Origin of the sequence: Nostoc sp. DedQUE05 (genome assembly GCF_034530955.1) — a bacterium.
In the GTDB taxonomy this organism is placed as follows: Bacteria; Cyanobacteriota; Cyanobacteriia; order Cyanobacteriales; family Nostocaceae; genus Nostoc.
This window is the reverse complement of record NZ_JAVRCB010000006.1, coordinates 57,672-173,014: the sequence shown is the minus strand read 5'-3', so window position 1 is coordinate 173,014 and position 115,343 is coordinate 57,672. Positions and strand designations below refer to the sequence as shown.

Here is a 115,343-nt window from a genome sequence, read left to right as displayed (position 1 = left end):
CCTCGTAGAGCCTTCTGAGAACGTGTAATATCTGTGCCGGAGGAAAATTACTCAGAACAGTGTTATCAAAAATTATTGCCGATAAATCTGGGTCAATATTTTCCTTTTTCACTTTATTGTTTCCATTCAAACTCACACCAAATTTCTAAGCGTTCTCAATGTCGCTTAACAATTCCGAATCCGAATCAACTCCCAAATCGAGAGGAATATCTCTAGCTTTTAATTGAGATTTCGCTTCCTCTATAGAAAATTCTAACAATTCAACTAACTTACCTAAGCCAATTTGTTCCAAACGGTATGCCTCGAATACCATTTCTGTGTACTCATCAGGAAATTGATTGACTTTTTCTAAGCCAGGGACAGAACGACCAATTTTAGCTAGTAGTTGTTTTGGTTTTTCTTTGGATAATTGTTGATAGACGCTTTTTTCAATTAATTCAACTTTTTTATCAGCCATACGATACAGCATTGCTTTATAGCTAACCCCAAAATCTAATGCCAAATGCATCACAATTTCAGCAGTAATCTCTCCGTTAGAATTCTCTAGATAAGTAGTTAACCGTGGAACTATTGCTTCTTCTGGCATCAGGAAATTAGCAGCAAACCATTGAGCAAAGTACTCTTCTGGTTTCCGGTAATGTCCGCTGGGGTCACAGGTAATACCTTTTTGCTGCCGATGAATCAAATGATGGCAATATTCATGTGCCAACACAAAATTCAGCTTATTGGTTGAATAATCCCCTAGATTTCTTTTCACTAAAACGAAAGAGCCAAGGAATGGTGAAAAAATAAAACATCCTCCTAGTTTGGGTGTTACAAGATTCCATGCCATCACCCTGACACCTTCACTTTCTAAAATTCCCCAAATATCTCTAATAGGGCTAGAAATTGGAATTCCCAGTCGCGCACGTTCTTGTGCTGCCATCCACTTGGCTGCTGCTGGAGTAGGCTTAAATACGTTGTATAAAGGTTCGCTTGAGTAAGGTTCAGAAAGACGGTTCAACTTTCGAGCTAGATCCCCAAAGTTGCGGTGAAACTGACGAAACCGATCAATTTGCTCCTTATCAGGCGATATGTCAACAACTTGGTTGGCACTGAAAAGGATTTGAGTTGGGTCATCCTCCTCAAAATTACTAGCCTCGACTGCTCTAGACTCTTCATCAAAAAAGAACAGAATACTCTTGCCAACTAAACGGGAAAACCGTTCGAGTTCCAGACTGTCTACCTTGCGTTTGCCACTCTCAATCAAAGACACAGCAGAACGCGGCAGTTCAAGATGCTGTGCCACAACATCTTGAGACAGTGAAGCCTCTTCCCTGGCAAAGCGAATTCGGCGACCTAGTTCTGCGTAATTCATTCTCCTTGGAACCTAACTTTTGTTTGATAATCGAACACCCAACCTAATCTTAGCCCGATTTGACAACAAAATTACTCTTCCTCTTGTTAGTTTTATGAACCATGTGCTAGCTTATATCCAGCTAATGTTCGATTATCAAACAAACGAGGACGGCTTATGTCTGATGAACTGAAAAAACCAGGCGAAATCGCACAACGTTCAGGTCAATACGAGATTACTGGGCCGCGTGGTGGTGGAACGGGAGAGGAACGAACTGTAACAAAAGGTGAACCTCTACCTCCGACTCCACAAGCAGGTCAGCGTTACAAACTAGTTGACCCTACTAAGCACAAAGGCTCTAAATAGTCTGTTTTCCGAACCACTTGTTTTTAGGGAGTGCAAAATTTGCTACTCCCCAATGCTCCCATTCCAAAACCACAAGATGAAATTTACAAGGAGTCTTATATGCAGATTGAATCTACGCAAAATGCAGAACTATTGGCGAAAAAGCCAAAAACAATTACTGTCAACGTCAACGAACGCCCTGTAACCTTTTCAGAGCATAAGGCTACGGGCTTGGAAATCAAGCAAACTGCCATCAAACAGGGCGTAGCGATTCAGGAAGATTTCGTGCTGTTTGAGGTCAAAGGTAATTCTCCTCTCAAGCAAATTGGAGACTGCGAAACCATTACCCTGCATGAAGGGCAAAAGTTCCGCGCCACTGCACCCGATGACAACTCATAGGGAGGGGATACCAATGACACCTGAAGTTAAACAGGCGATCGCAGAAATCAAGCAAGCCTTTCCAGAGCATCCTGTTGATATAGAAGCAGAATCAAATGGAGGCGCATACATCATCGTCAATAATGTGCTAATTGGTGAACAGTACATACCTTCCACTAGCTGGGTAGGCTTTGTGATTACCTTTCAGTATCCCCATGCAGATGTGTACCCACATTTTATTGATGGGGGGTTGCGACGGGTTGATGGTGGGCTAATCAAAGGCGATGGATTGTCTGGGCCTAACCCTTGGCGAAATCGTCCAGCAATCCAAGTATCGAGGCGTTCCAAGCGATTGAACCCAGCTATTGATACGGCTGCAACCAAGTTAACCAAGGTTATTTCGTGGTTGAGAAGCCGATGAACAAACCTATTGAATTCAGAATTGATCAGCCGCTTTATCAAAAGCTTCATCAGCATCTTTTTCCTGGTGATGGTGACGAGCATGGTGCGGTAATTGCAGCAGGTATTGTAGAAACTTCTCGCGGTATCCGCCTGCTGGCGCGTGAAGTTTTTCTAGCGCAAGACAGGATTGACTATGTACCTGGCACTCGCGGCTACCGTGCTTTGAGTGCAAAGTTTGTAGCTGAGATATCAGGTTACTGTGCAGAACAGAATCTCTGCTACTTCGCCGTACACTGTCATGGTGGTAGAGACGAAGTTTGTTTCTCTGCTGATGATATGGCATCCCATGAACGAGGGTATCCGGCGCTGCTCGATATTACTCGTGGTGGCCCGGTGGGAGCGCTAGTATTTGCCAAAAACGCGGTAGCAGGGGATATCTGGACTCCCTCTGGTCGCTTTAAACTCGACCACATGACCGTCATCGGTTCGCATATTCGGCGACTTTATCCTGCGCCCCAACCCCGACTGTGTGCCGCCAATCCCATGTACGACCGCCACGCACGCTTGTTTGGCGATGTCGGACAAGAAATTTTTGCCAATTTAAAGGTGGGAATCATCGGACTTGGCGGCGGAGGTTCACTAATTAATGAATGGTTGTCCCACTTGGGAGTTGGACATATCGTCGCCATCGACTTTGACCGCGTTGAATTAACTAATCGACCCCGAATTGTTGGCACAAATCCTTGGAACACAATGACTTGGTTAACCAAACAGCCGATTCCGTGGTTGCAAAAACTCGGCAAGCGATTGGCTGCTTATAAAGTCCATGTCGCCCGCCGGGTTGCAAAACTTGCTAATCCCTCCATCCGCTATGATGCGGTTGTAGGAAATATCGTCGATGAAGCGATCGCAAAGTTACTAGTAGATGCCGATTTCTTGTTCTTGGCAGCGGACTCGATGCAAAGCCGGCTAGTTTTCAACGCGCTGGTGCATCAGTACCTGATTCCAGGAATTCAGATTGGTGCTAAGGTTCCTGTTGATAAGCAAACTAGGCAAGTTGGAGATATTTTCACTGCTACTCGACCTGTACTTCCTTATGCTTATGGTGGTTGCCTGCACTGCCATGAATTGATTCCGGCTGGTAGATTACAACAAGAAGCATTGAGTGAAGAGGAACGTCGAACTCAGCGTTATGTTGAGGATGAAGATATCGCTCAACCCAGCGTTATTATACTCAATGTTCATTCTGCCGACCAAGCCGGGAACGATTTTATGATGATGTTCACAGGGCTTTATCAACCAGAAGTCGAACTGTGCCACCAATTAAGGTTTCCGCGAGAACGCAGCATTATCAATGTGGAGCCGCGTGCCAACGATGATTGCTTGGATTGTAGCAGTAGTTCTCGCAGTCGTCGCGGCAGGGGCGATCGCTATCGTCTCCCCTGCCGAATGCCAATAGCATAGTGATTAATACTAATCACCAAGCAATACTCGAATAGCCTTTAATGCAGCACTCCGCCGCCCATTACTCACTTTAGAAAACCAGTAATGGGACTCCTCATTACTCATCGCTGTAATCCCAGCAGTAATATTAGCAATGCGTTCTGGTTTAGAGAGGGGCTGCAATACTTGAAACAACAGTGCTAAGTTTACTCCCGACTCTTCATCAAGAACGTAAGGTGACTGGCGACTATGACTTAGGGTCTTTGGGTCGTAATTGTTACCTTTCAAGCAATTAAATATTGCCTGTTTCGCCTGCACTAAAGCATTGCCCTTTAAACGCCCAATTCTTTTGGCAGAAGGACGCTTTTTTTCTCCAGCCTTTTTATAGGCACACTGGTACAACTCAAGGGCAAAGTTATTATTATCTGTAGGAACCACTCGCAGTTGAAACTCTTGCATCTTTAGTAAGTCACTTTAGCCATCAAGTTCAGCCGTTCAACCGGGTTACGATTAAGGGCACCTTTGATAGTACTGATTTCTGCGCCGTTTGGTTGCACTGGAGATGAAAATTCAAATACGAGCTTCAGGGACACGTCAGCTTTTACATCCGGGCTACTTAGCAAAGTGTTAACAGCCCCCTGAAAACTCTGAAATCCTTTAACTGGCCCTTGGTACTCTAACCGGATAAACTGTTCATTAACAGTAATAGTTGCCGTTTGGTCGATTTGCAAAGGTAGCTTGATCAACATAGGGAAAGCCGTCATCAACTTGCGGTAGTCCATCACTTGCCCAACGGAGATTTCCAGCGAATAGATACCCTGAACTTGATGATCTTGAATGCGATCGCCTAATTCATTAAACACCCGATCAAGTGTTCCCTCCAAATCAAATTCTTCTGGTTTAGCTTTAAACAGAGATAAATCATTCCAGTCATCGCCAATTTTTTCGCTCCCGTTAGGTGTGCGGGGTGTACCAGTACCGTAGGTTAAAATGCTTGCTGGAGTTTCCCTCTCCTCTACTTCGCCATTGCCGTAGTCAGCTACAATTTTGAAAGTTGTGGTTTTAGCGATCGCTGTCTCATGTTCATCACTAGGGCGAAACTCCCCTGCAACCAAATTCCCATCTTGATACAGCTTAATCGTCAAAGCCCCCGATGCTTTCCACCGTATCCGTACAGGTTTTACCGATTCTGTACTGGACAAGACTTGAGCATTCAGTTCAATTTCTCGCGGTTTCGGTGGTTCCAGAATTCCCCGGCGGTACAGTTCCATCCTCTCAGAAAATTCTATGGAGTCGGGTAGGGTAATTTTACCGTCATCAGTTTTAATAAACAGCTTTTCTCCTACTTTCATATCCCAGTTACCAGTCTGCAACCCCTGGCGGATGGTATCTCGCAGCTTTGAGATTTCGGCATCGACGAATATATTTAAACTCAAATCTTTGGCGAAAGCTTCTTTTAATGCTTTAGTTGTCCAATGGTTTAACCCAGACAGCCATACCTTCTGCAAAATATAAGCAGGGGCGTAGGATGGTGCGTCATCAGTACGAATTTTCTGACAATCTTTCAGTGCTTTTAAGATGACATCTTGTTGATTATTTTTACCCTTCACATCGCTAGAATCTTGGGCGGGAAGGGTATAGTGCATCAAACCCTTGGGAGCTTTTACTGGGTCATTAGCAGGGTAAAATAAATGGCGGTAGGCATTTGTTAAAGATACTCTTACCCCTAAATCAAGAGAACCTTTTTTATCTTTGAGTTGTTTCTGCTGATTTTCTGATAAATCTTGCAAGCGATTAGGAGAATTTAGAATATTTTGAATAGCCCGAAACTCCCTAGCATTGTCAATTGCTCGTTCTAATTCTTGCCTGTTGGCGACTAAAAATAACAAACGATTTCTAAAAGTACGGAATTTACCCGACTCACCTGTTTCATTAAAAATTTTCTCCACCATTGGCGGTGGCCCTTCGGTAGTTACAGAAATAGTCGCCTCGTTAAAGTCAATTAAACACAGGGCAATACTATCGGACACATCATCCACATCTGCTGGTGATTCCGGTGCAATAACTAAGGTGAGTAGTCTATTAGCAAAAATGGCATCGCGGCGACTTCGTAAATCATCCTTTGCCTCGGTAATTCCAACTTGAGCTTTTTCTTCGGCAATAATTTTATTGATTGATGGTTCTTCCTTGAAACGAGCCAAAGTTGTCATTGGATCATTTTCCAAGTACCAAGCAACTTCACTCAACCTTTCTAAGGCAGTATCAACAAAACCAATTTCTAGCCCTGGTGTCAACAAAGATAAATTTAATTCGGCGCGACGAATCCCTGCCGATATACCTTGAGTGATGGAATGCAAAAAAATAGTCCGAGCTACCCAGGTTGAAAAGGGAGGTTTACCAGCAGCTTTCCATTCTGCATCTTGTAACTGAGCGTGTGCCTCTCTACCATCTTTGTTGTAAATGTCTGCTTGGATCGTAATCCGCATCAAAGGACGTTCCAAACGGGCAGTTAAATCGCTGGTGATTTCTTCCTCAATACCAACAGGAATGTGGTGAGAATGAATTAGCGGTATCCATGCAGTAGTATCGTCCCACAGATAACGTATAACTCCAGCAAATAACCGCAAAGCGCCTCTGGTGCGTTGGAAGTTTGGGATGGAGGCAATCTTTTTAGTCAGCAGATTAAATAATTCCGGGTGGAAGGGATAACTCTGCTCGATACTATCGGCATAGCGTGCATCTTTGCAACCATCTGGTAAATTAATCCGACTAGCTTTATAAGTTTGTAAATATTCTTTTGAAGCATTATTGGCAGCGTTAGCTTCAATGCTGCTGAACATCCTCTGTTTAACTATATTGTAAATTTCAATATCAGTGCTGGGTTTAATGATCCGCTCTTGCCTAGCGGTAGCGGAAATGGTTTCCCGGATTTCGGTGGTTTCTTCGCCAAAACTGTCAGTGGAGGAAGCCAGCGTGTAAACAAATACTAAATTATTACAAGATGCTGCTAAATCCATGAGGGCGAATAAAAAAGCAACTACCTGTCCGGCTAAGTTGCTGTTACCAACTAGAGTAGCCTTGGCTTTTCTCAGGTATGAGGCAATTTCGTCGATGATAATGACTGTGGGTTGCCCTTGGATTATCCTTTCTAAAACCACTGTGCCTGGACTGACTCGCTGTTCATCAGAACCTTTAAGCAAGCTATAACCTGCTACACCATTAATTTGATAAGCAATTTCTCCCCAAAGGGTATAAGTGGTAACGCCAGTGTCAGCATGGTAAACACCGTTAACTGGATCAAGGTCTTGGCAAGCGATCGCAGCTGCTTGAATGGGTCGGTCTGGAATTAAATTTAGGTCAGCAAAACGGTCTAGTCCAGAAATGGCTCGCCCGTTTTTGGCAATGTGCCACAAAGCAATTTCGTCGTGGGTTTTACCACCACCAAAGCTGGTTTCCAGCCGAATAATCGGAGAACCGACAGCAACACCTACCAAACGCCCAAATACTTCCGAAATCAAAGTTTTTAAACCGTCAGTAGCAAAAGTATTGGCGAAAAATGCTGTAGGGTCTTGGTAGACTTGCGGCGCTTTCCCTTCCACAACCAGTCGCAACTTGGCGGCGAATAATTCGGGGGAGAGTTCCCCTGCTAAAATTTCTTCTCTGGGAAGACACGTTTGAAATACTGGCGAAAGCATTGGTATATATCAATAGTTGTTAATTGACAGTTAACTAACAACCGCCAACAGTAGCTTGTTGTTAAATATACAATTTATATTAAGTATAAGTGTAAAAAATTCTGATTTCCAGAATATTGTAAGTAACAGTATAAGTTGGGCAAAGTCCCCAAAGCAGAGATTTGCCATCGCCACCGAAAAGAGCGAGTACGCCATCGCACTTCATGTAGTGCCAGGGTGCGTTCATCAAGGTTCTGTAATGTTCGTGCATCACTCATTTGAACAATGACAATTGACCAGGAGAAATATTGCCTCGTCGGAATCGATGGTAGTAAAGATGACAGCCACTACATAACGGGGCAAGATTTTCTAAGCGATTGTCAGAAGGATCAAAATTAAAATGGTGTACTTGAAGTGTATAGACTCGGCGCTGGGATAAAGTTAGCTCTGGTGGCTTTTGTCCAGGACGCAGGCAAACGCGATTGCATCTAGTACAGCGCCAATCAAAAGATTCTTTGATAGAGGTGGCGATTTCTTTCCAATTCTGGGGATAGCGGCTGGTACTCATGAAAATACTTGAGAGAGCAACAACATGAGGTAATTCTAATCGATTAAGTACTCTTAAGGTAGTATTTGTGGCACGAAAACGTGTTTAGAACTTTGACGAGTATACTACAGACAGCTTTTATACCAACAATATAATCAGGACTAAATGTGATTGAGGAGTGGTGAGGCAGAAAGCGATCGCCTAACTATCTCCTAAGTAAAAAAGAATATTTATTACGCTTTCAATAATATTAATATTTAAAGCTGCTATTTTGAACAAAAAAAATTCTAGCACTCGTGAGAGAAATTAAGCTGGTGTTATGCCAAAAATCAACAAGTGTGTAGGCGTATTTAAAATTAATAAAAATACTAACTTACCGGATGATATAATCCCGTATTTTCGTTAAATTCCCACCCCATACCCGATTTATCCTTGCCCTTGCACCATGCCACAAAAAGCGGTGGGTGTAGCTTATTTCGCTGCTCGTGTATAGTTTCTACGCTTACACCAAGTCTTGAAGCTAAACCTTCTTCGGTTAATGGTTGCATTCGGGGAGTATGCACAATGAATGATGAATTGTTGTTGTACGATTTATTGCCCCGCCTCGGTTGGTTGTTGAGATGATTTTGAATTTTAATAATCGCCTCGGTAAACTGTGTCATTCGGGCTGTTATCCCCTCAATTTTTTCTGATAAATCGGCGAGATTATGGATTGCTCCGGTTTCGTTGCTAGATTCACTTGAAAACTGTGACTCGAGCTTATCAAGTCGTGAGCAAATAGCTAATATCGTTTCATTCGTAAGACTGGGGTGACTATTGTTACCAGCAACCAAGTACTCCTCAACACTTGCCTTAATCTTAGAGTCGAGGCGTTTATCTAAATCATTGCCACCAATTGCATCAAGGTTATCTATATCATCTAGGTAAAATTCGATAAATTGGGTCAGCGTGGCTGTTGCCGTCGTCCCTTTCGACTTACAACGGGCAATAAACTGCTCCCACATCTTTTGGTCGCAGTTAAAAGATGCCAGTTTCTTGTTTTTCCCTGTTTGGCTCATGTCTAGGTAATGTCTAGGTAAATCTGGACTGGACACGACTGAGTGAGCGTGCCATCCCGAAAAGATAACTACCTTGACACTATCATTTTGGAGCGCATGAGTGCGCCCGCCGGAGACGATGGTCTCCGACCGACCGGAGGTCATCGCCTCTACCAAAAAGCAGTCAGATTACTACTGTCTGCAACAGTTAGTTAGCCACTGTTGGAGTTGTTCAGGAGTTGTTGGCGCACGCACAATTTGAGCAAAGCCTGTTATCGCTTTTGTAGCCAAATCAGGGGGTGACTTCCTGGCTAACGCATCCATTTAGTCAATCATATCTGCCAACAAATTTGTCATCTCTGACTGACCTTGTTTGCGGTTATCGTCATACTGGATTAATACATCCAGCTTGACATGACGGCTGACTTTTTGCGTCTTTCGCACATCCCCTTGGGTTGCTTCCAAAAGAGTTGTAATCCCACTGTGGCGGATGCGGTGGGGTGACATTAACTTTTTTACACCAGCTGCATCAAAATAATTGACAACAATTTTGCGGATGCCGTCCCCAGTGAGGCGATGCCCTTTACTGCGGTTATCAAGGGCGATAAATAGGGGTGAGGAGGCGGTGATATTGCCCCGAACTTGCAACCAATCACAGATAGCATTAACTGTTGCTACTGACAGTTTTACCCATTCATCATTCGTACCTTGCCCTTTTCCCAAAATCCGCAATCTGCTTTCGTGTGGGTCGAAGTCTTTTATATTTAATTGACTCACCTCATTGCGTCGCAGTAAATTTTCCCACAACAGCCGCAACAGCGCATAATCTCTTTGACCGTGAACAGTTGAGCGCTCAATTAGCTGGATTACACTGTTGATGCTTTGAGCATCCACCCCGGTAGTATCTCGATACGCTTTTACCTTTTCCAACTCTACATCTTCTAGCGTGTAGCTGCACACACCTAACTTGCGGGCAAACTTCACCAACGATTTAATGCTGCTGAGGCGACGGTTGACCGTTGCTTCCTTCAACCCAATAGCCAGTAGCTTGGCCTTATATTTCAGCACCACCGCCACCGCCCGTTTCTCGGTCAGGTGCAGAAATTCCAACACGCTATCAACATTCGGCTCAATACCAGTCATCGCCACAAAAAATTTCCGCAAATCTTTCTGGTATTCGCGCCGGGTGCTGGGTGCGCGAATATTGGCGAGCATCAAAGCAATGACATCCTGTTCATCCTCTGTTGCGGCAAAATACCGCTCAATTGGGGCTAAGAGAGATTTTTTTAATGACTCTACCGCATCATCAAATCCGGTATCATCGTTTGCTTTTGGGGATGCCCGTCTGGGAGAATATGGAGTATCAGACATAGCATTGGGCGCGAAAAGGGTAATTTTCGATATCAAACCTATTCTCTCTCGATTTGCCGTGCCTGACCCACTTTGGGGCAATAAAATTTCTGTTCTACCTTCACCGGAATTATGTGACTAAATATACTACAAAAATTTTTTGCTTCTTTGATGAGATGATGCTCTGACAGTAGGAATGTTTGGAGTCTTGAATAAGGAAAGCACCATTGCAGCGAACAAGGGACAACCCCCGTTTTCTTTTTGGCACATTACGGGGTGACATCGACTGCAACCGCCTGTTGGGCCACTACTCCGTAGACAACCTCAGTCTATTCCACCAAATCCTAAGAATGTGTAACGCTGCATGATTCACAAGCCGAAACGATAGCTATCAGTTTTAATTTCTTGAATTAAGGAATTTGTAATCTCAACCATGTGGTATTAATAAAGACAACACCATCTGAAGAGGTAGTACATGGAGCCGTTGACTGCTGGTGCGCTCATGCTTGTTTTCGTGGGAAGTAAATTCGTCGATTGGTCAATAGGTAAAGCTTTTGATGCAGCTTATGACAAGGCCAAGCAAGTTCTGGCAAAGAAATCTCCTGAAACGGCAGAGGCTTTAGCAGCCGCAGCAGAACAGGCAGTATTACCTACCACACAGCGAGAAGATATTGGTGTAGCTGTTTTGATAGCTCAGGTGGAAAAAGTAACGCAGACAGATCCAGAAATTAAGGATGCGGTCGAAGAGTTAGGAAATCAAGCCAACGCTTCTGCACAAAATAATCCTGCACTAGCCAAGGCTATTCAAGAGTTAACAGAAATCATCAAGGCTCAAAAATCAACCAGCAAAAATCCAGCAAAAATAGCCGAAACAATCGGAATTAACAATCAAAATATTTCAGGTGGCGAAGTTTATCAGGCTTTTGGGCAAGGTGGCATCACTATCGATAAACGCCAAATATGACTACAGCCGCCCGATTGGGAACGGGTAAATTCAAATCCCCCTGCTAAAGTTCGGCATCTCTCCAGGAAGCGTTTGTTAGCACTTAGTTTTACTGTCACTTGTGTTTTATTTGGTCTACGCTTTCTTGGCTTTCTAGAAGCAATGGAATTGAAGGCATTTGACCATCTAATGCAACTTCGTCTCTTGGATGAAGGTGCTGACCCACGGCTATTAGTTATTGAAATTACAGATAATGATCTCAGTACCCAAATCAAACGGAACGAGCAGGGACAAGGCACTCTGAAAGATACTTCTCTCAATCGCCTTTTGATGAAATTAGAGAAATATCAGCCTCGTTTGATTGGGTTAGATTTATACCGTGACTTTGAAACTTCTGCCGACGAGTCAGACTTGGTGACTCGTTTGAACAATGAACGCTTCTTTTCTGTCTGTAAAGTTCCTGAAACTGATGGAAAAGAGCGAATTGTTGCATTAGGGATAGCCCCACCAAAAGAGGTAGTAAAAGGAGAGCGTTTTGGTTTTGCTGACTTTATCCCAGATAAGGATCAGGTTGTCCGGCGATTTCTTATGGCTCAAGAGAAATTGTCCGGTGCTGAGTGTGCTACAAAACAGTCATTTAGCCTTGCTCTTGCACGGCGCTATTTAGAGTTAGAAGCTACCCAGTATAAGTACAAAGACCCTTTTGAAACTCAAGATCAACTACAAATTGGTAATGCTGTTTTTGAATACCTTCAACCATTTACAGGCGGTTATCAAGGTGTTAATTTTGGTGGTTATCAAGTACTGTTAAACTATCGTGCCACGGGCGCTGAACCTGAAGCGATCGCAAAACACGTATCACTAGAAGACGTTTTCAATGATCGTCTTTCTGAGCAGGATGTTCGGGACAAAATTGTTCTAATTGGAATCACAGCTAAAGTAGCCATTAGTGATGATTGGTCTACCCCTTACGGCACAATGTCAGGTGTGTTTGTCCAAGCTCATATGGTGAGCCAAATTTTGAGTTTTGTAAAGGGAGAGCGAGGTTTATTAAAAGTCTGGTTACCAGGAATCGAATTTTTGTGGATTGCTTGCTGGTCTTTAGTTGGCCTAGGACTTGCCTACTATCTCCGCTCTTCCTGGTGCATGGTAGGACTTGCTGGAGGAATTACCTTTTTTGTTTTATATGTAACTTGCTTGGGCCTTCTGACATGGAGTAATCTTTGGGTGCCTTTTATTCCGTCAGCGATAGCTTTGTTTTTAACAGGAGGAAGTGTTCTTTTTATCGTATACCGTCCAAACAAAAAATCTTAACGTTCAGATTATGAGCCAGATCAAGTTTACTCCTCGAATTGCTATTCTTTGTTTGGTTGCAGTAATAATAATTTCTAGTGCATTACCATTACTTATTACTCCCAATGTTATAGCATCAGAGGAATTAAACCTGATTGAAAGATTGAAATACTTTTTTCTGGGAAAGCGTCCTAGCAAAGTTGCTACTGGTCGTCAAAGAGGAGGAGCGCGGCGCGATCGCTGTCCTAATGTGCCTGACCCACTGACTGCCCTGGTTCCCTTTGATGTAGATGGAGTTCCATTTGTTGAACAGACAATCTCTGACAGACCGACGTTTTGGTTTTATATCCCATACCTGCCTGTCTCTCGTCGAAATGCAGAGTTTGTTCTCATTGATGAAAATGAAGATGATGTATATTCAGCAACATTTTCTCTGTCACAAAAAGAAGGTATTGCAAGTTTGCAACTTCCATTAACAGTCCCTCCCCTCAAACAAGGTAAAAAATATCAATGGGTATTTTCCGTAATCTGTAATCCCATAAATCGGTCAGGTGATGCAACCGTTAATGGTTGGGTTGAACGAGTACCTGAAAGTTCAACTTTGAATTCTCGGTTAAAAGTAGCAACTACTAGAGAGAAGATTTCTATTTATACAGAGGCTGGATTATGGTATGAAACTTTAACATCATTTACTATTTTATTAAAAAATAACCCACAGGATGAAGACCTAAAGAAAAACTGGCTAAATTTACAACAAACTCTAGGAATAACGAGGATTTCTTCTGAAGATTGGATATTATACTCACTTCCAGAGCCTACTAAAAATCTTCATAAAAATCCTTTGTAGTAACTACATATGAATAATAGATAATCCTGTTTATAAGTGGTTATTTATGAGGAGTTGATTAGATTTATTCATTTCAAAAATGCCAGTTATTTTGAATGTTTAATTCAAGTACAGGATTTTCTACAGGCTTCTGTATATTCAATTTCTCTCTCAGTTCTCCAATTTTGTTATCTATTCTTTTCTCTAAATAAATTATTTTATATACACTATTACTGGATTTATTACATATGGAGTTTAAAGCCATAGTTTCGCTGCTTTCACTGCTTTTGTTGCTTTCCAAGTTTAAAGTTCTCATACCATGCGTCGGGGTATATATAGAAAATGTAAATTTATCAACATTAGCATTTTGTGGATAGTTATAGTAAATCGTTGTAGAAAGTGATCCTAATGACAATTCTACATAACAACTATACTCACCAATTTCAATATGATAATTAGTATTAGCCGAAATCCTTTTGAGTAATTCTATTCTCTCTTTAATTAATAATTCATTATCTGTAAATATAAGTAAATCTCCAGTTTTAGTACTAAATTGCTCATCATATAGTTCTTTATTAGTTGTTTTGTAATTATATTCGTTAGCTAAAACTTGACCCAAATAATCATTAGCAAAAGCTGAATTACTACTTGCAAAAAAAACAGTAATTATTATGGCAATGTCTACAGTGTAAACAATTATTTTGGTTATATATTCATACATAATTTTTTTGCATACCATTGATAGATATTCTGAATCTTTTAAATGTTTGTTTATGAAGAAACAATTATTTTGATTTAGTCATTTTTTTTAATGAGAGGATTCCAATCATTTTGGATATTTAATTCAAGCCAAGGATTTTGTACAGGCTTCTGCATATCTAAATTTACTTTCAGTTCTCTAATTTTGTTATCTACTCTTCTCTCTAGAGAGATTGTTTTATATACAATATTAATAATTTTATTGCTGCATATGGATTTTAAAGACATAGTTTCGCTGTTTTTGCTGCTTTCCAAGTTTACAGTTCTCATTCCATGCGTCGGACTGTATATAGAAAATGTCAATTTATTAACAATTTGTGGATAGTTATCGTAAATCATTATGGAATTTGATAGGAATGACAATTCTACATAACAACTAGATTCACCAATTTCAATATTACGATTACTATTATCCAAATTCCTCTTGAACAATTCTAATCTATCTTTAATCGATAATTCATCATCTGTAGATATAAGTAAATCTTCAGATTTAGTACTGAATGGCTCACTAGATACTTCTTTATGAGTTGTTTTATAATTATATTTTTTACCCAAAACTTGACCAGAATAATCATTAGCAAAAGCTGAATTTATACTTGTAGAAAAGGCAGTAGTTATTATTGTAAAATCTACTATATAAACAATTATTTTTATTGCAAATTTACACATAAATTTATCTTTATATAGTATTAAACACTCTAAATCTTGGTTTTATCTATCCTGTAATGGAATCCAATAATAAATAAAACTCCCTTCTATCTTTGTAAACCTTGTCATAAATGGGTTTTAAGGTTTTAAGATTTCCTATGAACCTTCGATTTTAATGCCATGCTATGAAAGCAATGCAAGAACCTAAATCTTTTAAGAATTTTATTTCCACTCACCTTGAAGTGTAAAAGCTGCCCAGTAGTATGGATTTTGCCAACGCGGTTGTTTTAAGATAGCCAGTTGAGCTTCACGTAATGCTTTGGCTGGTGAAAGCCCCTCTTTGAGAATTCCTTGATAAAATCGACTCATTAAAGCTGCTGTTGCTTGATCATCTACACTCCATAAACTGACGACTACTCGTTTTGCTCCCGCATACATCAAACCACCAGTTAAACCAATTAAGCCCTCTCCTTTAATCTGCTTACCTAAGCCAGTACGACAGCCACTCAAGACTACTAATTCAGCTGATAACTGTAAGTTAAAAACATCAGGTGTTGATAGCAAACTTCTCTGAAGTTCACCTCGCTCATTGATAACTGAGAGAAGCATACCAGATCGCTCTGGTTTCTCAGCATCTAAGATACCATGAGTTGCAAAGTGAATTATGCGGTACTGGCTCATCTCTGGCTCAAGTACGGCTTGGCGACTAGCTGAAAAACCAAATTTTTGAATTTGGTTGACCGGGTTTACAAGAGATGCTATTTGGTCAGCTTCGTTTCGAGTGCTAGGCAACCTGGGGAAAAGTTGTTCTGTAACAAGAGAACTCGAAGGTTGATTCTCTCCAATCACTGAATGTTGTTTAGTTTGCAAACTAAGTTTAGTTGGCTTACCTCGGAATCGCTCATCTTCTTGACCAAAAACTGGATCTGCCAAAACAGCGAGCGTTTTTGTTGGTGATGGAATATCTTTGTTGTTCCTGAGTACAGCAAAAGTCGAGGCTGAGGGAAGCGTTAGTGTTTCGTGATTGACTAATAGTGGTTGAGAAAAGCCTGAGTTGAAATCTGGGAGAGCGCCAAAAGGTATATATTGTAGGACTCCATCTGCCACAATCAGCAAACGTTTGTTACCCAACTGACTAGCAACCTGTTCTAAAAGCATTTGACTTAGATCGTTACCCGCTTTTGCCGCTTTGTTAGTTCTAATTCTCAAGCTGGGTATAGTCATAAAGTCATAAAACTTCCGAGCTGCTGCTTCAATTTCTGCACGTTTAGGAAGTTCATAACTAGAAAATCCAGTTTTGCTTACTACCCACAAGTAGCTACGTTCTTCACCAAGTGCATACTCCAGTAGAATGCTGTCATCATCCAGCACTTGTTGTTGGATGGTGGACAAAAGAGGAACAGCCGCTAAGTTTGTGTATTGGGTTTTAGAAGAGTTAGAAATTTTAGCGTTAGAAACATAGCGATCGCGCCGATTCAAAATTGCTAACAAGCTTCGATTTTTAGATTGCTCATTGGCTTTAAATGCTTGTACTACGTATCCATATGAAGGAAATTTTTTATCTAAGCGCATGAGTAAATCGATATAAAAACTGTAGTAATTCTGTTTAGCAGAAAAGTAAGAAGCAAGGTTAATATAGTGTTTGAATGTGTGCTGTTCAGTCCTAGCGTTTGGAGAGTAGTCAATTTCACTAGGACGAGGTTGACTCTCAATCAACCGGATTGCAATTTCAATTTGAGCTTTTGCTGTATAAAGACGGTTGCGATCGCGTTCAACTCTTGCAATACCTAATTGACTGTTGGCTTCTGCTAAACTATTACCTTGTTCGTGCCATATCTTCAGTGCTTGATTGTAACTATCTATTGCTTCTTCGTATTTATTAAGACTATAATAAACGCTACCCAGTCCATCTAATATAGATGCTTGAACTTCTTTTTCTCCTGTTAATTCTGATAACTTTAAAGCTTGTTGGTAAATGCTTAATGCTTCTTGTTTTTTATCTAAATCAGCCAATATATTACCAGTTTCATTTAGAAGCATGGATTTTATATAGTCACCAAAAAAACTTAATAAATCCTTTGCCTGATTAATATCATTAACTTGTTCCTTTGACTCTGGCTCAATTTCAGATATTTTGAGATACTGTAAGTTTTGTAATACTTTATTATAAATTTCTAGTGCTTTTTGTTTATTGCCAACCAAATTGTAATTTTTGCCTATTTGTAGTGAGATTAGGCTTAGTAATTCTTTGGAGAAAATATTTAAGATTTGATTAAAATTTATTACTTCAGTTATGGCTAATTTTTCTAAATCAACTTGTTCAGTAATTTTTAAAAATTGAAACCATAGTTCTTGTTGACCAACCAATAATTGTTTTTCATCTTGATTTAAAATAAATGGAATCAGATTGCTAAATAAAATGATGAAATCTTTTTGTATAGCATTATTATTTTCTAAATAAGAGTTACCCTCTTCTGAATTAGAATCTTCTAGAGAATTAACTAAAAACGTTTGTATTTGATGAATATATTCTTGTCCTTTATTAACATAATTATTTGCTATCTCATTTTCTCCTAAATCTATGTATATATAATTTCGTAAAAAAAATGCAAGGGCTTTTAAAATAATTAAATTTATATCATCTTTAATTGTAATATTATTATTTTCTATTAAGGATAATCCTTGATTATTTAAACTTAATGCTTGTTGATACTCTCCAATTATACGATACGTATTACTTAGGCTTAGAAGTATATTACTTTCCAGTAATGTTTTTTCTATTGGGGTTATTTTTGGTACTTGTATTGGTTGCTCACAATAATTTATACTTTCTCTACTTTGGGTGAAAGTATTACAATCTTTAGCATTTGGATTGATATTATTTAGTTTTTCATAGCTTATTCCATCATGACGAACTAATTCTAGTGCTTGATTATAAAAAACTATGGATTTTGAGTATTCACCTAATTTATTATATGTATTACCTATATTATAAAGCGCATTTATCTCCAGCTTTTTATCATTTTTGAATCTAGAAATTTTAATGATTTCTTGATTTTTTGCTATGATTTGCTCTGGATCTGAACCTGGTTGTGCTTGCTGTGATAATCTCTGTAGAGACTCATCTGTTTTTACGAAAATATTTTTTTCTTCAATATTCAATTGAATAACTACTTTTTCAGGTTTGTGTCCAGAATGTAGAAAAATTTTAATTTCATTAAAATCTCTCGTTTTTTTGAGTCTGGTCAATTCTTTTCTAATATGATTTATATTAAAGACATCTCCACGTTTAAATCTAAAATCGTGAATAATTAAAAGTTTAGGAGTCTTACCACTAATTGGTTGATCATTTTGAATATTAAAACTTCTACCATTAATTATTTTTACGAATTGAGCTTGAATATCTTCAATAACTCCTTCAGCTACTTCTAGAGTAACTGTTCCATCATCAGTAACTTTTGGTGTACCTACAAAATCAACTAAGACATAACCGTTATCCAAATACCAATTTTCAATTTTTTTTATGCCTTTTTTTAAATTTACCAAGTTTAAAATGCTGCCGTATTGACTCTGAAAGGCTTCCTGGATAATTTTTTGAGGTAGGATTTTGCTATTGATTTTAACTTCCTTAAAAATTGGATTTTGTTTAACCTCAAATGTTACCCTAACTCCTCGTGCAGTGTCTTCTGGTACAGCTTTTACATTGGAAAAATAACCAATTGCAAAAATAGCATTAATATCATTTTTTAGTAATGAGTATGTGCTGATTCCCCCTGGTTTGGTCTGAATAGTGTCATAAACTATATGCTGTAATTCACCTTCTACCCCAGTGACTACAACTTCAGCGATTAACACTTTTGGTTCTGGTTTATCCTTTGATTCCACATACTGTGAAAAGGTAGGTGTTTTTTTAGAAGATTCAATGCTAGAACCTGGAGTTGGAAAGTTTAAGTTTGTCAGATTAGCCTGCAACCCCAAATTTTCTAACTTAGTTGATAAACTGCTACCTTGCTGTTGGGCGATCGCAACTTTGCTAGATAAGCACAAAGCGATGCTAAAAAGCACTACACGGTGAGAGGCAGAATGTAGGAGTAAGTACTTTAGGATAGAAAATTGTTTAGCCATGTAACTGATTGCTTGAAATACTATGCGGTAGTAATAAGTATTACATTATGATGTTCTGCATCATAGTTACATAGTCTTACTGATAAATTATGATGCTTAAGGCGGTGCTAGGAAAATAATTTAAGGAGGAGAAATCAGGAATGCTGTAGCAACATCCTCCTTGATGAGCGGCTGATACTCTTCACCAGAAAAGGGGCGAAAGTCATCTTTGCATAAAGCAGTTATCCTACACAATAGACGGAACTGGAACGGTGTGGGCGGTAAATTTACACGCTCTACACGCAGGTCTACTGAACTAGGGTCTTGACAAAGAAGCTCAAAAACTTCACTCCGTAACTGTTTTCAGTGACCCCAGCAGCAATGCGGCTAGAGAAATTAATACACTCAAAAAGGAAGTGCTGGAGGTACTCAAGCATGGCGATCGCTGCGGTTAGGGGGCTTTGTATGTACACCAGACGGGGAAGCTGTAGAAATTCGGGAGATGATGCGGCGGTATCCGCTTTCTGTATCAATAACCTTCGTTACCGAGTTACAAGAGGATTGCTCCTTGAGGGTAAAGGTCGCACTTGAGGACGGCTTGCTGTATTATCATAAAAGTTTCACCGCTAACCATAAATCATTAACTATATAAACTTTTGTAAAACTTCGCTCCTCCTGCGTACAAACCCTAAGTGCGAAAAGATTAACAAGTAGACATCTTTGAAAAGTTGGAAGCAAGACGCTGCCACTAACCATTTTTGTCAAAAATTGGGATGCTCCAAATTATTTCTATACCATAGCTTTTTAATTTTTGGCTACTGCGTCTTAAAATAGGCACTTTTTGATAATTCCAATATGAAAAATACTATACTCCTTATTTCCTCTTTATTGCTCTTACCGTTTCCCGTTGTGGCTTTAAAAATTCCCCCTAGTTCTTTTTCCCAAGCTGGAATGGGGAACTCTAATTGTGACATCAAACCAGAAAATGGTGAAAGTGGAGAATTTTCGGAAAAGCAACTGCAAATCATCGCTAAGAGAATCACGGTTAGAGTCATTGGTGATAATAACGGAGGATCGGGAACATTACTCGCTAAAAAAGGTAATACCTACCTAGTTATCACTAACTTCCATGTAGTTAGAGGCGTTAACAACATTAATCTACAAACATCTGATGGTAAAACTTATCCTGCACAAATCCTTCTTAACACTAACTTCGATAAATTTGATTTAGCTTTATTACAATTTCAAACCGAACAAAATTATTGCCTACCTAAAGAAATTGCTGCATCAGTTCCCAACCCAGAAACACCAGTCATGGCGGCTGGATATTCCTCTGAAAAAGGAGAGATAGTATTTCGCACAGGTACTATACAACAGATTGCATCTAGACCACTAAAGGAAGGATATCAAATTGGCTATAGCAGCGACATTGAACAGGGAATGAGTGGGGGTGCAATTCTCAACTCTCGTGGAGAACTGATTGGGATAAATGGTAGAAGTCCTTATCCCATCTCAAATACAGGTTATGTATATCCTGATGGTTTCCGTCCTTCTGAAGAAGAAATTAAGCAAATGCGAAAATTCAGTTGGGGAATACCAATCTCCACTGTATTGGCGCAGGTAAATTCGGAGATATTGACAGCTTATTCTTTACCTACACCAAAGACTTTTGATGGGATACCCCAAACAACATTGACAGGATGGTTAGGAGAACTAGAACAAAAAGCCAAAAAGATTACTGTCAGAATTGATAGTAGCAGTGGTGCAAATGGTTCCGGGGTGATTATTGCGAAAGATGGAGATACCTACACAGTTTTAACGGCATCTCATGTTGTGTGTGAAAGAAAAGAAGCTAAACAATCATGTGGTGACCATAAATATCAAATACTTGCACCACTTGCACTTGATGGCAAACAATACCAATACCCTGTAGATAAAAGCACTATTAAGAAAGAGGAAGGGGTTGATTTAGCAATAGTTAAGTTTAGCAGTAAGGAAAATTATGAAATAGCAACGCTAGCAAATTATAATCCTAATAATTTTAACTATATTTTCACTGCGGGGTATCCAAAATTAGGGAATAATTCACCTTGGCGATTTACTGCGGGACAAATTTTTGATAAAGAACGGGGATTATTACAAACTCAACAATCAGACTTTCAAAGCAATAGTTCTGGGAAATTGCAAAGTGCAAGTTCCTTAACCGGGGGATATGAGCTAGTTTACAGCAGCATTACTTATAGTGGAATGAGTGGGGGACCAGTTCTAGACTCGCAAGGACGGGTTATCGGTATTCATGGACGCGCAGAGGGGGAAGAAGCCAAAGATGAAAAAACAGGTGATTCCGGCATTAGTGGTGGTAAAGCTCAAATAGGCTATAGTTTAGGCGTTCCCGTAAGTACCTTTTTAGGTTTCGCAACACGGTTTGGTGTGAAGCTACAAAATGTAGAGAAAAACACCTCTGCGCTTCAATTAAATTCACAACAAATCAAGTCTATCCAAGAAGCAGTACTATCGGCTGATGTTTCAAAAGGAAATGCAACAGCTTCCCAATGGTTAGAAAGAGGGAATCAAATGTGGCGATTAAATCGTTATGAAGAAGCAGTCAACGCTTTTGATGAAGCGATTAAGCTCAAACCATCTTTTGCTTATTTAGCTTACTATGGCAAGAGTTTAGCATTAGCTTGGCAGGAAAAATATCAACAGGCTGTAAAGGCATTAGAAGAAGCAGTAAAGCTTAAAGATAACTTTGTTGCTCCTTGGCAATTACAAAGTTTTGTCTACCGACAGTTAAAACAACCGGATAAAGCATTAGTAGCCATAGAGAAGGCAATTCAAAATCAGCCTAAAAACCCAAATCTGTATAACGAGAAGCGGGAGGTGTTGAGCAGGTTAAAACGTTATGCAGAAGCAGAAGCTGCTATCACAAAGGCGATAAGCCTCAGTCCTCGTGCTGTTTTTTACGACAATCGGGGGGTTCTTTACTATGAGCAAAAAAAATGGGATTTAGCTGCTGCTGATTTCAACAAGGCAATTGATATTAATCCTCAGTTTACTCAAGCTTACTCAAATCGAGGGGGTCTTTACTATGAGCTTAAAAAATGGGAATTAGCTGTTGCTGATTTCAACAAAGCCATTGCGATTAATCCTCAATATGCTCAAACTTATTACAATCGGGGGTATTTTTACTATAAGCTAGAAAAATGGAATTTAGCTGTTGCTGATTATAACAAGGCGATTGATATTAATCCTCAGTATGCTCAAGCCTATTACAATCGGGGGGTTCTTTACCAAGACCAGAAAAAATGGGATTTAGCTATTGCTGATTATAACAAAGCGATTAATATTAATTCTCAGTATGCTGATGCTTACATCAATCGTGGGCTTCTTTACTATGAGCATAAAAAATTGGAATTAGCCCTAGCTGATTACAATAAGGCGATTGCGATTAATCCTCAGTATGCTCAAGCTTACTCTAATAGGGGGGCTATTTACTATGAGCAAAAAAAATTGGAATTAGCCCTAGCTGATTACAACAAGGCAATTGATATTAGTCCTCACTTTGCTGAAACTTACTATAATCGGGGGACTCTTTATAAAGAGCAGAAAAAATGGGATTTAGCCTTGAATGACTTTAATAAAGCCATTACAATTAATCCTCAAGATGCGAAAGCTCACTACAACCGTGGCAATTTTTATAAAGAGCAGAAAAAATGGAATTTAGCTGTTGCTGATTATAACAAGGCTATTGAAGTTAATCCTCATTTTTTTGAAGCTTACTACAATCGGGGGCTTCTTTACCAAGAGCAGAAAAAATGGGATTTAGCTGTTGCTGATTACAACAAGGCGATTAATATTAATTCTCAGTTTGCTAATACTTACTATCTGAGGGGACTTCTTTACCAAGAGCAGAAAAAATGGGATTTAGTTATTGCTGATTATAACAAGGCTATTGAAATTAATCCTCAGTTTGCTAATGCTTATGCAGGTCGAGGAATAGTTCACACTATTATGGGTGACAAACAAAAAGCCATTCAAGATTTACAAAAAGCGGCTCAACTCTTTAAAGCGCAAAATAATACTGTTGCCTATGAAGAAATGATCAACATCTTAAAACAGTTACAAAAATAAGCATAATACAGCAGATTGTAAAGGACTGAGGTACAGGTTATCGTAAGGGCGGCCGTTGTGCCCCTACCTGTGTACTTCATTTACCTGAAAAACGCTGTAATTGATTCAGTTTGACAAAATTTATCGCTGACAAATATCTGAATCAGTCCTGAACTAAAGACGAACTCCCAAAAAATTTATCCAATTCCCATTCTAGCCCACGAATCTGTGGGCTTTGTTTGTACAGCAAGAACTTTCTAAGATGAAAAATAACATTGATTAAGAGAAGGCAGAGGGCAGAAGGTTTTATTAAGAAGGGGATTCAGACCTCTCCTTAATAAGAGCGACCAAATTAAAAATTTGGTCGGGGTTTTAAACCCTTGTTCCCTTCCGGTCACTGGCTTCAGATATGGAGTCAGAATTCCCTTCTGCCTCCTGCCCTCTGCCTTTACCGATAAAGTTTTGTAACTATTTCCCACTGCTGCGTAAAATCCCCTAGCAGAAACAGCAATAGAAATAGAAGCAATCAAAACGGTTACAGAACCAAGGATAAAAAACCTTTGCAGCTTTATGCACCAAACTTGTCCTATTTAAGTATCTAAATTAGTAGGAAAGTGAATACATCTATCTAGCCATTGCTTCTATCTTACGAATTAGATCGAGTATTTGATTCTCAACCAATCTGAGAAAACTGGATGCTGTAATTAGACAGCTAAGTTAATACAATTCTACCTCAATCAATTATTTTTTTGGGAAGTAACTCCTATGACTTTAAGTGAAGATACGCAGCTAACGCAGACAAGAGAGTTATCACAAAAAGAAGAGATAAAAAATAAATTACCTGATGCTACTGATGAACAAGTAGAACGCTTTTTAGTTCAGGTTGAGCGCATAGAAGCACTGAAAAAATACTTTGAAATATTCCCAGAGGATCAACAACGTTTTTTGGATATTTTAGCTCGTGCCAATAAGGCACTTGACTATAAAAAACCATACCGTATTGTTGTTATTGGGGTTACTGGTGCTGGCAAAAGCACATTTACTAATTCCATATTAGGGGATGATAGAGTGCTGATGAGAAGTGTTGGAAAACCAGCTACTGGTACAGTTCTGGAAATTTTCTTAGATATGCCAGAAACTGAACCCCAAAAAGCAATTGTGGAGTACAGAGGCGAAAGAGATATTCGGGAAATCATCTATGATTTTGTTCGTAACTATAAGCGTTACGGACTTGATACTTCGTGGTTAAATAGCAGACTAGATTTAGGGTTCGTGAATCAACTTTCAACTATGGAACCACAACAGAAAATTACAGAAGCTGAGGTTCGCAACAATTTTCAGAGGTTAAGGGAAACATTAACTGACATTGTGAAACAGTATATCAATAACAATGTTAGTAGTTTGCGGCGCGAGTTTTTACTTGATAATTCTAGAGATATTGAAGAACTGAATCAATTAATCGATGAACACAGCAATCTCAATGCCGAAAACTCTCCTCACCGCAGAATTGGTTTAGTCAAAACTGTGATTTATCGACTTCATCCGTTACAGAGCAAAACAGATATACAAGCATTGCAACTAGCACAAAACGTATGCTTAGTTGACCTACCGGGGTTAGATGGTAGCCCTCTGCACAATATTATTATCCGTGAAGAAATTAAAAAAGCTGATGCTGTCATCTACATCATCAAAGATCCGAAACGTATTGGTACAGACAGTGATTTTGATTTACTTAGTAATGTACGCAAGCACGTCGGTTTGGAAGAAAGTGCAGAATCATATGAGGGTGTATTTTTTGTTTTAAATGCTATTGACAGCGTTACAGAGGATAAAATACCAGAAAATCTTTCGCAAGATATGCGGAGCTTGATAGAAAAGTTTTTACCAGGTTATACAAAATATCCTCATCTTAGTAACCGTGGAACTAACGCTCATCCCTACTTTTCCGTATCCTCTTTGGCTGCACTTCTAGCTCAAAAGGCTCTTCGCGGACAGACTCAAAAAGACCCTGATACATATGAATCACTAAAATTAAAGCTTGGTGTGAAAGACGGAAGCGATCGCCAAGTTTTAGAAGCCAGCCAAATTCCCAAGCTTGTAGAGGAACTGACTAATTTTGCACGCGATCGCCGCATAGAAGGACAAATCCGTGATGGGAAACTGGCGATAAATAGCATAGTGGAAGCACTGTGCAGCGAGTTTGAGACTGAAAAGCTACAACTAACGGATAACGAAGGAACCATCCATATACAGGAAAAGAAAAAAGTCAAACAGACACTGCAAGAACAACAGCAAAGCCTTGAGGATGTAGTGTATGAGTTCCGAAGCAATCAACTTGCAAGTATCGAACGCTGGAAACAAGAACTAGATAAAGAAGCCAAACATATTTGTGACCTTGTAGACAATGAGCTAAAGAAAAATATGCCTCTGCTTTGGAAAGAAGCCGTACATTCCAAATGGCTGCTTGGACATCCTAATCGGGTAAATCGAGCAATGGCTGAATATATCGTAGACAGAACCCAAATTAATCTCTGGAAGCAAATTGCTATCCAAGTACCACGACTGGCGAAGTATTTAGTACAACTTTACAGTTCCAGTTTGGAAAGTTATAAAATGGCGCAAAAAATTGCCACAGGTTGCTACGACTACCAAGAAGTCTCTGTGTTGGAGTCAAAAATTCAAAAGTGGCTTCTTTCCATGCAGCACACAATGGTTGAAGTTGCAGGACGCATTGCTTTAACAAAAATGACTGACCCAGCCTGTGCCTTCCTCACACCCGATGGCAAATTAGAGAAGCGGCAATTAGTAGACACCCTTCCCAAACCTCCCCGCCAACCTAACTCCAACATCCCAGATACCGATTTCAACACATTTATTGCAGAAGTACGTAAGGAATATCAACCTTATGTTTCTGATGATTGCATTATCGGATTATTGAATCTTTATCGCTACGAAATAATGCTAATTGAAGACCGCTTGTTAAACCTAATTGAAGAAATTTTTTATGAACTAGGGAAATCAGAGAATTCAGTTTTGAAATCCAAAATCATTGAGAGTCTCAACAAAGACCCTGCTTGGAAGCGTTTGAAATTACTAGAGGCGAAACTCGCTGCTCTGGCTTCCATACGTCAATAAAGTACTACGCAAAGACGTGATTAAATTACCCTTTAGGTATCACGTCTCTACAAAAAATCTGACAAAACAAGCTTCAAATTGTGTATGGCGAATAGCACCATCAAATTACACAAGAGTAAATCAAAACAGGAGAGTTCGTTATGAATGATATCAATTTAACTAACTGGGAAAATCGTCTCAAAGACTATGGAGCAGTATTAAGTAAGTGGTTAAAAGAAAACTTGCAAACTTCTTCACCAGGCGATATAAGGTTGGGAATTTGGGGAACCAGTGGGGCTGGTAAGACTACCTACCTAACAATGTTGTACTATGCCTTAATAACATCAGGTAAGTGGTTGGTTGAGGTTGACCCAAAAGCTCGCAAATTCATAGAGGAAAATCTTAGCTACATAGAAGAAGAAGGATTATTCCCCCCTCGTACAAAACCAACAAAGGAGCTTCCAATTTACAGTTACACTCTAACACCTCGCTCTTCTCCTAATTCTGGCTCCAAAATTGTGCTTTATTTTATTGACGCACCAGGAGAGTTTTACCAAAATATACTTACAGCGAAAGCCACAGTTAAAGAAAACAGAATCAGTCCAAGTGCTAAAGCCTCTGAAGAGGAAGATAAGCCAATGGATATCGTGGACTATTTGATAAGTTGCGATGGAATTATCTTCCTACTTGACCCTGAGCGCAGCGAGAAAGATGGCTTGAAGTATTCGACTCTGCTGAGAAAATTGTTTTTGGAGTTTCAAGAGCGCTGCCGACGCGCAGAAATACGCGATCCACGGTTAGAGCAATATATTACTTTCTGTGTTACCAAAGTTGACCGTCAAGACTTTTGGAGCAATAGGAAAACAGCACAACAGTTTGTCGAAAAGATTCTGGGAATAAGGATGCCGTTAACAGCATTGCAAGGCTACTGTCGGCTAGAGTTAAACCCAGACAAAAGGAAGAGGCTTAATAAAGATAACCGTTGTGAATTTTTTTCTGTATCATCTCTAGGTTGTTATCAAAAAGATGGCGAGTGGAAATCGCCTGTAATCTATCCAGAAGAAAACGATTCATCCCAATCAGATACTCAACACACTAACTCATCAGATGGTAATTATGACTGGGATAGTTATAACGATGTTTATGCTCCAGAAACACCTAGTAGTTCATCTTCAACTGATGATTGGACAGGCAACAATAGCAACAATAAAAATAATTCAGAGTCACCACCACAATCGTTGCCAAAAATCAATCCAGAGGCAATTTTAGTTCCATTAAATGTCATCGAACCAGTTGAATGGTTGATTGAGGGTATTCAAGCCCATCCACCATCTCGTATCACACGGAAGTCACCTGTCAAGGATTAAGGATCAAAAACACTCTTAAGGTAGAGGAGGGAGTTATAAGTGTTAAATTGAAAATTTTTCCCTCAACATTTAACACTTAACTCTCGTAACTTTTTTACTACTCAGGCATTCACGGAATGAATTACATAAACGCAAACAAAATTACAGACATTTATTTATGAACCAAGAATTAGAATATAGCTATTTTGTGTATGGCAAGTTTGTGGGTATAAATTCTGGATATTGTCTTGTTGCTCGCACTGCTAATTTGACAGACGAAGAGCAACTCAAAACAATGGCAGAAGAAACCCATTGCTTCTGGGGAGCATACCCGCCTCAAAGAAGAACAAAAGCGGTAGGCATCTTTTTGCAAGAAAACAATTTAGTATTGATGAAGGTCGAAACTGCTGTTGACAAACGGGGGCAGGAGATTTTAAGTGGACATACGGAGTTTAACCACAGTCTCTATGTCTTTATTCCTCTCGAATCGCTAGCAGTGTTACGGGGTCGGACATTTCAACTACTCTCTTGGATTTTTCAACATCCTATCCCCTTGTTTAGACAGTTTGAAGCTAACCTACCACTTTTACAAATTCCCCCCCTTGAGCAGCCCATATCTTACAACCAAGAGGAGGTTAATAAAATACAGCGTTGCTTTAGTGAAGCTGATACAAATGGACAACCTTTGCTGATATCTGCACTTGCTGCATTAATCAATGGTAAGCGGTTAATTTTCACTGGAAATGGTAATGTTAGTACCAAAGAGTTTGTAGAAAGTATCTTGCTATTGCTACCAGCTGCGGCTCGTTCCACAATTGCTGTTGCATCGGGTACGCTAGATGAGGAATTTTGTAATTGGGCACAACTGATTATTAAAAGTAATTCTAACCCTGAAGAACCACTTGTAGATAATCTGATTTGGCTGAATCATGATACTCGAACATTTGAAGGATATTTCGAGTCAAGGATATTTCAAAATTATTACCTCAACGATTTTATTTATCCGATAGTTAATGCTCAACAAAAAGTTCAGGAACTTATTCAAGAACTAGATGTAATTACTGACAGTCAAATTTTACTAGAAAATCTAGCTGACTCTGAAAATATAGACATAAAACTAATTGCTCGGCTCATTTCGTTATTACCTAATGAGCAAAAAACCTCAATACAGTGTAAATATTTATCAGGCTTAAGTATAAACAAGTGGCAAGAAGTTATTCCAGTTATAAATGACGAGCAAGAACTTGTTTTTGCTTGGGATGAGTTAACAAAGACACCAATTATCAAGCTGCAACAATGCATTCCAATAATATTGGATGTGTGGAAACGACTTTCAGTAGTAGAGCAAATTAAACTATTACAGAAACTCCAGAATCATCCAGACATTGCTGAAATTTTATTGAAGAATAGGCTGGTTGAAGAATCTCGTTATGAAGATACTATTCTTTTACAAGAATTCAGAAAGCTTTGTAAGAGCGTGGTTGTGTCCAAATTTCAATGTGATTGGAGCCAAGCATGGCAATTAGCAACTAATTTTGCTACTAAGCACATTTTTCAAGATAAAACAGAGCAGTTTTGGCTCTTGGATGCTGTTTTAGCAAGTGAAATTCCAGTTACAAAACTCTATAACTGCTTTAATTTCAAATTTGCAACTTTAGTACCTCATCTTAATAGTGACCAAATTCGGCAAAGTAACTTGTACGCTAAAATCAATAAAAATGCAGAAATAGTAGATTTATTCAATAATTTACTCATTCAGAGAAATGCAGCTTTAGTAAATCTACATCTACTTGCAAATGTATTTAGTATGAATGACATACAACAGGATGATATGTATGTAGAATTCCTAAATACTTGGCATCCCTCTTATGAGGAAGCAAAGGATTTGTTAGTTGAAATGATTCGTTCAGGTCATTACTCCCTAAATCAAACCTTTGCTTGGTTTGAGAATAAAAAGCTTGGATTAAGCGAAATATTTTCGGCTCTAAAGCATACATCAAATACTTGGGATACATGGGATAAGTTAGCGAGTATTTTGTATGAAAATCCGCAAGAATATATAGTTTTTATCGATAGTTTACAGAAAAATAATTTCTGTATTATAGTGTTCCAAAAATGTTTACCAATAATAGCCAATGATGAAAATTTTAGAAGAACATTTTTAAGCAGTAGTTGTGCATGGAAAGTTATCAAAATCCAAGATTTAAGTCAAATACTCGCTATTTCATCCCAATATGTCGAAACCTTGGTAAGATGTTTAGCAGAGAGCGATCGCTTTCACTGGATAGCAGGCGACGTGCTACATTATCTGTGCCAAAACTGGATTACACACAAGCAAGTGGATTCGGAATTAAAAACTCTGCTAACTAGCCCCAGTGTAACTAAAAATTTCTCAAATCAAGACTGGTTGGAATTGCAAACCACCGTTTGGCAGCTTGAATTTGAAATACAGCTACCTTCTTTGGGTAGGGTCATTCTTTCTGAACAAGAGAAGATATTCTTGCGAAACCAGGCTATTACAGTAATAAAGTTTTACACCCAACCCGAAACAACTCAGAGCTTACTTAACGATTGTGAAGTTTGGGGGCTAGATTTAATTGCACAAATCGAAATTCTCAAAGCTACTCCATTGCTAGCCCGCAGTATCGAGTTAATACTAAATTACCTTAGTCGTGATAGTAAAGCTATTATTCCCAATGAACAACAACTTAATCTGCTAGAAATATTACTGCAAACATCACCGCGCAATCAACTAGAAGTTGAAAATCTCAAAACATTTTCCGTTGGACTCTTAGCTCAATTTATATCTGCTAGCGATTGGAATCAGCTAAAGTGGTGGCGAGATATTACGTTGGATCAACAATTGTACATTCAATATTTTACTCTGGCTTCTCAAATATTTATACAAAATTCTGTAAAAACCACACCATATTTAGAAGTGCTGAATTTGACTCAAAAAATCAAAAATTATTCCCTGGAAGAAGAGAGCCATTTAATATTAAAAGCATTTTGGGATTCTATACCAGAGCCAGTTCGTCAAGTCTTTGTAGAGTTATCTAATGCCAATTCTTTAAGTTAAAGCTACGCATAAAATTAAGATAAACTGTTACACATTACTTAAAAGACCTGTGTCAAATTCTGACTACTACACCTGCATTTTTAGTTTGGCTGATTTGAGCGAAAACTTCAGCAATATCGCCTTATCTATCAAAAACATGAATTATCTTCGATGATAATCCCCCTACTGGAATTTCTAAAGTAGAAAACTGTTTTTCTATCTTTGAGAAAGCTTCAACCCATCTATAAGATTCTTTAGACTTAAATTCTTTATTTATTTTAGCTTTTCGCTCTTTTTTTAGACGCTCTTCTTTAACTTCTTGGGTTTCATTAATCGGCTGTGGTGCTTTATGCTCTCTATGTCAAAGCTTCTCCCACAATAACCCCAAGGTCTGTCCCAAATCAGGTTCTAAAGCTAAACAACTATGTAAAATTAATCCATTTCCACCATTACCTATTGGGCCGTATTCTTCTCTTTTATCTAGTATTTTTTTGTAATCTAAAAAAGTTGTATCTCCTACAGCTAACACCACAGGAGTGCCGTTTATTTCTTGGGCTGTTTGTTTAAAGTAAGGTTGAGTCAACTTTTCAAAATTGGTTTTTGGATTCGAGAAAAATTCGTAACCACGTTTGAGGTCACTAGCTGTTTTAAATATTTTTGATAAAGGCTGACCATATTTTACTGATAAAAGTTCACCTATAAATGCTGCTCTTTGGGTTAAACGCTTGTCTCCAAAGTTACACTCCTTATACAGATTCTTCTCTAAGATTTTCATTTCCACTCATTGACACACCTACCACGACAATATCTAAAATCACAAGTTAATTCTCTGAAGTTGGTTCGCGGAAGATGTACGCGAACCAACTTCCCTTTTCCACATCCCGTGAAAAGTCAGAATAAAGTTGCCGTGAGTTCCTGACTTTTGGGAGAGTTTGGCAGAGTTTTCGCACTTTGCGATGGCGTACCCGCCCGGGGCGAACGCACGCTCACAAAGTGCGAAGTTAGTCAAGCTCTAGATTCGGCAACCTTTTACTTAAATTGTTGTCTTAACTGAGCAGTGTTGAATTCTAGCTACCCAATCGCGGGCTTTGTCGTAAACCAAAACACTTCCCATCTGATAAAAAGTAAACTTTTGTAACCATATTCTCCTTCTGCGTAAAACCCTTTAGCAGAAGCAGCAATAGAAATAGAAACAATGAAAAAGGTTGTAGAACCAACGATGTTAGGGGAGCAGTTAAAAATACCGCCAATGACCAATCGCGCTTTACCATCTGTTTTAGTGTTGATTACGGATGGTCAAACCACTGATGATTTTAGTGGTGGATTGAAAAAATTGATGGAACAGAACTGGGGAAAAAAGGCTTTTTGAATTGCGATCGCAGTAGGACAAAATGCAGATTGTGCTGTGCAATTTGCTAATGTATATGACTCGCAGATTGCATAACATCAATGCGATGCACAGATGCGCTTAATAATTCTCACTATAAAAGAGTAAGCGCATCATCATGAATCAAAGACACTAAGTAAAGTTTTATAACTATTTTTCACTACTGCGTCAAAACATTTCGCCCAAGCAGTAATCAGAATAGAAGCAATCAAAAAGATTACATACATTAGAGAAATATATGTTTAGTTTCAGAATTAAAAAAGCTTTCATAGTTCTCATGTTATGTAGTGCAATTGTGAGTGTATTGCTATTCGATTCTGACTGAAAAAATTTGCAATAGCTAATACGCAATCTGGAATTGTCTATCTTACCTTGACATAATTACCATGCTAAAAACCAAAACAACCAAACTAATTGCCAGCTTGATTTTTTCCACTACTAGCTTCCTCACTCTTTTTAGCTTACCCTCGAAAGCTAATAGTGTTGATGATGCTAATACTATAACTAGAGCATCGCGTGTAATCGCAATATGTGGCCAACAAATAGCTATCTATAACCGATATGGTTCTCAAAGTCCTGTAGCAACACAATTGGTAGTGGCGAGATGCCAATATGCCCTGAGTCAATGGCAAAATTGTAGTGTTTTAGCGGCAGTCAATTTAAGTGACAGCATTCATTGTAATGAATATTTTATAGAGCTTGGAGAAAAAGAGGGTTGGATTTAGGGAAATAATTAACACTCAATCAAGGGCTATTGAGCAGCTTACATAAATTCTCAATTTTTAACTATCGCAGACATATTGAATAAGCAGGGTGGGTGTTTTGCCTACCTTGCTTATGCAGTATCATTTCTCCTGAAAATAGTTAAGTGTTCTGCATTGCTATGTAAATTTAATGTCAAATGCTCGATTTTTGTAAGCACTTGCATACAAAGGATTCAGTTTAATAGATATTTCGTATTCAGGATTTAGTGTAATGATGTGATTGTATTCATCCAATGCTAAATTCCATTTTTGTTGCTCTGCATAAATATTTGCTCGGTTTATGTAAAGCGGAGTTAAATAAGCATTCAATTCAGTAACTCTGTTGAAAGCAGCGAACGGTAGGTTACAGTTAATAGCTAGTTGATTGCAGTCAGCGTGATTATTTTGGTTTTACAGAGATAATGAAATTACTCGGTTGTAATCATTCAATGCTAGCTGGTATTGTTTCTGTTGGTAGTAAACAGCTCCCCTGTTATATAGAGCATCTATATGCTCAGAATTTATTTCAAGAAATTTATTCAAATAGTCTTTGGTAAATCCTAAATAATGCTGTGCAGGTCAATTCGGATTAATTGGTTTGTTAAAGTACAACAAATAAACGTACATAGCAGATGATTAGTGTTCACCTGTTATGTCTGCGTCAGCAGACTTGAGTTTTGATCAAAGGGATTGGGGAACTTGATGCCCTCTCTAGGTATAGAGTTAGGCTGCTGCGGTAAAAGCTACACTACCTCTATCTTTGACGTTAGCGTAGCGTTCCGAAGGAAAGGTATTGATTTTTGTAACAAACTTGCTGATCTGCGTAAAAATAACAGTTTGCTGTCGATACCCAAATAAAAGTTGATCTGTGAAAACATCTCTAGAAATTATGCGTTAGCGTTCGCGCACCGTTCCGAAGGAAAGGTATCGCAAGCAAAGTAGCAATCAATATAAAGTTTTGTAACAGGCGTACTCATCTGCGTAAAAACTACGGACTCCTGACGAAACCCAAACAGAAGCAAACAAGTAGTTCACCTGTTGACAACATGAATGTATTGAAACGAGGAGATGGAATAACGATCAAACACAGTCGATTGACTAAAGCTGTTACTGGATGTGGGTTGGCGCAGCCTGCGGCAGGCATCCCTCTAACTTACAGCATCAGTATGACTTGACCAAGGCTAGCTGAAAGTCATGTCTTCGGCTTTTGTGATTCCTTCTATCTCACTCATGCTTGCAAACCAGGATATTGTCTGTAGATGTATAGGACATTGTACCGTAAATTTCGATGGTTAGCTCAATTTATTCGGAATATTGTTCCAAATCTGAGCAGAATTAATCTAATCTTAGTATTTTTACGGTACTAAAAGCCTTAACTTATTTCTTAAGGCAGATGATTCCAGGCATGACAAATTTTGGAGTAGTTCGCCTGTGGATTCAACATCCACATTCTGCGATTGAGATATTAACTGCATACTAGCTGACTATAAAGTAATGAAGAAAAGATTTTTAGAATATGCAAGTTTAACACTATGTACTATATTTACCTTTATAGGAGCAGCCAGTGTTGAACAGCTACTACCGAGTAACGGACACCTTGCATGGCACTCTAACCGTGTCTTAGCACAAACCTCTGAGGAGAAAGAAGCTAACGTAGTTTGTGAAAAAGGCAGCAATGCTGTCGTAACTATTAAAGATGGCAATGGACATGGGAGCGGTTTTCTAGTTAGTCAAGACGGATTAATTATTACAAATGCTCATGTTGTGGATGGTAGTCCTAGTGTTGTCACAGTAGTTTTTAAAGATGGTAAGCAAGTCCCCGGAGATGTCGTTGGTTTTGCAACGGGAGGTGTAGATTTAGCTGTTTTAAAAATCCCAAACCGCAAAAATTTACCAGCCCTTTCTTTAGCGCATCCAGGTTCAGTGAAAGTTGGTTATCGCGTCTTTGCTATTGGTACTCCTTTAGACCCAGATAATCGTGATACTTGTACCCAAGGCAATATTAGCCGTATTAGGAAAGATGGAGAAATTCAACATACTGCTAGTACTAATCCGGGAAACTCTGGAGGCCCTTTATTAAATTCTCAAGGAGAAGTAATTGGTGTCAATTCTTTAGTTGCTACAGCTCCAGTATTTGATGGCGCAGGTGATTTAGTTGCTCGCACACCAAGTGGTACTGGCATTAATCTGGCTCTTCCTGTGGAAAAAGTCAAATCTTTCTTAGCAGACGTGCGAAACCAGCGAGTCTCTAATAAATCTACTTTACCGCGAGAAAAAGAACCGACTATTACAACTATTCCGCTCAATGGTCAAGTAATTAATGGCAGTTTAGCTGAAGGCGATCGCATCCGAGACAATGGTAGCTTTATAAAGCTATATCAATTTCAGGGTCGAGCAGGTCAAAAGGTAGTCATTGAGATGGCTAGCCGTAAGATTAATTCATTTTTAAATTTATATCAGGTAAGTGAATCTTCTGAAGGTAAAGAGTTCAATAAAATAGCTGAAAACGATGATAGAGGGCCTGGTGATTTGAATGCTCAAATAGAGACTACTTTGCCAGCAGATGGGCTTTATTTCATAGTTGCGAGTGCTTCAGAACGAGGAGAAACAGGAAATTACGGTTTACGGGCAACAACTACGCCCTAAGTAATTCGCTAGTCAGAAACAGAACCCACATTATGAACATTAAACACACTTGCACCCCTTACCAATGACAAATGACCATTTCTTTAACTCACTATCAACTTCAATCATCAAAACTATGCAAAATAAATCATTCTTCATCGGTTTAGGACTAACTGCTTTAACATCTCTAGTCTGCTTGAATGTTGGTCTAAATTCAACCTTTAGTAAAGCAACTGCTGCCGAATCACAACCTGATAAAGTTACTTTCTTTTGTCGGGAAGTTACAGATACAGCCAGTGGGCAAAAAATTCCGGCTACAATTGCTTGGGTTCCTGAACGTAAAGGTCATGTGCGTTTTATTGGCTGGAAATCTGAATACTTTAATCAAGGTGGCTGGACTCCAGCAGAACGCTGTCAGAAAGTCACTCAAAAATTTCAAGAATTCTATGAACAAGGTCGCTTAAATTACCTGACTTATGGTAAGAGTAACGGCTATCCCATTATCTGTGGTCTTCTCAACCAAGGTGAGACTTGCAATAGTAATAATCAACTATTTACGGTGAAATCTGGCAGTAAACCTGATGAAGTCATACAAAGATTAATGGATATTTCAGAAGGTAAAAGCGCAGAGCCAATTTTGCAAAGTTCAGGTGAGCAATTGTATATTCCTGTGCAAAACTTTTTAAACAAGTCTCCACTGCTCGATAGCAAATAATAAATGTATTCAGAAATTAATTATGCAGCGATAGATTTAAATCCCTAACTCAGATCCCCAATTTCTTGTAGCCACCCTACGAGTGTCTACTCTATCCTTCGGAAACTGCTTGGCAGAACGAGAACGCCTAAAGGCGAACCCGGAGGGTAGAAGTCGGGGATCTGGAGAAAAATAATTGCTCAACAATTCTTAACAATCCTTAATCAGCAATGAAAGCAGGAAAATTACTCTCACTCATATTATTTTGTACTGCGATCGCCACCACACAGACACTTGGTATAACTCCAACTTTTAGTCAAGCTAACTCTTCAGATAGGGTGAGTTTCTTTTGCAAAGATACCTTTGATCGGGCAAGTAATACAAATTTACCTACTACACTTGCTTGGATACCTGAAAAACGCGGTCATACTTCCATTATTCTGTGGAAATCAGAATATTTTCTTGGTTGGAACCCTCGTCAAAGATGTGAAACTGTATCTCCCAAATTTCAAAGTTTTTATAACCAAGGAAGTTTAAAGTATTTGACTAATGGCAAAGTTAAAGGATATCCAGTCATTTGTGCTGTAGCAAAAGAGGGAGATCAATGTGAGAAGGAGAATCAACTATTTCAACCGAAAGATGAACGGAGTAGTGAGTTGGTGATTTATCGGTTAGTAAATGCTTTAGAAGGAGGGAGTGGAACTGAAGCTTTATATCAAAGTTCAGGAAAGCAAATGTATGTACCAATCGATGAGTTTTTGCGTAAAGCTTCTACCCTTGAACAAGAAAAGCGAATCTAATAGACATCAATTAATTATGCGATAATCGCTAACCCCCCGTAGGTTATTCGCGCTTTCCTCCAGTCTCGATTTAGAACCCCGACTTCTTTAAAAAATCGGGGTTCTGGACAGCCAGTTTATCAACTCAAACTCCACATAATTTTGAGAATTAAAATGAATCGAAATCTCACTCTGATTTTACCCTTACTATTGTTACAATTTCCTAGTTTGGCTTTAGAAAAACCATCCAGTTATTTATCTCAAGCAAGAGTTGAGACTTCCGCTTGTGAAATCGAACCAGAAAATAGAGAACCCGTAAAATATTCAGACAAACAACTGCAAACCCTCGCTAAGAGAATCACAGTCAGAGTCATTGGTGATAACAACGGAGGATCGGGAACTCTACTAGCTAAAAAAGGCAATACCTACCTAGTTGTTACTAACTCCCATGTAGTTAGAGGAGTGAATAGCATCAGTTTGCAAACATCAGATGGTAAAATTTATCCTGCACAACCTCTTAAGAACGCTAACTTTAAGAAATTTGATTTAGCTTTATTACAATTTAAAACTAATCAAAATTATTGTCTTACAGAAGTTGCCAATTACATCATTACTGATACTGATAATAAATTAGTCCTCGCTGCGGGATATTCCTCCGAAAAAGGACAAATAGTATTTCGCCCAGGTCAAGTGCAACAAATATTGGAACGACCACTAAAGGAAGGATATCAAATTGGCTATAGCAGCGACATTGAACAAGGAATGAGTGGCGGTGCAATTCTTAACTCTGTCGGACAACTTATTGGGATAAATGGTAGAAGCGCCTATCCCATATTAAACACAGGTTATGTATATCCTGATGGTTCCCGACCAACAGAGGAAGAAATTAAGCAAATGCGAAAATTTAGTTGGGGAATACCTATCTCAACTTTTTTAACGCAGGTGAATACAGAAATATTGACCGTTTATTCTCTACCAATACCAAATATTCGTGATCAACAACCGCAACCAGTATTGACAGGATGGTTAAAGGATTTAGAACAAAAAGCTAAAAAGATTACTGTCAGAATTGATAGCAGCAGTAAGGCGAATGGTTCGGGGGTAATTATTGCTAAGGATGGGGACACTTACACAGTATTAACAGCAACGCATGTTGTTTGTGAAAGAAAAGAAGCAAAACAGCCATGTGGTGATTATAAATATCAAATACTTGCACCTGATGGCAAACAATACCCTGTAGAGAAAACTACCATTAAAGTAGAAGAAGGCGTTGATTTAGCGGTAGTTAAATTTACTGCTAATAATCAAGACTATAAAGATAATGTAGCCACCTTAGCAAATTATAATCCCAATACTGGTAACTATATGTTTACTGCTGGGTATCCCAAATTGGGTGAGAATTATTCACCTTGGGGATTTACAATAGGGCAGATTTTTGATAAAGAAAATGGGTTAATACAATCTAGGCAATCAGATTTTCAAACTGACAGTTCTGGCAAATCACAAACTGCGAGTTCCTTAACCGGAGGATATGAGTTAGTTTACACCAGCATCACCTATGGTGGGATGAGTGGCGGCCCTGTATTAGATTCTCAAGGAAAGGTAATTGGGATTCATGGACGTGCAGAAGGAGAAATCTACGATCAACAGCTAAAAGAAGATCAAGTACAACTAGGCTATAGTTTAGGAATTCCCATCAGTACTTTTTTAGGAATAGCAACGCGATTTGGCGTACAAGCACAGAAAGTAAAAACTGATGCTGCACCGCAACTAAATGCACAAAAAGTCAAGGCTATTCAAGAAGCAGTATTATCAACTGATGTCTCCAAAGGGAATACAACAGCCCGTCAATGGCTAGAAAGGGGAAATCAACTGTGGCGGTTGCGTCGGTATCAAGAAGCAGTTCAAGCATTTGACGAGGCAATAAAACTGAAACCATCTTTTGTTTATTTAGCTGATTATGGCAAGGGTTTAGCGTTAACTACAGATGGAAAAGATCAAGAAGCGATAGCTGCATTAGAAAAAGCAGTGTATCTCAAAGATGATTTGGTTGCTGCTTGGCTTTTGCTAAGTGTAGCTTATAGAAAATCAAACCAACTTGAGCAAGCATTAAGAGCAATAGACAAAGCAATTCAACAACAGCCAAATAACCCAAATTTGTATAACGAAAAAAACGTGATTTTAGATAGCTTAAAACGTTATACAGAAGCAGAAATTGCGGTCAATAAGGCTATTGATATTAATCCCCGCGCTGCATTTTACAACAATCGGGGTATTCTTTACTATGAGCAGAAAAAATGGGATTTAGCTTTAGATGATTTCAATAAAGCCATTGCAATTAATCCGACTTATACTGATGCTTACAACAATCGGGGGGTTCTTTACAAAGAGCAGAAAAAATGGGATTTAGCTCTAGATGATTTCAATAAAGCCATTGTAATTAATCCGACTTATGCTAATGCTTACGGAAAACGGGGTAATCTTTACCAAGAGCAGAAAAAATGGGATTTAGCTCTGGATGATTATAATAAAGCTATTGCAATTAATCCGACTTATGCTAATGCTTACATCAATCGGGGTTTACTTTACAAAAAGCAGAAAAAATGGGATTTAGCTCTAGATGATTATAATAAAGCCATTGCAATTAATCCGACTTATGCTGAAGCTTACTACAATCGAGGTAATTTTTACTATGAGCAGAAAAAATGGGATTTAGCTCTAGATGATTACAATAAAGCCATTGCAATTAATCCGACTCTTGCTGACGCTTACAACAATCGGGGGGTTCTTTACAAAGAGCAGAAAAAATGGGATTTAGCTCTAGATGATTTCAATAAAGCCATTGCAATCAATCCGACTCTTGCTGATGCTTACTACAATCGAGGTAATTTTTACTATGAGCAGAAAAAATGGGATTTAGCTCTAGATGATTACAATAAAGCCATTGCAATTAATCCGACTTATGCTGATGCTTACATCAATCGGGGTAATCTTTACCAAGAGCAGAAAAAATGGGATTTAGCTCTAGATGATTACAATAAAGCCATTGCAATTAATCCGACTTATGCTGATGCTTACGGAAATCGGGGTAATCTTTACCAAGAGCAGGAAAAATGGGATTTAGCTCTAGATGATTACAATAAGGCCATTGCAATTAATCCGACTTATGCTGAAGCTTACAACAATCGCGGTTTTCTTTACAAAAAGCAGAAAAAATGGGATTTAGCTCTTGATGATTTCAGCAAAGCCATTGCAATTAATCCTCAGGATGCTACTGCTTACTACAATCGTGGCAATGTTTACTATGAGCAGAAAAAATGGGATTTAGCTCTAGATGATTACAATAAAGCCATTGCAATTAATCCGACTTATGCTGAAGCTTACGCACTTCGAGGAGTGCTTCACGGGATGATAGGCGACAAACAAACAGCTATTCAAGATTATCAGCGAGCAGCCCAACACTTCCAAGCTCAAGGAAATATTGCTAGTTATGAAGTGATTATGAATGCTTTAAAAGAGTTACAAAAATAAGTATTAGGTACTGGATACTTGAGGCTGGAGTTCAACCTCTATCCACAATCATTTATTAGCATTTCGCTCAAGTTCTGCAATAATCTGCTCTACTTCCTGATATCTCGAATCTTTTCTTTCTTCAAAAATACGCGCAGCCTTCCTATATGTCTGAATAGCCGTTTGCAAATCTCCCTTTCCCAAAGCTTGACGAGCTTCGTCCATTAATACTTCTGGCAATTTTTTCTGCTCAGGGGAGACATTTGACGAACCAATAGGATTTTTGTCTGTTTGGCTATTTTCCACTATTGATAACTTAGTCAGAGATATTATCTCTGCGTGTATTTTATCAATAGTTTCTAACAAATCTGCTGCTTGTTTATAGTCATTTTGATTTAAATCAATTAAACTTTTTTGCAAATAAAGCTCTCTAGCTCTCTGAAAACTTTGGATTTTTTTCTGCTGTTCATCTTCCACTAACCCCAGTTGATAATAAGCTGCTGCATACTGGGAATTAAGTTGAATTGCTTGAGTAAAATCATCAATTGCTTTTTGTTTCTTTTCTTTAATCCTATCTTTGACTACAAGGGGACAAGTAATTCGATAATCATCAATTTTTTTACAACCCGGTACTGTTCCATCAGAATTTAATGGTTTTCCTTGAGTATATTTAACATAAATTAAACCCCGTTGATAATATGCCTCTGCATTTTGGGGATTAATCTGAATTGCTTGGGTAAAATCTAATAATGCTCCTTGATAATCTTGTTGATTAGCCTTTTGTATTCCTTGTATAAACCAGTTGATTGTCTGTGCTTGTAATTGTAGAGACTGAGAAGCTGATGCTTCAGCCTTTGGAATCATCATCTCAAAAGTTGTGAAGGTAGGAATTGTCAGACTTAAACAAGCAATAGGTAGGTTTAGGTAGTGCATATTTATGGGGAAGGGGGAGTAAGAATAATTTTCTAATACTTAATACCTAATTTGTTAATTTATTGTAAGAGTCCTATTTGTAGGGTGTGTTAGCGTTACCGCAGGGTAGCGTAACCCTACATTTTTTTTTCATCAAAGTAATAAAAACACATTAATCGCTTGACTTCTTGCAAAGATTATGATTTATTCCATCTAAACTTTGATGACTGTTCAAATAATCATTTAACCAGTGACAACTACGCTGTTGTAAATCATTAATATCCAAATTCCATATAATTATGTGATTGTTGATATCGACTGAGGCGACAATGTTCTCATCTGAACTAAAATTCACCTCTGAAATATTACTTTGATGTCCTTGAAGGGTATAAAGCAGTTTCCCTGTCAAACTCCAAAAATTGATTTTGTCCCCACTCGCTGAAACTAATACTTGATTGTTGGGACTAAAGCTTACACTATAAACCCTTTCATTATGTTGTAAACTGCGTAACAATTTACCACTCTTACTATGCCAAAGTTTGACTGTTTTATCAATACCAGCAGTGGCAATTATTTTCCCATCTGGACTAAATATTACAGATGCAATATTATTTTCATGTCCTGATAAGATTTGTAATAATTTCCCCTCCAGATTCCACAGTTTTACTGTTTTGTCTCCAGCAGTCGCCAAGATTTTACCATCTGGACTAAAGTTAATCTTAGTAAGCAAGTTAGAATTTGTCTGCCAGCTTTTTAATAATGTCCCTTGTAAATTCCAAATTTTCACTTGTTTGTCAATTCCCCCAATGGTTACAATATTTTTCCCATCGGGGCTGAAACTCGCATCTTGGATTGGGTTATATATTTTGTCAAATATACTGTTATTAGCTTTCTTATGCCCCTGCCAACTCTTTAAAAGTTTACTATCAAGATTCCACAGCTTAATTTGATTATCTACGCCAATTGTGACAAGATTTTTTCCAGTTGGATGAAATAGCACTTTGATAATTTCTCCCTCATGTGCATTAAAGCTTCCTAGCAAATTACCATCACGCTGTCGGAGGGTGACAATACCTTGTTTATTACCTACTGCAACAGTTTTACCATCCGGGCTGATACTAACACTATTACCTGGGAAACTAGGTAAAATACCCTGCAAATGCCAAAGTTTAATTGTCTTGTCTGCACTAGCAGAAGCTATAGTTTTTCCATCTGGACTAAAACTCACTTCCGATGCTTTACCCCCATGTCCTGAAAATGTGTAGACTAAGGGCGGGGAATTAGATTTTTCATCTGTGGGAATATCCCAAACTTTTACTGTATCATCTGCACTTGCAGAGGCTATGAACTTACTATCAGGGCTAAAATTAACGTCTAAAACTTCATTGGTATGACCATCTAAGGTATGCAATAATTGACCTGTAAAATCCCAAATTTTTACAGTTTTGTCTTTGCTGGTAGAGGCTATAAACTTACTATCCGGGCTAAAATTAACACTGAAAACTTCATTACTATGACCTTGTAACGTTTTTAAAGCTTTGCCTTCAAGGTTCCAAAGTTTCACAGTTTTATCAGCACTTGCAGTAGCAAGAGTTTGTCCATCTGGGCTAAAATTTACACTCCAAATTCTTTGGTTGTGGGCGGGAATCGTTCTGATTAATTGTCCATCCAATGTCCACAGTTTTATTTGCCCTTTGTCGTTAGCAGTTGCCAGAATTTTACTATCTGGGCTGAGAGCGATCGCCCCCAATCCATCCTTTTCTGATAACCTGAAAAAAGGCTGATTTTCAAATAAACTTGTGCTAGAATCATACCGCCAAAAACTGATAGTATTATCGAAACTGGCAGCAATTAGCAATTGATTATTTGGGCTAAAAATTACACTAAACACCCTATCTCGATGACCTGCTAGTGTTTGTAAGAACCGTCCATCTCGTCGCCAAATTTTTATGGTGGTATCTTGACTAGCTGAAGCTAAAAGTTGACCATCGTGGCTAAATTTGACGCTGGTAACTTCACCTTCATGTCCTGTTAAGCTATTGTATTCTTGAATCTGGTTGATATTTTCCAGAATAGATGTAGATAAACCTATCTTAGTTTGGGAATCTAATAATTTTAATCCCTCTAAATTTTTGATAACTTGCAGTATGGAAATAAATGCTTCAACTTCGTTCCCCGACTTTAATAAGACTTTTGCAGACAGATTGAGGGCTTGTAGTTCATTAATTTGTGCTTGTTGTCGTTGAAATAAAGCCACACCAGCTAATAGTAATGCTCCTAATAACCCACTAGTTAATAGGATAATAGTTCTTTTTCTAGCAGTATTCTTCGCTTGATGTTCTCTATCTCGTAGTTCTAAACTTAAGTTAATAAAACTTTGCTCAGTGGCATTAACTTGAGTGGTGCGTTGCAGCAACCATTCCTCTGCATAAATTAAAAGTTTACCTCGTAACAATGCTCCGACATCTTGATTACTATTTTCCCATTGTTTGATTAATACCCTTAATTGCTCTTGCCAACGGCGAAATTCTCCATCAATTTGCATCCATTGCTGCAATCTTCGCCAGTTTTTGATTAATGCTTCATGGATAATTTCTACAGTTTCAATATTGGTAATTTCATTGCGATTTGTCACCAATAACCGCGCATCAGCTAACCGTGTAACTAAATTCCAGTTTTCTTCTCCCACCTCCTGACGATTGGCTAAACGGCGGATATCTGCGTTGTTATCTGTGGGTTGTACTAACTGAATAAGTATTTGTTTTACTCTTTCTTTGTCTGCTGAATTCAGTTGAACATAGACTGATTCTGCATGGTTGGCTAAGGCGGTTTCCACACCCCCAATATCTGTGTATGCTTGATGAGTCAGCCATCCTTGCTGTTGTTTTTGCCATAACTGAGTTAAGGTAAATTCAAGTAAAGGTAAGTGACTGGGAGAATCCAACACCACATCAATGAGACGTTGGGTTAATCCCGGTTCTAACTGCACATTGAGGATTTGCGCCGGTTTAGCGATCGCAGTTTCTAATTCTACAGCATTCATCGGTCCTAAGTTTAACTGGGCATCCTGCAACGCATCGGCAAAAGGACGGTAAGATAAAGCTTCGCCGAAAAAGTCTGCCCGCAGAGTTAAAACTAAGGTAAAGCCAGGAACACTCTTCACCGCATTCAGGAGATGATCTAGAAAGATTTTGCGTTCTTCGGTATCCTGACAAAGGGTGTAGAGTTCTTCAAATTGGTCAGCAATTAGCACTAACTGAGACTTGGGTGACGCTGTAATGATAGATTCTAGGAAGTTTTGTAAGGCAATATCACTATTTCTCAACTCCACTTCCAGTTCTAATTCCGCCAACCGTGGATCAGGAATTGCAGATTGGTTATTAGGAAGCGCAGACAAATTCTTCGCCTTCCCTATTCCTCCTTCCCCAATCCCCAGTAAAGAGTCCCTATTCTCCAGTCCCCAATCCCCAGTCCCCAGTCTCTGAGAAAGTGCGATCGCTAAAGATTCTAACGGATTATTCCCAGGACGAAAGGAAATAATCTGCCAATTATTACTTCTATCTTGCTTTAATTGCCCAATCAACCCCGCAAACACCACTGAAGATTTACCACTTCCAGAAGCCCCAACCACTGCTACCAAATGCTTTTTTTTCACCGCAGCAACTAACTGTTGCGTTACCGTTTCTCGTCCATAGAAATAGGGTGCATCTTCTTCTTTGAAAGCAGCTAAACCGCGATAGGGACAGTTAGCAACAGCCCCCATACCCTGCCAAGTGGGAGGTATTGCTAACAAATTCTGCACAATCACAGGCAACCAACTAGCACAAGGATAATCTGTTTCTAAACCTTGTAATTTTTGACGAGCAATATTAACAGATTGATAGAAAGATTTCCTCCCTGTAAACTCTTGAATAAAGTCTTTTAAAAACTGATGTGCTACCTTATCTGGTACAGGTTCGCGCATCACAATCACTTGCGGAATATGCAAACTTTCTAACTCCGCTGCAATTCCTAAGCCATCACAGGAGTTAAAAAAAGCTAACTGTAACCCTTGCCTGACTGCGGTTTGCAGTCCATACCGCAACTCATCCATTGTTAAACTATCGCTGCGGTTGAGAAAAATTCTCCCCTTTGTTGACTCTGTTCGACTATGCCCAGAAAATAAGAGAATATCCCAACCTTTTTCATCCCAAAGGTGTTTGTTGAGTTCTACAGGTGTTGGTTCAACTAAAACAATTAGTTCAGCTGCTTGGCAGTATTTTTTTAAGAGTTTCTCATCTTCAGCAACGTTAATTCCTTCACTATTACCCAGGATAATTAAAATACGGATATTGGGGCGTAGGCGTAGCCCGCCGCAGCCATCGCTTTTTTTCACCCGTTGGGCTGAAAGCGAACTAAGAGCTACCACTGCATGAGGATAATACTCAAATAAATCCCATAAATGCCAAGGCAATTTTCGCAGTTGAGTTTCATTGGTGCGAATAATTACTCGCACTTCATCAGCAGCAGTTAACTGTGTTAAACATTGCTCTTTAACAAGCCGGAATGAATCTGCTTGCAACCAAGTAATAAAACTCTGCTTGATAATATCTGCTTTCGCGTGACATTCTTTTTTCAGAGATTGAAACCTGACATTAGTAATCTGGTCTTTTTTGGGTTTAATGCGGTATCCATCTAGACTGCGATAACTCTTAGACCAGTCTTGATAAATATCAGGTAGGGTGGGAAGCCCAGGTAATTTTAATGCGTTGTCACTTAGCTCAACATCGGGAAGCGAAGCATCTTCACCAATTGCTAAACTAACGCCAAAGCCGTTATGGAAGTCACCATCCAGCTTGAGGACAACTAACTTGTTCATCGTCTTACCACTCCTACCCCCGCATAAAACCTCTATTCTGAGTTCGATTTGCTTGGAAACATTTTACGCAAATGGCAGAGTTTGTCACAAAACTTTACTCTACGTAAATGGCGATCGCGCTACCATTCTCCAATTCTCCTATACATCCCATCGCATCTGATTTGAAACCACATTGCATAGATACATCCCATTGCTCGCTAACTGTACTACCTCTTTGCCAAGCCATTTGACGCACGTAGAAATCTTCGCCATCTGCTACATTAGCAACTTGGGTAGGACTCAGCATCAGGATTAAGCAATAGCGTTTAGAGCATAGTTTGAGGTTGGCGCTAGCATCGCTGAAAGCTCCCATAACTGTATAGTCACAACCATATTTTTCTCCCTTAATTGCAATAGTGCAACTTGATGGATAAAAGGTTTCGTGGGCTGCAAAATTAACGGCTGGTTTTGCTAATGTGGCGGGAGCATTCAAGCTTAATAGACCAACGGAAGCTAGCAGGGATGCTACCATTCTTTTCAACATAATTTTGACCTTTGTAAAAATCTTTTTGTGGGTGATGCAACCTTTTTGATTGCTTCTATTAGTGTTTCTGCACCCATCCAGTATTTTTACGCAGGTAAAAAAGTTAGTTACAAAACTTTACTGTTTGTGTGAATTGGACAATAGACCTCTTGCAAAAAGCAATTTTGCAAGAGTTGGGAAAAGGTTAAAGGGAAAGGGGAAAAGACAAAATCTTTCCCCTTTTCCCGACTTCTGCAAGAAGTCTAATAATCTTTTTGACTAAGTTATCAATAGTGAAGAATAGCCAAACAGACAGAAATCCTATCAATTCGTCAACTGTCTCCCCTGAGCGGAAAAAATTGTCAGAGTTATTAATGGATGAAGCTCGTCAAGCTTTGGGAAAGGGAGATTTGCAAACGGCTATTCAGACATATAGGAAGGCTGCGCGTATTTTTGAAGAAAGAAAAGATTCGAGATATCAGGAAGTAGAGCAGATTATTGCAGAACTTGAGCGAAATGCTAATAAATGATTGTGGATAGAGGTTGAACTCCAGCCTCAAGTATCCAGTACCTAATACTTATTTTTGTAACTCTTTTAAAGCATTCATAATCACTTCATAACTAGCAATATTTCCTTGAGCTTGGAAGTGTTGGGCTGCTCGCTGATAATCTTGAATAGCTGTTTGTTTGTCGCCTATCATCCCGTGAAGCACTCCTCGAAGTGCGTAAGCTTCAGCATAAGTCGGATTAATTGCAATGGCTTTATTGTAATCATCTAGAGCTAAATCCCATTTTTTCTGCTCATAGTAAACATTGCCACGATTGTAGTAAGCAGTAGCATCCTGAGGATTAATTGCAATGGCTTTGCTGAAATCATCAAGAGCTAAATCCCATTTTTTCTGCTGTTTATAAAGAAGGCCGCGATTGTAGTAAGCAGTAGCATCCTGAGGATTAATCGCAATAGCTTTAGTGTAATCATCAAGAGCTAAATCCCATTTTTTGTATTTTTTGTAAAGATTCCCCCTCAAGTTGTAAACAGTAGCATCTTGAGGATTAATCGTAATGGCTTTAGTGTAATCATCTAGAGCTAAATTCCATTTACCCTGGGTTTCGTAAAGACCCCCCCTCAAGTTGTAAGCAGTAGTATACTGAGGATTAATCGTGATGGCTTTGCTGAAATCATCAAGAGCTAAATCCCATTTTTTCTGATCTTGGTAAAGAACACCCCTATTAGAAAAGAATGCAGCACGGGGATTGAGGTCAATTGCCTCATTGATTGCTGCTTCTGCTTCTCTATAACGTTTTAATTCCCTTAACACCGTTACCTTATTGTTATATAGGATTGGGTTTTTTGTCTGATTTGGGTTTTGTGACTGAATTTTAATCGCTGTGTCTATTGCTACTAATGCTTTATCTAGTTGCTTTAATTCTCTGTAATATAAACTTAGTGTTTGCCAAGCATCAACAAATTGATCTTCGAGTTTTACTGCTTGTTCTAAAGCAGCTATGGCTTCTTGCTCTTTCCTACTCCAACCTAATGCCAAACCCTTGCTATAATAAGCTAAATAAACAAAATCGGGGCTTTGCTGAATCGCTGCATCAAATGCTTGAACTGCTTCTTTATACCGATCCAACCGCCACAGTTGATTTCCCCTTTCTAGCCATTGACGAGCTGTTGTATTTCCTTTAGAGACATCAGTTGATAATATTGCTTCTTGAATAGCCTTGACTTGTTGTGCATTTAGTTGCGGTGCAGGATCAGTTTCTACTTCTTTTTGTGCTTGTATACCAAGTCGCGTTACTATTCCTAAAAAAGTACTAATTGGAATTCCCAAACTATAGCCTAGCTGTATTTTTTCTTGTTCTGCTTCTGCACGTCCATGAATACCAATGACTCGTCCTTGCGAGTCTAATACAGGGCCGCCACTCATCCCACCATAGGTGATGCTGGTGTAAACTAACTCATATCCTCCGGTTAAGGAACTCGCAGTTTGTAATTTGCCAGAATTATCGCTTTGAAAATCTGATTGCTTAGATTGAATTAACCCCTGTTCTTTATCAAAAATTCTCCCCATTGTGAACCGCCAAGGTAAGTTGTTCCCTAGTTTGGGATACCCAGCAGTAAACATATAGTTACCAGTATTAGGAATATAATTTGCTAGTGTGGCTACATTATCTTTATAATCAAGATTAGTAGCCGTAAATTTAACTATCGCTAAATCCACACCTTCTTCTGTTTTAATAGTGCTTTTATTTACAGGGTATGGTTTGCCATCAGGTGCAAGTATTTGATATTTATAATCACCACATGGCTGTTTTGCTTCTTTTCTTTCACAAACAACATGCGTTGCTGTTAATACTGTGTAAGTGTCCCCATCCTTAGCAATAATTACCCCCGAACCATTCGCCTTACTGCTGCTATCAATTCTGACAGTAATCTTTTTAGCTTTTTGTTCTAAATCCTTTAACCATCCTGTCAATACTGGTTGCGATTGTTCATCAGGAGTATTCGGTACTGGTAGAGAATAGGCGGTCAATATTTCTGTATTCACCTGCGCTAAAAAAGTTGAGATAGGTATTCCCCAACTGAATTTTCGCATTTGCTTAATTTCTGATTCTGTGGGACGGGAACCATCAGGATACACATAACCTGTGTTTAAAATCGGATAAGCGCTTCTACCATTTATCCCAATTAGTTCTCCGTGAGAGTTGAGAATTACACCCCCACTCATTCCTTGTTCAATATTGCTGGTGTAACCAATCTGATATCCTTCCTTTAGTGGTCTAGATGCAATTTGTTGCACAGTACCTTTGCGAAATACTATCTCTCCTTTTTCAGAAGAATATCCCGCCGCCATAACTGGTGTCTCAGTGTCGGGAACTGATGTAGTAATTTCTTTAGGTACACAATAATTTTGATTTGATTTAAATTGTGATAAGGCTAAATCAAATTTATCAAAATTAGTGTTAGGAACAATTTGTGCAGAATAGGTTTTACCATCAGATGTTTGTAGATTAATGCTGTTAACTTCTCGAACTACATGAGAGTTAGTAATAACTAGGTAGGTATTGCCTTTTTTAGCTAGTAGAGTTCCCGAACCGCCGTTATTGTCACCAATGACTCTAACCGTGATTCTGTTAGCGAGGCTTTCCAGTTGTTTATCTGAATATTCTCCAGTTTCTCCATTTTCTGCTTTGATTTTACATGCAGAAGTCTCAACTGCTGCTTGGGAAACAGTATCAGAGGATGTTTCAACAGCAAAGGTGGGGAAGGGTAGGAAAAGTAAGGAAGCAATCAGGACAATAGTTTTATTCATATTGCAAGACTTGTGAACAGAGAGTGTATGAATCTCACGCAAAGGCGCAAAGACGCAAAGAGGTTATTATTAAACTTCAAATTCTCTTGTTTGCCGCGACTCACCATAAGCCACCATAATTTCAAACTTTTCCCCCAACTCAGCACTAAACTCTAATTGAATCCAGTTATCTTCTTCTCTAGATATCACTTCTAAAACACTTTCCCCTGATTCATCATGAATATTTAATTTCACTCCTTGAGGTAAAACATTGTGTCCAATAGGATATACTTGGGTTAAAATATCAACTTCACCCTTACTTCCCTCAGCAATTTTCACCACTAACGCCACAGAAATTTGCTCAAGTTGCATCCCTAAATCAATTTTTTGACCTCGTGTCATGCTCACAGCACTCTTAAAAGCCAATCCCAATTGTTGAGGATTTAACAGATGCTCAATAGTTTGCCAACCTGCATCTACAAATCCGTCCAACCATTGTCCAATTTTCACCAAGCTTAATGATTCTTTTTGCTGTGGAGATTTAGCTACTTCCAGTTCGCTAAGATAAAGCAAAAAATCCTCTAAAGATTGCAACTGATTCAGAGGAAATTCAGCCTTAACTTCGGTTGTAAAACCTAAAATTGTAGCCTCTTTAAGGGAAGAGTTAAATTGCACAGCTACATAACCCAATCTATCTGAGCGAACCTCTGGCGGTATCTCACATACTTCTGCTTTTGGTAAAACTGGACGACATTCTAATTTCCCTAAGTTTTTAACTTCTAAATCAGCTACATTCATCAATTGAATTGCTAAACGTTCGCGGCTATCACTAGAGAGCCAATCAGTCTCAAATCCCATACACTGGAGATAATTATCTACAGCATACACAGCCAAAGTATTCAGATAAACCTGTTGACGCTTGAGAGTGTTAGAAATGTTATTGCTATATTCTTGAGCGATTGCATGAGCTTCTATAGATAGAGTCACGCTAAAAGTTAGTTGCTTAGTAATGCTATTCATCCGAAATTCTCCTAAATTTGAATAGTAAGTTAATCAGTTTCTATATATATTTCTTTAAATAAGTAATTATTTTATGCATTCGCCGCTGATAAAAGCTAGAAGCTGTCGAAATTGGTACACCTAATTCTTCAGAAATTTCCTTCCACTGCTTACCTTCTAATACCAGCAACAGAATAGCTTTTAAACTAGCTTGGGGATGTTCCTTAATATACTCATTATTTAAAAAATCCTCTGGGTCATTCTCAATAATTTCTTTTAGCTGCTCTTGCTCAGATATTTCATTCTCTACAGGTAAATCTTTGTTGAGTTCGTCTAAAGACAGCACTTGAGTATTTTCCTGATTTTTGGGAAGCAGAGTTATCCCTCTTTTCTGGTCTTTTTTCACCACATCATAAAATCGTCTGCGGAAAATTTGATTTACCCATGCCATCACTGGATATTGTGGATTATATTGTTCAATATGACGGCAAATTTCTATGAAGGTATGTTGCAATGCTTCATTATAATAGTCTTCATAGTTAGGTAATCCCAACCACTGAGTTTGCTGGCTCAATCTCCCAGCACACCTAATAGCATTGATTAGCTTATTTAAAGCTATCCGTCGTTTTGCTCTGTCAGTTGCATTCTCACTGTCAGCCGGATATCGCTTTGCTTCATTAACTAGCTGCTGTAGTTCCTGGTTGAGAGCGTCGTCTCTGTGTTGGAAATCATTCGTCATCTCACGCGATCGCTCCAGTAGGGAATGTCTATTCTGGTATCTTCCCTTGCCTTTGGACTTTACGCAAAAGCAGTTAGTTGTTACATAAGGTTACAAACCACATTCTGGTATCCAAGATGTGCAACTACCCACACATCCTGCGTCACATAAAAGTCTCCGCGTTGATTAAGGAATATGAGGAACTAGCGAAAGCATAATCTATGCTGCGATGACTCAATTTAATCCTCTAACGATTCACACGTAGTCCCAAAATCTCCAGTTTTTAAACAACTTTACAGATCCCCTTTGGAAATATTCACCATAGTGATAGCTGTCCTGGGGAGACGTTTGAACGTTTAGTTCTAGCGTGCAGCGCCAAATGGCAAGGAGCGCACAAAGCAATCAAGTTGTCAAAGTTGTTATTCTCAGGAGCAAAATCTGCGTGATGGACTGTGAGAGTTGCCATCGTCCATTCCGAGCGAGTCAGAGTTTTAGGTTTTTCTCCAGGACGAAAACAAAGGCGATCGCAATGCTGACATCTCCAGAGAGCAGCTTCTCTGACTGCAAAAGAAATTTCGTTCCAGTTGCTTGGGTATCTTTGTCGGACTATTGGCATTTTCAAAGAACTTCTTAAACCCTCGGTCTTAGCATACCAAAATCAAGCGATTCTCCTACGGAGATGCTATGCGATCGCCCACACCAAACTCCCCACAAATCGCTATTAGCCTGAATAATCTGGGAGAGTTATACTTTTGGCTGGGGCGCTATCAAGAAGCACAACAGAAGTATGTAGAAACTTTGGCAATGAGAAAGAAACGCTTGTTGGGAGATGAGCATCCTGATGTTGCATTTAGCCTAAATAATCTCGCAACTTTATTAGCTGCTACTAACGATCCAGAGTCATCCTTATTTCATTGCATCCAAGCAAGTCAAATTAATCGACAAGATTATTCGTAACATATTTGCTTTTAGCTCCGAAAGCGATCGCCTCGCCTTTATTGAGAAACTTAGAGGTAATTTCGATTTATTTCTTTCTTTAGTCCACAAGCATCTTTCTAATTCAGAAAATGCTTGGCAGGCAGCGTTAGATTTAGTCAGAGTAGTTTCCCCCACCATCCGCCGCAGCGTCGCAGTCTAACGTAGACGACAGGGACGTTGAAACAGATTCAGTGGCTTGTTGGTAGTTGAATTTACAGGTGACATGAGATTCTCTCAAAATAATAATCATTATTGTATGTAAGTAGAACGACATAAAAAAACCAAACTGTGTGAAGATAAGTAAATAAAGTTGATGTATCAAGCACGGTAACAAAGGTATGGGTAGCCGTTTAAGGGTATTTCTCACTCTGCAACAAGATAAAACTCTTTTCAATCTGAGAACGGCAGATGTACCCCAAAAAGTGAAAGACCGAGCAGAAGTAGTCAGGTTGAGCGCACATGGTTGGTATGTAGAGAAGATAGCGGCTCACTTCAATTGGACTGCACAAACAGTACGGGAAGTATTACATAAGTGGCAAAAGCTAGGTATAGAAGGGCTTTGGTCTAAGCCAGGGCGTGGAAGAAAACCTAAGTGGACTGAAACTGATATGAGATTTTTAGAACAGTGTCTAGAACAAGAACCACGCACATACAATAGTTTTCAACTAGCCCAAAAATTAGAACAACAGCGATCGCTCAATTTAAGTCCCGACCACTTGAGACGGGTACTTAAAAAAAGGGGATCATTTGGAAACGAACTTTGAAATTGTCATAGAGGTAAACAAGACCCCGTATTACAACGTATCAAACAGGCAGACTTAGAGATGTTAGAATTGTCTGCTGCTGCCGGCGAAATTGATTTAAAGTATGTGGACGAATCAGGGTTTTGTGCTTGGAGTGAACCCAGTTACAGCTACTACTTTCGAGGTCAACAAAAACGTTTAGAGCAGAGTAAACGCCGGGGTAGACGATTAAGTATTATTGGGTTTCTTCAACCCCTAATTAGTTTTGTTTATGGGCTAGTGATTGGTGGTGTTTCACGCAAATCTTATATCCAGATGATGGAACTTGAAGCATCAGTTGCCCAAAAATCAGGACGCATCAGAGTCATCTGTCACTTAAAGGATAAAGTGGCCGTTTTTAAAGGATAAGGTGGCCGCACAGCAGAACTCAGTAGGGAAGGGTATTCAAGAAGTTTAAATGCGTTCGCCGCAAATTGTATAGAACGGAAAAATAAAGATTCCAGCTTGATTGGGGCGGCCACTTTATCCTTTAAAAGCGGTCATCTTATCCTTTAAGTGACATCATCGTTCAGGACAACGGGCCGATACATCGATGCCGTGAAGTTCAGCAACTATGGTCAAAGTGGGAAGAGATGGGTTTATACATCTTCTTTTTACCTAAATATTGTTCAGAAATGAATCCAATTGAATTGGAGTGGCAACATCTCAAAAAAGATGAACTAGCCTCGAAAAGTTTTGAGGATGAATTAGACGCAAGCCTTATGCTGTGATTGATGGAGTTCAAACCAGAGGACAAAAAGGAAACTACAACGTACAACGTATCAAATTTAACTCTCATTCTTCTGCTTAACTATTTGTTACATACCTGTAAATTTTTTCCCCGACTTACTTAAACCTGTAGTAGACTTACATGGTATTTGCGATTTGCGCGGCTATTGTGAGGATGAGGTTTTTTAGAATTTTACTCGCAATACTGACAAAATATGTCTAACTGGGGCTTTATCTGCTTCTAGCTTCTCTATTCTCTCTAATAGTCGTTTTGGGATATATTTGCACTTTTTAACCAGGCGATCGCCATCCTTCCAAAACTCATAGTGATACCAAGCTTGGGGATAATCTTTGCCATGAAGGGTGATGGTTTTCCACTGAATGGAGCCACTACCCAATCCTTTGTGTCGTCTAGTTTTACTAGGGCTATCTTTACTGGGGGGTATTTCCGACTGCTCGACATCGTTACTAGGGCTATTTTTACTGGGGGGTATTTCTGACTGTTCGCCATTGTTACTAGGGCTGTTTTCCATATCCCCCAGTAATGTGTTTTTACTAGGGCTAGGCACAACACCCAGTAATGTCAAAATTTCTCTAATTGGGCGCTTTTTGAACTCTGCTTCTTGAATATCCCCCAGTAAATGCTTGGGAATGTACTTGGTCTTCTTTCTACCTTTTTCCTGCCAATGATAGTAAGCCTGGGGGTAGTCCTTTCGACCCCTAGTAATGGTGCGCCAATGAATAGTGCCGTTACCCTCACCCCAATTTCTGCGCTTTTTACTAGGGCTATCAATACTTGGGGATATCTCTATTTGTCCAGGCTTTTTACTAGGGTTGTCTTTACTGGGGGATATCTCTATTTGTTCAGAGTTTTTACTAGGGCTATTATCAATACCCCCCAGTAAAAGTTCCGATACAGGAGGCGGATGGTTTCGACAGGAGTTTGAGGACTCAGATATTTCCGGAGCGCAAATTCTGGATAATTCCATAGGATTTGTCAAAAAATACCGTTGCTGTGCCTGTTTCACCGTGCCGTGCTTTAGCCATGATTAGCTCTAATATTCCTTGGTCTGTACTGTCTGGGTTGTAGTACTCATCCCGGTAAGCAAGAATAATATTGTCTGCCACCATTTCTAAAATTCCCGATTGGCTAAGGTCGCTCATCATTGGGCGCTTATTCTGTCTGCCCTCAACTCCCCTAGAAATTTGAGAAAGTGCCAACACAGGAACTTCTATTTCTCCAGCCATTTTGTAAAGTCCCCGTGCCACGTCACCTAGTTCATAACTCCGGTTGCCCCCAGAATCCTCTGCCATCATTTGCAGGTAATCAACGACAACTAACCCAAGTTTTCCCTCTTTAGCCTTAATTTGACGGCATTCGGAAGCAATTTGTGAAACGGTAATACCTCTTGAGTCATTCATATAAAGCGGTAGTTCTGAAGCAACACCGACGATTTTGGCAATGCTTGTAAATTCCCAGTCTGCTAGGGGTTTATTACCTGAGCGATGTCTGCGGATGCGATCGCTTTTTAATGGCGTTAACTCTAAATGCTTATAGGCGTTGGTAATACTAATTAAACTCCACAGCCTGTACTCCAATTGTTTCTTTGTCATCTCCAAGGAAAAGATGACCACAGGTAGATTGTGGAGTAGTATCATTTGGAGCGCAAGAAACAGCGCAATTTGGGACTTCCCCATTGATGGCCTACCCGCAACTATGGTGAGTGTGCCGCTTTCAAATCCCACCATCAAATTATCGAGTTCATGAAGTCCTGTATGGTAAATGGGGTTTCCTGAATTTAAATCCTCGTAAGCAGCAACGTTAATTGTGCTGTTATGTTCAGTGTTTGAAGATAGGGTTTGATTAGATAATTGAAAAACTTTCTGTTGTGATTGGTCAAGGATTTGTGATAACTCAGTTTCTGTCTCGTAACCCAGATGTACAATTTCATTTCCAGCCTTGATTAACTGTCTACGCGCGAATTTCTCCATTACCAACTCGGCTAAAGCGTCAATGTTGACAGCTGACACTGTGCGGTCTACCAGAGTTGCTAATTTATTTCTCCCGCCGATACGGACTAGTAAATCGTGGTCAGTAAGCCAAGCTGTAACTGTGAGTAAATCAGTGGGTTTACCAGAGTAATGAAGGCGCTGGACGGCTTGATAGATATCTTTATGGGCGCTAATGTAAAAGGCTTCGGGAATTAAGCGATCGCTCACCCTACCGATTGCTTCTGGGTCAAGCATGATACCGCCTAAAATCGCCTCTTCCGCTTCAATGTTTTGGGGTGGCAATTTATCAATCATGTGTCACCGCCAGTATTCTCAGCGAGATTTTGCCTTTGCGACTCTTCCCAAGCTCTTTTAGCCTGTCGTTGCCGTTCTTCAAGTTCTCGGCGGAATTCATCTCGAGCATTTTTTGTTTCAGTTTTTTTGGCTTGTACCTGAATTGATGCCAGATATTTTTCGTAATAAACCTCCCAGCGATTTCTTCCGGCTTTGTTCTTGTGAGCTAACCAAGCCTCAATGTCATTCACTGGCTGGCTAAGATTTTTGGTTTTTTCCTCACAAAATTTCCAAAAATTCGCTCGCTCGTCTTCTGAGAGAGTCTTTATAAAGTCTAAATAAGTCTTATTAATCTTAGAGTTTTGAAATTCTATCTCCACAAGGCTTTCAGCCTCTGCATGGTGCGTGGCGATCGCGCATGGTGCGTCATGATCCATCGTGGTGCGTGGTGATCCAGCGTGGTGCGTGGCGATCGCGCTCGGTGCGTCATCACACCTTGGGTGCATCATCACACCATCGGTGTCTTCACACACCAATGGTGCGTCATCACACCTTGGGTGCATCATTACACCATCGGTGTCTTCAATAAATTCGGGTGTGTCATTGCACCATAATCCCTTTGGTTTCACCTTGGTTCTGACTTGCAATAACTCTAGATCAATGAATCCCTTTGCGTCTAATTCCTTAAGAGCGCGGCTTACAGTTTGCCTGTGGACTATCCGCTCTGGTGCTGACAGCTGACGAGCTACCTCAGCGGCATTGATGTCAATCCCTTGGTTATAAGGGTCAATGGTTCGGATGTAGTATAGGACATCCCTCTGTGCTGGTGTGAGTTCACGGCAGGCTTTCAGCCATTCTTCATGCTTAAGTGGATAGAAACGTCCCTGAATTTTTGAATTTGGTTGTGTCACAATTTTGCTAATACAAATGAAAAGATAAAATTTAACCTCGATCCGTTGGGATAGAGACTAATTTTTTAGGTGTCCATCATTAACACTTAGTCAACGAATTTTTATATTCAATCGCAACAAGGTATTTATTTGATGGCTATGCTAGTAATGTGAAGATTAAAGATATGTCTGGGAAAAAGCACTCCTAGCAAGAGTTTGGTAAGATTAGGGTATACATCATCGTTGTCGTTTAATCAAACATCAAATAGTATAACCGTTAAACTTAAGTATAATTAGCAAAGCAATGCAAAGTTTTGTATCAGAAAAAACACAAAGTTATCAGCAGTTATTCGATGAGATGATGAATCGCTTCAATTTGGAAGCGAAGAAAACTGCTGAACAGGCTAAAGTGTCAGAAGTAATGTTATCCCGCTTTCGTCGCGGGAAGGCGGATCTAGGAGCATCAAAACTAATAGCGCTACTTTTGGCTATTCCGGTAGAAGCTAGGGTGTGGTATTTATCTGAGTTATTTGGTCAGAGGCCAGGAATTAGCCTGCGATCGCTGATTGCTGAAGCACCTCCAGAAGAACAAGCTGAAGTTTTACGACTAATTGCTGATATTTTTGTGAATAACAGCCGTGAGGCTACAGAATCAGTGCAGTTCCTTAAAACTTTATAACTCACCGTTCGCAATAGAATTTAACTAAGAGTAATTATCCACCAAGTTGCAAATATCCAGCAATTCTCATTATGAGAATTACTGCGTTTTCCTACAACATCCCAGATATTAGTGCAATTACCTTAACCTCTCACGGATGGATTAGGGTTAGCCAATAGCTAACTATTTGCTAACAATAGATTACGTATACTAACAAATGCTTCTCGTAGTGGTACATAAACCATACCACTACGAGAAGCAGTCAAAAGACTTGGACTGCATCCAAACACTTTAAAGAAGTACGCAGGTAATGGCAAGATCGAAAGCATCAAAAACGAGGCAGGGCAAAGACTGTTTAACGTCGAGTCTTACCTCCGTGGTGCAAGCCAGAAGCTCTCCTTTATTTGTGACTGCCGAGTCAGTTCAACCAAACAACGAGACGACCTTGGTAGACAAATTGCTTACATGCAATCACTCTACCCAGATGCCGAAATCATCAAAGACATTGGCAGTGGAATCAACTTCAAGCGGAAAGGACTGCAAGCCTTATTGGACAGACTTATGCGAGGAGATAAGCTCACGCTTGTTATTGCCTGTCGTGACCGGCTCGCAAGGTTTGGATTCGAGCTTATTCAGTACATGGTCGAGCAAAACGGTGGACAAATCGTGGTTCTCGACAATACTGTACACTGCCCCGAATCAGAACTTACCTCGGATCTTCTCTCCATCCTCTACGTCTTCTCTTGTCGGATGCACGGATTCAGGAAGTACAGTAAAAAAATCAAGGAAGATCCGGATCTTCCTCACGGCGGCACAAAGGCAGATTCTTAAATCTTGGTTTGGTGTGTCTAGATTTGTCTATAACACTACTGTTAAATCGCTGCAAGATTCTAGCATCAAGGCTAACTGGAAAGCGATTAAGACTGACATATTGAATGGACTACCAGAATGGAGTAAATCAGTCCCTTATCAAATTAAATCAATCGCCATCAAAGATGCCTGTAAAGCTGTTAGTAAAGCCAAGAAAAAATTTAAAAATGGTGGTGGTATTAGCAAGGTTAGATTTAGGTCAAGGAAAGACACTGTACAATCTTGCTACATTCCCAAGTCTGCGGTAAAAGACTTAGGAATTTACCACACTATATTAGGTGAGGCAGTATTCAAAGAAGCCTTGCCGCAAAGCTTTGGCGACTGTCGTTTAATATTTGCCTACCGTGATTACTATCTGACAGTTCCAGAGAACGTGCCACAAGAAAAATCTGATAACCAAGGACGCGTTGTGGCACTTGACCCCGGCATCAGGACGTTTATCACATTCTTTTCTGAATCTAGTTTTGGTGAAATTGGAACAGCTGCTAATTTGCAAATTCAGAAGCTATGCTTCCGCTTAGATAAATTGATTTCTAAACTCACCAAAGCTAAATGCAAACAGAAAAGAAGAATGAAACTTGCGGCAAGTTCACTACGAGGTAAAATCAAAAATCTTGTAGACGAACTGCACAAGAAAACTGCTCGATTTTTGGTTGACAACTTTGACATTATTTTGCTACCAACTTTTGAAACATCTCAGATGTCTAAGAAAGCAAAGCGGCGAATTAGGTCAAAGTCAGTACGCCAGATGTTAACACTCTCCCACTACCGATTTAAGCAGTTTCTTAAGCACAAAGCTTTTGAAACTAGCAAGTCAGTTATGGATGTTAACGAGGCATACACATCAAAAACAGTCAGTTGGACTGGTGAAATAATCCCCAATCTTGGTGGCGCTAAATTCGTCAAGTCTCCATCTGATGGGCAAGTGATGAGCCGGGATCTAAATGGTGCGCGAGGGATTTTCCTTCGTGCATTGGTTGATACGCCCTCTCTCAAAGAGTGTATTTGTTAATGAATGTTAGCAAAAAGGTATCGGTTAACTTAATCGTTAACGTTGATTTTCTTAGCCAATGTCTGAAATTTGCGTTGTTCACCAGCTTGTTTACGCTGTTGATAACGTTTTCTAGCTTGCTTTAGTACCTCTTGCAATAATTCCTCATTTTCTGAGCAGACGAGAAATGCACCTTCTAGGAAAGTATCTCTAGTAATTTTATTTACATTGCAAAAGGTATCTAGGTTAGTATCAATGTCCTGTTCTAACCTGATTGTTCGCCTGATGATCTGGGGTAACTCTAAGTGCTGTTCTTGATTAGAAGTGCTTACCTTATCGTTTATTACTTCCTCACTATCTAAATCCGGTTTTGGTTTTTCAAGTAAATGACTAAATTCAGTAATTTCGTCATTTAGTAAGTTATCATGTTGTACTTTTACAAGTGTTGTATCCCGTGCTGGAACACTTGGACGTGTCTTTTTCTTAAGGCGTTCAAAAACATCAGACATTCTTTTGTAACCTCTCGATAATTTGTTGGAAGGGAGTTTCGAGTTGTTCAAAGCCTAGAGAGGACAAACTTACACCTTTATCTATGGCCTTTTTAAATTGTTCAGATTCTAAAATTGAAGGTAAAACGACTATTTCTTCGGCAATTGTTCGCATTGCACTGATACTCGCCTTACTTTGTGCGACTTGGTTATTACCTACCCATTTATCTCTGAATGGCAAGATGCCAAGCACTATCCCTGAAAAAGCATCAATTTCTTGAAGTTCCTCAACTAAACTTAGAGTTCGGATGAGAGAATTTACACCTTTGGATGATGCTTCTACAGGAATGATGATATGGTCAGCTGCCCCCAACGATGTAAGGCAGATTTGCGATCGCTGAGGTGGCGCATCAACAATGCAGTATTGGAATAAATCTGATACCTCTTTTAAGCGTTTGCTCAAAACAATAGCTCCCATACCGCTCCCAGACAAAAATTCTTGAGCATTATCTAATCCATCATCAGCAGGAATTAACCATAGGTTTTCTCCGATTTCGTAAATACCGTCTTCAGTATTTATCTGTTTTTTGAGAACTTCTAGAAGCGTGGGTTGATTCTGCTGAACTTCGTGCCCCAGGTAAAAAGTTAGGTTCGCTTGGGGATCGGCATCAATCATTAGTACACGCTGTCCTGTTTGAGCAAGCATTCTACCCAACAAGATTGCAACAGTTGTTTTTCCCTGGCCACCGGACAAGGATGCACAAGTAAGAGTTAACATTTTACTGACTACCGACAGCATGGTGTAAATTAGTCAATATCATAATGCATAATGTCATTTTTGCATTATTTAGTCATTATACAATTTAGTCATTTAAGAGTGACTAAATTTTGTGGAGCGCTATTTAGTAATTATTTTAGCTCCCAAAAAGCCTTACTATTCGGGAAGATAACTGTAAATATAGGTTTTTATCCTGTTTACTTATTACTGATTTTAGTCAAGACAGAATTTAGTCATTACTAAATGGTGAAAATTAGTAATGTTATAATCTAGTAAACTAATTTTCTTTTATTCATAAAAACACTTCAAAAACTACTTTGGGGGCTATGTGGGGGCTTTATGCACCCCAAAGATGATTTAGGAGTTTGATGCAAACTTGACTCCTATATAGGGTACTTATAGGGGCTAAGTGGGGTACAAAGTACAAAAGAGTTAAATGTACCCCACTTAGCCCCCAAGAAGGTATGATAAGCTCTTGAGGTTAAATAAAAAAGGGACAGAGGTCTGGGCAAAAACTTATAGCAAGTTATTTTTCTTTTACCTACTCTTCCATATCACCTGAACGGATAACTTTTACAAATAAAAACGTATTAACTTGAAGCCTGTGTCAAACATTCATACCTTGCAAAAAATTTTTCCTGCTGGCTTTGACAACGGTTACGGAAGCCTGAAACTTTTAGTCGATGGCTTTGAAGTCGTTCGTGTGCCTAGTTATATTTCCACAGCCGAAATGGAAGACGTACCAGGGAGGGTAGTTTTTAACGGTAGTGCTTACACTGTTGGAGAATCAGCTTTCCGTACAGGGAATTATTTTGACCGCAACACCGATAATAATGAAAATAAAGTCAATAATGCGTTGTTGACATTATTGGGTGCATTGGCACATCTACCACACCGTAGGGCTTGGCATTTAAAATTAGTCGTTAGCTTACATGATATTGGTTTGGCTGATGAATTGCAAAAAGTACTAAGTGGAGAATATCAGCCGATACTTGCTGGCAAACAATCAGAAGTGAAAGTAGAAGTGTTGAAAGTAGTACTAGAAGGGATGGGTGCATTGTTTGGGCATCAACTACCGAAAAAATTAACTATTTTAGACTTTGGTAATGGTACGACCCTGTTGTAACTTTAAGCACAATATGTCCAATATATAAGGCATAAGTTGTCCGCCTCTGTCACTTAAAGGATAAAGTGGCCGTTTTTAAAGGATAAGGTGGCCGCACAGCAGAACTCAGTAGGGAAGGGTATTCAAGAAGTTTAAATGCGTTCGCCGCAAATTGTATAGAACGGAAAAATAAAGATTCCAGCTTGATTGGGGCGGCCACTTTATCCTTTAAAAGCGGTCATCTTATCCTTTAAGTGACACACTTTGAAATCATAAAGTGAGCAACTTGCTCAACTTATGCTTACAGTGACAACAGTAATACAAGACTACAATATAAAATAAGAAACCCTTATCTTTTATCCGATATAAACTACGATAAAAATACACGAATCCCTAGACACAACACTTTCGCTGTAACTTAAGTGTCGGTTCGCGGACAAAGTGAAAATTGTCGCAGACTATGTGAAAATATTTGCGGACTAATTGAAAATTATGTTTCTGAAACCCTAAGTTTTTCGTGGTAAGCTGCGTAGGCGAAGCCCGCCGCAGGCATCGCTAGTTACAGAATTATTGCTCCAAAGCCTTGTACTGTAAAGAGTTGCACTTTTTTATCCTCATTTGGCGGAAAATTTCAATTAGTCTGCGAATTTGGTAGGAAATTTTCAAATAGTCTGCGACAAATTTTCAATTAGTCTGCGACAACACAAGCCAGAAACCTTATTATTTCGTTGAGAATTTTTCACTTAGTCTGCGAACCGACATTAAGGGATAAAGTGGCCGTTTTTAAAGCATAAAGTGGCCGCAGTCATCTGAACTGGTAAGTATAAATATTTATATCAATAAAAGACGGTTTAACTGGCGAAAGCCTAGATTTGTGGTAAGAGCTTGTTGCTGCTTTAAAAGCTTGGGGGCCAATATGTTGAGCGACCAAGAGTTTAATGATTGGTGTCGCGGCGTAAATTTACCACAAGCGGCTAGGCAATTAATTTCCCAAATCCGTGCCTCTGAACCAATTCGGCGAGTCAAAAGCAGTGGTATAAATGTTCGGGGCGACTACGCCAGTCGCAAAATGGGAAAAACTATTCAATTTGAGTCCCATAAAATTGAATTGCCAGGTGTAGAGGAGTACGAAGAAGACGCAGATGTACTCGAATACTACGACCAAGCATATCAAATTACTCTAGAATTCCCCTCAAGCAGTGGGGAAATAATCAAAGCTTCGCATATACCAGACTTTTTCGTAATTCGGAAGCGGAGTGCAGGTTTTGAAGAGTGGAAACCAGAATCAAGATTAGAAAAACTAGCAGCTAAACAATCACAACGTTATATGCGTTCAGAAGATGGGCAGTGGTTAAACCTGCCAGCAGTTGCTTATGCAGAAAAAGTAGGACTGTATTACCGAATTCGGTTAGATACAGAAATTGATTGGATTAAATACAGAAATCGACTATTTCTCAAAGCCTATGCTGCTGAAGATTACCAAATTGACCCAGAAATAGCTGAAAATTTGGTGAAGTTAATTAGCTTAAATCCGGGCATAAGTTATTGGGAAATGATTCATACTCAACAGAGCAATCCTGATGACATAAATGCTTTAATAGCCACACAAAAAATTTACATTAATTTGAGTGCCGCACCCTTAGCAGAGCCAGAAAAAGTACAGCTCTTCCGTGACCAAGAAATCGCGGTAGCTTATGTAAAAATGATGAAATCACAACCAAATAACGGAACGATTCTGAATATTTTAGACGTTAAACCCAATCAACTGGAAGCTAAAACTCATAATCAAGTAAAAATGTCTCCAAAAGCAATGGAGCGTTTTTTGAGAGCTAGTCCTGAAGACTTGGCAGAAGCTAACCAAAGATATGAAGTAATTGAACCTTATCTTAATGACAGTTATAGAGATAAAGAAACTGTTCCGCAACGTACTATTCGCAGATGGAAGGCTAAGTTTATAGCAGCACAAAAGGCGTACAAATGTGGTTATGTTGGGCTGCTAAATAACTCTAATGCTAGAGGCAATCGCTTACCCAGAATTTCTCAATCGTCTCAAGATTTCATTGACAAAATAATTGAAGAATATTATGAAACTTTTCAACAAAGAAGCAAACTAGCTGTTTATGGAATTCTAGCAAGAGAATGGGAGAAAGCAGGTCTAACAGATAAGCTGCCTAGCTACGCTACATTTTGTTCTAGAATTCACCATCGTTCTGGTTATAGGCAAACAAAAAAACGTAAAGGAAACAGAGCAGCTTATCAACAATCTTTATTGTATTGGGAGTTGAAATTAACCACGCCATGTCATGGCGACCGTCCATTTGAGATAGCACACATTGACCATACGCAACTGGATATTGAGTTAGTATGCTCCCGAACAGGTTATCTTCTTGGTAGACCTTGGGCAACTCTGTTAATCGATGCTTACAGCCGACGTATTCTCGCAGTTTATCTAACTTTTGACGAGCCAAGCTACCGTAGCTGCATGATGGTATTAAGAATCTGCGTACAGCGATTTGAGAAATTACCAGAGACAATAGTTGTTGACGGTGGGACAGAATTTAGTAGTACATACTTTGAGACATTGTTAGCTGCTTTTGAATGTACCAAAAAGCAGCGACCAGCTGCGAAAGCCAGATTTGGTTCAATTATTGAACGTATTTTTGGAACTACAAATACAGAGTTTTTTTATAATCTCAGAGGCAACACTCAAATTACTAAGAATGTCCGCCAAGTCACTAAATCAAATAATCCCAAAAATCAAGCTGTTTGGACACTAGATCAACTCTACGAAAACTTTTGTTCGTATTGTTATGAATTCTATGATTGCCGAGAACATCCAACATTAGGACAAAGCCCACGTCAAACTTTTGTGTCAGGGCTAAACTCAAGTGGTTATCGCCCTCATAAACAGATTATTTATGATGATAATTTTAAGATTTTCACCTTACCTTCTACATCGAAAGGAACTGCAAAAGTTCAACCAAGTAGAGGCGTGAAAATTAATTATCTCTACTATTGGTCAATTGATGATTCGTTCATAAGACCAGAAATTGAAGGAACTAATGTACCTATTCGTTACGACCCTTTTGATATGGGGACTGCTTATGCTTACGTTAAGGGACGTTGGATACGCTGTATTTCTGAATATTACAAATCCTTCCAAAATCGTTCTGAAAAAGAAGTGAACATAGCTACCACACAATTACGTCGAAAAAGGCAGAAACACGCTCAAAGAATTACTCTATCTGCTCAAGAAAAAGCTACATATTTAGAAGGAACTGAAGCCCAAGAAAATTTGTTATTACAACGCTTACATGATTTAGCACAACAAGATGTCTGGGTTTTGATTGAAAAAAGCTCAGTTCTAGAAAGTAAATCAAGTAAACACAATTATTCAGCTAATGTTCAAAATGTAGATAAAAATATTTTGGAAGGTTCAGAAAGCATTAAAAAGCCCAAATCATCAGCAAAAGAATTAATAGATTTAACCAAAATAGAAGCTTACAATACAGAGGAGCTATGGTAAAAATTAAGTCGCACTCTTTTCCAGAAGAACTTCTCTTACAGCCGAACGATATCAAAACTGATTATTTCAAAAGTATCACTATTCCACATCAAAGGCTCAAACAAGCCTTAGATACTTTATTAATTAATATTCTGGAGCCAGCTGACACTTTAGTATTTTTAGTTTTTGGTGTGACTGGTGTAGGAAAAACAACCTTACGCTTGCGTCTGGAAAATCTCCTAAATTACGAATTTCTCCCCTCATTACGCAAAAATCCTGGTCAAATTGCTGTTGCTGGTATAGAAGCTATTCCAACAGAACAAGGAAAGTTTAGCTATAAAGATTATTACACTCGCGCCCTAGAATCCCTTCAGGAAGTTTTGATTGAATACAAAATTGATTATGAAATTCCTCACGGTGAGGCAAAAGATTTGGGGGTGCTAAATCGGGCTTACCGCCAAGATTCGCCTGCATTGCGTCGAGCAATGGAAAAAGCATTTCGTTATCGTCAGGTAAAAGCTTTTACTGTAGACGAGGCACAGCATTTATTAATGATGGCAGGCGGACACCAGATGTTACAGCAAATGAACTGGATTAAGTCTATTGCTAATCTTACTGGTACAGTACATATTTTATTTGGAACTTATGAACTGCTTAACTGTCCTACCTTGAATGGGCAAATAGGGCGGCGTAGCGAAGATATTCACCTGTTACCTTACCAAGCTGATAACCCAGAAGATATTGCTGAATTTATCAGAGTAATTAGAACTTTTCAACGCCACATTCCGCTTGTACAAGAACCGAAATTAGAACAACACTATGAGTATCTTTTTTCTGGCTCAGTTGGCTGTGTGGGGCTATTGAAGAATTGGTTAACTCGTTCTTTGAGATTTGCCTACTCTGAAGAAGCTCGGACTCTTAATAGCAAACATCTTAAATTAGGTGCTTTTTCTGCATCCCGTATTAACAAAATTAAGGAAGAAGCACAACAGGGATTTAAACGCTTTCAAGAAGAATCCAGTTTTTTTGAGCGGCAATATTCAACAGAATATGGAATAAAAATGCCAGCCAAAAATTCCCTACTCAAAAAAGGTCGTGTTGGACAAAGGAAACCTAAAAGAGATGATGTAGGGGTAAATTCAGATGATGACTAACATGGCGGTTAACGATGAGTTGTGGCTGAAAGAACCAGAATTTACTCCCAGTCCTAGCCGTTTGTTTCATCTGGAACCGATTGGACTTGGTACTTGTTATGTTGAAAGTCTGACTAGCTATGTTGCTCGTCTAGCCGCAGCTCATAGCGTATTGCCTGGAACTTTATTGGCTAGAGAGATAAAACCAATAGTTGGGCATAACCATACTACCAATCCCTTGAATTCTAAAAGTATTGTAAGTTTGTATGGACAAGCTTCTGTAAAAGCTTTAAACGGAACACAAATTGGAGCTAAACAGCTGGTTTTTGCTCTAGAAATATTGACAAAACGTACTGACTTACAGTTTTTGACAATGCTACCTTGGGCAAAAGTCATCCCAGTTTTGGGATTGCTTAAGCATTCTCATACTTGGTGTCCTTATTGCTATCAAGACTGGTTAAATAATCAACAAGTCATTTATTCACCTCTACTGTGGGCTTTGAAACCCGCTAAAATTTGTCCAATCCATCATCGATTTTTAGAATCAAAATGTCCTCACTGTGGCCTTGAATTTTTACACCTATGGCATAACTCACGACCTGGATTTTGTCCCAAATGTGATGGTTGGTTGGGAATTAACTATGAAGTATCCTTGCCAGATAAGAGATTATTCGAGGAAATACACAATTTACAGCCAGAGATTTGGATAGTTAAGACTTTAGGAGATTTAATTGCTCAAGCTCCTGAATTTCCTTGTCCACCTCCAAGAGAAACTATTAAAACCATCCTAAGAGCTTACGTCTATCAATATACTCCAGGTAATGTTTCTGCTTTTGGTCGTTGGCTTGGGTTATCGAGATATGAAATTCTACATTGGTATTCAGGTGTAGCCATCCCAAATTTAGATAAACTTTTGAAAATCTGCTATGCCTTATCAACTAATCTTGTCGATTTTCTTCAACTTAAAATACCACCTCTAACTCTTAAGGGGCTAGTTTCTCTACCTGCTTCTAAATCGAAAAAATTATCATCACAGCCTGCTTTAGTTACTTCAAATAGTAGTCCTAAGTGCGAACGAGTTATTCAGGCGATGCAACTAGCTACTGAAGAAGAACCACCTCCTTCTTTAACTCAATTAGCTGTTCGTTTAGGATTCAAAACTCCTAGTAGTTTAACTGCTTGCTCAAAATCTTTATCAGCATCTTTGGCTACTAGATATAGTGAATATCAACAGCAGCTAAGATTTTCGCACATCAGAAACATACTTGAATTAGCTTTGTTTAGCAACGAGTATCCACCACCTTCTCTAAGAAAAATAGCTAAGAGAACTGGTATTGGTTTGGCTACTTTCTACCACTATTGCCCTATTGTGTGCCATGCTATTTCTTTACGCTATAAAGATTATCGCAAATTCGTCCATAAACTAGCTATTGAGCAAGGCTGTCGAGAAGTGCGCCAACTCGCTCCCCTACTTCATGCACAAGGCATTACTCCTACTGCTAAAAATCTCAGAAAATTTATGCATCATCCTTCTTCATTGTGGCAGGCTGAGGTAATTGAGGTTTTGAGGCAGATAAGGCTGGATCTTCCACAGTAAATCTTATTTCTTCGCCTTTTTCTAAGGTTTTACTACTGCGGCCACTTTATGCTTTAATTCCGGCCACATTATCCTTTAAGTGACACCACACTTACACCATAAGTTGTCCGTTACGGACAGCTTATGGTGTAAGTCACAGAATTGACTATTTGGCTAAAACCCAGACTTCACAGTTGATTTCACTTTATACGCGAATATCGTCGCCTGGAACCCTTATAAATTCGTTGTTAGAATTTCATCTTATGTCCGAACCCACAGAATTTCAAAAATTCCACTAATATCACCCAAATAACTCCCGATGCTGATAAGCAAATCGAGAAACATCCTGACTAGCTACAGGTTTAGCATAAATAGCCTGATTGCGAATTGCCTGCATCTGTTCTGACTCTCGTTCCATAGCTGGTGTGAATTCTTGTCGCTGTTTCAGCAAATCCTCAAACTCAATTTCCCCTGGTCTACCTTGATAAAAAGCCTCTTCAGCACAACGACGGACTGCATTACCAATTTCTGCCGGAATGCAAATGCGATATTCAGCCAACAACCTACGCCATTGGTCATCACTCCAAGGTGAGTTATTGTCTCGAAATGCTGGAAAATATTTAGCTAAATGTAGATTAAAAACTTCATATCTTGCCCCTTCATGGGGTAAATCCACAAAAAAGATATCATCAAAACGGCGCACTAATTCCGCAGGTAGCATTGACAAGCGATTGACAGTAGCAATGGTATAAACTGGCTCTTGATGCTCTTGCATCCAAGTCAACAAAGCCGCAGATAGCCGCCGTGCCACACCTCCATCTGCATTGGAGTCCCAGCCCGCAAAGCCTTTATCAAAGTCATCCCAGTAGAGTACACAGGGAGAAAGGGAAGTCACCAAAGCAATAAACTCCTTTAATGCTCTGTCTGGATGACGATCGCCCAGTAGTACACCCCAATTAGCTGCTAACAGTGGCAATCCCATTTTCTTAGCTGCTAACTTGGCAGAAAGACTTTTACCAGTACCCGGTGGCCCCCATAAGAGCATCCCAGTGGGAAACTTTAATCCATATTGCTTTGCTTGAGGTTGAAGTAGACAGGTAATAGTTTCCAACCTTTTCTCCAGCAAATCTAATCCCCCGGCTGAAGGTACATCCGGTTGAGCAATGTACTCTAAACCCCCACCCCGCAATTTGCTAACTTTATGCTCTAAGACTAATTGGGCAATTTCCTCAAGCTGCTCTGCAAAACTCAGAGATTGCCGTAATAGCATATTTATCTCGCCTATGGGTAAACCCTGACAGGCACGAAAGAGCAATTGCAGTGCTGATGTTTTTTCTGTTGTCTTTAACCAAGAATTGCGATCGGCTACGGCGAGGTAATCGCGATCGCACTCCGCAAACTGCTGAAGCTGGGGATGGCTACTTCCAACCCAGGCATCACAAAACTGCTCCACAACTATCTGCACCTGCTGTTGATCTGGAAGTGGATTTGATAGCACAGGAATAAAAGGCTGTAATTCTAGAGATAGTTGAACGTAAGTTTCCAATAACACCCAGTAATGATGTTGTTGACTCCAGAGAGCTTGATGACAGGCATTTAGTAATTGATAGCTACATTTTTGACTTATTTTGCTACCATCACCCTCATTTAGAACTCCCTCCAGTAAATAAATGCCTGGTTGATATTCCTCCATAAGATACTGAATAATGTCCCCATCTTTAACCCTGTTAGTTGACTGTAAGATGTACTGACCTTGATGCTGAATTAATTGCTGTAGTCCACAGTAACCAGGATTCCAGACAAAGACTGATAAAGACCGTTCTTCACCCCAATGGTAAAACTGCTGTAGTATTTGCATTCTGTCAGGCGTATGATACTCCACAGCCACAATTGGAGTATTTTGGTTAGCTAGAGCAGGCCAGTCTGTCAACTTCATAAATCTGACTTCAACAACTTACTTTCCCCTTTTAGAGCAAATTTATTACTGATGCTTTAGCCACACGGATAATTATTACTAACGGATTGGCTATATTTCTTGTGTGAAAAAGAGCGATGGCTACGCCCGCCGCAGGCATCGCCTCCAGTACAGTGTTAATTTCGGAAACTGCTGCTAGTCCGCTTCTTTATCTCTTAAAAGCATAAATTTGTCGCAGCAAAGACAGGTTTGAAATCGCAAAAAAATGAAATTAAAATGAAATGGATGTGAAAGCCGCGATTGCGGCAAGGAGGTGAAAAATTTACTTCATTAAAGGAAGTTGTAAAATGGCTATCGCTAAAGCTAGAACCAATAACAATCGCAACGCAGTTAATGCTAAAACATCTGCCAAAACTAATGGTGCATCTGCAACAACTAAATCAAAGGTAGCGAATGCTTCACCACAAGAAGAGGCATTAGCATTGTTGAAGGAATTGCGGAACCTAATCTTCAAGGAATACGGCGTTAAATTACAACTACGGGATTCGCGTGTTTCAACTAAAATCGGTCATGCAGCTCGTGAAAAACTCGGACTTGATATTGCTGCTCAGGTGAAAAAGAAAGGTGGTAACAAAAAGTTTGATTGGCAAAAATGGAATACCAAATTATTTACTAAATTGTTTGGACAACCAGATGCACTTAAATATGCACCAGAAGTAGTGGCAATTTTCATGAGTATGCTGTACGACACTATCAGCACTGACCCAGAGCAAGCAATAGCAGATTTAGTTGAATTCAACCGCGCATCTCTGGAACGTCGTAATTCTTTCCAAGAACAAGAAGAGGAAGAACTTGACGATTTAGATGACGAACTGGACGAAGACCTGGATGAAGATGAGGAGGATATCGAAGATGAACTCGACGAAGATTTAGATGAAGATGACGAATTAGATGAAGAAGATGAAGAAGATGAAGACGAGTAAATAATTCTGACTTATTCTCAGTAATTGACAGAATAATAACCCAAAATAACCTGTATTGCTTCAAACAATACAGGTTGTTTTTTTGCCGAATAAAGAATTGAAATTGGAGCGAATTGCATCTTTCGATGCTGTTTCTATGAGAAAAATACTAAATATCAAGGAGTAATTCTCATGGTTAACGCTAACGTTCGCAAACCTGCCAAAGCATCACGCAAAATTGAAAGGCATATTCCTGCTTTAGAACGAGTAATGACTTATCAGGAAAAAGTACACCTGATGGTCATTGAAGTATTGCGGGAAGAATCAGGAAGAGAATTAGCAGCAGCAGCCAGATTTAACGGACAAGAGTTTGATTGGGACAAACACAATTCCCAATTCCGTAGGGACTATGTAAATACACCATTAAAAGAACTGGTGAATTATGCCCGCAAACTTTACGGCTTGAATAATCTTGATGAAATACGAGATAGACGTGCTTCTCATAAAGCTGCTCGGTCTAAACGCATGGATGGACTCAATGGTTTAAGTAGCAACTCTGATGACTTGATAAATGACGATTTTGAACAAGATGAAGATGACGAAGATGTAGAAATTGACGATTAATTACAATGCCCTAAATTAGATAATTTAGGGCATTCTATTTCCCGCCCACCCGCATCCAACAAACAGAATTTAATGCAGCGATCGCTGTTGATTTCAAGAAATTCAAAAGTGAACTTTAATTCAGAAGGCATCTGTCGATGCTATCTATGTGAGATGTAGTAATTCGTTAATCAAAGGATAATCAAATGACTCAAATGACTCGTAATCAGCAACAAACAAAAGCGTTGGATCAAGTAATAGGTTATCAGGATAAAGTGCGATTAATGGTACTGGAAGTTTTACGTGAGGAATCAGGCAGAGAACTTGCTGCTCAAGCACGTTTTAATCAGCAAGAGTTTGATTGGAACGAACATAACATTCAGTTTCGCCAGGACTATAGCGAAACTCCCATCAATGAACTACTAGCATACGCCAAACGTCTGTATGGACTGAAAGATTTGGATGCAGTACGGGAGCGGCGTAAAGCTCATAAACAACAACGTACAGCTAGATGGGCTGAAGCTTCATAATTACCTGCTGGTTGTCACAGCAGCCCCACTAAAATGTGGGGTAACTTTTTTGCCCACCTACCCTCAACCGTAAAAGCTTTATTTCACCGAAGATGCAGCTTCGCATCCCACCCCACCAAATGTTGTAATTGTCTGACTGGAAAGTTTACTAGTCATTAACTCATTAATCTGCTGGTTTGAAAGTTGAGTTGGCTTGACTTCGACTGTGGGTGCAGTTTCTCCCCTGTTGACTTGAATAATGGAATTAGCCCAATAAAACTGCTGTTGAGAAGGTTGGGAATAAACAGGATAACAGCCTTTCGAGGCGATCGCTAATTTATGCTCTACGCTAGAAACTGATGGCAGAGAAATACCAGCACGAACTAATTTTGCCTCTCCTACTGGCCCCCACAAACGCAATTGTTGATTTACACAACGTTTTCCATCTTTTAGCGGGGCAATGATGTTGCCACAAACTTTAACATCCACATCATACATCGGCGGATAATCAGGCACAGTTTGAGCTTGAGTCGTATTCCTCTCATCCTTGCCACTGACATTTACAGTAGTAGGGGTACAAGCTGTAACTATACCTCCTATTACCAGCAGCCAAAGCCAGTTAACTTTGTAGGTAAACATCTGCTGAATCCTCTTCTACGATTGAGAAATTGACAACTAATTTTTTAACTTAAACCCCGTCTATTTTGAAACCTGGAGTTTTTAAGGAGAGTGTATTATTCGTTCGTGGCTTGAGTTCTGAGCTTTACTCTAATTCCAAAAAACTATGGTTTTCAAGGTTGACGCGGTTTAGATACAAACTGGCGCTGATTACTAGGTGATGTCCATAACGTGCAGAACCCAGACGAGGCTTTTCTGCTATTTGCTCCAATTTCCAATGTTACCCCCAAACGCTTAACATCCTTAGCACAAGTAAGTTGACCGTTTTGGTCACGACTCAGCAAATCTTGATTCCATTGCATTAGGTTGTGAGCAAACTTACCTTCATTACTTGTTGCCCATTCCAAAGCATTGGCTTGAGCTTGTGTGAGTTGGCGTGGCCCAGCAGGATCTAGATGACTAGATTGATACCAGGACATTCCACCTACACTTACCAGTCCACCCACTCCAGATGCAATTAATAGCAGTATTCCCGCAGCAATTAGAGAGGGAACTGAATGAATAGCACGCTCAAATTCAGTACGCCTAATTAATGCCGCCACTGACTGAGCGATCGCTTTTTGCTGACCTTTTACTGCTGCCTTTTCATATGTCTGGAGATGGTCATAAAGCTGCGTTTGCCACAGGTCAAACATTGCTTCCATTTCTTTGGGATTGTCTTCCAATAGTACTTGTAGCCTACCAGTAGCAATCATCATCAGAAATGCTGGGTCATCAGGGTCAAGTCCGGTTTGGACTACTATTTCCCAAACCCTAGCTTTAAATGAATCATCTTTACCTCGAATGGCTAAATCTAATAAAGTTGGGTAAGGAATTTGGCTCAGTCCTTTGCCTCTAGCAGCTACTGAATCCAAAAACTCATCATCTAAATCGAGTTCTTCAGTGTGAGAATTACTCATATCTGTATTTTCTTTTAGTTAGTTCGCGTCCTCGTCCCCTACGCTCATTTGGTAATTTGATTTGATGGTGGGAGATGTCACTGAAATAGTGCTTAGTGCTGAGTAACGAGTCTTGAGTAAAAAAGTAAAATTAATTGCACGGGCTAAACGCCCCGCTACTGCTCTAAGCGCAGCCATGCCCGCAGGGCTTTACACCACTCCTGAATTAGATTACTTTTTGGTAGCAACCTTGCCGTTGACATTAGCATCATCAACTTTTTCTGTCGGGGCAGTAATTGAAGCTACCGGAAGGTTCCAAATTTTAGCTTGATCAATTTCCTCAGAAGCTCTTTTGAGAAAACTGTGTAATCGCTGCTTACCCAATACACCTAACTCTCCATAATCTCTAGCCGCAGAAAAATTTATCTGATTGGCATCAAGGATATCCCGCTCTCGATAGCTGAACTTGGGAAAATTGATAACAGCTACTTTATAAGCTTTAATTAAATCCTGCAAATTCTTACGTCCATCTACGTGTTTCCAGTCATCGCATAAACCACAATTGCGTACAAATATATGTTTAATCTTGTTTTCAAAGCGTTCGAGAGATTGTATAAATAATTGAACACTGTCATATCCACCACTACAAACAAACCACTTATATATTTTGACCTTATTTTTCCCAGTAAGTTCTAGGATTTGATTACGCTCAATCCAATCAGTTACTGCTGGATATACTTGAGCAGGTAAATTGACAATGACAGAAGTTGTTAGTGCTAAATTAAAAATTTCATCAGCATCGTAAGCTTTACGCTCTGATTCGCTAAAAACTGCTGTTTTATGATTGTCTGGGTAAAATGCGCCCACATCTGGATTACTTTTGTCTGCTTCTACCAATTCATAAGAGAGTTTATTGTCAATGCAGTATTGCACCATAACCCGTGCAAACAAAGACTTGCCAACTCCACCTTTTTCACCATCCATGAAGTGAATTGATGCCATCTTAAATCTCCTTTGTGATTTGACTAAATGTGCATTAATAAATACTTAAATATTCTCAAATATATCGTCTGTTTCATCATAGAAAGACCCCTCACCAGGAATGAAGGAATCAGAATCTATTTTGTGTTTTGACTGGTTGTCACTATTACTACTGCCATTGTCTTTAGTTTTAGCTTTAGCGCTAGCATTACTATCATTCTCATCATCAATACCACCCCTATTACCAATTTCTAGACCGAACATAGTAGCAAGCGTTTGAGGATTGGTCATAGTGCTGAGAGGTACAGGCAAAACATCACTTGATTTATGTGCTAATCCTAGTTCCATTCGCAAATAAGCTAAATGTTGCTCCAGGGCATGACAACAAATTAACCCTACCTGACGCACCTCTTTATCACTAATTTCTACATCCGCATTTGCTTGAGCTTGATATGCTAAAGGCAACCAACACATTCGTAATGCCTGTAACACCATCTCTTTGCTAGTACTGACCCCATTTCCTTTTTGCAAATATATAATTAGCTTTGCATCAACAGTATTTGAGTAAGCACGAAGCCGAAGAGTCAAATTTTTATATTGTCTTTGTCTGTTAGTATCAGTTCCTTCAGACAGCCTGCGACTACCGCTACTACTGGGCTGTCTATTATTGTCATTATTTTTGGGTTGTTTTTTATTTGTAGTCATGCTACCTTCTCGATTTGCGCTCTAAACCGCATAAACAAACCAAACGCATCAATCAACCTAAACGACAAAGCTTCCTGCTCTCGGAAAGTATGGTAATAATCATTACTTTTATCCTTGAATACTTCTTGTACCTGTTGCTGTAAGTCAGCACCCCAATAAGTTGAAATTTCTTGAAAGCAGTCTTGTAACTCTTGCTCTAAGTACAATGCTGCGCCACCACTCAAAATCACCTCGTTCACCGCAGGTAAAGTTGATTCCAGCCAATCGTAAAGCCTAGACCAATACTCAGCTTTAGCAGTAGCAATGGCATTAACAATCATCTGCAATTCATAATCAAGATTTTTAGGTTCTCTGCTTTTCACCAGAGTGCGAATTGCTTGGTTATCAGTTGTGATGTCTGAACCAGCTGCATAGATGGCAGAGGTCAAAGCAGTGGCATCCTGTCCAGATGTGCGCTCAATTACTCGCTTTACCATTTGGTGAAAGCCCAGCCCATTGGTGTAACCTGCCGTCATCTTGCCCCGTTCAAATAATAGAAGGCTGGTATTGCGATGCCCAAACATTAGCACTGCGATCGTTTGAGCGTTAAACCATTCTTTACCATTCTGGCGTTGGCGAATCATTGCTAATCCCGCACCTTCGGGTAAACACTCGAATCTCTCCAGTTTCACCCGCAACCTTTGACCCCGAAACCTAAAATCCTTGAGTGCAGACTGCAATTGTTGCTCAAACGCTTGGCGATTTTGATATTCACCATAGGGCAGTAGTGAGGTCAGTGATAGTGAAAACCTGTTAGGCAATTTGTTGTGTTGAGCGATCGCACCAATAACCGCCAAGGCTTTGTGAATTGAGGTTTCGTACTTGAGCTTATCGAGTCTGGCAGATGCTGAAAACTGCCGTGCCAGGAATCCAACTACCGTACATTGTGTATCTCCATCCGCAGGACTTAACACCCAGGCTTCATCTACCGGTTTAGGAGATTCCAGACCCTTGCGACTCGACATGTAAGCGTCAATCGAACTTTGAGGCAACTTCAGCATCTCTGGTTCCATTGTCATCAAACATGGTTTGCCTTCAGTTGCTAGTTCGTAAACAATCTTGGTCAAGGAAGCACCAGGGTCAAAACTGACTATCAAGTTTGACATTGACTGTGGTTCACCTAAAAGCTTTCCTTTAAGTTAAGTGCAAATATAAATCATGCCAATCTACCCACTGACCATTTTTATAAGGCGAAAAATTAGCCCATTGGTTATTTTTTGGCTGCATTTTCTGAAGTAGTTATTTTTATGCTATTGAATTCGATTCAAAAATACGCCACTCAAATGCCAATTCAACGTCACTTAAGCGTCACTTGAGCGCCAATTCAATCCCAATTGAGTGCCACTTGAGCGCCAATTAAATGCCACTGCGTACATGATGTATATATTTTTCTTATCAATAACTAAGCTTATTGACAAGAAAATGGTCAAAAAAGGTCAATTCAGTGCTACTTAAATGCCAACTCAATGCCACTAATGTTTTTAATTTGAGTAGCCCAAAAAAACCTTTGGTGAGTAGCAAGCTATGTTGCTGTCCGGACATTTTTTCTCTTGAGAAAAAACGCACCCCCCAGGTGCGGCAACAAACTTGCCCTCCTTTCACGGTTCCCCTACCTAAGTAGGTCAACCACCGTGACAGAGGGGAAGATGATACGAAAATTATCTCTGGGAATTCAGCCTGGAAAATTTCTGCAAGGTTTGGGCAAATTAGCTTTTTAATTGCGCGATGGGCTACGCCCCCAGGGCGAACGCATTTCATTATCTCGCATCGCATCTTGGCATCGAACCAGAATCGTAAGTAACCGCTTGGTCAATGACAAATGATAGTGCAGTCGTCAAACTTAAGACAGCTAATGACTAATGCATCAATAATGCGACAGAAACGCTCACACAGGATAGACATTAGACTGACTTTGGCAGAATACGAGAAAGCACAGCTAATGGCAGATGAAAATAATCTCACTATGAGTGAATTGTTTCGTGCCAAGACTCTGAAAAATAGATTGCCCAGGCGTGTCACCAAAGTAGCAGGTCAAACTTACTGGGAGTTGGGGAAAATAGGCAACAACCTCAACCAAATAGCTAAAGCAATCAATACTTCAGTACTCATGGGAGAACCTGTGGTTGTAGATAGAGCATTGTTGTCACAGGTAAGAGATTTGGTGAAACAGGTACGGCGAGAGATTGCTGAAATTGATTTAATTACTGATTTACAAGATGAAGGATGATTGGTAAGCACATCAAAGGTAAAAGTTTTCGGGGACTGCTAAACTACCTCTTTGGCAAAGAGGGAGCAAGACAAATCGGTGGGAATATGGAAGGAACAAACCCACGCGAATTAGCAGCTGAATTTGGTATATCTCGAAGATTAAACCCGAAGGTGAGCAGGGCTGTTTATCACGCTTCTCTCAGTTTGGCCCATAAAGAGAGTTTAGATGATGAGACTTGGGATGAAATCGCCCAGAAGTATCTGCAAGCAATGGGTTTTGATATGAATCAATATGTCGTAGTGCGGCATATTGACCGTACTCATGAACACATACATATTGCTGCCAGTCGCATTCAATTAGATGGCACTACAGTTTCTGATAGCTGGGACGATCGCAGAAGTGAAGCGGTAATTCGCAAGTTGGAGCAGGAATACAATTTACAATCGGTGCAACCAAGTTGGGAAAAAGATAAGCATAGTCCAACTACTGGCGAACGTAGGCAAGTTGCCAGAACTGGAGAGGAAAGCGTTAGGGTCAAACTTCAGCGATGCCTTCGGCGGGCGTTGCCAACGCTCGACCAAGCAACCCATGACCATCCCACTATGCCAGAGTTAATAGAGCGAACGCAACAACAAGGTGTTAATGTCCGCGTTGGTTATACTCGTACAGGCATTGTCAAAGGCATTAGTTACCAACTTGATGGTGTAGCTTTTAGTGGTACGCATCTGGGTAAAGCATATACCTTTCCTGGTTTACAAAAGCATCGAGGGGTAAACTACAGTCCCAAGCGGGATGACAAACGTATCCAGAAACTAATGGAGCAAGCTGTTGAAAATCCCACATCAGCAGTGCCTCCAAAACAGGATGACAGACGCAGAAAGAAACTTATGGAGCAAACTGTTGAAAATCCCACACCAGCAGTTACTCAAACAAACTCCTTGCCTATACCAGAACCAAGAAACTGGGAGCAAATACGCCTAAACTTAAGCCAGCAGTACAATTTACCCAATTCTCTGCTCACACAACTGTATGAAAAGGGTTGGCTCTATGCAAGTCAAACAGGTCAAGCAATATTTGTGGAACGCACACTCGATGATGTTCCAACTCTTGCCAAGCAGCTAGAACCAGCAGGTAACTTCACCGCTATTCCCCTTAACTTGGAAGCGCCGAAAAATGGTAGTTTTTGGATTGCTACAGATGCCACAGTAGAAAGAGCAGTGCTACTAAGTGACCCGATTGAAGTTCTCTCTGTCATTGCCTTAGAATCAACTGTTGACAAAGAAAAGCGCAAACCTACATTATATTGGAGTGTAAGCGATAGCGAACAAATACCTTTAGAATTTTTGCGAGCGATCGATACAGTAGTCATCGCTTTTAAAGATAATGAGAAAGTTGAGGACTTGATAGCTGAGATACTGGCTGAACTACCACAAGCCAAACAAGTTTCTCCCGGCGAAGCAGGCTGGAATGGGATGCTAACTAACAATCACTCGCAACCCAACCAAAGCCGAATACCAGAGCTTCAAGGTTGGGAACTTTGATATTAGCTAGTGTGGTAAAACTTACTAGAGCAAAAATTCAAACCTAGTAAATTCGTTGTTGTTGAAAATTTTGGTTTACTTATTTACGCCTGTTTCAATCATTAAAAATCTACTCTAGTTTATTTTGCCGTTCTAGGATATTAGTTATCATTAAGAAACACCATCCCATCGACTAAAGAACAGCCAGGACCCGCAGGAGAGTTAGGATGCTAAGTATCGGCGAGATAGTAGTTTAGATGTTGTCTGTCAGCATTTAGCGATTCATGAACCGACACGCTCAGATGAAAATTTAAACAACACCTGTAATATTTTCATTGCCATAGCAAATGGCTATCGCTTCCGAGTAGATGTTGTAAATATATAGTTGTCACCCCGATCTGAAATCCCTGGGAAAACGGAATCGGACAGACCTATTTTCAAATATTTGGTATGAACTGTGTAATCACTCTCCTACAAATCTTGGCACAGTTGTTGTGGTAATTGTTTCATCACACGGGCAAAAGGAGCCACATCATCCAAACCCTGCGCCAGAATCAGAGCGCCTTGAATGGCAATAGCAGCATCTTCCCCACGCTCATGAGCCAGCGTCTCATCTAATCCGGCTGCCCTCAAAACAGTTGCTATTTCATCAATCCAGGCTCGTAATAGCGTTTGCACCTTGGTATGAAAGATATCTCGTGCTGACCCCATCAACAAGATGGCACACATACAGGGTTGTTGTCCGCCTTCATATAGCTCGTTAATCTGCTCACACATCTTAGTCAACCGAGTGAGCGCATTCCCTCCACCGCGAAGTATCTGTAAAATGTGTTCCTCCAACCAACATTCCATAAAATCCAACACCGCCGTCACCATTTCATCCTTCCCACCGGGGAAGTGATGGTAGAGACTGGCTTTCCCCAAACCTGTCGCTTGTGAAATTTTTGATAAAGTCGCCCCATCATAACCATACTGTCGAAACAGTTGTAGCAAGCAGGGAATATAAGTATCTTTTGCCATTTACAGAAATTGAAATCTCATCTCTTGACATTATACCGAACGATTGGTACAGTTATTTTGTACCGAACGCTTGGTACAAAATAACTGTACCAATTGCTTAATTTGCAGGGATGTCTATGCAGCATCTCGAATCCAATACGGTTCAGTTGACAACGGGAGAAATCAACTTGCCGTGACTATCTCTGATTGCTGTCGTTCTTATTCCCGTTAGACGGCTAATTTTTAGCTTAACAGTGCTTCTTTTTACAGAATATTGAGGATTAACCAATGATTAAGCTTTATGGTCACGAACTCTCTGGTAACAGTTATAAGGTCAAGCTCTTGCTATCACTATTGGGCATTGAACATGAATGGATTAAGGTCGATTTGCTTCAAGGGGAACACAAAGCCTCTGAATTTCAGTCGCTTAATCCCTTCGGTCAAGTTCCCGTATTAGTGGATGGCGACACAATTATAAAAGACGCACAGGCAATTTTGGTTTATTTGGCTCGTTGTTATGGTGGTGAACAATGGTTGCCACTGGATGCTGTCTCACTCAGTCAGGTTGTACGTTGGCTATCTACAACTGCGGGTGAAGTGCGTCAGGGACCAGAATCGGCTCGTTTGTACTATCTGTTTAATGCCACCAGTATTGATATTGACAGAGCTAACCAAAAAGCAGAGTTTATTCTTACACAACTTAACCAACATTTGCGCGATCGCCAATGGTTAGAGTTCGAGCGGACAACTATTGCAGATATAGCGGTATTCCCCTATGTTGCCTTAGCACCAGATGGCAAAATTGCTCTTGACTCTTATCCTCATATTCTGGCATGGATTGAGCGAGTTAAAACCCTTCCTGGTTTTATAGGAATGCAAGGAATTGCAGCACCTGCCTTGGTATAGGCAAATAACACCCAGTTTAGATGGAGAAGGTAGAGAGTCAGAGGAATTTTTTCCCTTCTCTTCTCCCCTGTCTTTTCTCTATCTTCCCCTGTTTTTAGATATGTAAAAATAAAGAGTTACATGGTACGTAAATTTACGCAAATTGCTTTCACGCCTGCTGTCAAAGTTGCTCAAGAACAACGTGGCTCACGGCAGACCTATGCTCGATTTGAGCAAAATGGACCTTCTAACGATACCATCACACCAGAAATTGAGGAATTTATCGCCCAAATGGATGGTTTTTATTTGGGAACCGTCGGTTCTAATGGTTATCCCTACATTCAATTTCGTGGTGGACAACCTGGGTTTTTGAAGGCTGTAGATGAAAAGACTTTAGGATTTGCTGACTTCAAAGGCAATGTTCAATATGTTACCGTTGGTAATCTTGACGAAAATGATAAAGCTTTTTTGTTTTTGATGGATTATCGCCATCGCCGACGGCTGAAAATTTGGGGGCGGGCTATGTATGTAGAAGATGATAGCGAACTAATTGAAAGCCTGAAACTTCCTAACTATGAAGCAGAAGTGGAACGAGTGATTCTGTTTCACATTGAAGCTTGGAATTGGAACTGTCCACAGCACATTCCTATTCGCTATTCTGAACAAGAAGTGGCGGCATTGCAAGCGAGAATAAATGAACTAGAGGAACTTCTTGCTAAGAAGCAGCAAATCTAATTTTTCTGAGTGAACCAAGCCAATCAAAGGTTTCAGGCGAAAATTTATGTAAGTAAAATGTGGAAAAGTTGGTTCTAGTGCAGCTAACGCCACTTAGAGAGAGATAAACTCTCTAGGCGTAACTGCAATGACTTTCAATCCCAGAGAAACAACTATTAAATTTCTCAGACAAATAGGCTTTACCACCGGAACCAAAATTTGGCTCAGGATTTCTTGGGACTTGCCCATAGAAATGATACCTAAAAACTGGAATCACTACTGTCGCAGTGGTCAATTTGTTTACTCCCACTACATTCTCTGCGGTAAAATCACCCAGCAAGGATTTCAACTCTACTGCTGTACTTACGGAGGTCGAGACAAACAAGGCAATACCTGCTGGCGGCTGGCACCCAAACGCTATGCTGATGGTTGGGCATTGGCATTTAAAATGTCATATCTTGGTGCTACAGTCAGCTTTTACCCCAACCAACCAGACAAGGGAATCAGCAATCAGCATGTTAATCAATGCCAATGTTTGTTCTACGAAATTGATGATTTGGCATTGAGTAGGCAGCGACAAGCTGTAGACTGGCTAAAGGATGAAATGAACTTGGAACCCGCCGCCGTAGTTTATACAGGCGGGAAATCGCTGCACGTTTACTTTAAATGCAGTCATTCCTTGAATCCTGCTGAATGGCTGTACCTCAATCGCCAACTGACGATTATCCAAAACGCAGATCCAGCCATTTGCAACTTAGCTCGTTCCATGAGACTGCCAGGTATGGTTCGCAGACGGGTGGTGGATGGAATATTGAGTGCAACCATCCCTATTACCCTAGAGCATTGGTCAAACTGTCAGTACAACTTGGAAGAGCTAGAAACCGCATTTGATTCTACAGCCTTATTTCCCTACGAACTTTCTGAGCAACGCTGGCGCAAGTGGGTGCAACTTCTCACAAGAGCGAAAAATGGAGAAGTTATCGACCCACAAGCAGCGTTACTACAACATTCTATTACTGCACCTCGCTCAACCTTGCATTGCCGACGAGGGACAGTAACACAGGTTACAACCAGAGATAATCGCTCATCTCTTAAACAACTACGCGCTAGCGGAGTGTCTGTTCCTTTGTCTATTTGTTTAACTTTAAGCGATCGCATTTTACTAACTTATGGCGAATCTGAGGGAAACAGAAACAATTCTGGCTACAAATTAGCTCGTAATCTACTGGGTACATCTAATTTACTCACTAGAAACCGAATCGCTTATCATCCTGAACCACGCCAACTATTTGACCGATATTGCGATCGCTGTACACCTCCACTTGAACCAACTGAGGCGGATACAATTTGGCACAGTGCGAATAAAACAACAGCCTTTGCCAGTCGGGACTTTGGCTCAATTGTCATGAGCATTCGTAAGTGGAAGTCACACCGCAAATCAAAAAAGCAATGCGTAAGAAAACCAAAAAGATTAGTTAACGCGAGGTTGACAAAATCGATGTAATACCTTTCCAATTTCTACCCATAATCTACCGTGTACACATATCTTTGTACAGGATTAAAACGGTGTGGGACAACTCCAAAATACTTGTGTGTACACGGTAGCCCTATTCTAGGGAGACTATATGACTATTAAAGATGAGTATTGAAAGTACTATCTCTAGTTTTACTTTCCCATTTTTGGCAAATAAGACTGACGATAATTGTTCTTAGCCATCAGCCTAGCCTCACGCTTTGTCCACTGTTTTTGTAAAGGAACATCAGCCAATCTTTGCAAGAATATGAATACACTATCATCTCCAGTCAACCGAGCGATGATTTGAGCGATCGCCTTACAACAACTCCAAGGATGACGCACTACCTGAACTTCTGCAAATCTCACTACACCCCAATTGCGCTCCAAGAAAAAACGGTTACGGATTTTATCGTCATCAACATCAATGCAGTGGTGAGGTTTACCTGTATCTCCAGCATAAGGTTCATCAATCTCAATATCGAGAGCTAACCCAGAAAACCGATGGTAAAGGATAAAATCAGCCGAGTAACGTCGAGACGAACCAGGAATTTCAAATTCCACCGCTTGACAGATAAGATTTTCTAGAAAAGCACACAGTAAATGGCGAAAAAATTGCTTTTCACTGACACCTTGCTTGGCCGTACCATTTCCATTTGGTAATTGAACGCATCCTTGAAACGAAGCTTTCAAATGTTCCTGACTTGTAGAATCTTTAGTGTATAAACGTCTCACTAGTGGTGGATAAAGAATAATTGGATAGTACCCAGTAAACATAACCACACGTTTGTTAAACTTTTAGCAATCAAGAAGAACAACATCAAGACAATAACTAGAAGTTATCTAATCTAATATCCTTCCAAATATCAGAAACTTGCCATCCCGTCTTACCAACAGAAAGGACTATAGGATTATCACGCGCTGGAATATAGTTAGCTTCTTTATTACTTCCACCTATTTGTGGCTGTTCTTCAAGCATTGGTTCTTGCATATTAATAATGTCAATTTGAAAATTCTGTTCTTGTGTTTCCTCGATGATTTCTGTTTCTTGGAGTAGCTTTTCCGATTTTTTGATGAGCTTCATATCTATTTGTAGTTTTAACGCTTGACATTGACAAAATGACAATAATCTGAAATTAAGTTAATTCCTAAAAATTTGGGAGAATACCAACACAGATAGCTGCGCTATCGCGCCAACATTGATGGTGTTAAACAACCAAAGCAATGCAACAATTAACAGCAATTTTCACGAAAGTTAAAGCGCAATTGGTTACTCCTCCCATTTCAACTCTTCACCCTACACAAAAGGTCACTTCCAATTTATCTTTCAATACTAATTTAGATTCAGGCACTATAGCTATCTTAGAACAGATTGAAGCTGAATATGAATACTATCAAGTTTGTGAGAAGTGGTAGTCATGAATTTAGCACTCGCTCAACAATCCTTAGCAGGACTTTCCCAAACTGCTGCTCATCTCTGGGAACAGCTAACTAATTGTCAGACTCCTGAAGAAGAAGCTGCTATCATCACCGCTATTTGGGAAACTCAGGAAGTTCAGTCAGAAGTTGTTGATACCCAAGCAGAATTAGCATTGCAACTGGATGCTGAAATAGCGGCTATTAAGCAACGGCTAGAACATCTAAAAATTGTACATCAATCAGCATTATTAAGACTAGAACGCTGGCGACAAAAATTAGATGAAACTATTTTAGAACAAACCGCCGCAGGAATTCTACCTGAGCAAATGATTGGTAATTCACTTCGCATCACAATTCAAGAAAATCCGCCAAGTTGTGAAGTGCTAATAGATGCAGAACAATTGTCTCCAAAATACCGCAGAGAAAAGACTGTTTACTCAGCAGACAAGAAAGCTATCATTGCTGCTTGGAAGAAAGGTATTCCTGTAGATGGCACTCACATCCAGCGTAAGCGCCGAGTTATCTATGCTTTAACAGCAACGGCAATTCAAGACTTCAAAGACTCGCTTTTAACTTAGCAATAGCTTTAACTAATTGATCAGCCAACAGCAGGAATTTTACTGTTTTGTTGGCTGCTACTTATACGTGAACTAAAAAGTTTTTTATAAGTCAAGACAAGCGGACATTTCAGGTAAATACAGGGAGGGAGCAAAACAACCTATTAGTAAGCATTTCAGGCGATACCCCTAGCTCAAAAGCAAGCGATGTTTGGCGACAAGCCTTATAAGCATCTACGCTCTTAAAGCAATGGTGAATACTCCTGATTCACGATGGCTGAAACTCCTGTTTTTACTTTATCAAAAATTTGTAGAAAACTTGTTTTAGCTGTTTCTCTAACTGCTCATTTTTAGCCAACCAAACACCTGAGCTACAGTTAACTCCAAGTCTATCCCGGCTAACACTGGCAAACGCTCATCACCCTGCAAAAGTTCTGGTTGCTGATTTGGACGGAAGACCAAAATAGAACGATCTTCTGGGTCTATTAACCAACCTAATTGGCAACCACGATCTAAGCAATAGAGAATATTGCCTGTAACTCGATTTGAACTTTGTTCAGGAGAAAGAATTTCAATTGTCCAGTCTGGAGGAAGCAGAAAATCGTTGGGTGCTTCCCCATCAGCAGCAAAGGGAATACGCGACCAGTTGAAAACCGCTACATCAGGTACTATTGAGCGGATACCAAAACTACACCGCAGTTCTGGAAAGGCATAAGCAACATGAGGGCTTTCGGCAACATCGTTGATACTGTTGCACAGCCTTAACTGTAATCGGCTATGCTTCCCTTTTGGCATTGGTTTTTGAATAATCTCACCATTAATGTAAACGCTTGCAGGCTTTGTTTCTGGTAGCTTGAGAAACTCCTCCAGAGTCAGGGATTGGGTAATTACCGTAGACATGGCTCCCGAAGAAAAGCAAAGGGGATATCTTTTAGTCTAGCAGTACCGTAGTCTCAAAAACAGTTTCTACTTCTGGCTACCGCCACAACCGCTTGCACACCAGTTAACAAGGCCAAAAAAGCTATGACCGCAAAATGGCTAACACCAGAACAGGCCATTGTCAAAGCCAACCTCACTGTTACATCTGAAACCTTAAAATCTTACATTTCAGAACAACAGGGAAAAACCACTGCTGAAGAACAGTTCCAAGCTTTAGGATTGCTATTTGACAGGGAACGCTTGCGTGCAGGTAAACCTAACTTTTTGCAACTTTTAGAACCAGCAAGTGATGAAAATAGCTACGGCGAAGATGAAATCGACTCTGATCAGTTAGACAACGATGACATAGAAACATCTGCTACCAACAAGGGAAATCAACTAGAACCATTTATTTTTGAGCAATGCAAAGTTCAAATCGTTATCACTTTACTACCTACACAACAAACAGGAGATAGACCTGTAATGATTGCTGCCAGCAGTCACGGTGATTTCCCTGTAGTTACCATGCTCAAACAAGAAGAACTCGGTGATTTACCACCTGCAATTGTTCAACTATTGGACGAACTCAAAGCCGATTTTCCTAATCGCCAAATTCGCCGGAATATAGCCCAGACTAAAGCTGTCAAAACCAATAAACCGCCCACTACCCAGACTCCAGTTCGCACTGAAACTGCTAGCTCAGATACTACTAAACCAGCCAGTAATACTACGCAGATATCACTGTTTTAAATGCCATGACTATTACAAATAGTAACAAATTACTTGTTATCTACGAAGGTCAACAACACTGGATTCCAGAAGCGATCGCCATTAATGACCAATTACTACGGGATGCCTTTACTCCTCTTTGTGCTGAACTGGCAAACGCAGACATTGAGCGTCAACCAGGAGAACCCATTCATATCATCAAGAAGCCCGGTAAAAAAGGTACTTCTCCTCTAGATTGCCTGATAGTGGCTCCTGAAGAAATCAACCCCGCAGTCCAAATGTGCTACCAAATGCGTCAACGTCAGATCATCACTGGAATTGACTGGCAAAATGCAGGACAGCTATCAGTCCAGATTGAAGAGGCGATCGCATCTGGGACAGAATTTTCTGAGTCACTCAACCAAACCCTAAAATCCCTAATAGCCTGTACTCCCACCTCTAGCGTTATCCCTGAAGGTTTTTGAGTGCTGATGAAAGGAGTTGGAAATTGGCTTGAGGGGTAAATTATTGTCCAAATTACAGCAATTTGCATTTCGACTAAAATACACTCCACACCTAGCTCTGTCTCTTTCTTATTCAATTCCGACCCCCATAATAACGAGTTGCACTAAAATATGTTTCACCTCGTACCCCTCAGTATGGCAGAGGCAATCTATAGTCTTTATCAGTGCCAATTTACCTTAGATGCCACAGAATCACTCGATTATCTGGAAACCCAACTCAACATTTACTCCTTACTAGCACTGTATCAGCACTACTTTCCCACCGAATGGAAAGCCAGCCAAGCCACTATTTACCCACCTACAGATGTAGATTGCCATAGTCCCAGAGAACTGGAATTCATTGTAATGATTTACACTCATCTGTTTCCGTTATCCCACTGGACTGTAGAAACAGCCTACGAACAAAGATTGCATAGCATTCCTATTACCCCAATGGGTATTGACTGGACAATGGATGGAGAAATTGAACATCTCAAAGATGGTTGGCAACTACTTTTACCTTTTAGCCATGACAGTCGCCGTTGGCTCGATGACATACACCCAGAAGGTAGCGATTGGTTTGATAGTGAATTTGCAATTTACGAAATTACGTACAGTGACATCGACCACCCAGACAAAATTGACCACAAAAAACTGAAACGGCAGTGCCATCACTTAGATAATCCTTTAAAGTTTCTGCCTTTAACTTTAAAGCTGCTAGACCATGAAACTAAAAACCTTTGGTTAGATGAGTACGCAGACGATTATTACTACCAACCCGACTGCGCCTCTCTACCTTGGTCAAAAGCATCTATTGATTTGCTCACCAGAAAATGGCAGCAAGCCGACCGAATGCTCAACTGTGCAACCAACTTAATTGATTGGCTAGAAGCAGACTTAAAACCTCATGCTCAAATCCTACTAAAACTATGGAAACAAGCATTGAAACCACGTTAATCGACGTTACATCGACACCAATTCTATCCAGTGAAATTCTACGAGCAATTTTGGCAGACCCTCCCCGAAAATCTCCAGTAATTCAAGCAGAATTGCTGTTTTTGGATGGTATTTACATCTTCCACCACCGAGACAAAGAAATTGCCGATGCTCATATTTACAAATGTATCTCACCGGCAGCCCTGAGAATTGCTTTCAGCAATGAACCCATTGATACTGGTTGGATGGAACCAGGAATTGTGCGTTGGGGTACGAGCAGTACAGACACATATTTGGTAAAATTTATCCCACCAGCCACTCATACGATCAATTGCGATGAACTTGGTTCTTTAATCGTTCCGCTACCTGCAATGGTGTTTGTGGGCAAGGGATTAAAGTATTGGGTTTGGGCAATTCAAGAACAGGAGTTTACTCCTCAAGCAGCAGCTTTTCATGTGCCACTACCCAATGTCTACAGTTCTGGACAGGTGTGTTGGGGAGTGAACGAACCACCTGCTGCTAATGGTTTATCAATTAACCATGCTTGGAATTTGTTTATTTCTACTATTTTCACCAACCATTTAACAATAAGTAAATCACAAAAATACCGCAAGGATGTTCGCCAGCAACTTCTAAAACTGCACAAAAGATGTAGACGCGCAACCTATCCTGTATCTGACCTTGTGCCTATCGGCAATCAGAAAAGTGTCGCTATGCTTGTGCAGGAAATCCTCGATGAACCCATTGCTTGAGGGCATTATTGGTTACAAAATTGTCACAACTTCATCTCTACCAACACATACCAGCAGTGGACTAGAGTACCTTTATGCCGGAAATGGCATCTTTGCAAGAGCCATTCGTCCTGGCATAGAGGTATTAATGCCCATTTGCTTGAGTGACCAAACTATCAAAGGGCTACCTCACCTAACACCTTATCTCAAAGTCACTCCCTTAATTCCCAAACCGCTACTACTCGAAATGTGGCGGTCGAGTTATCAAGCTGGCAATCAATTTCATGAAATTCTCTTTCACCTCCACTGTACTGATGCAGGCTGGGATTTACAATTCCCAGAGCAAATTCAAACTCCAACTAGCTGCCAACCAACTCATTATGGCAGTGATTCTTCCCACCAGAAAGCAGCTGTAGATATCCATTCTCACGGTTCCTTACCTGCCTTTTTCTCTACCACTGATAATGCTGACGAATCTGGCTTTCGCATCTATGGAGTACTAGGTAGAGTTAATACCCTGAAACCAGAGATTAAAATACGGGTTGGACTGTTTCGCCACTGTTGGGATGTACCTGCTAGAGCAGTGTTTGACATCGACGGAGACTTTTTTATGGTTGATGTCTCACTTTCATCTAACTGTAAATTTTACAGTACCGATGTACCGCCTGTAAATGTGATGGAGAAGCTATAAAGGTGAATTTTAATTTAGCAAATGCCTGTTCCCTCACCAATACCTATATCAACTTAACCAACCGTACTATGGAGCTAAATCTTGATTTGGCAAATGCTTCTCCTGTCGTGACTGTCAACTACTCGAAGATAGAACTGTGGCTAGTTGGGTGTGGCGGTACTGGTTCTTGGTTGGCTCCTTCTTTGGTTCGGTTAGGCAGAGTTCTTTCTCAGCAAGATAAACAGGTGAAACTCTACTTTGTTGACCCGGATCGTGTTGAGTCAGCTAACGTTTTCCGCCAGTGCTTCTGTGATGCAGAAATCGGACTCAACAAAGCCAAAACCCTGGCGCTGCGCTACTCCCTGGCTTGGAAGATGGAAGTTACAGCGATCGCTCAACCCTTCCAACCCAAATGGATTGTCCCCAGTTACAATACCCTAATTGTTGTCACTGCTTGCGTAGATAATGCCAAAGCCAGAGAGTCAATTACCCAAGTACTTCAGCACAACACTCATCGCGCTGCGCCTCACATTTGGCATTTGGATTGCGGCAACTCCAAACGTAGTGGTCAAGTACTATTAGGTTCCTATCTGTCTACTAACCCCAATGACTATGATTTTGAGGCTTTAGGCTGCTTTCGCTTACCTGCGCCAACTATACAGCAACCCGATCTACTGGTTTCACAACCAGAAGAGTTGGCAGACAACAACTTGTCCTGTGAACAAATGGCCTTGCTCAATAGCCAGTCCTTGAGTATTAACCAGCGAGTTGCTGCGGAAGCCTTTGATTATTTGTTGCAATTGACAACAGGGAAATTACGACGATTTGCTACTTATTTCGACTTAGAGAGTGGTAGCGGAAAATCTTTGTATACAACGCAAGCCAGTATTATGCAGGCGATTCTCTTGGGTCACTCGTGTGCGTAAGCGTAACCCATCGTAGACATCGCTCCCCTCTGAAGTTAACAACCAAGCACTGTACAGTAGCAATTGTACAGTGACTTCAATTGAGCAAACCAGCCCGCAACGCTAATACAGCTGCTTGGGTGCGATCGCTTGCACAAAGCTTATTCAAAACCCCACGCACATATACTTTTACACTTCCCAAGCTGAGATAAAGTTTCTGAGCAATCTCGTTATTGCTATAGCCTTGGACAATTAACTCCAAGACTTGCATTTCCCGATTTGTCAGTGGATCTGCTTCCAGAATGCTTGCTTGCTCTGGGTCAATTGTAGAGATCGTCACTGTCTGAGTAGTATTCGGTTTCGGTTTTACCACAGCCGCCGGAGATTGACGAGTATGCTTGAGAACAATACGAGCGATCGCTGGATCAATCCAAGACTGACCTTCATGGGTGATATGCAGCGCTTCCAACAACAACTCGAACTTAATTGTCTTCACACAGTAAGAGTCTGCCCCGGCTGCAAACGCTGCCAGTACCATCTGCTCTTTGGCAAAGGAAGTGAGCATCATTACTTTAGTCTGTGCAGCAGTTTCCGACACTAGAGATTCCCGAAACTGCTGCACCAGCCATATCCCGTCTCTATCCGGCAAGCCAATATCAACGATCGCTATGTCTGGTTTTGTACTTTGGAGCAGTTTCAACCCATTGGAGGCTGTAGCTTCATCACCCACGACTTGGATATTTTCTTGCTCGTTGAGAGAACTACGCATCCCAATCCGCGTTAAGCTGTGGTCTTCAATAATTGCTACTCGAATATCTCCCATCATTTACCTCAGCAGCTTGGTAACTATACTTTTTTAACTGTCGAATATCGTTTCAAGGAAAGGATTACTCCATCGGACGAAAAATTTTGGCTGAATAGCTAAAATTTGGCTATTTAGATGCAAAGCGGCATTTCAATGTTATTAAACCTCATCCAGGTTGAAACCAGTAGTTTTTACAGTATTAGCTGAAAAGTTTATATATCAAAAACTACATATCTCAACTAGCTTTGAAAAAGCTTCAATGTTCAAAATGGACATCGTTTAATCTGAAAATTCTCTGGAAAAATCTTCCTAAAGTATAAAAAAATATAAAAGCACTGAAGTTAAACTGAAACCAATACAGTTTATTCTGACTTGTGTCCACATCATACTTAGACGAAGATGTAACTTATTTCTAAGCGAGAACCCTGGCTCTTACACATAGGCAGATTAACAATTGCGTTTTATGAAGAACACTTTATCTTGGAATATAACTTCAGAACAAAGAAACCAAAGAATTCTGCTGGTGGATGACTCAGCTGACAGCCTCCGCTTGCTGCAAGTCACCTTAAAGCTGAAGGGATACAACGTGATCATAGCCGACAGTGGTGCTGAAGCATTGCTAAAAATTGCCGAATCTCCTCCCGACTTGGTACTCCTAGATGTAGTGATGCCGGATATGGATGGCTACGAAGTTACCCGACAAATTAAGCACAATTCAAACTTACCTTTTATCCCAATTTTGCTGGTGACAGGTTCTGAAAAATCAAGTGTCGTCAAAGGTTTAGATGCAGGTGCAGATGAATTTATTCGCAAGCCGATAGATAAGAAGGAATTAATGGCCAGGGTGCGGGCTTTGCTGAGACTGAAACACAGTATGGACGAACAACTGTTACTCATTCAGCGACGGGAAGATTTTGTGACCCGCCTCACTCACGACCTGCGAACTCCGCTGATAGCTGCTGACCAATTCCTAAAGTTGCTGCAAAGAGGTGTTTTTGGCAATACCTTATCAGCAATGCGTGAATCTTTAGAACAAATGGCTCAGAGTAACCAAACTTTGTTGTCAATGGTCGATACCTTGTTAGAAGTTTACCAGTATGAAGCTGGAGGCAAAACTTTGGATTTCTTTGTGGTTGACCTGTGGGAATTATGTCAGCAAGTAGTGCAAGAACTAATGCCTTTGGCTGATGTTAAACATTTAACTCTCAAAGCTGTCTTGACAAAGGGTACTGAAGCTTCTTTAGTTAGAGTTAAAGGCGATCGCCTGGAACTACGCCGACTCCTCACTAACTTAGTTGGTAACGCCATTCGCTTCAGTGATGCTGGGTCAGTAGAAGTTCGCCTCAATTCCACTGTTCAAGGGGTAACGATTGAAATAGAGGATACAGGTATTGGCATGAATCCAGAAGAACAATTACTCTTATTCGATCGCTTTCGACAAGGCAAGCATCAACGTCGGGGGAACGGTTTAGGATTATATTTGTCTCGTCAAATTGTTGAAGCCCATCAAGGAAATATTTCTGTTTCATCGACTGTTGGGAAAGGCAGTGTATTCACAGTTTATTTACCTGTGCAAACAGCTTATTCAAAAATGTTATCAGCATAAAAAGTTTGGTAAATTGAGCTTAAGGATTTGCACCGAAATAATCTACCTACTTTATCAAAAAAATGATAATCAAGGTTTTCAGTTATTCAAAAAGGTAACTTATTAATGCGTGCTTCTTAAGGTAAGTTTTACCAAGATTCATCTGGTTCAGGTGGACGCCAACCACGAGTAGTTGAACTTTCATCACCTAGTCTATCAATTGCACCAGGATTGCTATTCAGGAATTCATCTAAATCTTCATATCCACTTGGATAATAAAAACCTGATGTAGGTTTGATAGGATTTTCCTTAATTATTATGCTTTCACCAGGTTTGAGATGAGCATATTCGGGGTAATGCTCATCTTGCGATATATCATCAGAAGGAACGATCAACTCATCTCCTGGTGAATCTGGGTCATCGTCATAAAGCATTATTAATAAACCATCTTCTAGCCGTTGAATTCTTTTATTCATAAAATCTAGTGGTAGCTTCAAAATTGTGTAGCTTAAGTAACACAGTGGTAAAATTATAATACGATTAAAAGCGTTGTTCAGCTATTTAACTTTCTTGGAAGTCTGCTAGCAGAGCTAATACCGTATAAAATACCGTCTGCCATGAAATCAGTAAATTATCCACTTGGATGATTTTATCGAGTGTAATTTCGTGCCAAGGTGAATATTGCAATCTCATGCTTGCTAGATAAGCTATCTAATAGATTATTGGTAATGGATTTAACCACTAGAGTCTTACAAGGTTCTGGTCTGAGCATACCTATCTTTGATGGGTCGTATAACAATGGTAAAGGGAGATATTTATCTGAACCAGAAATCATTAAAAATTCTCTGCTTGAACAAATGTTTGAAGCAGAAGATTTACAATCTCTACTACTGGTTAAAATTGACAGTAAAAATCCAGATGCCAACCATTTAAGACAAAGAACCTTTCAGGATGGAATTCGACGCAAGTTAGCTTTTAGTTCTGGCAATAGTTATTACTTTGCGGATGATTCATTGCATAAAAAAATTAGACGCTTATTTGCTACAGAACCGGATACTGCCTGTCGCTATGGTTCTTTACTAGTTAGCAATTGCTATAAAGGCTCAGAAACTTTTACAGGGTTGCGAGTCAAAATAGTGGACTTTGAAGATCCACAATATGCTGATTATAAAACAGGAGACTGTCACGGCAAGATTTCGCCCCAACTTGCCAAACAATTAGGAGGAGAAGGCAATTGTCCATTCCAATTTCGGTTTGCCTGGAGGAGTAATTGGGCTGAATCAGATAATTCTCAGTGCCCAAAAACCAGCTTCTTATCCAAAGGTACTTTCCTACCCGATGCGACTTTGACTGATGCTAAAGGCTACGACATTATTATGGATCGTTCCTCAATTAAAGGCATTAAAAAGTCGGAACTCAAAAACTTAATCCCCTGTGGTGACTATGAGTTTCCCCAAGCGGTAATCGGTAATCGAGGTAACGCCAAAGCCACCAGCTACGATAATAGTTGGCAGTTTACCATTTGGTACTCAGAAGAAGCAGTCAAACAAGATTTGAGCAAACCCACCGAAGAAAAAGCTACAGAACTTGCCGAGTTACAGCGCAATCCCTTGGTGTTGGCAAAATACATCATCCAACAATATGATAAACAACAGCGATCGCAGCAAGAGCAGTCAGAAGAAGCTTTTAACGAAATTGAGGGTAATGCTAGCAATCAAGCACAGGAATCTCGCTGGATTTCCCTATTACGCAGCGATAAATATGGTCAATTGATTGAAACCCCCAAATTCCGCAAGTTTGCTACCGATTACATAGCCAATCAATGGCGTGACTTAGCGATTAAGGGAGGATACAACCATAATTCGGGTATGGCAATGCCGTGCGATCGCCTAACTCGTGGCACAATCTGTGTACCCCATCTACCGGAAGGAGATGTCATTCTCACCCGTTACCCCATCGTCAATTCAGACAACATCCGCCTCTACAGTAACATCCACGACCCAGAATTGAGGAAAACTCGCAACGTAGTTTGGATTCACCCCAAGGATGCCGAGGAATACCACCAAGCCGATTTTGACGGCGACCAATTAATGGTCAGTTCTGCCAGTAAACTGCCTAATATTGCTCAAGAAACTCTCCGCGCAGGTGAACCGGGAAGATTTGAGCCAGTTAAACAACGCCCAAAGCTGGCGTATACGGAAATCACAGATGAAGAAGGCAACTTAAAATACAAAAACTTAGCAGAGATTGCTGCTGCCAGCAGTCAAAATAAAGTCGGGCTAGTAGCAACAAACATTGGGCGCGTACAGTCATCAATGCCCCAAGACAGTGAGAATGTGGAGCGATTTGAAAAACGACAAAGGAAGCTACTAAACCGTCTATTTCAGGCACTTCAGGTTGAGGTAGATTCGCCCAAAAGTGCAGAAAGATTGGAAGATATCAAGGAAATAGGTGGGGAAAATTTGCTCGCCGATGCCAAAAAATGGTCAGAGTCTCACCCCAGTTACTTTTTTGACTTTAAAAAAGATGAACGGCTTTATCGCTCTTTTGCCATGCCTGCGGATGCTCCCGGCTCAATTAACGTCATTGCAAGAGTTGTAGTCAATCCTTTGTGGGAACCAACACGCATTCGCAGCAGAGATAGGCATGAGTTTCGCTACCTATTTCCCAAAGAGACGCTATCTGTAGATGCCTTGGAATGGGCGGAGGAACTGAAAACAAGGTTTCAGCAAGCTAGAGACGAAATTAAGGAACGGGTGGGAGATGACAGGGAAGCCTTTAATGAGGAACTAGGGAAGCTCTACGAAAGCTATCGGGCGGAAATTGATGAATTATTCACCAATCCAGAAGAGAGGTTTGTAAATCCTGCGGACAGGCTCAGTCAATGCGTAGCGTCTCGCAGAGAAGGCGCGGCGGCACTATGGCACACACAACACACCCGTCCAGAATTAGATCGGCATCGCAAAGACTGTTTGAAGCTGGCAGAACAGATGGAAATTACGTTTTCGTTTCAGCATGATTATGAACTGCCAAGCGTTGCATTACCACAGGATATTTATGTTTTGAGTGTTCCTTTCGGTGCAGGTGCTATTAAATGGAAAGAATCTTTAGAACAAAAGGGAATTAAATTTGATGCTACGATTCATCCTCAATTACCTCTGATTGAATTTGCTTTGAAAGACTTATCCCCCAAAGTAGTTGATAAATTAGTTGCTAAATTTGGTGAAAACATTAACGATTTAGATGAACTTAATATTCCGAAGGATTTGAGAATTATCCCGCCAGCAGATCATAGTTGGGCAATATCACGTCAGGATTCAGGTGTTGGTGCTTTGGCATATAACCTGTTTACAGAGGAAGTATGTCAGCAGCTTCAGGATTTTCAGTTTGATGAAATTAAAGTGTTGGGTATCAAATACAATCACTTCGCCAATGAAAACTTTGCTAGTAAGCAATGGAAAAAGCGCAGCGTTACTTTGGAAGTAGGAGTTTTTGAGTTACCCGAATCACACCCAGAGTTTTATCGTTACAACGGTACACCGATATTACAGATTGATGGTAAGAATTTAGGCACTTTTGCTCCCGATAGTCCGAAACTGCCGATTGGTGCCACATTTGCCGCTACTTTGCAACCAGATGGCTCTAGTATTATCCTCAAGGTTAATCCTGAGTCAATCAATCTGCCAGAAGTTCCATTACCGGAATCAGAACCAAAGTTAGATACTGCTGGGGAATTCCGAGCTATTCACCGCGAACTCTGGCGTAAAGAAATGTTTGATAATTTGGTAGGAGCGATCGCTACTACCTACGAACAGCGACAAGCCAATCAATCTGCAAGTAATGAAATTGAGCAGTTTAAAATTGGTAGTCATTGGACTGCTTATGTGCAACCTAGTGGTGATTTTATTGTGCGAAATGAAGGTAAGCGGACGATTTGTCGAGGCAATCTCCAAACGGGTGAGGAGATATTTCCACTTTCAGAAGAACGTGCAAGTGAGCTAGAAGCGATGATTTTAGAAAGAGAGCGATTACTTCACAGAAAACATGGATTATCACACAATGGACACCATATTAGCAGTCAGGATATAGAGTTGAACTAAAGTGGTAAAGGAGATTATTTAACCCACATTCCGCACTTCAAATTGAAGTACAAAGAGATTACGTCAAGAGAAAAGCAAAAAAATCAGGATGATTAAGACTCGTAGTACTGAACGAATCTACAGCATGACAATAAATAATCAAACACAATATATTTGATGGTATGTAAGCACTAAAAATTTGAAGAGCAATTATTGTTTCTTCGATGTTGATAAATTTTTCTTCGCTTTCCAAAAATTGTCCACTTTAAGAGCTGATTCGTAAACAAAAGCTTAAGATGCCATTCGCTTGACCATCAGACGAATCAATGAGCCATAAATCATTGCTTCACTTAACTCTGTGTACAACTCATAATCCTTGCTCAAACGCCGAAATCGATTAAGCCATCCAAATGTACGTTCGACAATCCATCGTTTCGGCAATCGCTCAAATGTTTTCGAGTTTCTTTGAATCACCTCAACACGAACCTGTTCTCCGCAAACTTGTTTAACGGCTTGAGCAAAGTTCTCACCTGAGTAGCCCTGATCTACCCAAACAACTTCCAATTTGGACAATTCTTCAACAGCTTCGTGTAGCACGACCACAGCTCCTAAACGCTCTGAGGCATTGGCTTCGGTCACTAAAACACCAATCAACAATCCTTGCGAATCTACGACGATATGGCGCTTACGCCCTTTAACCTTTTTACCACCATCGAAACCGTAGACCTCCCCTTTTTTTCCGTCGTCTTCACCGACTGAGAATCCGCGATGTCTACGACGGGCTACGCCTACGCAACGGTAGAATGTTCATCTCTTCCTACGTCTTGTCGTAGTTGATGGCGCACAAGACCCGTGAATCTGCTGCCAAATACGCAATGCGATTGCCATTTCTGAAAGTACCCATACACCGTTGTGTAAGGAGGAAGGTCATGAGGCAGCATTTCCCACTGACATCCGGTACGTTGCACGTAGAAAATCGCATTCAGAATTTCTCGTAAATCTACTTCTACAGGATGACCAAATCCCTTGGGTATAGGTAAAAGAGGCTTAAGAATTAACCATTCCCCATCACTTAAGTCACTTGGGTAGGGTTTGCGGTGCGGATTTTCTATTGCAGGTAGACGGCTCATCGACAACAACATAACTTCACTTGATTTAGCCTATAACTTGAGTAAAGCCAGATTCAGTCTTCTTTAGGTTTTCTTTACGAATCAGCTCTCATGAAACCCGTTATTATATTTCATCTTTAAATGAAACTGCTCAAGAATTAGCTGAGCGAATTAGAGGATATTGGGGTGTTGAAAATAAAGTCCACTATGTTAGAGATGTTACCCAAGGCGAAGATAAATCTAGAATTCGCACTACCCCCCTCCCTCAAAATTTTGCGCTCGCTCGCAATTTTACACTCAATTTATACCGCGATCAGATGTTTAAAAATATGGCACAAGCCCAACAACTCTGCTCTTTTGGTTTAGACACACTCAAACAACTTTTTAGAATGAAATAGCCCTGGGGGTAGTTGCAGTCATAGCCAAACTAATTAATCCTCTAAGTCGAAAATTTTGCTTCTTCATCCCAATACTTTACAAAAATTCCAAGACCAACACCAGAACAATCTTCTGGTGCAAGAGCTACCCTTACCTTTGTATCCAAATCATTAGTTTTATTTATGTAATATTTGTCAAAACTTTTCCCAAAACTGTATCCTAAAGCACAGCTTTTTAGACAATAATTAGGTTCCTAGGTATTGATCGCAGAGCGATCGCAAAACTTTTCGGTCTACTGAATTTGGATGCCTTTCGCCAAGGAGCGCCAGAAGTGATTCATGTTGCAGATCGTTTTCACTTATTGCGAAAGCGAGTTGACCAAACACGGAGGATATCGCCGGGTCAGAGATTTGCTGTCTGCGAAGAAAGTAGTTGATACTCTGCCAGAAGAACTTAGAGAAAAGATTACTAAACCATCCCAGACACACTCCTTACTCCGGTTGGTCAAAACTCTTGACAAGTTACACGAAGCTGTTGCGATCACAACCAAAGAAAAACCCTTCCCCACTGCCGCCGATTTTGCTAAAGCAGTACAACTTGTCGCACCAATAACGAAACGCGCTACAAAAAGCGAAAACCCTAAAACGCAATTGTGTAATTTTGTCACTGTTTCCTCACAATCGCACCCTCGTTAGGGAGCAATGCGATTTTGTGAGATGACCCCCACCTGGAGAGTGATCGCTAATCAAATCTTACATATTAAATTAATATTTAATACAACAATCCTAGTAATATTGCTTAGAAAATACAACTTGTACCATCTGATATTGAATCATAAATTTCTATTTCTTGTCATAATTTATATAGGAGTAATTATTATTTATTTATATACTTTTTATTTAGCATTTAAATCTTTACAGATATTATTATACAACCCATTATTACTTGGTTAACTTATTTATTTAGATTATTTTTCTAAATCTATGTATTAGATAAGGAAAACAAAATCAATAAATTATTACGCATCATATTAGTAACAAAATTTTATGTTACTATTCAAAATAGGTTTTATTTACTAATGCTCAAAAAAAATAATTCAGTTAAGCTAACATAGTTTTTGAACATTTAGTAACAGCTTACCGATACTAAAAATTGGGCGTTGCATAATTAAAGTATGAACTGTCCTCATTGTACATCAAGCCATAATTTATAGTAGTAATACTACATATTGGCTTAAAAAACGACAAGATACAGGGATAACGCTTTTTAGTAAGTACAAAAAAGTTAACTTGATAGTTCTTTACCAATTAATAATTGGAGATGCATCACTATGAGTTTTTCTGATTCTGATTCTATGCTAGTGACAGAGCTTTATGATGAGCAATCGTTTGAACAATCACAACAAAAGTTAACTCAAGAAGTACAAGGCTTTGACTATGCTGTTCTCAGCCCGCAAGTCCGAATTGTTGTCCAGGGCAAAACCTCTGAACTTAAGAGTTTGATGCGTAAGACCGCTCAGGACATCATTGATATTGGGCAGAAGTTGATCGAAGTAAAAGAACAGTTAGGTCACGGAAATTTCAGAGCTTGGCTAAAGGCTGAGTTTGACTGGAGTGTAAGAACAGCAGGTAGATTTATGCAAGTAGCGACTCAATTTAAATGTGCCAATTTGGCACATTTGAACATTGCTGTTTCAGCCCTTTATCTTTTAGCAGAACCATCTACCCCTGAAAAAGCTCGTAAAGAAACCTTAGAACTCGTTAAAGAAGGTGAGAATATTACCCACACTAAGGCTAAGGCAATTGTCAATCGTCATCAAAAGCTAGCTCAACCTAATGCTCTCAAGCCAGCTATTATCGACATCTCTGCTAAGGCAGAGGAAGGCAATTCATTTACTCTATCGCAGCCAAACCAATCTCCGCAAATTCATTCTCAGCTAGAACCAAAAAATGAAGCCAACTCAGCGGCAATAGAACTATCGATTGAGACTGTACCTACTATAGGATGGGAGCAGAGATTAGAGTACAAAGCTATTGAAAAAAGTGACTGGGTTCCCAAAGAATACTCAGAAGTAGCAACCCAATTACAGCCTAAACTCTGCAATCATATACGTGTCCTTAATATCGAAAATCAAAACTCAGAGTTGGTTACGAACACAACTCAGACTTTTGATCTGACCTTTGCTGGTATCCGTGTTGATTTTGAAGGCGACCCAGAAGTATTGATCATCTTATTTAAACAAATGCAGAAGAATCCAGCCTTTACAGAGGAAGTTCTACAATATGCTAAATTCCTTGCTGCAGGGGTGAAATGAGCAACCGTGCAGAAAGTTACGCTAAGGAATTGATGAGCCGTTTTCAATATCCCGATCACTAGGGATAAACTTGTACCGATTGATCTATCTGAAATTTAAAAGCCTCAAATCCTTACTGTGCCGTACAAAAAAACTGTAGCAAATAACCTATAGGTTAATTGGTACATTGAGAATTGCGAAAAATATCGAATTGCATAATGCTTATCCAGTAAGGGTTACAGCCTTAGCGTAACTATCTGTATGATTGCTCATTTAGCCCCCTGCAGGAAGTTGTGCTGCAAAAAGTTGTTGAGGTCATGAAAACCCTCTCGCCAAGCTTGACTTATGCAACTGGCATTGCGTTTGAAGAAATACAACGTTTCTCAACCACTTTCATAAGGGGAGCAACGAGTATTAATGAACACAATTATTCGCGATGAGAGAACTTATGTATAAAATTGTTCAAAGACTGCTAGGCTGAAGAAAAAAATTGAAAATAGAGTTGCAAAAATTGTCTCAACTATCAGCTATCCATTGACATCGCAGATATAGCATAATACCTGCGTTATCTTGAAGCCAAAACTTTTTGCTCTACCCATATTCAGGTAGTTCAGATCATTATAAATTCTTAGGATGGAAAAATTAAATGATTCATGAATCAGTGATCAGTTGTGTTGGTCAGACACCACTAGTCTTTTTACGTAGATTATTCCCCTATCAAGGCCTCGATATTATTGCTAAACTGGAGTTTCTAAATCCAGGAGGTAGTGTCAAAGATCGTCCGGCTCGTTTTATTATTGAACAGGGGCTGCAAGATGGAACTATTACTCAAAAAACTCATTTAATTGAAAGTACGTCTGGTAACCTAGGTATTGCTCTGGCAATGGTTGCACGAGTTCATAAACTTGCATTCACGTGTGTAGTAGATCCTAAAATCTCACCAGTGAATTTGCAAATACTGAAACTTTTAGAAGCCAATATTGAAATGGTTTCTGAACCTGATGAGCAGGGAGGTTATCTAAAGTCAAGAATTCAACGAGTGCATGAATTATTGCAGTCTATTCCTCAAAGTCAATGGATTAACCAGTATGCTAACCAATTAAACTGGAAAGCACACTACTACAATACTGGTAGTGAAATTGTTGCAAATCTAGATAAGCCCATTGATTGTCTTGTTACCGCTGTCAGCACAACAGGAACAATTCTGGGAGTATCCAGCCGTCTTCGCCAGCAATTTCCTAACTTACGAGTTATTGCTGTTGATGCAGTAGGTTCGGTTATTTTTGGAACACCTTCGGGACCACGAGAGATACCTGGAATTGGGGCAAGTCGAATACCTGAGCTCAAAAGTCAGCTTGAGGTGGATGAGATTATTTACGTTAATGATTGGGAGTCTGCACAAGGCAGCCGTGCTCTTCTTAAGCATGAAGGTATCTTTGCCGGTGGTTCGTCGGGGTCAGTCATTGCTGCTATTCAGAAGCTTCTTCCTACCTTACCTTCTCCTTACCGTATCCTGACTCTTTTACCTGATCGAGGAGAGCGTTACCTGAATTTGGTTTATGATGATAATTGGTTAGCACAACTATCTTGTCCAAAGACATCTCCCATTTTCTCTACTCTTACTTCTTAACGACACTGCGTTTTCAAATCGAATTTATCTTCCGCGATGCTAAACAGTTTACCGGGCTGAGTGATTGTCAAGCCCGTGATGTTAAAAAGCTTGACTTTCATTTCAATGCCAGTTTCACTGCCTTAAATCTTGCCAAGCTCGATGCTCATCAACAGCAGTCTGCTCAAAAACCCTTTATCTTTTGTATGGCGAGTGTCAAGCGACGGGCACTCAATGACCATTTGCTCGACACCTTTATTTCAATGTTAGAACTCTCGCCGACTGTAATTAAATCCCATCCTAACTACCAAAACCTACGATCTTACGGCGTTATTGCTGCTTAATTTTGTCCAGAGTATTGTCTACATAAGCTTTACGTCAAGTGTTTCTTGAAAAAGGGGTAAAATAAGCGTTGTGTAACACCCTGTTAGGGTGAAGCATCATGAAGTGTGTTTTATGAGAATTATAAACAGCCGTCCATCTGCTCGTGCTGGAAATGTTTGTATTTGTTGGAAACCAGCCTTTTTCCACGCCCGCAGGGCACGTTCATTAAACGCTGCCACTGTAACACGAAAGATTGTGGAGTGAAACGTTGACTGTGCAAAATTCACGACATCTGCAATATACCTTTGTCCCTGTCCTTGCCCCGTTAAGCCGGGGCGAACTCCTAATCCAATGTCTAGTGCAGTGTTTGTGTAATCGCCTCCTGGTACTTGGGCATCCTCACCAAAGCAGCAAAAGGCAACCAGTTCATCATGAGCATCAATAAGACAATAGTAACCATTCTGAGGGTCCAGATATGATTGAATGGCCTTTTCTATTTCGCTGGGATTAGACACACTATTGTACACATCATATGGCGCATTATACCGCCAGTGAACAATCTGAGTTGCATAAGCTACATTTATCGGTTTAAAGAAAAATGACATTAGTAGTACTCACAATTGGTAGTTCTGTATTTGCGAATTGCAAGCTTATCGCAATTATTTCATCTCCTTTTATTTTAGTCATTATCGACAATAGACCATAGTCAAGAGGTGCTTGCGATCGCAACAACTGCCGAAGAACGTATACAGATAGAACTCTTGCCGCCAGATTGCTTGAGCCTTGAGACAACCAGACTATGGGTTCGTAAAGAGGCTTGTCTGAAGGCTATTGGAATAGGTTTACTCATCGAGCTTGCAACTTTCCCCGCATGGAACATCAAGCAACAATGGACTACAGTGATTTTTGGAAGTTATGTTCTAGCGGTGAATGACTTCTGCTGTGGTGAAGATACTGTTGTCAGTATTGCAACGACACAAAGTACTCCCATATTTGTCAGACACTACAGTCTTGACTGGTCTGCTATTGCCAAAGATATAGGAGAAATAGAATGAGTAGCGTAAATAATTCTCTTGAGCCTGGATTTAATTTCAATACAAACAGCTTTAACGTCGATACGACTATGCTTTTTAACAGTGAAGAAATAGCAGCCGTCATGAGGGAAGTTTTGGACATTCCGACATTTACTGCCCACGACAACTTTCTCTTTCTAAGTGGAAACTCCCTGCACGCAATCCGTATTGCTCAACGTCTGAGTCGTCAGTGGGGGAGAAGGGTAAATGCTGCAGATGTACTTGCTCATCCAATACCGACTGAACTCGCTGAGTACTTTGTGAGTGCCATTTCCGAAAAGCTACCACTTCAATCAGTGACAATGAGTACTGCAGGTGCTACATGGCAGTGGCCATTATCCTCAGCACAACGACGCATTTGGATACTGCACGAGTTAGACCCAAAACGGTTGGATCACTTGGTAACAATTTCGCTGGAATTGAATGGGACGGTTGAAGTTGATAGCCTAACTAAGGCGTGGGCTGAGGTGTTTGCCCATCATTCTATCCTACGGATGCGAGTGAGCATAGAAGAAGGCGATCCTATTGCAGTTGTTGACGTTGATTCTGACGTTGTTATGCCATATCTAGATCTCGTTCACATACCTCCCACAGTGCATGAACGGCTCTTAAACGAGCGACTTAACAAACTGCGGGGTGAACCCATGAACCTTGAAACTGGACCAATCACTCGAACTTTGTTGATCAGGCGAGAAGAACATCTCTACCATCTAGAGTTAATAGTGCATCACATTGCCTGTGACGGTTGGAGTGTTGCACTGTTGGTGGACGAGCTTCTGAGTGCCTATTTACAAATCCGTAAACACAAGCAACCTGAACGACGAAAAAGCTCCTTTTATTATGCTGACTATGTGCGGTGGGAACGTGAGGTCGAGTCACTCAGGTGGGATGAAATGGAGAGTAGAATAATTCAGCGACTCCTACCGCTGCCAGAAGAACTACATTTGCCTGTCGAACCCCGATACTGGGACGAATATCAAGACGGTGATGAAATTATATTACCAATTAACAAAGACTTAACTTGTGAATTGCAGCGTGCTCGGATTGCTAGCCGCGAAACTTCCTTGACTCTAGGTTTGTCTGCCTTAGGCATTCTGCTTGCTCGGCTCACTGGACAAGATGATATGCTTGTGTCCGTGCCTTTAGCCAATCGGCCAGCTCCTGAACACGAACTGATCATTGGTGACTTCGTCAATATAGGTTTAGTGCGTATAAACTTGCATAATACTAATAACCTCCAGGAATTGATCAGGCGAGTGAGCGCAGAGACTGCATATCTGCTAGAGACTCAATCCTTTCCGTTTGATCGGCTGCTGACACGACTAAGATCCCAAGGTTATCCGCTGGACGCTCTAGCAAGACGGGTCGCATTTACCGTACAAAACTTTCCACGTACTCAGAAGCCTCCTGAAGATGCTGGTTTCTCCCTTTTGTGGCATGAGCCTCCCGAGCGACAAAGCAAGTTCGATTTAGTCTTTACTCTTGACGAAGACCCCTATATGCCTAGTTTGATAGTAACTTTCCGTCCATCGTTTTTCCGTAAAGAGACAATTGAGACTTGGGCTAAGCAATATCTCGCTGCACTCAGCAATCTTGCAAGGGTTTTAAATGCAAACACTAAGGAAATCTAACAATGAAACTAACCCGTCAGCATGAGCTGTTCCGCGAGTCCCTCCGACGTACCCTTCACCAAGAAATAGCCCCACACATCGACATATGGGAAAAAGAGCGAAAGATGCCTGCTCGAGAGGTATATACTAAGATGGGCAAGTTGGGATACCTTGGACTGACCCACCCAGTTGAATATGGAGGACTAGGTCTGGACTTGGGCTATTCTTACGTATGGGCTCAGGAGCTTGGCAAACTAAGTGCAGGTTCTATTTCTATGAGTCTATCTGTACAAACCGACATTGCAACACCTCTGCTGGCTGAGTATGGCTCTCAAGAGCTGAAGCAGAATTTTCTTAGCGGCGCAATTTCAGGGAACCTGATCGCAGCTATTGCCGTCACCGAGATCAAAGGGGGATCTGATTTGGGTGCTATGCAAGTTCGTGCTGAACGCACCTCAGACGGCTATATCCTAAATGGGGGTAAGGCCTGGATCACTAATGGTTCAATTGCTGACTTCGCTGTCACATTGTGCCGCACGGGAAGTGGTAATAGTATCAGCAATCTATCAATATTGGTTATCCCGACAAACCTTCCTGGTGTGACTCGTGAACCAATTATAGAGAAGCTTGGCAACTGGAGTTGTGACCACGGACACCTAACCTTTAATCAGGTGTTGGTACCTAGTGAAAATCTTCTAAATGAAGAGGGATGCGGATATGAGCTACAAACTCGCAGCTTTGCTCGAGAGCGGTGCTTTTTAGCGGTGGTGGCCTGCTCCCAAGCAAAGCGGATGCTCCACCAGGTTATTCATTATGCAGCACACCGTCAGATGCTAGGAGAGAAGCTGCTTAACCACCAATCAGCGTCATTCCGACTTGCAGAGCTATTTTCAGAACTTGATCTGGTCATGACCTACACTAGTGCCACGTACGAAAAGCTTGCTCGTAACGAGGATTGTATACGAGAAGCCAGTGTGGCCAAACTACGAGCCAGCCGACTAGTCCGCTCTGTTGCCGACTGTTCTCTCCAACTTTACGGGGCAGCAGGCTACATGACCCTAGGTGGAGTTGAACGTGATTTCCGCGACTGCCGCGCTAGCTCGTTGGCGGGTGGTGCAGACGAGGCATTATTACATTTTATCAGTGCTTACCTTGAGCATAGCACTGCTAAATACTAATACCAATTCACCAAAATAATGCTACAAATGTAAGCCCCGAAACCTAAATGCAGTCTAGCTTCGTTAATTACGTTCGCGTAGGTGTGCGCAGCACATATTACGAATTAGTATAAGTTTTTATCAAAGGAGTGAACTACGTTGGCAACCCAATCTCCTGATTCTATGCTGCTCCTAGACCGAGCTGCGGTACAACACTGCGTAGGTAAACTTGATCCCATTGCAATTATTGAAGAAGCCCTAGTCTACCATGCTAAAGGTCTAACCGACATACCAGATGAAGGGTACTTAGCTTGGAAAAATACCGAAGGTGCCTATTGCCGCTCCCTGGCTATGCTTGGCTCCCTTTCAGGCAAGATGCCCCCCGTTTATGGACTTAAGGTTATCAACGCGGCCTTGTCGAACCCAAAACACGGCATTCCTCGTGCAGGTGGGGTCAGTTTTCTATTCGATAGTGAAACGGCACGACCTAATCTCATCGCTGATGCTGCGTATCTCTCAGCATTGCGTACGGCAGCATATACTATAGTGAGCCTCCGGTTTCTGGGACCAGAATCGTTCGAGGCAATATCAATTATTGGCTGTGGGGTACTAGCTAAAGCACATCTAGAACTAGTTGCAAAATACTTTCCTCAGGTGCGCACATTCCATCTTTACGATCTGAACCAAGAAGTAGCACTAGTTCTTGCAGACTGGTGGTTACAGCAGGTGCCAAGTAATTGTGTACAGATACACACTGAACCCAGAGCAGCTATAGAGGCTTCACCAGTGCTCATCACTGTAACCACATCATCCGTACCTTACATTCCAGTATCCTGGCTCCCTTCGGGTAGTTTTGTCGCCCACGTTTCCTTAGATGATTTACAGCCAGACGCCTTTATGACTGCTGAAGCTATCTTCGTTGATGACATCGATCTGGTTAGAGATAATCCTCGGCGTATCTTAGGACGGCTAATCCAGGATGGCGAGATTGTCCCACCTGATGGTCCCGTCAATGGTCGTCCCCGGATAGTCGGTACCCTTGGTGAGGTGATTGCAGGTACAGCCAAGGCAGTCCGACCAGGTCAGGGGCATATTGTGAGTAACCCATTTGGTATGTCCATCCTTGATATTGTGTTACTTGACGCGGTGCACTCTGTCGCAAAGCAGTTGGGAATAGGAGACACCCTTAATCTTGTTAGGGAGGATTGATAATGAATCATAAAATAACATCTTGGCCTGTTACTCCTTGTGGAGCAGTAAAGCATGAGTATGGATTGATCTCGCTGTCCAAGCTAAGTAACGAGAGTATGATCGGACTCCTGAGGAGGTCTTGCGACTTACATAGTAACCCAAATGCTCACTCTTCACCACTGACACGACGATCTGTTGGCATTCTGTTTTCCAAAACCTCAACTAGAACGCGGACTGCTTTTACAGTCGCTACCATTCGACTGGGTGGAACACCGGTGATGTTTGGACCTGCTGATTTGCAAACTAACACTGGTGAATCATTAGAAGACACGGGCAAAATATTTGCATCAATGCTTGATCTGCTTGTTGTGCGTACGGCTGGTCCTACTCATGAACTGCATTTACTATCCGGTGGTGGTCTGCTTCCCGTAATTAACGCTATGACAACTGAAGAACACCCAACCCAAGGAATCTGTGACCTTGCGACAATGTGGATGAACTTTGGGTCTATAGAAGGATTACGGGTTCTTTATATAGGTGAAGGTAATAACACTGCTACAGCACTTGCTAGAGGACTAACATCCTTCAAAGGGTGCCAATTCACGGTTGTCACTCCACCAGAATATGGTCTGCCAACACAAATCTTAGAGGAATGTACTCGTAAGGCTAAAGAGGTGGGAGGCGCAATTTCCCAAACCTATAGTCTTGTGGATCTGCCCGATGAGGTCGATGTTGTCTACACCACTCGATGGCAAACAACAGGTACAACAAAATCTGATTTTGCTTGGCGAGAGGTGTTTCGACCCTACTATATTGATGAGAACTTTATGCAAAGGTGGCCAAAAGCTGTTTTTATGCATGATCTACCAGCCCATCGAGGAGAAGAGGTTTCTACAGCAGTTTTGGAGGGCAAACAGTCGCTCGTCTGGTTGCAAGCTTCAATGAAGCTCTCGAGTGCGATGGCTATTCTTGAGTACAGCATTCAGAGAGGCTGTTTATAATGATTATGAAGTCAGAAATTGAGACTCTGTAAGTCGTTTCAATGTTAAACGAGTCATGACTGTACAAATCATAGATTCGCTCATCTCAGGTAAAAATTCATAATTCTTAAATAAGCAATGATATGGGTTTTATCGCCCATACATTGCACTCTATAAGAATTTCTTGTGTTATGGTTAAAATTACTTATCGTCCAGCAAACCAGACAGACGCTCCATTTATTGCACGACTAATGAACCTCTCTTCTAGTGGAGTTATTGAATTCCTCTTCAATGAATTAGTACCTGGTATCTCGACTGAAAGAATTCTTAGCTCAATTGTTAGAAACAAACAAAGCGAACTTTCTTATGAGAATGTGCAGGTTGCTGTTCATAATGACTCATTAGTAGGAATTGCCAATTATTACCCGGCTACAAAACACAGAATTACGAAGGAAATGGAGGAATTTTTTACGAAAGAGCGCTTGGCTATTCTTCAAGATTGGTTTGACAGTCGTGTTGACTCCAGTTGCTTTTTAAATACCCTCTCGGTTGCTCCTGAGTACCATAGGCAAGGAATTGGAAGCTATCTAATTAATTTCGTTAAGGAAAAAGCTAGCTTTCAAGGATTCTCTAGTGTCAGCCTTATTGTTTTGGCAGACAACAAAAATGCAATTCGCCTATATCACCGCCAAGGATTTCAAAAGAGCAAGCATATTAATATTGGGTTTCATCCCCTTTTACCCCATGAGGATGGAGCAGTGTTAATGAACTGCCCACTTTACAATCCCTCTGCCAATTTACGAGGGTTCAACGCCTGTAGAAACCGTATGAATACGTCCTAGAGAAGTAAGCTTGGCAAAAATCTGGGTTAATAAAATAGGCTCAGGCATTTCAGGAAGCATTTTCAACATTTCACGAACATATCAGAAACCACGATAATAAGCCTTAAGATCAATAATGCCAGAATTGGGATTGTGCTGAAGAAAATCAGCGAGAATATGGTAGATTAAATTAACAATAAAGAATGTGTGTTTTAGCAGCATTAGTTACAGTAGTTTGGCTTAAGTTCATAAAATCTTCCAGTCCCCAAAATTGCTTGGCATCTCGAAAAGTAAATTCGATTTGAAAGCGAAGTTTGTAGTAGTAAATTAGTTTTTCAAATGGCAATTTGAGGTCACTAGAAAATAGAATTACATGGCTACGAGCATTAGTATTAAGATTGGTTTTAACCAAAATAACTATATTTAGTGCTTGGGCAAATTCTTTATGCAGTTAGGTTTGCTGAAGAGGCTTGAAAAAAATCTATCCAGCCCATAAGTTTGTTTTCCTGATTTACTTATTACAACTTTATCTCCTGCCAGTAAATATATGTCATTCGCACGAAATAAATGCTTGCGAAAAAACAGCCAAAACAACGTCGCCCCTTGAAGGTATTACTGTATGAAAGAACCGCAACATTGTCCGATAACTGCCACCAATGCCTGCCCAACGGGAGATCCCCAACATGGTGACTCGTCCGCTCATCGCTAACATAGCAAGGATTATTTGGTTTAATTGTCGGATTGTTGTAGCGTTGATCTGCGGTAACAAACACTCTCCGCAATGATTAAGATGTGGGGCATGGGCTGTTTGTAGTTTTTTGAGTTGTCGTTGTGAGAGACAATAACTTTACTACGGCAGCCCTATCTCACTCTTTTTTTGGCGAAGGTATTGACTTTAAAAACAAATTATTAAACACCAGTTAAACTTGCAAAGATTTATCCAATCCATCAAGAGGCTGATAAATATCAATGTCTAACGTAAGAGCTCCTAAATCCGCAGTTGGTATACAACGCCCTATGACTTATGCACAGAGGGCAATCTGGTCACAGTTCCTGATTGATCCTAAAAACCTTGCTTACATATTGCAAGTACGTTTACCATTAATCGGAGACCTCAATCGGCAGGCTCTATTACAAGTACTGCATTTGCTGCCAGCGCGTCATGAAGCCCTACGTACGACGTTTATGCTTGATCGCGATCCAGTTCAATTTGTTCACACCGAACTTTCACCTGATCTACGAGAGATTGACGTATCAGTTCACTCTGAACCACAGACGGAAGTTGACCAAATTGCCGCAACTCGATCACTTGAACCGTTTGATCTGGCTGTAGGACCACTGCTAAGAATCGACCTTGTGCGCCTTTCCCCAGATCGGCATGAACTGATTATTACTCTTCATCACATAATATGTGACGCCACCTCAATTCCTTTGCTACTGCGCGATATCGAAGAATGTTATCAAAGCTTGATAAAAGGAGTTACACCCCCGAACATCTCTGCTGCGGCTCCAAGCTCAGTGCAGGAAAGTTCGATGAGTATATGGAATTCTGAGAGTGGACGCCGTCGCATTATCAGCCGTGCGGAAAAGATGAAAGGTGTTCCTACCCTGGCACTTCCTACAGACAAGCCATACAGTAAACATCGAAGTTATCAGGGTGGTTGTTATACTTTCAACATTCTTCCAACATTAGTTGCCGATCTCAATTTGTGTGCACGGAAGTATCGCACCTCTCTATTTACCATTTGTCTCACAGCATTCTCTGTGCTGCTATCACGTCACTGCCAGCAGTTAGACTTCATTATTGGCATACCCACCGAAGGACGGGTGAGGGCAGAAGAATTTAATCAAATAAATTGCTTTGCTAATTTGGTGCCATTGCGTATCGACTTGAAAGATACCCCGACCTTTGAGGTTCTTATGCAACGTATGCGTCATGAGGTCTTTGGAGTAGTTCAAGACAACGATATGCCGTGGGAGATGCTGCTGGATGAGTTAGGTCTACAAAGGGATTTGAGCAGGCCGACTTTGGTTCAAACAAATTGTCAGCTTTTGCATGCTCCTGACTTAAGGATAAATCTGCAGGGATTAGAAGCGGTTGAATTGCCCCTATCGTCCTGGGTTGGAACCCGAAATAAAACTGCCAAGTTTGATTTATCACTGCAATTTAGCTTTAGTAAGGGCCTCTTGGTTGGGGCATTTGAGTATAACTCGGATTTGTTCGAGGAGTCAACGGTGCAACGCTGGGCAGAACGACTACAAGTACTACTGGGTAGTGCGATCGCCAACCCACAATGCCGAGTGGATTTGTTGCCGATCATGTCGTCGGGTGAGCGAGACTTAGTGATGCAACATGGGAACGGCACAACCGCGACCTTTCCGAACAATTTAACCCTGTCAGAACTGTTTGAGGCTCAGGTAGACTGCACCCCAGATGCCACAGCCCTACTGTTCGAGGATCAACAAATGAGCTACCGTGAACTGGAGGAGCAGTCAAACCGCCTAGCTCAGAGGCTGCGTCAACTTGGGGTGAAACCAGAGGTACTCGTGGGAGTTTGCCTGGAGCGCAGCATCGAGATGGTGATCTCGCTCATGGCGATCCTGAAAGCGGGGGGTGCCTACGTGCCCCTTGACCCGGATTATCCTGTGTCACGACTGATGTACATGGTGGAAGATACGGGGGCTCAGGTGGTTCTGATCCAGGAACGCCTGAAGGAGCGGGTGGCTGGGCTGAATGCACAGGAGGTGATTGTCATTGACGGTAGCGGTGAGCAAAGTCGGCTTTGGCAAAAGCAATCACCACAGCGTTTGCAGCAGATGGCCAACTCGCGTAACCTAGCATATGTGATCTACACATCAGGTTCAACTGGGCGTCCTAAAGGCGTTATGATTGAGCATAGGGGCATCTGCAACTATAACTGGTGGATGCAGAAGGAGTTTCCGCTAAATTCAGGTGAGCGATTTCTGCAAGCGACCTCTTTATCGTTCGACGTATCTGTCTACGAAATTTTTTGGCCACTCATGGTTGGGGCCACCGTTGTCTTGGTATCCCCAAAACGACACCTCGACCTTGCTCATATCGGAACTCTAATTCACAAGCAGCGAGTAGTAGGACTACACATGGTTCCTTCCCTGATGAGTCTGCTAGTAGAGCACGTACATCCTGAGGATTGTCAAACACTCCGCTATGCCTTTGTCAGTGGAGAGTCGCTCGAGCCGGCATTAGCACGTAAGTTTGCTGAACATTTGCACAGTGACCTTATCAACCTCTACGGGGCGACAGAAGTGTCAGTAGACTCCACTTTTTGGCGTAGCACTGGTGATCGGGTTTTTGCTGGTCGACCTATGGATAATCAGGCAGTATATGTACTAGATGAGGCTTTACAACCTCTTCCTATAGGCGTTAAAGGGGAGGTCTATCTCGGTGGTCTCTCGGTTACCCGTGGCTACCATTGTCGTCCTGAGTTAACGGCTGAACGGTTTTTGCCCGACCCATTCTCCAACATACCTGGGAGCCGTATGTATCGGACAGGTGACCTTGGATGCTTGTTACCAGATGGTAACCTGGAGCTGTTTGGTCGTCGTGACCATCAAATTAAGCTGCACGGCGTGCGCATTGAGCTTGGGGAGATTGAAACTGTACTGGCTGAACATCCTGCTGTTACCAATGCTGTGGTTATGGTGCAGGATGGGGGTGAGCAAGCGATACTTGTGGCGTTCGCCGCTAGCAAGAAACCAGATATCGATGAGCGATCACTGCTGTCCTACTTGGTCGAGCGAATACCTAAGGCTGTGGTTCCCAACCGAGTTGTGATCGTTGAACAGTTTCCTTTGACCCCAAATGGTAAGATTGACCGTAGCTCACTGCCAAAGGTATCACAGATTCCATCCCGTTCAGCAGTAAAATTCACCCCCACAGAGAGAGCGATCGCCGACGTATGGGAAGAAGTGCTGAGTCAGCGACCAGATACCTCCGATATCAGCTTCTTTGAATTGGGGGGAAACTCCATCCAGGCTATCCGGCTAGTTTCTCGCCTCAGACAACTATTCAATGTTGAAGTATCTGTGCGCCTGGTTTTTGAACACCAAACGGTAACGGCGATGGCCGATGCACTCGCCACTTTGCAACAGCCATCTGCAGAGATAGAAACCTCCCAAAGCTTTAATCAAGTATCCATAGCGCAACGGCGAATGTGGCTGCTTGATAAGCTATCTGAGGGACTTCCAGAGTATACGATATTAGTGGCACTTAACCTTGATGGCAAATTTGACGTCGAAGTTTTCCGCCGTGCTTTAGAGCATATTTTACTCCAGAATGAACCTCTGCGCTTCCGTTTTCCCGAAGATGGTGGTGTACCTAGACGAGAAACACTCCCACCAGATGCCGTTGTTCTTGAGTTTTTGGAGCTGAGCGAAGCCGTTGACGAATCTTCCATTCGAGCACTTCTTTGGGAACGGAGTACAATACCGTTTGACATGGTCAATGGTCCACTGTTTCGGCCTCTGCTCATCCGACGTTCACCAGATGAACATATCCTGCTACTTAAAATGCATCATATTGTCGCGGATGGTTGGTCAATTGAGATTCTGCTGCGGGAGCTAGCACATATTTACCAAGAACTTCTGACTCAAGGAACTCTAAACTGCCGAAGAAGTGCGCCTGGCTACTCCCAATATCTGGCATGGGAAAAAAGTAAGATAAAGGATGGTACTATAGAACGGGACTTGCGGTTCTGGCAACGGACTTTGAATAAGGTGCCTGTTGAAACGACCTTCCCCATCGACCGACCCCGCCCTATCCGCCGAACGGGGAAAGGTGCAACTTTCCACACACGGCTCAATGCAAGTATTGCAAGAGCCGTCAATGAATATGCGCGAAACTACGGGACAACCCCATACACAATCTTATTTACTGGACTGGCGATCCTGCTGCATCGGCTGACCTATCAAAGAGACATTGTTATGGGAACTGTCACTGCGGGTCGTGACACCCCGGATCTCCAAGATGTTGTTGGTTTGTGTGCAAATACAATAGCTATTCGTTGCTCAATAGAGCCTCATGACTCATTTAAGCACCTCCTTGACTCTGTGCGTAGGTCAATGGTTGATGCATACGAGCACTCTGCCGCCTCGTTTGACTCCGTTGTTGATACTTTAAAAGTTAATCGAGATCCGAGCCGTACGCCGTTATTCCAAATCATGGTACTCTATAGATCCTCATCCTATGAACAAGCATTTAATGTGCCCAATTTGCGGTCACATGAGATTGCGCTAGATAGTGGGGTTTCACGGTTTGATGCCACTTTCCAGTTCACAAATGTTAATGAATATTTAGAGCTAGCTATTGAGTATAACTCGGATTTGTTC

Annotated in this window: 97 protein-coding genes and 3 pseudogenes (2 of these 100 cut by a window edge); 59 read left to right on the top strand and 41 right to left on the bottom strand. The window is 40.5% G+C overall.

Features of this window, described 5'->3' with window-relative positions; genetic code table 11:
• Both RMZ42_RS06645 and RMZ42_RS06640 read right to left on the bottom strand, forming a co-directional pair.
• Window positions 1–112 carry the beginning of a nuclease gene (locus tag RMZ42_RS06645; RefSeq protein WP_322670654.1) on the bottom strand. The gene continues 446 nt to the left of window position 1, outside the view, so the window shows 112 of its 558 coding nt (coding positions 1–112); it begins with the start codon at window positions 110–112; its stop codon lies beyond the left edge, outside the window.
• A 33-nt stretch (window positions 113–145) separates the two neighbouring features.
• On the bottom strand, window positions 146–1,357 hold the full coding sequence (locus RMZ42_RS06640) for a helix-turn-helix domain-containing protein (RefSeq protein WP_322670653.1): 1,212 nt from the start codon (window positions 1,355–1,357) through the stop codon (window positions 146–148).
• A gap of 156 nt (window positions 1,358–1,513) precedes the next feature.
• Here RMZ42_RS06640 and RMZ42_RS06635 point away from each other — a divergent pair, with 156 nt between their 5' ends.
• The 4 genes from RMZ42_RS06635 (at window position 1,514) to RMZ42_RS06620 (ending at window position 3,925) form a co-directional block, all read left to right on the top strand.
• The gene (locus RMZ42_RS06635) at window positions 1,514–1,702 is read left to right on the top strand and encodes a hypothetical protein (protein ID WP_017313943.1); all 189 of its coding nucleotides are present in this window, start codon (window positions 1,514–1,516) and stop codon (window positions 1,700–1,702) included.
• 99 nt (window positions 1,703–1,801) lie between these two features.
• Window positions 1,802–2,080, top strand: a complete 279-nt coding sequence (locus RMZ42_RS06630; protein WP_322670652.1) for a multiubiquitin domain-containing protein — start codon at window positions 1,802–1,804, stop codon at window positions 2,078–2,080.
• Between the two features lie 13 nt (window positions 2,081–2,093).
• Window positions 2,094–2,480, top strand: a complete 387-nt coding sequence (locus RMZ42_RS06625) for a hypothetical protein (RefSeq protein ID WP_322670651.1) — start codon at window positions 2,094–2,096, stop codon at window positions 2,478–2,480.
• Window positions 2,477–3,925: a ThiF family adenylyltransferase gene (locus tag RMZ42_RS06620; protein WP_322670650.1), complete on the top strand. Its 1,449-nt coding sequence runs from the start codon at window positions 2,477–2,479 to the stop codon at window positions 3,923–3,925. Before RMZ42_RS06625 ends, RMZ42_RS06620 begins: the two co-directional genes overlap by 4 nt.
• Window positions 3,926–3,934: 9 nt before the next feature.
• On the opposite strand, the gene RMZ42_RS06615 is transcribed toward RMZ42_RS06620, so the two are convergent.
• From RMZ42_RS06615 to RMZ42_RS06590, 6 genes are all read right to left on the bottom strand, one after another.
• Entirely contained in the window at window positions 3,935–4,363 is a 429-nt protein-coding gene (locus RMZ42_RS06615) for a hypothetical protein (protein WP_322670649.1), read from the bottom strand.
• A gap of 2 nt (window positions 4,364–4,365) precedes the next feature.
• A complete protein-coding gene (locus RMZ42_RS06610) occupies window positions 4,366–7,599 on the bottom strand; it encodes an ATP-binding protein (protein WP_322670648.1) in 3,234 nt (1,077 codons plus the stop codon).
• Between the two features lie 79 nt (window positions 7,600–7,678).
• The gene (locus tag RMZ42_RS06605) at window positions 7,679–7,825 is read right to left on the bottom strand and encodes a hypothetical protein (RefSeq protein ID WP_322670647.1); all 147 of its coding nucleotides are present in this window, start codon (window positions 7,823–7,825) and stop codon (window positions 7,679–7,681) included.
• A gap of 27 nt (window positions 7,826–7,852) precedes the next feature.
• Window positions 7,853–8,146, bottom strand: a complete 294-nt coding sequence (locus tag RMZ42_RS06600) for an HNH endonuclease (RefSeq protein ID WP_094345565.1) — start codon at window positions 8,144–8,146, stop codon at window positions 7,853–7,855.
• 347 nt (window positions 8,147–8,493) lie between these two features.
• A complete protein-coding gene (locus RMZ42_RS06595) occupies window positions 8,494–9,327 on the bottom strand; it encodes a hypothetical protein (protein WP_322670646.1) in 834 nt (277 codons plus the stop codon).
• 159 nt (window positions 9,328–9,486) lie between these two features.
• Window positions 9,487–10,533 (bottom strand): tyrosine-type recombinase/integrase, encoded by a 1,047-nt coding sequence (locus tag RMZ42_RS06590; protein WP_322670645.1) that lies wholly within the window; start codon window positions 10,531–10,533, stop codon window positions 9,487–9,489.
• A gap of 454 nt (window positions 10,534–10,987) precedes the next feature.
• Here RMZ42_RS06590 and RMZ42_RS06585 point away from each other — a divergent pair, with 454 nt between their 5' ends.
• From RMZ42_RS06585 to RMZ42_RS06575, 3 genes are all read left to right on the top strand, one after another.
• Window positions 10,988–11,476 carry a hypothetical protein gene (locus tag RMZ42_RS06585; protein WP_322670644.1) on the top strand — a complete coding sequence of 163 codons (489 nt, stop codon included), beginning with the start codon at window positions 10,988–10,990 and terminating at the stop codon, window positions 11,474–11,476.
• Between the two features lie 72 nt (window positions 11,477–11,548).
• A complete protein-coding gene (locus RMZ42_RS06580) occupies window positions 11,549–12,769 on the top strand; it encodes a CHASE2 domain-containing protein (RefSeq protein ID WP_322670643.1) in 1,221 nt (406 codons plus the stop codon).
• Between the two features lie 10 nt (window positions 12,770–12,779).
• Window positions 12,780–13,595, top strand: a complete 816-nt coding sequence (locus tag RMZ42_RS06575; RefSeq protein WP_322670642.1) for a DUF928 domain-containing protein — start codon at window positions 12,780–12,782, stop codon at window positions 13,593–13,595.
• A gap of 73 nt (window positions 13,596–13,668) precedes the next feature.
• Here the strand turns inward: RMZ42_RS06575 and RMZ42_RS06570 are convergent, their stop codons facing one another.
• The 3 genes from RMZ42_RS06570 to RMZ42_RS06560 form a co-directional block, all read right to left on the bottom strand.
• A complete protein-coding gene (locus RMZ42_RS06570) occupies window positions 13,669–14,313 on the bottom strand; it encodes a hypothetical protein (RefSeq protein WP_322670641.1) in 645 nt (214 codons plus the stop codon).
• Window positions 14,314–14,369: 56 nt separating this feature from the next.
• Window positions 14,370–15,002, bottom strand: coding sequence for a hypothetical protein (locus tag RMZ42_RS06565; protein WP_322670640.1), 633 nt, complete (start codon window positions 15,000–15,002; stop codon window positions 14,370–14,372).
• 201 nt (window positions 15,003–15,203) lie between these two features.
• Window positions 15,204–19,106 (bottom strand): CHAT domain-containing protein, encoded by a 3,903-nt coding sequence (locus RMZ42_RS06560; RefSeq protein ID WP_322670639.1) that lies wholly within the window; start codon window positions 19,104–19,106, stop codon window positions 15,204–15,206.
• A gap of 834 nt (window positions 19,107–19,940) precedes the next feature.
• On the opposite strand from RMZ42_RS06560, the gene RMZ42_RS06555 reads away from it, so the two are divergent.
• The 4 genes from RMZ42_RS06555 to RMZ42_RS06540 all read left to right on the top strand — a co-directional run bounded on the left by RMZ42_RS06555 (window position 19,941) and on the right by RMZ42_RS06540 (window position 30,734).
• Window positions 19,941–23,216, top strand: a complete 3,276-nt coding sequence (locus RMZ42_RS06555; RefSeq protein WP_322670638.1) for a tetratricopeptide repeat protein — start codon at window positions 19,941–19,943, stop codon at window positions 23,214–23,216.
• Window positions 23,217–23,960: 744 nt separating this feature from the next.
• Window positions 23,961–26,330, top strand: a complete 2,370-nt coding sequence (locus tag RMZ42_RS06550) for a dynamin family protein (RefSeq protein ID WP_322670637.1) — start codon at window positions 23,961–23,963, stop codon at window positions 26,328–26,330.
• A gap of 140 nt (window positions 26,331–26,470) precedes the next feature.
• Window positions 26,471–27,676, top strand: a complete 1,206-nt coding sequence (locus tag RMZ42_RS06545; protein WP_322670636.1) for a TRAFAC clade GTPase domain-containing protein — start codon at window positions 26,471–26,473, stop codon at window positions 27,674–27,676.
• A gap of 157 nt (window positions 27,677–27,833) precedes the next feature.
• On the top strand, window positions 27,834–30,734 hold the full coding sequence (locus tag RMZ42_RS06540; protein WP_322670635.1) for a hypothetical protein: 2,901 nt from the start codon (window positions 27,834–27,836) through the stop codon (window positions 30,732–30,734).
• A gap of 340 nt (window positions 30,735–31,074) precedes the next feature.
• On the opposite strand, the gene RMZ42_RS06535 is transcribed toward RMZ42_RS06540, so the two are convergent.
• Window positions 31,075–31,488 (bottom strand): transposase DNA-binding-containing protein, encoded by a 414-nt coding sequence (locus RMZ42_RS06535; RefSeq protein ID WP_322670682.1) that lies wholly within the window; start codon window positions 31,486–31,488, stop codon window positions 31,075–31,077.
• A gap of 420 nt (window positions 31,489–31,908) precedes the next feature.
• On the opposite strand from RMZ42_RS06535, the gene RMZ42_RS06530 reads away from it, so the two are divergent.
• Window positions 31,909–32,082 carry a hypothetical protein gene (locus RMZ42_RS06530; protein WP_322670634.1) on the top strand — a complete coding sequence of 58 codons (174 nt, stop codon included), beginning with the start codon at window positions 31,909–31,911 and terminating at the stop codon, window positions 32,080–32,082.
• Window positions 32,083–32,486: 404 nt separating this feature from the next.
• Window positions 32,487–32,825: a hypothetical protein gene (locus RMZ42_RS06525; RefSeq protein WP_322670633.1), complete on the top strand. Its 339-nt coding sequence runs from the start codon at window positions 32,487–32,489 to the stop codon at window positions 32,823–32,825.
• 429 nt (window positions 32,826–33,254) lie between these two features.
• Here RMZ42_RS06525 and RMZ42_RS34670 read toward each other — a convergent pair whose 3' ends face one another.
• A complete protein-coding gene (locus RMZ42_RS34670) occupies window positions 33,255–33,386 on the bottom strand; it encodes a tetratricopeptide repeat protein (RefSeq protein WP_416211795.1) in 132 nt (43 codons plus the stop codon).
• Between the two features lie 951 nt (window positions 33,387–34,337).
• On the opposite strand from RMZ42_RS34670, the gene RMZ42_RS06520 reads away from it, so the two are divergent.
• The 4 genes from RMZ42_RS06520 to RMZ42_RS06505 all read left to right on the top strand — a co-directional run bounded on the left by RMZ42_RS06520 (window position 34,338) and on the right by RMZ42_RS06505 (window position 40,472).
• Window positions 34,338–35,489, top strand: a complete 1,152-nt coding sequence (locus tag RMZ42_RS06520; RefSeq protein ID WP_322670632.1) for a S1C family serine protease — start codon at window positions 34,338–34,340, stop codon at window positions 35,487–35,489.
• Window positions 35,490–35,604: 115 nt separating this feature from the next.
• Window positions 35,605–36,183 carry a COP23 domain-containing protein gene (locus RMZ42_RS06515; protein ID WP_322670631.1) on the top strand — a complete coding sequence of 193 codons (579 nt, stop codon included), beginning with the start codon at window positions 35,605–35,607 and terminating at the stop codon, window positions 36,181–36,183.
• A 209-nt stretch (window positions 36,184–36,392) separates the two neighbouring features.
• On the top strand, window positions 36,393–36,962 hold the full coding sequence (locus tag RMZ42_RS06510; RefSeq protein WP_322670630.1) for a COP23 domain-containing protein: 570 nt from the start codon (window positions 36,393–36,395) through the stop codon (window positions 36,960–36,962).
• A 153-nt stretch (window positions 36,963–37,115) separates the two neighbouring features.
• On the top strand, window positions 37,116–40,472 hold the full coding sequence (locus RMZ42_RS06505) for a tetratricopeptide repeat protein (protein ID WP_322670629.1): 3,357 nt from the start codon (window positions 37,116–37,118) through the stop codon (window positions 40,470–40,472).
• A 48-nt stretch (window positions 40,473–40,520) separates the two neighbouring features.
• On the opposite strand, the gene RMZ42_RS06500 is transcribed toward RMZ42_RS06505, so the two are convergent.
• The 3 genes from RMZ42_RS06500 to RMZ42_RS06490 form a co-directional block, all read right to left on the bottom strand.
• Complete coding sequence (locus RMZ42_RS06500; RefSeq protein WP_322670628.1) at window positions 40,521–41,384, bottom strand: tetratricopeptide repeat protein; 864 nt, start codon at window positions 41,382–41,384, stop codon at window positions 40,521–40,523.
• A 151-nt stretch (window positions 41,385–41,535) separates the two neighbouring features.
• Window positions 41,536–46,221, bottom strand: coding sequence for an eIF2A-related protein (locus RMZ42_RS06495; RefSeq protein ID WP_322670627.1), 4,686 nt, complete (start codon window positions 46,219–46,221; stop codon window positions 41,536–41,538).
• Window positions 46,222–46,315: 94 nt separating this feature from the next.
• Entirely contained in the window at window positions 46,316–46,744 is a 429-nt protein-coding gene (locus RMZ42_RS06490) for a hypothetical protein (RefSeq protein WP_322670626.1), read from the bottom strand.
• Between the two features lie 338 nt (window positions 46,745–47,082).
• Between RMZ42_RS06490 and RMZ42_RS06485 the strand changes: the two genes are divergently transcribed.
• A complete protein-coding gene (locus RMZ42_RS06485; RefSeq protein WP_322670625.1) occupies window positions 47,083–47,253 on the top strand; it encodes a hypothetical protein in 171 nt (56 codons plus the stop codon).
• A gap of 48 nt (window positions 47,254–47,301) precedes the next feature.
• Here the strand turns inward: RMZ42_RS06485 and RMZ42_RS06480 are convergent, their stop codons facing one another.
• From RMZ42_RS06480 to RMZ42_RS06465, 4 genes are all read right to left on the bottom strand, one after another.
• Window positions 47,302–50,040: a tetratricopeptide repeat protein gene (locus RMZ42_RS06480; RefSeq protein ID WP_322670624.1), complete on the bottom strand. Its 2,739-nt coding sequence runs from the start codon at window positions 50,038–50,040 to the stop codon at window positions 47,302–47,304.
• A gap of 69 nt (window positions 50,041–50,109) precedes the next feature.
• The gene (locus RMZ42_RS06475; protein WP_322670623.1) at window positions 50,110–51,039 is read right to left on the bottom strand and encodes a DUF1822 family protein; all 930 of its coding nucleotides are present in this window, start codon (window positions 51,037–51,039) and stop codon (window positions 50,110–50,112) included.
• A gap of 40 nt (window positions 51,040–51,079) precedes the next feature.
• A complete protein-coding gene (locus RMZ42_RS06470) occupies window positions 51,080–51,757 on the bottom strand; it encodes a sigma-70 family RNA polymerase sigma factor (protein WP_322670622.1) in 678 nt (225 codons plus the stop codon).
• Between the two features lie 295 nt (window positions 51,758–52,052).
• Window positions 52,053–52,352 (bottom strand): HNH endonuclease signature motif containing protein, encoded by a 300-nt coding sequence (locus RMZ42_RS06465; protein WP_190957983.1) that lies wholly within the window; start codon window positions 52,350–52,352, stop codon window positions 52,053–52,055.
• A 68-nt stretch (window positions 52,353–52,420) separates the two neighbouring features.
• On the opposite strand from RMZ42_RS06465, the gene RMZ42_RS06460 reads away from it, so the two are divergent.
• From RMZ42_RS06460 to RMZ42_RS06445, 4 genes are all read left to right on the top strand, one after another.
• On the top strand, window positions 52,421–52,693 hold the full coding sequence (locus tag RMZ42_RS06460) for a tetratricopeptide repeat protein (protein ID WP_322670621.1): 273 nt from the start codon (window positions 52,421–52,423) through the stop codon (window positions 52,691–52,693).
• Window positions 52,694–53,052: 359 nt separating this feature from the next.
• Complete coding sequence (locus RMZ42_RS06455; protein WP_322670620.1) at window positions 53,053–53,478, top strand: helix-turn-helix domain-containing protein; 426 nt, start codon at window positions 53,053–53,055, stop codon at window positions 53,476–53,478.
• A 60-nt stretch (window positions 53,479–53,538) separates the two neighbouring features.
• Window positions 53,539–53,865: a transposase gene (locus tag RMZ42_RS06450; RefSeq protein ID WP_322670619.1), complete on the top strand. Its 327-nt coding sequence runs from the start codon at window positions 53,539–53,541 to the stop codon at window positions 53,863–53,865.
• A 152-nt stretch (window positions 53,866–54,017) separates the two neighbouring features.
• Window positions 54,018–54,227, top strand: coding sequence for a transposase (locus RMZ42_RS06445; protein WP_416211798.1), 210 nt, complete (start codon window positions 54,018–54,020; stop codon window positions 54,225–54,227).
• A gap of 183 nt (window positions 54,228–54,410) precedes the next feature.
• Here RMZ42_RS06445 and RMZ42_RS06440 read toward each other — a convergent pair whose 3' ends face one another.
• The 3 genes from RMZ42_RS06440 to RMZ42_RS06430 are packed head-to-tail and all read right to left on the bottom strand — an operon-like array spanning window position 54,411 to window position 57,422.
• Complete coding sequence (locus RMZ42_RS06440; RefSeq protein ID WP_322670618.1) at window positions 54,411–55,214, bottom strand: hypothetical protein; 804 nt, start codon at window positions 55,212–55,214, stop codon at window positions 54,411–54,413.
• Window positions 55,177–56,532, bottom strand: a complete 1,356-nt coding sequence (dnaB, locus tag RMZ42_RS06435) for a replicative DNA helicase (protein WP_322670617.1) — start codon at window positions 56,530–56,532, stop codon at window positions 55,177–55,179. The genes RMZ42_RS06440 and dnaB overlap by 38 nt, the downstream gene beginning before the upstream one ends.
• Entirely contained in the window at window positions 56,529–57,422 is an 894-nt protein-coding gene (locus RMZ42_RS06430; protein ID WP_322670616.1) for a helix-turn-helix domain-containing protein, read from the bottom strand. Before RMZ42_RS06430 ends, dnaB begins: the two co-directional genes overlap by 4 nt.
• A 283-nt stretch (window positions 57,423–57,705) precedes the next feature.
• On the opposite strand from RMZ42_RS06430, the gene RMZ42_RS06425 reads away from it, so the two are divergent.
• From RMZ42_RS06425 to RMZ42_RS06415, 3 genes are all read left to right on the top strand, one after another.
• Window positions 57,706–58,080: an XRE family transcriptional regulator gene (locus tag RMZ42_RS06425; RefSeq protein ID WP_322670615.1), complete on the top strand. Its 375-nt coding sequence runs from the start codon at window positions 57,706–57,708 to the stop codon at window positions 58,078–58,080.
• 222 nt (window positions 58,081–58,302) lie between these two features.
• Window positions 58,303–58,890: an IS607 family transposase gene (locus RMZ42_RS06420; RefSeq protein ID WP_322670681.1), complete on the top strand. Its 588-nt coding sequence runs from the start codon at window positions 58,303–58,305 to the stop codon at window positions 58,888–58,890.
• Window positions 58,775–59,941, top strand: a complete 1,167-nt coding sequence (locus RMZ42_RS06415; RefSeq protein WP_416211797.1) for an RNA-guided endonuclease InsQ/TnpB family protein — start codon at window positions 58,775–58,777, stop codon at window positions 59,939–59,941. The genes RMZ42_RS06420 and RMZ42_RS06415 overlap by 116 nt, the downstream gene beginning before the upstream one ends.
• 29 nt (window positions 59,942–59,970) lie before the next feature.
• On the opposite strand, the gene RMZ42_RS06410 is transcribed toward RMZ42_RS06415, so the two are convergent.
• Both RMZ42_RS06410 and RMZ42_RS06405 read right to left on the bottom strand, forming a co-directional pair.
• Window positions 59,971–60,429 carry a hypothetical protein gene (locus tag RMZ42_RS06410; RefSeq protein ID WP_322670613.1) on the bottom strand — a complete coding sequence of 153 codons (459 nt, stop codon included), beginning with the start codon at window positions 60,427–60,429 and terminating at the stop codon, window positions 59,971–59,973.
• Window positions 60,422–61,186, bottom strand: a complete 765-nt coding sequence (locus tag RMZ42_RS06405) for a ParA family protein (RefSeq protein ID WP_322670612.1) — start codon at window positions 61,184–61,186, stop codon at window positions 60,422–60,424. Before RMZ42_RS06405 ends, RMZ42_RS06410 begins: the two co-directional genes overlap by 8 nt.
• Before the next feature lie 604 nt (window positions 61,187–61,790).
• Between RMZ42_RS06405 and RMZ42_RS06400 the strand changes: the two are divergent.
• From RMZ42_RS06400 to RMZ42_RS06385, 4 genes and pseudogenes are all read left to right on the top strand, one after another.
• A pseudogene (locus RMZ42_RS06400) lies at window positions 61,791–62,306 on the top strand (hypothetical protein); the annotation flags it as partial.
• Window positions 62,307–63,207: 901 nt separating this feature from the next.
• The gene (locus RMZ42_RS06395) at window positions 63,208–65,817 is read left to right on the top strand and encodes a Mu transposase C-terminal domain-containing protein (protein WP_322670611.1); all 2,610 of its coding nucleotides are present in this window, start codon (window positions 63,208–63,210) and stop codon (window positions 65,815–65,817) included.
• Window positions 65,811–66,950: an ATP-binding protein gene (locus RMZ42_RS06390; protein ID WP_322670610.1), complete on the top strand. Its 1,140-nt coding sequence runs from the start codon at window positions 65,811–65,813 to the stop codon at window positions 66,948–66,950. The genes RMZ42_RS06395 and RMZ42_RS06390 overlap by 7 nt, the downstream gene beginning before the upstream one ends.
• Window positions 66,940–68,526 (top strand): TniQ family protein, encoded by a 1,587-nt coding sequence (locus RMZ42_RS06385; RefSeq protein ID WP_322670609.1) that lies wholly within the window; start codon window positions 66,940–66,942, stop codon window positions 68,524–68,526. Before RMZ42_RS06390 ends, RMZ42_RS06385 begins: the two co-directional genes overlap by 11 nt.
• 280 nt (window positions 68,527–68,806) lie before the next feature.
• On the opposite strand, the gene RMZ42_RS06380 is transcribed toward RMZ42_RS06385, so the two are convergent.
• Complete coding sequence (locus RMZ42_RS06380; protein WP_322670608.1) at window positions 68,807–70,441, bottom strand: ATP-binding protein; 1,635 nt, start codon at window positions 70,439–70,441, stop codon at window positions 68,807–68,809.
• A gap of 326 nt (window positions 70,442–70,767) precedes the next feature.
• On the opposite strand from RMZ42_RS06380, the gene RMZ42_RS06375 reads away from it, so the two are divergent.
• The 3 genes from RMZ42_RS06375 to RMZ42_RS06365 all read left to right on the top strand — a co-directional run bounded on the left by RMZ42_RS06375 (window position 70,768) and on the right by RMZ42_RS06365 (window position 72,515).
• A complete protein-coding gene (locus RMZ42_RS06375) occupies window positions 70,768–71,403 on the top strand; it encodes a primosomal protein (RefSeq protein ID WP_322670607.1) in 636 nt (211 codons plus the stop codon).
• A gap of 171 nt (window positions 71,404–71,574) precedes the next feature.
• Window positions 71,575–72,006, top strand: a complete 432-nt coding sequence (locus RMZ42_RS06370; protein ID WP_322670606.1) for a hypothetical protein — start codon at window positions 71,575–71,577, stop codon at window positions 72,004–72,006.
• A gap of 185 nt (window positions 72,007–72,191) precedes the next feature.
• Complete coding sequence (locus RMZ42_RS06365) at window positions 72,192–72,515, top strand: hypothetical protein (RefSeq protein ID WP_094332201.1); 324 nt, start codon at window positions 72,192–72,194, stop codon at window positions 72,513–72,515.
• Window positions 72,516–72,593: 78 nt separating this feature from the next.
• On the opposite strand, the gene RMZ42_RS06360 is transcribed toward RMZ42_RS06365, so the two are convergent.
• The 5 genes from RMZ42_RS06360 to RMZ42_RS06340 all read right to left on the bottom strand — a co-directional run bounded on the left by RMZ42_RS06360 (window position 72,594) and on the right by RMZ42_RS06340 (window position 76,881).
• Window positions 72,594–73,133: a hypothetical protein gene (locus RMZ42_RS06360; RefSeq protein ID WP_322670605.1), complete on the bottom strand. Its 540-nt coding sequence runs from the start codon at window positions 73,131–73,133 to the stop codon at window positions 72,594–72,596.
• 152 nt (window positions 73,134–73,285) lie between these two features.
• Window positions 73,286–74,071: a DUF6753 family protein gene (locus RMZ42_RS06355; RefSeq protein WP_322670604.1), complete on the bottom strand. Its 786-nt coding sequence runs from the start codon at window positions 74,069–74,071 to the stop codon at window positions 73,286–73,288.
• A 210-nt stretch (window positions 74,072–74,281) separates the two neighbouring features.
• Complete coding sequence (locus RMZ42_RS06350; protein ID WP_322670603.1) at window positions 74,282–75,052, bottom strand: mobilization protein; 771 nt, start codon at window positions 75,050–75,052, stop codon at window positions 74,282–74,284.
• A gap of 45 nt (window positions 75,053–75,097) precedes the next feature.
• Window positions 75,098–75,736: a hypothetical protein gene (locus tag RMZ42_RS06345; protein ID WP_322670602.1), complete on the bottom strand. Its 639-nt coding sequence runs from the start codon at window positions 75,734–75,736 to the stop codon at window positions 75,098–75,100.
• Complete coding sequence (locus RMZ42_RS06340) at window positions 75,733–76,881, bottom strand: ParM/StbA family protein (protein ID WP_322670601.1); 1,149 nt, start codon at window positions 76,879–76,881, stop codon at window positions 75,733–75,735. Before RMZ42_RS06340 ends, RMZ42_RS06345 begins: the two co-directional genes overlap by 4 nt.
• 746 nt (window positions 76,882–77,627) lie before the next feature.
• On the opposite strand from RMZ42_RS06340, the gene RMZ42_RS06335 reads away from it, so the two are divergent.
• Together RMZ42_RS06335 and RMZ42_RS06330 are read left to right on the top strand one after the other, a co-directional pair.
• The gene (locus RMZ42_RS06335) at window positions 77,628–78,002 is read left to right on the top strand and encodes a plasmid mobilization protein (RefSeq protein ID WP_223265518.1); all 375 of its coding nucleotides are present in this window, start codon (window positions 77,628–77,630) and stop codon (window positions 78,000–78,002) included.
• Window positions 77,999–79,525 carry a relaxase/mobilization nuclease domain-containing protein gene (locus RMZ42_RS06330; protein WP_322670600.1) on the top strand — a complete coding sequence of 509 codons (1,527 nt, stop codon included), beginning with the start codon at window positions 77,999–78,001 and terminating at the stop codon, window positions 79,523–79,525. Before RMZ42_RS06335 ends, RMZ42_RS06330 begins: the two co-directional genes overlap by 4 nt.
• Window positions 79,526–79,975: 450 nt before the next feature.
• On the opposite strand, the gene RMZ42_RS06325 is transcribed toward RMZ42_RS06330, so the two are convergent.
• A complete protein-coding gene (locus RMZ42_RS06325; protein WP_322670599.1) occupies window positions 79,976–80,524 on the bottom strand; it encodes a TetR/AcrR family transcriptional regulator in 549 nt (182 codons plus the stop codon).
• A gap of 267 nt (window positions 80,525–80,791) precedes the next feature.
• Here RMZ42_RS06325 and RMZ42_RS06320 point away from each other — a divergent pair, with 267 nt between their 5' ends.
• The 3 genes from RMZ42_RS06320 to RMZ42_RS06310 all read left to right on the top strand — a co-directional run bounded on the left by RMZ42_RS06320 (window position 80,792) and on the right by RMZ42_RS06310 (window position 83,606).
• Entirely contained in the window at window positions 80,792–81,409 is a 618-nt protein-coding gene (locus RMZ42_RS06320; RefSeq protein WP_322670598.1) for a glutathione S-transferase, read from the top strand.
• A 120-nt stretch (window positions 81,410–81,529) separates the two neighbouring features.
• Window positions 81,530–82,123, top strand: coding sequence for a pyridoxamine 5'-phosphate oxidase family protein (locus RMZ42_RS06315; protein ID WP_322670597.1), 594 nt, complete (start codon window positions 81,530–81,532; stop codon window positions 82,121–82,123).
• 127 nt (window positions 82,124–82,250) lie between these two features.
• Window positions 82,251–83,606, top strand: coding sequence for a hypothetical protein (locus tag RMZ42_RS06310; protein ID WP_322670596.1), 1,356 nt, complete (start codon window positions 82,251–82,253; stop codon window positions 83,604–83,606).
• 162 nt (window positions 83,607–83,768) lie between these two features.
• Here RMZ42_RS06310 and RMZ42_RS06305 read toward each other — a convergent pair whose 3' ends face one another.
• Together RMZ42_RS06305 and RMZ42_RS06300 are read right to left on the bottom strand one after the other, a co-directional pair.
• Window positions 83,769–84,392, bottom strand: coding sequence for a hypothetical protein (locus RMZ42_RS06305; RefSeq protein ID WP_322670595.1), 624 nt, complete (start codon window positions 84,390–84,392; stop codon window positions 83,769–83,771).
• A 55-nt stretch (window positions 84,393–84,447) separates the two neighbouring features.
• Window positions 84,448–84,699: a hypothetical protein gene (locus RMZ42_RS06300; protein WP_322670594.1), complete on the bottom strand. Its 252-nt coding sequence runs from the start codon at window positions 84,697–84,699 to the stop codon at window positions 84,448–84,450.
• Between the two features lie 334 nt (window positions 84,700–85,033).
• On the opposite strand from RMZ42_RS06300, the gene RMZ42_RS06295 reads away from it, so the two are divergent.
• Window positions 85,034–85,612 (top strand): siphovirus Gp157 family protein, encoded by a 579-nt coding sequence (locus RMZ42_RS06295; protein ID WP_322670593.1) that lies wholly within the window; start codon window positions 85,034–85,036, stop codon window positions 85,610–85,612.
• A gap of 315 nt (window positions 85,613–85,927) precedes the next feature.
• Here the strand turns inward: RMZ42_RS06295 and RMZ42_RS06290 are convergent, their stop codons facing one another.
• Window positions 85,928–86,491, bottom strand: a complete 564-nt coding sequence (locus RMZ42_RS06290; RefSeq protein WP_322670592.1) for a Uma2 family endonuclease — start codon at window positions 86,489–86,491, stop codon at window positions 85,928–85,930.
• Between the two features lie 123 nt (window positions 86,492–86,614).
• Between RMZ42_RS06290 and RMZ42_RS06285 the strand changes: the two genes are divergently transcribed.
• The 6 genes from RMZ42_RS06285 (at window position 86,615) to RMZ42_RS06260 (ending at window position 90,983) form a co-directional block, all read left to right on the top strand.
• Window positions 86,615–87,259: a hypothetical protein gene (locus RMZ42_RS06285; RefSeq protein WP_322670591.1), complete on the top strand. Its 645-nt coding sequence runs from the start codon at window positions 86,615–86,617 to the stop codon at window positions 87,257–87,259.
• Between the two features lie 5 nt (window positions 87,260–87,264).
• Entirely contained in the window at window positions 87,265–87,702 is a 438-nt protein-coding gene (locus tag RMZ42_RS06280; protein ID WP_322670590.1) for a hypothetical protein, read from the top strand.
• A 150-nt stretch (window positions 87,703–87,852) separates the two neighbouring features.
• Window positions 87,853–88,677 carry a hypothetical protein gene (locus RMZ42_RS06275; RefSeq protein ID WP_322670589.1) on the top strand — a complete coding sequence of 275 codons (825 nt, stop codon included), beginning with the start codon at window positions 87,853–87,855 and terminating at the stop codon, window positions 88,675–88,677.
• Complete coding sequence (locus tag RMZ42_RS06270) at window positions 88,650–89,408, top strand: hypothetical protein (protein ID WP_322670588.1); 759 nt, start codon at window positions 88,650–88,652, stop codon at window positions 89,406–89,408. The genes RMZ42_RS06275 and RMZ42_RS06270 overlap by 28 nt, the downstream gene beginning before the upstream one ends.
• Window positions 89,392–90,078: a hypothetical protein gene (locus RMZ42_RS06265; RefSeq protein WP_322670587.1), complete on the top strand. Its 687-nt coding sequence runs from the start codon at window positions 89,392–89,394 to the stop codon at window positions 90,076–90,078. The genes RMZ42_RS06270 and RMZ42_RS06265 overlap by 17 nt, the downstream gene beginning before the upstream one ends.
• 2 nt (window positions 90,079–90,080) lie before the next feature.
• The gene (locus RMZ42_RS06260) at window positions 90,081–90,983 is read left to right on the top strand and encodes a ThiF family adenylyltransferase (RefSeq protein WP_322670586.1); all 903 of its coding nucleotides are present in this window, start codon (window positions 90,081–90,083) and stop codon (window positions 90,981–90,983) included.
• 76 nt (window positions 90,984–91,059) lie between these two features.
• Here RMZ42_RS06260 and RMZ42_RS06255 read toward each other — a convergent pair whose 3' ends face one another.
• The gene (locus tag RMZ42_RS06255; protein WP_322670680.1) at window positions 91,060–91,785 is read right to left on the bottom strand and encodes a response regulator transcription factor; all 726 of its coding nucleotides are present in this window, start codon (window positions 91,783–91,785) and stop codon (window positions 91,060–91,062) included.
• Window positions 91,786–92,230: 445 nt separating this feature from the next.
• Between RMZ42_RS06255 and RMZ42_RS06250 the strand changes: the two genes are divergently transcribed.
• Window positions 92,231–93,373: a hybrid sensor histidine kinase/response regulator gene (locus RMZ42_RS06250; protein ID WP_322670585.1), complete on the top strand. Its 1,143-nt coding sequence runs from the start codon at window positions 92,231–92,233 to the stop codon at window positions 93,371–93,373.
• Window positions 93,374–93,501: 128 nt separating this feature from the next.
• Here the strand turns inward: RMZ42_RS06250 and RMZ42_RS06245 are convergent, their stop codons facing one another.
• Window positions 93,502–93,828 (bottom strand): hypothetical protein, encoded by a 327-nt coding sequence (locus RMZ42_RS06245; protein ID WP_322670584.1) that lies wholly within the window; start codon window positions 93,826–93,828, stop codon window positions 93,502–93,504.
• 85 nt (window positions 93,829–93,913) lie between these two features.
• On the bottom strand, window positions 93,914–94,045 hold the full coding sequence (locus tag RMZ42_RS06240; RefSeq protein WP_258169890.1) for a hypothetical protein: 132 nt from the start codon (window positions 94,043–94,045) through the stop codon (window positions 93,914–93,916).
• 35 nt (window positions 94,046–94,080) lie between these two features.
• On the opposite strand from RMZ42_RS06240, the gene RMZ42_RS06235 reads away from it, so the two are divergent.
• A complete protein-coding gene (locus tag RMZ42_RS06235; RefSeq protein ID WP_322670583.1) occupies window positions 94,081–97,452 on the top strand; it encodes an RNA dependent RNA polymerase in 3,372 nt (1,123 codons plus the stop codon).
• A gap of 270 nt (window positions 97,453–97,722) precedes the next feature.
• On the opposite strand, the gene RMZ42_RS06230 is transcribed toward RMZ42_RS06235, so the two are convergent.
• Window positions 97,723–98,561 (bottom strand): IS5 family transposase gene (locus tag RMZ42_RS06230; protein ID WP_416211794.1). Its coding sequence is split into 2 segments (ribosomal slippage): window positions 97,723–98,226 and window positions 98,229–98,561, totalling 837 coding nucleotides; the frame shifts between segments, so codons are not numbered across the junction.
• Between the two features lie 80 nt (window positions 98,562–98,641).
• Here RMZ42_RS06230 and RMZ42_RS34665 point away from each other — a divergent pair.
• The 5 genes from RMZ42_RS34665 (at window position 98,642) to RMZ42_RS06210 (ending at window position 103,164) form a co-directional block, all read left to right on the top strand.
• Window positions 98,642–98,938, top strand: a complete 297-nt coding sequence (locus RMZ42_RS34665) for an ISAs1 family transposase (RefSeq protein ID WP_416211796.1) — start codon at window positions 98,642–98,644, stop codon at window positions 98,936–98,938.
• A 318-nt stretch (window positions 98,939–99,256) separates the two neighbouring features.
• Window positions 99,257–99,613: a hypothetical protein gene (locus RMZ42_RS06225; protein ID WP_322670582.1), complete on the top strand. Its 357-nt coding sequence runs from the start codon at window positions 99,257–99,259 to the stop codon at window positions 99,611–99,613.
• Between the two features lie 635 nt (window positions 99,614–100,248).
• Window positions 100,249–101,232: a DUF3102 domain-containing protein gene (locus RMZ42_RS06220; protein WP_322670581.1), complete on the top strand. Its 984-nt coding sequence runs from the start codon at window positions 100,249–100,251 to the stop codon at window positions 101,230–101,232.
• 625 nt (window positions 101,233–101,857) lie between these two features.
• On the top strand, window positions 101,858–102,841 hold the full coding sequence (gene sbnA, locus RMZ42_RS06215; protein WP_322670580.1) for a 2,3-diaminopropionate biosynthesis protein SbnA: 984 nt from the start codon (window positions 101,858–101,860) through the stop codon (window positions 102,839–102,841).
• Window positions 102,799–103,164, top strand: coding sequence for a hypothetical protein (locus RMZ42_RS06210; RefSeq protein WP_322670683.1), 366 nt, complete (start codon window positions 102,799–102,801; stop codon window positions 103,162–103,164). The genes sbnA and RMZ42_RS06210 overlap by 43 nt, the downstream gene beginning before the upstream one ends.
• Before the next feature lie 96 nt (window positions 103,165–103,260).
• Here the strand turns inward: RMZ42_RS06210 and RMZ42_RS06205 are convergent, their stop codons facing one another.
• Window positions 103,261–103,749, bottom strand: a complete 489-nt coding sequence (locus RMZ42_RS06205) for a GNAT family N-acetyltransferase (RefSeq protein ID WP_322670579.1) — start codon at window positions 103,747–103,749, stop codon at window positions 103,261–103,263.
• A 108-nt stretch (window positions 103,750–103,857) separates the two neighbouring features.
• Here RMZ42_RS06205 and RMZ42_RS06200 point away from each other — a divergent pair, with 108 nt between their 5' ends.
• The 7 genes and pseudogenes from RMZ42_RS06200 (at window position 103,858) to RMZ42_RS06175 (ending at window position 109,997) form a co-directional block, all read left to right on the top strand.
• On the top strand, window positions 103,858–104,199 hold the full coding sequence (locus tag RMZ42_RS06200) for a 4'-phosphopantetheinyl transferase superfamily protein (protein WP_416211793.1): 342 nt from the start codon (window positions 103,858–103,860) through the stop codon (window positions 104,197–104,199).
• Window positions 104,196–104,462 (top strand): annotated as a pseudogene (locus RMZ42_RS34660) (phosphopantetheine-binding protein); the annotation flags it as partial. The gene RMZ42_RS06200 and the pseudogene RMZ42_RS34660, both read left to right, overlap by 4 nt.
• A gap of 57 nt (window positions 104,463–104,519) precedes the next feature.
• The gene (locus RMZ42_RS06195) at window positions 104,520–105,848 is read left to right on the top strand and encodes a condensation domain-containing protein (RefSeq protein WP_322670578.1); all 1,329 of its coding nucleotides are present in this window, start codon (window positions 104,520–104,522) and stop codon (window positions 105,846–105,848) included.
• 2 nt (window positions 105,849–105,850) lie between these two features.
• Window positions 105,851–107,005, top strand: coding sequence for an acyl-CoA dehydrogenase family protein (locus tag RMZ42_RS06190; RefSeq protein WP_322670577.1), 1,155 nt, complete (start codon window positions 105,851–105,853; stop codon window positions 107,003–107,005).
• Between the two features lie 162 nt (window positions 107,006–107,167).
• Entirely contained in the window at window positions 107,168–108,193 is a 1,026-nt protein-coding gene (locus RMZ42_RS06185) for a hypothetical protein (protein ID WP_322670678.1), read from the top strand.
• Window positions 108,194–108,195: 2 nt separating this feature from the next.
• Window positions 108,196–109,176 (top strand): hypothetical protein, encoded by a 981-nt coding sequence (locus tag RMZ42_RS06180; protein ID WP_322670576.1) that lies wholly within the window; start codon window positions 108,196–108,198, stop codon window positions 109,174–109,176.
• Between the two features lie 170 nt (window positions 109,177–109,346).
• The gene (locus RMZ42_RS06175) at window positions 109,347–109,997 is read left to right on the top strand and encodes a GNAT family N-acetyltransferase (RefSeq protein WP_322670575.1); all 651 of its coding nucleotides are present in this window, start codon (window positions 109,347–109,349) and stop codon (window positions 109,995–109,997) included.
• Here the strand turns inward: RMZ42_RS06175 and RMZ42_RS06170 are convergent.
• Window positions 109,953–110,745 (bottom strand): annotated as a pseudogene (locus tag RMZ42_RS06170) (transposase). The gene RMZ42_RS06175 and the pseudogene RMZ42_RS06170 sit on opposite strands and share 45 nt — an antisense overlap.
• A gap of 248 nt (window positions 110,746–110,993) precedes the next feature.
• On the opposite strand from RMZ42_RS06170, the gene RMZ42_RS06165 reads away from it, so the two are divergent.
• A protein-coding gene (locus RMZ42_RS06165; RefSeq protein ID WP_322670574.1) for a non-ribosomal peptide synthetase crosses the window boundary here: on the top strand, window positions 110,994–115,343 show its 5' portion. Its footprint extends 3,267 nt past the window's final position; 4,350 of the gene's 7,617 nt are visible here — the first part of the coding sequence; its start codon is at window positions 110,994–110,996; its stop codon lies beyond the right edge, outside the window.

What these genes read in the sequence shown, in the direction of transcription:
- RMZ42_RS06640 (WP_322670653.1), bottom strand. Translation starts at nt 1,357, where the DNA reads ATGAATTACGCAGAACTAGGTCGCCGAATTCGCTTTGCCAGGGAAGAG.
- RMZ42_RS06635 (WP_017313943.1), top strand. Translation starts at nt 1,514, where the DNA reads ATGTCTGATGAACTGAAAAAACCAGGCGAAATCGCACAACGTTCAGGT.
- RMZ42_RS06630 (WP_322670652.1), top strand. Translation starts at nt 1,802, where the DNA reads ATGCAGATTGAATCTACGCAAAATGCAGAACTATTGGCGAAAAAGCCA.
- RMZ42_RS06625 (WP_322670651.1), top strand. Translation starts at nt 2,094, where the DNA reads ATGACACCTGAAGTTAAACAGGCGATCGCAGAAATCAAGCAAGCCTTT.
- RMZ42_RS06620 (WP_322670650.1), top strand. Translation starts at nt 2,477, where the DNA reads ATGAACAAACCTATTGAATTCAGAATTGATCAGCCGCTTTATCAAAAG.
- RMZ42_RS06615 (WP_322670649.1), bottom strand. Translation starts at nt 4,363, where the DNA reads ATGCAAGAGTTTCAACTGCGAGTGGTTCCTACAGATAATAATAACTTT.
- RMZ42_RS06610 (WP_322670648.1), bottom strand. Translation starts at nt 7,599, where the DNA reads ATGCTTTCGCCAGTATTTCAAACGTGTCTTCCCAGAGAAGAAATTTTA.
- RMZ42_RS06605 (WP_322670647.1), bottom strand. Translation starts at nt 7,825, where the DNA reads ATGAACGCACCCTGGCACTACATGAAGTGCGATGGCGTACTCGCTCTT.
- RMZ42_RS06600 (WP_094345565.1), bottom strand. Translation starts at nt 8,146, where the DNA reads ATGAGTACCAGCCGCTATCCCCAGAATTGGAAAGAAATCGCCACCTCT.
- RMZ42_RS06595 (WP_322670646.1), bottom strand. Translation starts at nt 9,327, where the DNA reads ATGACCTCCGGTCGGTCGGAGACCATCGTCTCCGGCGGGCGCACTCAT.
- RMZ42_RS06590 (WP_322670645.1), bottom strand. Translation starts at nt 10,533, where the DNA reads ATGTCTGATACTCCATATTCTCCCAGACGGGCATCCCCAAAAGCAAAC.
- RMZ42_RS06585 (WP_322670644.1), top strand. Translation starts at nt 10,988, where the DNA reads ATGGAGCCGTTGACTGCTGGTGCGCTCATGCTTGTTTTCGTGGGAAGT.
- RMZ42_RS06575 (WP_322670642.1), top strand. Translation starts at nt 12,780, where the DNA reads ATGAGCCAGATCAAGTTTACTCCTCGAATTGCTATTCTTTGTTTGGTT.
- RMZ42_RS06570 (WP_322670641.1), bottom strand. Translation starts at nt 14,313, where the DNA reads ATGGTATGCAAAAAAATTATGTATGAATATATAACCAAAATAATTGTT.
- RMZ42_RS06565 (WP_322670640.1), bottom strand. Translation starts at nt 15,002, where the DNA reads ATGTGTAAATTTGCAATAAAAATAATTGTTTATATAGTAGATTTTACA.
- RMZ42_RS06560 (WP_322670639.1), bottom strand. Translation starts at nt 19,106, where the DNA reads ATGGCTAAACAATTTTCTATCCTAAAGTACTTACTCCTACATTCTGCC.
- RMZ42_RS06555 (WP_322670638.1), top strand. Translation starts at nt 19,941, where the DNA reads ATGAAAAATACTATACTCCTTATTTCCTCTTTATTGCTCTTACCGTTT.
- RMZ42_RS06550 (WP_322670637.1), top strand. Translation starts at nt 23,961, where the DNA reads ATGACTTTAAGTGAAGATACGCAGCTAACGCAGACAAGAGAGTTATCA.
- RMZ42_RS06545 (WP_322670636.1), top strand. Translation starts at nt 26,471, where the DNA reads ATGAATGATATCAATTTAACTAACTGGGAAAATCGTCTCAAAGACTAT.
- RMZ42_RS06540 (WP_322670635.1), top strand. Translation starts at nt 27,834, where the DNA reads ATGAACCAAGAATTAGAATATAGCTATTTTGTGTATGGCAAGTTTGTG.
- RMZ42_RS06535 (WP_322670682.1), bottom strand. Translation starts at nt 31,488, where the DNA reads ATGAAAATCTTAGAGAAGAATCTGTATAAGGAGTGTAACTTTGGAGAC.
- RMZ42_RS06530 (WP_322670634.1), top strand. Translation starts at nt 31,909, where the DNA reads ATGAAAAAGGTTGTAGAACCAACGATGTTAGGGGAGCAGTTAAAAATA.
- RMZ42_RS06525 (WP_322670633.1), top strand. Translation starts at nt 32,487, where the DNA reads ATGCTAAAAACCAAAACAACCAAACTAATTGCCAGCTTGATTTTTTCC.
- RMZ42_RS06520 (WP_322670632.1), top strand. Translation starts at nt 34,338, where the DNA reads ATGAAGAAAAGATTTTTAGAATATGCAAGTTTAACACTATGTACTATA.
- RMZ42_RS06515 (WP_322670631.1), top strand. Translation starts at nt 35,605, where the DNA reads ATGCAAAATAAATCATTCTTCATCGGTTTAGGACTAACTGCTTTAACA.
- RMZ42_RS06510 (WP_322670630.1), top strand. Translation starts at nt 36,393, where the DNA reads ATGAAAGCAGGAAAATTACTCTCACTCATATTATTTTGTACTGCGATC.
- RMZ42_RS06505 (WP_322670629.1), top strand. Translation starts at nt 37,116, where the DNA reads ATGAATCGAAATCTCACTCTGATTTTACCCTTACTATTGTTACAATTT.
- RMZ42_RS06500 (WP_322670628.1), bottom strand. Translation starts at nt 41,384, where the DNA reads ATGCACTACCTAAACCTACCTATTGCTTGTTTAAGTCTGACAATTCCT.
- RMZ42_RS06495 (WP_322670627.1), bottom strand. Translation starts at nt 46,221, where the DNA reads ATGAACAAGTTAGTTGTCCTCAAGCTGGATGGTGACTTCCATAACGGC.
- RMZ42_RS06490 (WP_322670626.1), bottom strand. Translation starts at nt 46,744, where the DNA reads ATGTTGAAAAGAATGGTAGCATCCCTGCTAGCTTCCGTTGGTCTATTA.
- RMZ42_RS06480 (WP_322670624.1), bottom strand. Translation starts at nt 50,040, where the DNA reads ATGAATAAAACTATTGTCCTGATTGCTTCCTTACTTTTCCTACCCTTC.
- RMZ42_RS06475 (WP_322670623.1), bottom strand. Translation starts at nt 51,039, where the DNA reads ATGAATAGCATTACTAAGCAACTAACTTTTAGCGTGACTCTATCTATA.
- RMZ42_RS06470 (WP_322670622.1), bottom strand. Translation starts at nt 51,757, where the DNA reads ATGACGAATGATTTCCAACACAGAGACGACGCTCTCAACCAGGAACTA.
- RMZ42_RS06465 (WP_190957983.1), bottom strand. Translation starts at nt 52,352, where the DNA reads ATGCCAATAGTCCGACAAAGATACCCAAGCAACTGGAACGAAATTTCT.
- RMZ42_RS06460 (WP_322670621.1), top strand. Translation starts at nt 52,421, where the DNA reads ATGCGATCGCCCACACCAAACTCCCCACAAATCGCTATTAGCCTGAAT.
- RMZ42_RS06455 (WP_322670620.1), top strand. Translation starts at nt 53,053, where the DNA reads ATGGGTAGCCGTTTAAGGGTATTTCTCACTCTGCAACAAGATAAAACT.
- RMZ42_RS06450 (WP_322670619.1), top strand. Translation starts at nt 53,539, where the DNA reads ATGTTAGAATTGTCTGCTGCTGCCGGCGAAATTGATTTAAAGTATGTG.
- RMZ42_RS06440 (WP_322670618.1), bottom strand. Translation starts at nt 55,214, where the DNA reads ATGGAATTATCCAGAATTTGCGCTCCGGAAATATCTGAGTCCTCAAAC.
- dnaB (WP_322670617.1), bottom strand. Translation starts at nt 56,532, where the DNA reads ATGATTGATAAATTGCCACCCCAAAACATTGAAGCGGAAGAGGCGATT.
- RMZ42_RS06425 (WP_322670615.1), top strand. Translation starts at nt 57,706, where the DNA reads ATGCAAAGTTTTGTATCAGAAAAAACACAAAGTTATCAGCAGTTATTC.
- RMZ42_RS06410 (WP_322670613.1), bottom strand. Translation starts at nt 60,429, where the DNA reads ATGTCTGATGTTTTTGAACGCCTTAAGAAAAAGACACGTCCAAGTGTT.
- RMZ42_RS06405 (WP_322670612.1), bottom strand. Translation starts at nt 61,186, where the DNA reads ATGTTAACTCTTACTTGTGCATCCTTGTCCGGTGGCCAGGGAAAAACA.
- RMZ42_RS06395 (WP_322670611.1), top strand. Translation starts at nt 63,208, where the DNA reads ATGTTGAGCGACCAAGAGTTTAATGATTGGTGTCGCGGCGTAAATTTA.
- RMZ42_RS06390 (WP_322670610.1), top strand. Translation starts at nt 65,811, where the DNA reads ATGGTAAAAATTAAGTCGCACTCTTTTCCAGAAGAACTTCTCTTACAG.
- RMZ42_RS06385 (WP_322670609.1), top strand. Translation starts at nt 66,940, where the DNA reads ATGATGACTAACATGGCGGTTAACGATGAGTTGTGGCTGAAAGAACCA.
- RMZ42_RS06380 (WP_322670608.1), bottom strand. Translation starts at nt 70,441, where the DNA reads ATGAAGTTGACAGACTGGCCTGCTCTAGCTAACCAAAATACTCCAATT.
- RMZ42_RS06375 (WP_322670607.1), top strand. Translation starts at nt 70,768, where the DNA reads ATGGCTATCGCTAAAGCTAGAACCAATAACAATCGCAACGCAGTTAAT.
- RMZ42_RS06370 (WP_322670606.1), top strand. Translation starts at nt 71,575, where the DNA reads ATGGTTAACGCTAACGTTCGCAAACCTGCCAAAGCATCACGCAAAATT.
- RMZ42_RS06365 (WP_094332201.1), top strand. Translation starts at nt 72,192, where the DNA reads ATGACTCAAATGACTCGTAATCAGCAACAAACAAAAGCGTTGGATCAA.
- RMZ42_RS06360 (WP_322670605.1), bottom strand. Translation starts at nt 73,133, where the DNA reads ATGTTTACCTACAAAGTTAACTGGCTTTGGCTGCTGGTAATAGGAGGT.
- RMZ42_RS06355 (WP_322670604.1), bottom strand. Translation starts at nt 74,071, where the DNA reads ATGAGTAATTCTCACACTGAAGAACTCGATTTAGATGATGAGTTTTTG.
- RMZ42_RS06350 (WP_322670603.1), bottom strand. Translation starts at nt 75,052, where the DNA reads ATGGCATCAATTCACTTCATGGATGGTGAAAAAGGTGGAGTTGGCAAG.
- RMZ42_RS06345 (WP_322670602.1), bottom strand. Translation starts at nt 75,736, where the DNA reads ATGACTACAAATAAAAAACAACCCAAAAATAATGACAATAATAGACAG.
- RMZ42_RS06340 (WP_322670601.1), bottom strand. Translation starts at nt 76,881, where the DNA reads ATGTCAAACTTGATAGTCAGTTTTGACCCTGGTGCTTCCTTGACCAAG.
- RMZ42_RS06335 (WP_223265518.1), top strand. Translation starts at nt 77,628, where the DNA reads ATGACTAATGCATCAATAATGCGACAGAAACGCTCACACAGGATAGAC.
- RMZ42_RS06330 (WP_322670600.1), top strand. Translation starts at nt 77,999, where the DNA reads ATGATTGGTAAGCACATCAAAGGTAAAAGTTTTCGGGGACTGCTAAAC.
- RMZ42_RS06325 (WP_322670599.1), bottom strand. Translation starts at nt 80,524, where the DNA reads ATGGCAAAAGATACTTATATTCCCTGCTTGCTACAACTGTTTCGACAG.
- RMZ42_RS06320 (WP_322670598.1), top strand. Translation starts at nt 80,792, where the DNA reads ATGATTAAGCTTTATGGTCACGAACTCTCTGGTAACAGTTATAAGGTC.
- RMZ42_RS06315 (WP_322670597.1), top strand. Translation starts at nt 81,530, where the DNA reads ATGGTACGTAAATTTACGCAAATTGCTTTCACGCCTGCTGTCAAAGTT.
- RMZ42_RS06310 (WP_322670596.1), top strand. Translation starts at nt 82,251, where the DNA reads ATGACTTTCAATCCCAGAGAAACAACTATTAAATTTCTCAGACAAATA.
- RMZ42_RS06305 (WP_322670595.1), bottom strand. Translation starts at nt 84,392, where the DNA reads ATGTTTACTGGGTACTATCCAATTATTCTTTATCCACCACTAGTGAGA.
- RMZ42_RS06300 (WP_322670594.1), bottom strand. Translation starts at nt 84,699, where the DNA reads ATGAAGCTCATCAAAAAATCGGAAAAGCTACTCCAAGAAACAGAAATC.
- RMZ42_RS06295 (WP_322670593.1), top strand. Translation starts at nt 85,034, where the DNA reads ATGAATTTAGCACTCGCTCAACAATCCTTAGCAGGACTTTCCCAAACT.
- RMZ42_RS06290 (WP_322670592.1), bottom strand. Translation starts at nt 86,491, where the DNA reads ATGTCTACGGTAATTACCCAATCCCTGACTCTGGAGGAGTTTCTCAAG.
- RMZ42_RS06285 (WP_322670591.1), top strand. Translation starts at nt 86,615, where the DNA reads ATGACCGCAAAATGGCTAACACCAGAACAGGCCATTGTCAAAGCCAAC.
- RMZ42_RS06280 (WP_322670590.1), top strand. Translation starts at nt 87,265, where the DNA reads ATGACTATTACAAATAGTAACAAATTACTTGTTATCTACGAAGGTCAA.
- RMZ42_RS06275 (WP_322670589.1), top strand. Translation starts at nt 87,853, where the DNA reads ATGTTTCACCTCGTACCCCTCAGTATGGCAGAGGCAATCTATAGTCTT.
- RMZ42_RS06270 (WP_322670588.1), top strand. Translation starts at nt 88,650, where the DNA reads ATGGAAACAAGCATTGAAACCACGTTAATCGACGTTACATCGACACCA.
- RMZ42_RS06265 (WP_322670587.1), top strand. Translation starts at nt 89,392, where the DNA reads ATGAACCCATTGCTTGAGGGCATTATTGGTTACAAAATTGTCACAACT.
- RMZ42_RS06255 (WP_322670680.1), bottom strand. Translation starts at nt 91,785, where the DNA reads ATGGGAGATATTCGAGTAGCAATTATTGAAGACCACAGCTTAACGCGG.
- RMZ42_RS06250 (WP_322670585.1), top strand. Translation starts at nt 92,231, where the DNA reads ATGAAGAACACTTTATCTTGGAATATAACTTCAGAACAAAGAAACCAA.
- RMZ42_RS06245 (WP_322670584.1), bottom strand. Translation starts at nt 93,828, where the DNA reads ATGAATAAAAGAATTCAACGGCTAGAAGATGGTTTATTAATAATGCTT.
- RMZ42_RS06240 (WP_258169890.1), bottom strand. Translation starts at nt 94,045, where the DNA reads ATGAGATTGCAATATTCACCTTGGCACGAAATTACACTCGATAAAATC.
- RMZ42_RS06235 (WP_322670583.1), top strand. Translation starts at nt 94,081, where the DNA reads ATGGATTTAACCACTAGAGTCTTACAAGGTTCTGGTCTGAGCATACCT.
- RMZ42_RS06225 (WP_322670582.1), top strand. Translation starts at nt 99,257, where the DNA reads ATGTTGCAGATCGTTTTCACTTATTGCGAAAGCGAGTTGACCAAACAC.
- RMZ42_RS06220 (WP_322670581.1), top strand. Translation starts at nt 100,249, where the DNA reads ATGAGTTTTTCTGATTCTGATTCTATGCTAGTGACAGAGCTTTATGAT.
- sbnA (WP_322670580.1), top strand. Translation starts at nt 101,858, where the DNA reads ATGATTCATGAATCAGTGATCAGTTGTGTTGGTCAGACACCACTAGTC.
- RMZ42_RS06205 (WP_322670579.1), bottom strand. Translation starts at nt 103,749, where the DNA reads ATGTCATTTTTCTTTAAACCGATAAATGTAGCTTATGCAACTCAGATT.
- RMZ42_RS06195 (WP_322670578.1), top strand. Translation starts at nt 104,520, where the DNA reads ATGAGTACTGCAGGTGCTACATGGCAGTGGCCATTATCCTCAGCACAA.
- RMZ42_RS06190 (WP_322670577.1), top strand. Translation starts at nt 105,851, where the DNA reads ATGAAACTAACCCGTCAGCATGAGCTGTTCCGCGAGTCCCTCCGACGT.
- RMZ42_RS06185 (WP_322670678.1), top strand. Translation starts at nt 107,168, where the DNA reads ATGCTGCTCCTAGACCGAGCTGCGGTACAACACTGCGTAGGTAAACTT.
- RMZ42_RS06180 (WP_322670576.1), top strand. Translation starts at nt 108,196, where the DNA reads ATGAATCATAAAATAACATCTTGGCCTGTTACTCCTTGTGGAGCAGTA.
- RMZ42_RS06175 (WP_322670575.1), top strand. Translation starts at nt 109,347, where the DNA reads ATGGTTAAAATTACTTATCGTCCAGCAAACCAGACAGACGCTCCATTT.